Origin of the sequence: Azospirillum sp. ST 5-10 (assembly GCF_051225715.1) — a bacterium.
Taxonomy (GTDB): domain Bacteria; phylum Pseudomonadota; class Alphaproteobacteria; order Azospirillales; family Azospirillaceae; genus Azospirillum.
The window spans coordinates 1-102,927 of sequence record NZ_JBPJSP010000024.1 but is presented as its reverse complement, the minus strand read 5'-3'; the positions used below and the strand labels follow the sequence as shown (position 1 = coordinate 102,927).

101 protein-coding genes and 1 pseudogene are annotated in these 102,927 nt (G+C 73.3%); 49 read left to right on the top strand and 53 right to left on the bottom strand.

Annotation, left to right across the window (positions count from 1 at the left end):
* Nucleotides 1-477: methyl-accepting chemotaxis protein (locus ACSBPG_RS23095; RefSeq protein WP_435539577.1), on the top strand; the 477-nt coding region annotated here is incomplete at its 5' end.
* A 406-nt stretch (nt 478-883) separates the two neighbouring features.
* On the opposite strand, the gene ACSBPG_RS23090 is transcribed toward ACSBPG_RS23095, so the two are convergent.
* Nucleotides 884-1,408 carry a dihydrofolate reductase family protein gene (locus ACSBPG_RS23090; protein WP_435539576.1) on the bottom strand — a complete coding sequence of 175 codons (525 nt, stop codon included), beginning with the start codon at nt 1,406-1,408 and terminating at the stop codon, nt 884-886.
* Between the two features lie 50 nt (nt 1,409-1,458).
* On the opposite strand from ACSBPG_RS23090, the gene ACSBPG_RS23085 reads away from it, so the two are divergent.
* Complete coding sequence (locus ACSBPG_RS23085) at nt 1,459-2,070, top strand: TetR/AcrR family transcriptional regulator (protein WP_435539575.1); 612 nt, start codon at nt 1,459-1,461, stop codon at nt 2,068-2,070.
* A gap of 40 nt (nt 2,071-2,110) precedes the next feature.
* On the opposite strand, the pseudogene ACSBPG_RS23080 reads toward ACSBPG_RS23085, so the two are convergent.
* The 6 genes and pseudogenes from ACSBPG_RS23080 to ACSBPG_RS23055 form a co-directional block, all read right to left on the bottom strand.
* A pseudogene (locus ACSBPG_RS23080) lies at nt 2,111-2,401 on the bottom strand (transposase); the annotation flags it as partial.
* A gap of 105 nt (nt 2,402-2,506) precedes the next feature.
* Nucleotides 2,507-2,878, bottom strand: a complete 372-nt coding sequence (locus tag ACSBPG_RS23075) for a hypothetical protein (RefSeq protein WP_435539574.1) — start codon at nt 2,876-2,878, stop codon at nt 2,507-2,509.
* 36 nt (nt 2,879-2,914) lie between these two features.
* On the bottom strand, nt 2,915-3,232 hold the full coding sequence (locus tag ACSBPG_RS23070) for a hypothetical protein (RefSeq protein ID WP_435539573.1): 318 nt from the start codon (nt 3,230-3,232) through the stop codon (nt 2,915-2,917).
* Nucleotide 3,233: 1 nt separating this feature from the next.
* Nucleotides 3,234-3,560, bottom strand: coding sequence for a YggT family protein (locus tag ACSBPG_RS23065; RefSeq protein ID WP_435539572.1), 327 nt, complete (start codon nt 3,558-3,560; stop codon nt 3,234-3,236).
* An 85-nt stretch (nt 3,561-3,645) separates the two neighbouring features.
* Nucleotides 3,646-5,508, bottom strand: a complete 1,863-nt coding sequence (locus tag ACSBPG_RS23060; RefSeq protein WP_435539571.1) for a sodium:solute symporter family protein — start codon at nt 5,506-5,508, stop codon at nt 3,646-3,648.
* Between the two features lie 14 nt (nt 5,509-5,522).
* Nucleotides 5,523-5,792: a DUF4212 domain-containing protein gene (locus tag ACSBPG_RS23055; protein WP_435539570.1), complete on the bottom strand. Its 270-nt coding sequence runs from the start codon at nt 5,790-5,792 to the stop codon at nt 5,523-5,525.
* 261 nt (nt 5,793-6,053) lie between these two features.
* Between ACSBPG_RS23055 and ACSBPG_RS23050 the strand changes: the two genes are divergently transcribed.
* Nucleotides 6,054-6,680 (top strand): hypothetical protein, encoded by a 627-nt coding sequence (locus ACSBPG_RS23050; RefSeq protein ID WP_435539569.1) that lies wholly within the window; start codon nt 6,054-6,056, stop codon nt 6,678-6,680.
* Between the two features lie 14 nt (nt 6,681-6,694).
* Complete coding sequence (locus ACSBPG_RS23045; RefSeq protein ID WP_435539568.1) at nt 6,695-8,146, top strand: DUF294 nucleotidyltransferase-like domain-containing protein; 1,452 nt, start codon at nt 6,695-6,697, stop codon at nt 8,144-8,146.
* Nucleotides 8,147-8,335: 189 nt separating this feature from the next.
* Here ACSBPG_RS23045 and ACSBPG_RS23040 read toward each other — a convergent pair whose 3' ends face one another.
* The gene (locus ACSBPG_RS23040; protein ID WP_435539567.1) at nt 8,336-9,274 is read right to left on the bottom strand and encodes a LysR substrate-binding domain-containing protein; all 939 of its coding nucleotides are present in this window, start codon (nt 9,272-9,274) and stop codon (nt 8,336-8,338) included.
* 241 nt (nt 9,275-9,515) lie between these two features.
* On the opposite strand from ACSBPG_RS23040, the gene ACSBPG_RS23035 reads away from it, so the two are divergent.
* From ACSBPG_RS23035 to ACSBPG_RS23020, 4 genes are all read left to right on the top strand, one after another.
* Complete coding sequence (locus ACSBPG_RS23035; protein ID WP_435539566.1) at nt 9,516-10,943, top strand: NAD-dependent succinate-semialdehyde dehydrogenase; 1,428 nt, start codon at nt 9,516-9,518, stop codon at nt 10,941-10,943.
* A gap of 79 nt (nt 10,944-11,022) precedes the next feature.
* The gene (locus ACSBPG_RS23030) at nt 11,023-11,508 is read left to right on the top strand and encodes a hypothetical protein (RefSeq protein WP_435539565.1); all 486 of its coding nucleotides are present in this window, start codon (nt 11,023-11,025) and stop codon (nt 11,506-11,508) included.
* Between the two features lie 56 nt (nt 11,509-11,564).
* Complete coding sequence (locus ACSBPG_RS23025) at nt 11,565-12,317, top strand: SDR family NAD(P)-dependent oxidoreductase (RefSeq protein WP_435539564.1); 753 nt, start codon at nt 11,565-11,567, stop codon at nt 12,315-12,317.
* A gap of 41 nt (nt 12,318-12,358) precedes the next feature.
* Complete coding sequence (locus tag ACSBPG_RS23020; protein WP_435539563.1) at nt 12,359-13,054, top strand: type 1 glutamine amidotransferase domain-containing protein; 696 nt, start codon at nt 12,359-12,361, stop codon at nt 13,052-13,054.
* A gap of 169 nt (nt 13,055-13,223) precedes the next feature.
* Here ACSBPG_RS23020 and ACSBPG_RS23015 read toward each other — a convergent pair whose 3' ends face one another.
* Nucleotides 13,224-15,050, bottom strand: a complete 1,827-nt coding sequence (locus ACSBPG_RS23015; RefSeq protein ID WP_435539562.1) for a thiamine pyrophosphate-requiring protein — start codon at nt 15,048-15,050, stop codon at nt 13,224-13,226.
* Between the two features lie 204 nt (nt 15,051-15,254).
* Here ACSBPG_RS23015 and ACSBPG_RS23010 point away from each other — a divergent pair, with 204 nt between their 5' ends.
* Nucleotides 15,255-16,343 (top strand): enolase C-terminal domain-like protein, encoded by a 1,089-nt coding sequence (locus tag ACSBPG_RS23010; protein ID WP_435539561.1) that lies wholly within the window; start codon nt 15,255-15,257, stop codon nt 16,341-16,343.
* Here ACSBPG_RS23010 and ACSBPG_RS23005 read toward each other — a convergent pair.
* The 5 genes from ACSBPG_RS23005 to ACSBPG_RS22985 form a co-directional block, all read right to left on the bottom strand.
* Nucleotides 16,309-17,154 (bottom strand): ABC transporter permease, encoded by an 846-nt coding sequence (locus ACSBPG_RS23005; protein ID WP_435539560.1) that lies wholly within the window; start codon nt 17,152-17,154, stop codon nt 16,309-16,311. The two genes, ACSBPG_RS23010 and ACSBPG_RS23005, sit on opposite strands and share 35 nt — an antisense overlap.
* A gap of 98 nt (nt 17,155-17,252) precedes the next feature.
* Complete coding sequence (locus tag ACSBPG_RS23000) at nt 17,253-18,323, bottom strand: extracellular solute-binding protein (RefSeq protein WP_435539559.1); 1,071 nt, start codon at nt 18,321-18,323, stop codon at nt 17,253-17,255.
* A 13-nt stretch (nt 18,324-18,336) separates the two neighbouring features.
* Nucleotides 18,337-19,395, bottom strand: a complete 1,059-nt coding sequence (locus ACSBPG_RS22995; protein WP_435539558.1) for an ABC transporter ATP-binding protein — start codon at nt 19,393-19,395, stop codon at nt 18,337-18,339.
* Nucleotides 19,396-19,404: 9 nt separating this feature from the next.
* Complete coding sequence (locus ACSBPG_RS22990) at nt 19,405-20,175, bottom strand: ABC transporter permease (protein ID WP_435539557.1); 771 nt, start codon at nt 20,173-20,175, stop codon at nt 19,405-19,407.
* A 97-nt stretch (nt 20,176-20,272) separates the two neighbouring features.
* The gene (locus ACSBPG_RS22985) at nt 20,273-20,905 is read right to left on the bottom strand and encodes a TIGR00725 family protein (RefSeq protein WP_435539556.1); all 633 of its coding nucleotides are present in this window, start codon (nt 20,903-20,905) and stop codon (nt 20,273-20,275) included.
* A 115-nt stretch (nt 20,906-21,020) separates the two neighbouring features.
* Here ACSBPG_RS22985 and ACSBPG_RS22980 point away from each other — a divergent pair, with 115 nt between their 5' ends.
* Entirely contained in the window at nt 21,021-21,821 is an 801-nt protein-coding gene (locus tag ACSBPG_RS22980) for a DeoR/GlpR family DNA-binding transcription regulator (protein WP_435539555.1), read from the top strand.
* A gap of 23 nt (nt 21,822-21,844) precedes the next feature.
* Here the strand turns inward: ACSBPG_RS22980 and ypfJ are convergent, their stop codons facing one another.
* Complete coding sequence (gene ypfJ, locus ACSBPG_RS22975) at nt 21,845-22,729, bottom strand: KPN_02809 family neutral zinc metallopeptidase (RefSeq protein WP_435539554.1); 885 nt, start codon at nt 22,727-22,729, stop codon at nt 21,845-21,847.
* A 177-nt stretch (nt 22,730-22,906) separates the two neighbouring features.
* Between ypfJ and ACSBPG_RS22970 the strand changes: the two genes are divergently transcribed.
* On the top strand, nt 22,907-23,101 hold the full coding sequence (locus tag ACSBPG_RS22970; protein WP_435539553.1) for a hypothetical protein: 195 nt from the start codon (nt 22,907-22,909) through the stop codon (nt 23,099-23,101).
* A gap of 53 nt (nt 23,102-23,154) precedes the next feature.
* On the opposite strand, the gene ACSBPG_RS22965 is transcribed toward ACSBPG_RS22970, so the two are convergent.
* Nucleotides 23,155-23,361 (bottom strand): DUF2795 domain-containing protein, encoded by a 207-nt coding sequence (locus tag ACSBPG_RS22965; protein WP_435539552.1) that lies wholly within the window; start codon nt 23,359-23,361, stop codon nt 23,155-23,157.
* 256 nt (nt 23,362-23,617) lie between these two features.
* Here ACSBPG_RS22965 and ACSBPG_RS22960 point away from each other — a divergent pair, with 256 nt between their 5' ends.
* From ACSBPG_RS22960 to ACSBPG_RS22950, 3 genes are read left to right on the top strand one after another with little or no spacing between them, the layout of a single operon-like run.
* Complete coding sequence (locus tag ACSBPG_RS22960; RefSeq protein ID WP_435539551.1) at nt 23,618-24,022, top strand: response regulator; 405 nt, start codon at nt 23,618-23,620, stop codon at nt 24,020-24,022.
* Between the two features lie 24 nt (nt 24,023-24,046).
* Nucleotides 24,047-25,456, top strand: coding sequence for a hypothetical protein (locus tag ACSBPG_RS22955; protein ID WP_435539550.1), 1,410 nt, complete (start codon nt 24,047-24,049; stop codon nt 25,454-25,456).
* Nucleotides 25,457-25,478: 22 nt separating this feature from the next.
* A complete protein-coding gene (locus ACSBPG_RS22950) occupies nt 25,479-27,860 on the top strand; it encodes an FIST N-terminal domain-containing protein (RefSeq protein ID WP_435539549.1) in 2,382 nt (793 codons plus the stop codon).
* A gap of 64 nt (nt 27,861-27,924) precedes the next feature.
* Here the strand turns inward: ACSBPG_RS22950 and ACSBPG_RS22945 are convergent, their stop codons facing one another.
* From ACSBPG_RS22945 to ACSBPG_RS22935, 3 genes are read right to left on the bottom strand one after another with little or no spacing between them, the layout of a single operon-like run.
* On the bottom strand, nt 27,925-30,213 hold the full coding sequence (locus ACSBPG_RS22945) for a xanthine dehydrogenase family protein molybdopterin-binding subunit (protein ID WP_435539548.1): 2,289 nt from the start codon (nt 30,211-30,213) through the stop codon (nt 27,925-27,927).
* Nucleotide 30,214: 1 nt separating this feature from the next.
* Nucleotides 30,215-31,231, bottom strand: coding sequence for an FAD binding domain-containing protein (locus tag ACSBPG_RS22940; RefSeq protein ID WP_435539547.1), 1,017 nt, complete (start codon nt 31,229-31,231; stop codon nt 30,215-30,217).
* A gap of 1 nt (nt 31,232) precedes the next feature.
* Nucleotides 31,233-31,862: a (2Fe-2S)-binding protein gene (locus ACSBPG_RS22935; protein ID WP_435539546.1), complete on the bottom strand. Its 630-nt coding sequence runs from the start codon at nt 31,860-31,862 to the stop codon at nt 31,233-31,235.
* A gap of 201 nt (nt 31,863-32,063) precedes the next feature.
* Here ACSBPG_RS22935 and ACSBPG_RS22930 point away from each other — a divergent pair, with 201 nt between their 5' ends.
* From ACSBPG_RS22930 to ACSBPG_RS22920, 3 genes are all read left to right on the top strand, one after another.
* Nucleotides 32,064-32,564, top strand: coding sequence for a ferritin-like domain-containing protein (locus ACSBPG_RS22930; RefSeq protein ID WP_435539545.1), 501 nt, complete (start codon nt 32,064-32,066; stop codon nt 32,562-32,564).
* 85 nt (nt 32,565-32,649) lie between these two features.
* Nucleotides 32,650-33,090 (top strand): hypothetical protein, encoded by a 441-nt coding sequence (locus ACSBPG_RS22925; RefSeq protein ID WP_435539544.1) that lies wholly within the window; start codon nt 32,650-32,652, stop codon nt 33,088-33,090.
* A 195-nt stretch (nt 33,091-33,285) separates the two neighbouring features.
* Entirely contained in the window at nt 33,286-34,263 is a 978-nt protein-coding gene (locus ACSBPG_RS22920; RefSeq protein ID WP_435539543.1) for an RNA polymerase factor sigma-32, read from the top strand.
* Here the strand turns inward: ACSBPG_RS22920 and ACSBPG_RS22915 are convergent.
* Nucleotides 34,157-34,648 (bottom strand): hypothetical protein, encoded by a 492-nt coding sequence (locus ACSBPG_RS22915; protein WP_435539542.1) that lies wholly within the window; start codon nt 34,646-34,648, stop codon nt 34,157-34,159. The two genes, ACSBPG_RS22920 and ACSBPG_RS22915, sit on opposite strands and share 107 nt — an antisense overlap.
* 66 nt (nt 34,649-34,714) lie before the next feature.
* Nucleotides 34,715-35,329 (bottom strand): DUF4142 domain-containing protein, encoded by a 615-nt coding sequence (locus ACSBPG_RS22910; protein ID WP_435539541.1) that lies wholly within the window; start codon nt 35,327-35,329, stop codon nt 34,715-34,717.
* Between the two features lie 112 nt (nt 35,330-35,441).
* On the opposite strand from ACSBPG_RS22910, the gene ACSBPG_RS22905 reads away from it, so the two are divergent.
* Nucleotides 35,442-36,458 (top strand): LacI family DNA-binding transcriptional regulator, encoded by a 1,017-nt coding sequence (locus tag ACSBPG_RS22905; protein ID WP_435539540.1) that lies wholly within the window; start codon nt 35,442-35,444, stop codon nt 36,456-36,458.
* Between the two features lie 4 nt (nt 36,459-36,462).
* Here ACSBPG_RS22905 and ACSBPG_RS22900 read toward each other — a convergent pair whose 3' ends face one another.
* A complete protein-coding gene (locus ACSBPG_RS22900; protein WP_435539539.1) occupies nt 36,463-36,786 on the bottom strand; it encodes an antibiotic biosynthesis monooxygenase family protein in 324 nt (107 codons plus the stop codon).
* Nucleotides 36,783-37,724: a DMT family transporter gene (locus tag ACSBPG_RS22895; protein WP_435539538.1), complete on the bottom strand. Its 942-nt coding sequence runs from the start codon at nt 37,722-37,724 to the stop codon at nt 36,783-36,785. Before ACSBPG_RS22895 ends, ACSBPG_RS22900 begins: the two co-directional genes overlap by 4 nt.
* A 160-nt stretch (nt 37,725-37,884) precedes the next feature.
* Here ACSBPG_RS22895 and ACSBPG_RS22890 point away from each other — a divergent pair, with 160 nt between their 5' ends.
* Nucleotides 37,885-38,583, top strand: a complete 699-nt coding sequence (locus ACSBPG_RS22890; protein ID WP_435539537.1) for an ArsR/SmtB family transcription factor — start codon at nt 37,885-37,887, stop codon at nt 38,581-38,583.
* A gap of 196 nt (nt 38,584-38,779) precedes the next feature.
* Nucleotides 38,780-39,715 carry a DMT family transporter gene (locus ACSBPG_RS22885; RefSeq protein ID WP_435539536.1) on the top strand — a complete coding sequence of 312 codons (936 nt, stop codon included), beginning with the start codon at nt 38,780-38,782 and terminating at the stop codon, nt 39,713-39,715.
* A gap of 40 nt (nt 39,716-39,755) precedes the next feature.
* On the opposite strand, the gene ACSBPG_RS22880 is transcribed toward ACSBPG_RS22885, so the two are convergent.
* Complete coding sequence (locus tag ACSBPG_RS22880; protein ID WP_435539535.1) at nt 39,756-40,547, bottom strand: hypothetical protein; 792 nt, start codon at nt 40,545-40,547, stop codon at nt 39,756-39,758.
* Between the two features lie 444 nt (nt 40,548-40,991).
* Between ACSBPG_RS22880 and ACSBPG_RS22875 the strand changes: the two genes are divergently transcribed.
* From ACSBPG_RS22875 to ACSBPG_RS22830, 10 genes are all read left to right on the top strand, one after another.
* Nucleotides 40,992-42,077: an ABC transporter ATP-binding protein gene (locus ACSBPG_RS22875; protein ID WP_435539534.1), complete on the top strand. Its 1,086-nt coding sequence runs from the start codon at nt 40,992-40,994 to the stop codon at nt 42,075-42,077.
* Between the two features lie 49 nt (nt 42,078-42,126).
* Nucleotides 42,127-43,281: an extracellular solute-binding protein gene (locus ACSBPG_RS22870; RefSeq protein ID WP_435539533.1), complete on the top strand. Its 1,155-nt coding sequence runs from the start codon at nt 42,127-42,129 to the stop codon at nt 43,279-43,281.
* A 151-nt stretch (nt 43,282-43,432) separates the two neighbouring features.
* Entirely contained in the window at nt 43,433-44,260 is an 828-nt protein-coding gene (locus ACSBPG_RS22865; protein WP_435539532.1) for an ABC transporter permease, read from the top strand.
* Entirely contained in the window at nt 44,257-45,066 is an 810-nt protein-coding gene (locus tag ACSBPG_RS22860; protein ID WP_435539531.1) for an ABC transporter permease, read from the top strand. The genes ACSBPG_RS22865 and ACSBPG_RS22860 overlap by 4 nt, the downstream gene beginning before the upstream one ends.
* Nucleotides 45,067-45,077: 11 nt before the next feature.
* Entirely contained in the window at nt 45,078-45,842 is a 765-nt protein-coding gene (locus ACSBPG_RS22855) for an MBL fold metallo-hydrolase (RefSeq protein WP_435539530.1), read from the top strand.
* Nucleotides 45,843-46,119: 277 nt separating this feature from the next.
* Entirely contained in the window at nt 46,120-47,394 is a 1,275-nt protein-coding gene (gene tyrS / locus ACSBPG_RS22850; protein ID WP_435539529.1) for a tyrosine--tRNA ligase, read from the top strand.
* Between the two features lie 315 nt (nt 47,395-47,709).
* Nucleotides 47,710-48,081 carry a hypothetical protein gene (locus tag ACSBPG_RS22845; protein WP_435539528.1) on the top strand — a complete coding sequence of 124 codons (372 nt, stop codon included), beginning with the start codon at nt 47,710-47,712 and terminating at the stop codon, nt 48,079-48,081.
* 77 nt (nt 48,082-48,158) lie between these two features.
* A complete protein-coding gene (locus tag ACSBPG_RS22840; protein WP_435539527.1) occupies nt 48,159-49,130 on the top strand; it encodes a CsgG/HfaB family protein in 972 nt (323 codons plus the stop codon).
* A 67-nt stretch (nt 49,131-49,197) separates the two neighbouring features.
* Complete coding sequence (locus tag ACSBPG_RS22835; RefSeq protein ID WP_435539526.1) at nt 49,198-50,133, top strand: hypothetical protein; 936 nt, start codon at nt 49,198-49,200, stop codon at nt 50,131-50,133.
* A gap of 143 nt (nt 50,134-50,276) precedes the next feature.
* Nucleotides 50,277-50,795, top strand: a complete 519-nt coding sequence (locus tag ACSBPG_RS22830) for a hypothetical protein (RefSeq protein ID WP_435539525.1) — start codon at nt 50,277-50,279, stop codon at nt 50,793-50,795.
* Nucleotides 50,796-50,892: 97 nt separating this feature from the next.
* Here ACSBPG_RS22830 and ACSBPG_RS22825 read toward each other — a convergent pair whose 3' ends face one another.
* On the bottom strand, nt 50,893-51,678 hold the full coding sequence (locus ACSBPG_RS22825; RefSeq protein ID WP_435539524.1) for a LuxR C-terminal-related transcriptional regulator: 786 nt from the start codon (nt 51,676-51,678) through the stop codon (nt 50,893-50,895).
* A 448-nt stretch (nt 51,679-52,126) separates the two neighbouring features.
* Here ACSBPG_RS22825 and ACSBPG_RS22820 point away from each other — a divergent pair, with 448 nt between their 5' ends.
* Nucleotides 52,127-52,564 carry a MarR family transcriptional regulator gene (locus tag ACSBPG_RS22820; protein ID WP_435539523.1) on the top strand — a complete coding sequence of 146 codons (438 nt, stop codon included), beginning with the start codon at nt 52,127-52,129 and terminating at the stop codon, nt 52,562-52,564.
* A gap of 55 nt (nt 52,565-52,619) precedes the next feature.
* On the opposite strand, the gene ACSBPG_RS22815 is transcribed toward ACSBPG_RS22820, so the two are convergent.
* From ACSBPG_RS22815 to ACSBPG_RS22800, 4 genes are all read right to left on the bottom strand, one after another.
* Entirely contained in the window at nt 52,620-53,783 is a 1,164-nt protein-coding gene (locus ACSBPG_RS22815) for a zinc-dependent alcohol dehydrogenase (protein ID WP_435539522.1), read from the bottom strand.
* A 22-nt stretch (nt 53,784-53,805) separates the two neighbouring features.
* Nucleotides 53,806-54,783 carry an SRPBCC family protein gene (locus tag ACSBPG_RS22810; protein ID WP_435539521.1) on the bottom strand — a complete coding sequence of 326 codons (978 nt, stop codon included), beginning with the start codon at nt 54,781-54,783 and terminating at the stop codon, nt 53,806-53,808.
* 140 nt (nt 54,784-54,923) lie between these two features.
* Nucleotides 54,924-56,405 carry an FAD-dependent oxidoreductase gene (locus ACSBPG_RS22805; RefSeq protein ID WP_435539520.1) on the bottom strand — a complete coding sequence of 494 codons (1,482 nt, stop codon included), beginning with the start codon at nt 56,403-56,405 and terminating at the stop codon, nt 54,924-54,926.
* A 79-nt stretch (nt 56,406-56,484) separates the two neighbouring features.
* A complete protein-coding gene (locus tag ACSBPG_RS22800; protein ID WP_435539519.1) occupies nt 56,485-57,021 on the bottom strand; it encodes a YbhB/YbcL family Raf kinase inhibitor-like protein in 537 nt (178 codons plus the stop codon).
* Nucleotides 57,022-57,114: 93 nt separating this feature from the next.
* On the opposite strand from ACSBPG_RS22800, the gene ACSBPG_RS22795 reads away from it, so the two are divergent.
* Nucleotides 57,115-57,981, top strand: a complete 867-nt coding sequence (locus ACSBPG_RS22795) for a LysR substrate-binding domain-containing protein (RefSeq protein ID WP_435539518.1) — start codon at nt 57,115-57,117, stop codon at nt 57,979-57,981.
* A gap of 52 nt (nt 57,982-58,033) precedes the next feature.
* Nucleotides 58,034-59,695, top strand: coding sequence for an isovaleryl-CoA dehydrogenase (locus tag ACSBPG_RS22790; RefSeq protein ID WP_435539517.1), 1,662 nt, complete (start codon nt 58,034-58,036; stop codon nt 59,693-59,695).
* A 125-nt stretch (nt 59,696-59,820) separates the two neighbouring features.
* Here ACSBPG_RS22790 and ACSBPG_RS22785 read toward each other — a convergent pair whose 3' ends face one another.
* The 7 genes from ACSBPG_RS22785 to ACSBPG_RS22755 all read right to left on the bottom strand — a co-directional run bounded on the left by ACSBPG_RS22785 (nt 59,821) and on the right by ACSBPG_RS22755 (nt 71,762).
* Nucleotides 59,821-60,057, bottom strand: coding sequence for a hypothetical protein (locus tag ACSBPG_RS22785; RefSeq protein ID WP_435539516.1), 237 nt, complete (start codon nt 60,055-60,057; stop codon nt 59,821-59,823).
* Nucleotides 60,058-60,151: 94 nt separating this feature from the next.
* Nucleotides 60,152-62,119, bottom strand: coding sequence for a methyl-accepting chemotaxis protein (locus tag ACSBPG_RS22780; RefSeq protein ID WP_435539515.1), 1,968 nt, complete (start codon nt 62,117-62,119; stop codon nt 60,152-60,154).
* Nucleotides 62,120-62,342: 223 nt separating this feature from the next.
* Nucleotides 62,343-64,529 (bottom strand): tetratricopeptide repeat protein, encoded by a 2,187-nt coding sequence (locus ACSBPG_RS22775; protein ID WP_435539514.1) that lies wholly within the window; start codon nt 64,527-64,529, stop codon nt 62,343-62,345.
* A gap of 131 nt (nt 64,530-64,660) precedes the next feature.
* Nucleotides 64,661-66,670, bottom strand: coding sequence for a methyl-accepting chemotaxis protein (locus ACSBPG_RS22770; RefSeq protein ID WP_435539513.1), 2,010 nt, complete (start codon nt 66,668-66,670; stop codon nt 64,661-64,663).
* A 198-nt stretch (nt 66,671-66,868) separates the two neighbouring features.
* On the bottom strand, nt 66,869-67,996 hold the full coding sequence (locus ACSBPG_RS22765; protein ID WP_435539512.1) for an ABC transporter permease: 1,128 nt from the start codon (nt 67,994-67,996) through the stop codon (nt 66,869-66,871).
* Nucleotides 67,997-67,999: 3 nt separating this feature from the next.
* A complete protein-coding gene (gene rbbA / locus ACSBPG_RS22760; protein ID WP_435539511.1) occupies nt 68,000-70,750 on the bottom strand; it encodes a ribosome-associated ATPase/putative transporter RbbA in 2,751 nt (916 codons plus the stop codon).
* The gene (locus ACSBPG_RS22755; protein WP_435539510.1) at nt 70,740-71,762 is read right to left on the bottom strand and encodes an HlyD family secretion protein; all 1,023 of its coding nucleotides are present in this window, start codon (nt 71,760-71,762) and stop codon (nt 70,740-70,742) included. The genes rbbA and ACSBPG_RS22755 overlap by 11 nt, the downstream gene beginning before the upstream one ends.
* Before the next feature lie 258 nt (nt 71,763-72,020).
* Here ACSBPG_RS22755 and phaZ point away from each other — a divergent pair, with 258 nt between their 5' ends.
* From phaZ to ACSBPG_RS22740, 3 genes are all read left to right on the top strand, one after another.
* On the top strand, nt 72,021-73,223 hold the full coding sequence (gene phaZ / locus ACSBPG_RS22750) for a polyhydroxyalkanoate depolymerase (protein ID WP_435539509.1): 1,203 nt from the start codon (nt 72,021-72,023) through the stop codon (nt 73,221-73,223).
* Between the two features lie 85 nt (nt 73,224-73,308).
* Nucleotides 73,309-74,076 (top strand): EAL domain-containing protein, encoded by a 768-nt coding sequence (locus tag ACSBPG_RS22745; RefSeq protein ID WP_435539508.1) that lies wholly within the window; start codon nt 73,309-73,311, stop codon nt 74,074-74,076.
* 13 nt (nt 74,077-74,089) lie between these two features.
* Nucleotides 74,090-74,395, top strand: coding sequence for a SelT/SelW/SelH family protein (locus ACSBPG_RS22740; RefSeq protein WP_435539507.1), 306 nt, complete (start codon nt 74,090-74,092; stop codon nt 74,393-74,395).
* Between the two features lie 38 nt (nt 74,396-74,433).
* Here the strand turns inward: ACSBPG_RS22740 and ACSBPG_RS22735 are convergent, their stop codons facing one another.
* The 3 genes from ACSBPG_RS22735 to ACSBPG_RS22725 are packed head-to-tail and all read right to left on the bottom strand — an operon-like array spanning nt 74,434 to nt 77,589.
* Nucleotides 74,434-75,513, bottom strand: coding sequence for an ABC transporter substrate-binding protein (locus tag ACSBPG_RS22735; protein WP_435539506.1), 1,080 nt, complete (start codon nt 75,511-75,513; stop codon nt 74,434-74,436).
* Nucleotides 75,510-76,913, bottom strand: coding sequence for a sensor histidine kinase (locus tag ACSBPG_RS22730; RefSeq protein WP_435539505.1), 1,404 nt, complete (start codon nt 76,911-76,913; stop codon nt 75,510-75,512). The genes ACSBPG_RS22735 and ACSBPG_RS22730 overlap by 4 nt, the downstream gene beginning before the upstream one ends.
* A 10-nt stretch (nt 76,914-76,923) precedes the next feature.
* Entirely contained in the window at nt 76,924-77,589 is a 666-nt protein-coding gene (locus ACSBPG_RS22725) for a response regulator (RefSeq protein ID WP_435539504.1), read from the bottom strand.
* Nucleotides 77,590-77,726: 137 nt separating this feature from the next.
* Here ACSBPG_RS22725 and ACSBPG_RS22720 point away from each other — a divergent pair, with 137 nt between their 5' ends.
* The 4 genes from ACSBPG_RS22720 (at nt 77,727) to ACSBPG_RS22705 (ending at nt 82,000) form a co-directional block, all read left to right on the top strand.
* Nucleotides 77,727-78,692: a Bug family tripartite tricarboxylate transporter substrate binding protein gene (locus tag ACSBPG_RS22720; RefSeq protein WP_435539503.1), complete on the top strand. Its 966-nt coding sequence runs from the start codon at nt 77,727-77,729 to the stop codon at nt 78,690-78,692.
* Nucleotides 78,693-78,884: 192 nt separating this feature from the next.
* The gene (locus ACSBPG_RS22715) at nt 78,885-79,352 is read left to right on the top strand and encodes a tripartite tricarboxylate transporter TctB family protein (protein ID WP_435539502.1); all 468 of its coding nucleotides are present in this window, start codon (nt 78,885-78,887) and stop codon (nt 79,350-79,352) included.
* Nucleotides 79,353-79,356: 4 nt separating this feature from the next.
* On the top strand, nt 79,357-80,874 hold the full coding sequence (locus ACSBPG_RS22710) for a tripartite tricarboxylate transporter permease (RefSeq protein ID WP_435539501.1): 1,518 nt from the start codon (nt 79,357-79,359) through the stop codon (nt 80,872-80,874).
* A gap of 79 nt (nt 80,875-80,953) precedes the next feature.
* A complete protein-coding gene (locus ACSBPG_RS22705; protein WP_435539500.1) occupies nt 80,954-82,000 on the top strand; it encodes an AbrB family transcriptional regulator in 1,047 nt (348 codons plus the stop codon).
* Here the strand turns inward: ACSBPG_RS22705 and ACSBPG_RS22700 are convergent.
* The 7 genes from ACSBPG_RS22700 to ACSBPG_RS22670 all read right to left on the bottom strand — a co-directional run bounded on the left by ACSBPG_RS22700 (nt 81,951) and on the right by ACSBPG_RS22670 (nt 87,698).
* Complete coding sequence (locus ACSBPG_RS22700; protein ID WP_435539499.1) at nt 81,951-84,083, bottom strand: heavy metal translocating P-type ATPase; 2,133 nt, start codon at nt 84,081-84,083, stop codon at nt 81,951-81,953. The two genes, ACSBPG_RS22705 and ACSBPG_RS22700, sit on opposite strands and share 50 nt — an antisense overlap.
* Nucleotides 84,080-84,424, bottom strand: a complete 345-nt coding sequence (locus tag ACSBPG_RS22695) for a YtxH domain-containing protein (protein WP_435539498.1) — start codon at nt 84,422-84,424, stop codon at nt 84,080-84,082. The genes ACSBPG_RS22700 and ACSBPG_RS22695 overlap by 4 nt, the downstream gene beginning before the upstream one ends.
* The gene (locus ACSBPG_RS22690) at nt 84,417-84,755 is read right to left on the bottom strand and encodes a hypothetical protein (RefSeq protein WP_435539497.1); all 339 of its coding nucleotides are present in this window, start codon (nt 84,753-84,755) and stop codon (nt 84,417-84,419) included. Before ACSBPG_RS22690 ends, ACSBPG_RS22695 begins: the two co-directional genes overlap by 8 nt.
* Entirely contained in the window at nt 84,752-85,120 is a 369-nt protein-coding gene (locus ACSBPG_RS22685; protein ID WP_435539496.1) for a hypothetical protein, read from the bottom strand. The genes ACSBPG_RS22690 and ACSBPG_RS22685 overlap by 4 nt, the downstream gene beginning before the upstream one ends.
* A 58-nt stretch (nt 85,121-85,178) precedes the next feature.
* Complete coding sequence (locus ACSBPG_RS22680; protein WP_435539495.1) at nt 85,179-85,523, bottom strand: cation transporter; 345 nt, start codon at nt 85,521-85,523, stop codon at nt 85,179-85,181.
* Nucleotides 85,524-85,538: 15 nt separating this feature from the next.
* A complete protein-coding gene (locus ACSBPG_RS22675) occupies nt 85,539-86,000 on the bottom strand; it encodes an HMA2 domain-containing protein (protein ID WP_435539494.1) in 462 nt (153 codons plus the stop codon).
* A gap of 387 nt (nt 86,001-86,387) precedes the next feature.
* Nucleotides 86,388-87,698: a sensor histidine kinase gene (locus ACSBPG_RS22670; RefSeq protein ID WP_435539493.1), complete on the bottom strand. Its 1,311-nt coding sequence runs from the start codon at nt 87,696-87,698 to the stop codon at nt 86,388-86,390.
* A gap of 79 nt (nt 87,699-87,777) precedes the next feature.
* On the opposite strand from ACSBPG_RS22670, the gene ACSBPG_RS22665 reads away from it, so the two are divergent.
* Both ACSBPG_RS22665 and ACSBPG_RS22660 read left to right on the top strand, forming a co-directional pair.
* On the top strand, nt 87,778-88,149 hold the full coding sequence (locus tag ACSBPG_RS22665) for a response regulator (protein ID WP_435539492.1): 372 nt from the start codon (nt 87,778-87,780) through the stop codon (nt 88,147-88,149).
* Nucleotides 88,150-88,297: 148 nt separating this feature from the next.
* Nucleotides 88,298-89,638: an eCIS core domain-containing protein gene (locus ACSBPG_RS22660; RefSeq protein ID WP_435539491.1), complete on the top strand. Its 1,341-nt coding sequence runs from the start codon at nt 88,298-88,300 to the stop codon at nt 89,636-89,638.
* A gap of 15 nt (nt 89,639-89,653) precedes the next feature.
* Here the strand turns inward: ACSBPG_RS22660 and ACSBPG_RS22655 are convergent, their stop codons facing one another.
* Nucleotides 89,654-90,544 carry a LysR family transcriptional regulator gene (locus tag ACSBPG_RS22655; protein WP_435539490.1) on the bottom strand — a complete coding sequence of 297 codons (891 nt, stop codon included), beginning with the start codon at nt 90,542-90,544 and terminating at the stop codon, nt 89,654-89,656.
* 194 nt (nt 90,545-90,738) lie between these two features.
* On the opposite strand from ACSBPG_RS22655, the gene ACSBPG_RS22650 reads away from it, so the two are divergent.
* From ACSBPG_RS22650 to ACSBPG_RS22635, 4 genes are all read left to right on the top strand, one after another.
* On the top strand, nt 90,739-92,022 hold the full coding sequence (locus ACSBPG_RS22650) for an NAD(P)/FAD-dependent oxidoreductase (RefSeq protein ID WP_435539489.1): 1,284 nt from the start codon (nt 90,739-90,741) through the stop codon (nt 92,020-92,022).
* Nucleotides 92,023-92,044: 22 nt separating this feature from the next.
* Nucleotides 92,045-93,706, top strand: coding sequence for a thiamine pyrophosphate-binding protein (locus ACSBPG_RS22645; protein WP_435539488.1), 1,662 nt, complete (start codon nt 92,045-92,047; stop codon nt 93,704-93,706).
* A 32-nt stretch (nt 93,707-93,738) separates the two neighbouring features.
* Nucleotides 93,739-95,235, top strand: coding sequence for an L-piperidine-6-carboxylate dehydrogenase (amaB, locus tag ACSBPG_RS22640; protein WP_435539487.1), 1,497 nt, complete (start codon nt 93,739-93,741; stop codon nt 95,233-95,235).
* Nucleotides 95,236-95,397: 162 nt separating this feature from the next.
* The gene (locus ACSBPG_RS22635) at nt 95,398-96,393 is read left to right on the top strand and encodes an aldo/keto reductase (RefSeq protein WP_435539486.1); all 996 of its coding nucleotides are present in this window, start codon (nt 95,398-95,400) and stop codon (nt 96,391-96,393) included.
* A 27-nt stretch (nt 96,394-96,420) separates the two neighbouring features.
* Here ACSBPG_RS22635 and ACSBPG_RS22630 read toward each other — a convergent pair whose 3' ends face one another.
* Nucleotides 96,421-96,810 (bottom strand): (R)-mandelonitrile lyase, encoded by a 390-nt coding sequence (locus ACSBPG_RS22630; protein ID WP_435539485.1) that lies wholly within the window; start codon nt 96,808-96,810, stop codon nt 96,421-96,423.
* Between the two features lie 188 nt (nt 96,811-96,998).
* On the opposite strand from ACSBPG_RS22630, the gene ACSBPG_RS22625 reads away from it, so the two are divergent.
* A complete protein-coding gene (locus tag ACSBPG_RS22625) occupies nt 96,999-97,535 on the top strand; it encodes an ankyrin repeat domain-containing protein (RefSeq protein WP_435539484.1) in 537 nt (178 codons plus the stop codon).
* 135 nt (nt 97,536-97,670) lie between these two features.
* On the opposite strand, the gene ACSBPG_RS22620 is transcribed toward ACSBPG_RS22625, so the two are convergent.
* Nucleotides 97,671-98,312 (bottom strand): hypothetical protein, encoded by a 642-nt coding sequence (locus tag ACSBPG_RS22620; protein ID WP_435539483.1) that lies wholly within the window; start codon nt 98,310-98,312, stop codon nt 97,671-97,673.
* Between the two features lie 47 nt (nt 98,313-98,359).
* Nucleotides 98,360-99,574 carry a hypothetical protein gene (locus tag ACSBPG_RS22615; protein WP_435539482.1) on the bottom strand — a complete coding sequence of 405 codons (1,215 nt, stop codon included), beginning with the start codon at nt 99,572-99,574 and terminating at the stop codon, nt 98,360-98,362.
* A gap of 348 nt (nt 99,575-99,922) precedes the next feature.
* On the opposite strand from ACSBPG_RS22615, the gene ACSBPG_RS22610 reads away from it, so the two are divergent.
* Together ACSBPG_RS22610 and ACSBPG_RS22605 are read left to right on the top strand one after the other, a co-directional pair.
* Nucleotides 99,923-100,783, top strand: a complete 861-nt coding sequence (locus ACSBPG_RS22610; protein WP_435539481.1) for an urea carboxylase-associated family protein — start codon at nt 99,923-99,925, stop codon at nt 100,781-100,783.
* 263 nt (nt 100,784-101,046) lie between these two features.
* Entirely contained in the window at nt 101,047-101,241 is a 195-nt protein-coding gene (locus ACSBPG_RS22605) for a hypothetical protein (protein WP_435539480.1), read from the top strand.
* Between the two features lie 166 nt (nt 101,242-101,407).
* On the opposite strand, the gene ACSBPG_RS22600 is transcribed toward ACSBPG_RS22605, so the two are convergent.
* The 3 genes from ACSBPG_RS22600 to ACSBPG_RS22590 form a co-directional block, all read right to left on the bottom strand.
* Nucleotides 101,408-101,806, bottom strand: coding sequence for an Atu4866 domain-containing protein (locus ACSBPG_RS22600; RefSeq protein ID WP_435539479.1), 399 nt, complete (start codon nt 101,804-101,806; stop codon nt 101,408-101,410).
* Complete coding sequence (locus ACSBPG_RS22595; protein ID WP_435539478.1) at nt 101,803-102,279, bottom strand: carboxymuconolactone decarboxylase family protein; 477 nt, start codon at nt 102,277-102,279, stop codon at nt 101,803-101,805. Before ACSBPG_RS22595 ends, ACSBPG_RS22600 begins: the two co-directional genes overlap by 4 nt.
* A 112-nt stretch (nt 102,280-102,391) precedes the next feature.
* Nucleotides 102,392-102,571, bottom strand: a complete 180-nt coding sequence (locus tag ACSBPG_RS22590) for a hypothetical protein (RefSeq protein WP_435539477.1) — start codon at nt 102,569-102,571, stop codon at nt 102,392-102,394.
* Between the last annotated feature and the right edge of the window lie 356 nt (nt 102,572-102,927).

The following is a 102,927-nucleotide window of genomic DNA, read 5'->3' as shown; positions in this document are numbered from 1 at the left end:
GCCTCGCAGACCAACCTGCTGGCGCTGAACGCCACCATCGAGGCGGCGCGCGCCGGCGAGGCCGGCAAGGGCTTCGCGGTGGTGGCCGCGGAGGTCAAGAGCCTGGCCAACCAGACCGCCAAGGCGACCGAGGACATCGCCGCCCAGATCGCGTCGATGCAGGGGGCGACCGACGGGGCGGCCAAGGCGATCGACGGCATCGGGCGCACCATCGTCTCCGTTCGCGACGTCGCGGCCTCCATCGCCTCCGCCATCGAGGAACAGAACGCGGCGACCGCCGAAATCGCCCGCAACGTCCAGGGGGCGGCCTCGGGCACCCAGGCGGTGAGCACCAACATCGTCGAGGTCAGCCAGGCGGCGGAGCGGACGGGGACCGCGGCCGGGCAGGTGCTCCAGTCCTCCCAGGACCTGGCGCACCAGTCGGCGGCCCTGCGGGACGAGGTGCGCCGGTTCCTGACGGGCATCCGCGCCGCCTGAGGGTGGCGCGGACCGGCGGTGCGCGAGCCGCGGCGACGTGGCCTGTCGGCGTGGCGGCGCAGGAACTGCGTCGCAGCCACGGGACGGCACGCCGCACGGACCCTCGCCGCCGGCAAGCCGACGTTCTGGCACAGGGACGCCGTCATCGGTCAGACGCATGTCCGCGCCTTCCATGATGCCAACGGCGACGGCATCGGCGACTGTGCCGGCCTGACGGCGAACTCTGCGTGATCGCAGACTTGTTTCTTTCCAGGGTCGAGAGCGGCGGAACAACCCGAAGCGAGAGGGCTACGGACGGACCGCCATCAGAGCGGCGCGATGCGCGGCGACGATGCGAGCGGTACACGATGATCACTTTCGTGTCGTGATCCCGGAACGGAGCGCGCAGCCCGGCCCCGGTGTTCCGTCAGAACCGGTAATGCAGCCGCACGCAGCCCTTGTCCATCGCCTGGGCGCTGACGAGCGTCGGGCTGGCGCGAAAGCCGGTCGGCGGAAAGAGCGGCCGGCCACCGCCCAGCATTTCCGGGATCACGTAGATCTCGATCTCGTCCAGCGCCCCGCGCTCGAGGAAGGCCATTTGCAGCTGCCCGCCGCCCAGCATCCAGACGTCGCCGTCGTCGAGCGCGCGAAGCTCGGCGATGAGGGCGTCGACGTCGGTGCGGACCTCCATCGGCCCCTTGGGGCGGGCGACCGGCCGAGAGGTGACGACGATGACGCGCTGCTCCCCGTAGGCCCACGGCGACGGCTCTTCCGCAATGAAATCGTAGGTGCCGCGCCCCATCACCACCGTACGGATGCGCTTGAGGAAGGTGCGATGGTCGTGCTCCCCGAGGTCCATGCCGTCATACTTGTACAGCCAAGCGAGATCATTGCCGTCGGCGACGATCAGCCCGTCGAGGCTGGTGGCGATATACCCTATGATCCTGGCCATCGCGGCTCCTCCCGCCAATTTATAAACGAACACACGTTTATATACGCATCATGGCAAGACGCAAGACGATCCCTGACGAGCGGGTGCTCGACACCCTTCTCGACACGCTGTTGGAAACCGGCCCCGCCGGCCTCACCTTCGCACGCGCCGCGAAGGCCAGCGGCCTCTCGCCGGCGACGCTGGTGCAGCGCTACGGCGACCGCGAGGCGCTGGTCCAGGCCATTCTCCTGCGCGCCTGGGACCGGCTCGACGCCGAGACGGCAGCCGCGGACGCGGAGGAGGCGCCGACGCCCGAAGGCGCGATAAACCTGCTGATGCGCCTGATGCCGCCGGAGGCCGCCGAGCGCAACGCGACCGACGGCCTGCTCCTCCTGCGGGAAGACGTCCGCAATCCAACCCTCCGCACCCGCGGCGCCGCCTGGGGCTACCGTCTCGCCCAGGCCCTCGGCCGCCGTCTCTCGGCGGATCCGGAGGAAGCGAAACGCCTGGGCTGGCAGATGGCGAGCCTCTGGCAGGGCGCGCACACATGGTGGGCCTTCACGCGCGAGGACTCGGCGGAGCGGGTCATCAGGCGCATGCTGGCGGAATGGATCGAGGGCCGAAACGCCGGTCGGCGAGACCGACCGTCCGCCGCGGGCCATGGCCGGGGGCACCCGGTGTGATCCCAGGCGTCCCCGTCGGTCACGACTTGCCCTTGTCCTTGCCCGTCCGGCGCAGCGCCATCGCCACCGCGCCGACCCCGCAGACGGCGTCGGCCGCCACCCAGGCGAAGGGCGCCGCGCTCGCGCTCGCCCGCTGCACCGGGGCGACGGTGACGGCCGGCTTGGTGGCGAAGCCCACGTCCACCGGCACGTGGGCCTTGACGAGGCGCTCCCGGTTCGAGGTCCAATCCTCGGGCAGGTGGAGCCGCCGGTCGATGACGGCGTGCCCCTCGGACGAAACGAAGGCGGCGGAGACGCCGATCTGGCAATTGGTGATCCTGCCCGCCGTGCCGGCCCGCAGGAACGGTGGCCCGATCTGAGCAGACCTGCCGAGAGCAAGATCCACACCATCCCGGCCTTCCGGCCAAATCACTGTCAGGCTGTGAGGGGAGCGTGCCTACGCGATCATGATGGCGAGGCTCACGGTCCACAGGCCGGCGGCGGTGACGCCGGCCAGGCGGGCGTAGCGCAGGTAGGTGTCCTTCAGGGTTCCCATGACGAGGCGCTGCGCCTGCGCCGGCGGCGGCCGCCGCCCCTCGTCCAGCATCACCCACACCTCGGTCGTCTTGTGGGAGCGGAAGGGGGCGGCCCGCGCCTTCAGGATCAGGATGATTCCCATCAGCGAGGTGAGGATCGCCCCCGTCTCGGCCGCCATCTGGGGCTGGTAGCTCAGGCCGGCCATGACGCAGGCGATGGCGAGACCGCCGAATCCGCAGCCGCGGCGCACCGAGAGATCGGCGCAGTCTTCAAGCTCACGCAACGAAATCATCGTCCGTCCTCCCCTCAAGTCCCCATCGGTCCGCCGTCAGGCCAGACGCATCAGCGTCGAGGCCGCCGGTAGGGTGAGAACAATCGCGGCGGCCAACCAGACCAACAGGCTGGCGACCGTCGTCTCCGACGCCCCGCTGACCCGCTCGTAGAGCGCGGCCGCAACGCCGCTGACGAGGAGGGTCAGCGTCGAGAGCATCAGCGAGCTGGCGTAGAAGACGACACCCGGCACGCCCATCAGCGCGTCGGGGAGCCACAGCGGCGCCAGCTTCCACAGCAGCACGACGAGGGGCGAGAAGAGCCCGTTCAGCAGGCACACGGCGAGGAGGACGACGGTCAGGTCGCGCCGCCGCATCTCAGCCGGCCCCCGCCGCCGGGCCGAGGGTCGGCGCCAGCCCGGACGCCAGCATGGCGACCGAGAGGACGACGCGGGCGACGAACACCCACAGCGCCGCGATCGGCGCGAGCAGCACGGGGGGGACGCCCCTCGGGGTCACCGCGGCCGCCGCGCGCAGCGCCCAGTCCGTCAGCAGGCGGAACGCCCGCCAGATGTAGAGCGGGGAGTCCGGCGGAACGAAGAGGCCGAGCAGGAAGCGGCCGAGGCAGGTCCAGCCGACGACGGCGAGCGCATAGGTGGCGATCCAGAACGGCAGGTGGGCGAGGAAGAAGTCGGAGGTCTGCATCGGGCCGGCGGTCGTTGGTCGGGACGGAACGGGACGCGGCGGGGCCCGGCAACGGGCCCCGCCGGTCCGGACATCGGCCGCTCGCTCAGTCCACCACGGCCTGGTGGTCCGCCATGCGCACGTCGCCCCGCGGCACGCGGATGGAGTCGATGAAGTCCTTCATCGCCTGCGTCGGCTGGGTGGTGTACTGGCTGACGACGTAGGTCACCAGGAACGCCAGCGGCACGCCGAAGACGCCCCCGGAGATGTTGTTGATGCCCCACAGCCGGGCGACGTCGCGGCCGCGGGCCTTCACCACGTCCGCCGCCCCGGTGCCGAGGATGCCGTTCCAGAAGGCGGCGAAGCCGGGCCCGTCGAACTCCGTCCACAGGCAGTAGCCGAAGGTCGTGACGAAGCCGACGATCATGCCGGCGCAGGCGCCGGCGTTGGTGGTCCGCTTGTACCAGACGCCCATCACCAGCGGCGCGAACAGGCCGGCCGCGGCGATCGAGAAGGCCCAGGCGACGAGGAACAGGATGTCGGCGCCCATGGTGCCGGCGACCCAGGCGGCGATCGCCGCGACCACCACCAGCAGGACGCGGGCGGTGACGAGGCGACGCCTGGTGTCGGCCCGCGGGTCGATCATCCGGTAGTAGACGTCGTGGCTGAGCGCGTTGGCGATGGCGAGCAGCAGCCCGTCGGCGGTGGACAGGGCGGCGGCCAGGCCGCCGGCGGCGACGAGGCCGGCGATGACGTAGGGCAGCCCGGCGATCTCCGGCGTCGCCAGGACGATGGCGTCGGGATGGATGGTGAACTCGGCGAGCTGCAGGATGCCGTCGGTGTTGACGTCCTTGACCGTGACGAGGCCGACCTGCGTCCAGGCCTGCACCCATTGCGGCAGGCTGGCGATCGACTGGCCGATGACGTTCTGGTAGACCTCGAGCTTGGCGAAGGCCGCGTAGGCCGGCGCCGTGAAGTAGAGCAGGAAGATGAAGAAGAGGCTCCACGCCACGGACTGGCGCGCCTCGCGCACGCTCGGCGTCGTGAAGTAGCGCATCAGGATGTGCGGAAGCGACGCCGTCCCGACCATCAGGCAGAAGATCAGCGCGAAGTAGTTGATGGCCGCGTTCCAGGAGAACTGGCCGTCGGCGCCGGCGAAGGCGGCGACGTGGCTCTTGGCGATGCCGAGCTGCTGCTCCAGCGCCTGGATCTTCTCCAGCGCCTCGCCGTACATGAGCTGCGGGATCGGCACGCCCGTGCGGTCGACCGACAGCAGCACCACGGGGATGAGGTAGGCGATGATCAGGATGATGTACTGCGCCACCTGGGTCCACGTCACCGCCCGCATGCCGCCCAGCATCGAGCACACGAGGATGCCGGCGAGGCCGACGAACACGGCGATCTCGAAGGCGATGCCGAGGAAGCGCGAGGCGATGATGCCGACGCCGACGATCTGCGCCACGACGTAGACGAAGGACGCGGTGATCAGGACGACGACGCCGAGCAGGCGGGGGAAGTTGCCGCCGTAGCGGGCACCCAGGAAGTCCGGCACCGTGTACTGGCCGAACTTGCGCAGATAGGGGGCGAGCAGGATCGCCACCAGCACGTAGCCGCCGGTCCAGCCGAGCACGAAGGCGAGGCCGTCGTAGCCGAGCGCGTAGAGGGAGCCCGCCATGCCGATGAAGGAGGCGGCGCTCATCCAGTCGGAGCCGGTCGCCATGCCGTTGTAGAGCGCCGGCACGCGCCGTCCCGCGACATAGTATTCCGACAGCTGTGCGGTGCGCGAGATGATGCCGATGAACGCGTAGACGCCGAGCGTCAGGAACAGGAAGAGATAGCCGATGATCCGGTTCGGGACGCCGACCTGCTCCAGGATGGCCAGCAGGACGACGAAGCCGGCGAATCCCCCGGTGTAGTATCCGTAGATCTTGCCGAGGTTGGCGATGAAATCGCCCTTGGGATGAGCCATGGCTGCCTCCGCGCTCAATCTTCGGCCACGCCGTGCTCTTCGTCGATGGCGTTCTGTCGGCGGGCGAACCAGAACAGCATCACGACGAAGGCGATCAGCGAGCCCTGCGCGGCCATGTAGAAGCCGAGCGGAAAGCCCAGGATGCGGATCCCGTTGAGCGACGGGGCGAAGAGGTGGATGACGAAACTGAAGACGAACCAAAGGCCCAGCATGGTCCACATCAGCCCCGATGTGTCCTTCCAATACGCCTGGGCCCTTTCCGGTGTGACGTCCCTTGCGCTCATGGCGCGCCCTCCCATCGAATGACGTGATCGACGATGACGTAATCGATGACGGAAGGGCGCACGCGCGGCCTCCCGTCCGCACAATGTGCCGGAGTGCTGCGGGCGACCGTTGGTCGGTGCGTTCCGTCCACCCGTTGCCGGTAACTGGTGGAATATGTCTGTTTTCCCGATTATTGCTGTAGCAAACTGAAAAAGGCAAGACGACGTAAGACGAAGCCGTTCCGCCACGGCGATGGCGCAAGGGAGCGGGGAGACCAGGACATGTGGGACGCATTGCGCGCGCTCTGGCAAGGGACGCCGCCGGTCGCGTCGGCGCCGGCCTTCCGGGCGTTCCTCGACGCCCAGGCCGCCTTCGCGGCGCAGAAGTCGGTGCTGCCCTACTGCGAGGTCAAGGCGGGCCTGAACCGGGAGCGGCTGTTCGCCGAGGCGGACTTCAAACGCGCGCTGGACCGCTGCCGCTGGGAGAGCTTCGCGGCCGTCCTCGCCGACCTCCTGGTGCTCGCCCACGCCCGACTCGCGGAGCACGGCGGCGGCGGCGATCTCGCCGACGCCCTGGCGGCGCTGTACGCCGCCATCCTCGAGGCCCATCCCCGGCCGGACCACCGGCCGGCCGGCTGGGACGACCTGACCGCGGCGTTCCCGGCGCGCCTGGCGGCGGTGCGACTCGAAGGCGCCGCGGACCCCGGCGAGGTGGCGCGCACGGCGGCCGCCCGGGTGCTCGACACCCTGCCGATCCACCCGGCGCACCGCCGGCACGACCGCGAGGCGATCGTCGGCGGCGTGCGGTTCCAGATCGTCGCCGCCTGGGAGGCGATGGAGCGGCGGGTCGACGCCGCGGCGGTGGCCGCCGACCTCCTGCGCACCGCGCCGGCGCGGCGGCGGGCCTAGGCGGGGCGTCGGCGATGGATCCCGCCCTGCTGTCGCGCCTCGACACCTGGCCCTACCGGCACCGGCTGGCCGAGGTCATGACGGCGCCGGTGGCGACGGCGCCGCCCGGCCTGAGCCTGGGCGAGGCCGCCGAACGGATGGAGCGCCGGGGGATCAGTTCGCTGCTGGTGGAGGGGGACGGGCCGGCCGGCGTCGCCGGCATCGTCACCGAACGCGACGTGCTGCGGGCGCTCGTCCACCACGGCGCCGCCGCCCTGTCGCTGCCCCTGGCCGCGGCGATGAGCGCGCCGGTCGAGGCGGTGCCGGCCGACTGCTTCGTCTACGTGGCGCTGGGCCGGCTCGACCGGCTCGACATCCGTCACCTGGCGGTGACCGACGGCGCCGGCCGGGTGTGCGGCATCGTCACCGCGCGCTCGCTCCTGCGCCAGCGGGCGGGGCGGGCGCTGGCCCTGGGCGACCAGGCGGCGGCGGCGCTCGACGCCGCCGCGATGGGGGCGGTGCGCGCCGCCCTGCCGGCGCTCGCCCGCAGCCTGCTGGCCGAGGGGCTGGCGGCGCCGGACGTGGCGGCCGTCCTGTCGGAAGTGCTGCGCGACCTCGCCGGACGCGCCGCGGAGCTGGCGGCCGCCGAGCTGGCCGCCGGGCCGGCCGGTCCGGCGCCGGCCCCGTGGTGCCTGATGGTGCTGGGCTCGGCCGGGCGCGGCGAGGCGCTCTTGGCGGCCGATCAGGACACGGCGCTGGTGCACGCCGGGACGGCCGACGCCGACCCGTGGTTCGCGGCGCTGGGACGGCGGGCGTCCGAACTGCTGGACGCCGCCGGCGTGCCGTTGTGCCGGGGCGGCGTGATGGCGTCCAACGCGGCGTGGCGCCACGACCGGGCGGGCTGGGTGTCCGCGGTGGAGCGCTGGGTGGCGGCGGCCCGGCCGGAGGACCTGCTGCAGGTGGACGTCTTCTTCGACCTCCACGCGGTCGCCGGCGAGCCGGCGCTGGCCGAGGAGCTGCGCGCCCGGGCGCTGGAGCTGGCGGCGCGCAGCACGGCGTTCCTCAAGGCGCTCGGCGAGCAACTGCAGACCGCCCGTCCGCCGACCGATGTCCTGGGCCGCCTGCGCACGGTGGAGGACCGCGTCGACCTCAAGCTCGGCGGGCTGTGGCCGGCGGTGGCGGCGGCGCGCGTGCTGGCGCTGCGGCACGGGCTGCCGGTGACCGGAACCCGGGCCCGCCTGGCGGCGCTGGCCGGCGCCGGGCACCTCAACGAGGCCGACGCCGCCGCGCTGGCCGACCTGCACGCGCTCTGCCTGGGCCTGCTGCTCGACCAGCAGCTCGCCGACCGGGCGGCGGGCATCGAGCCGTCGTCGCGCGTCGACGTCCGCCGTCTCGACCGCGCCACCGTCCGGCGGCTGCGCCACGCCCTGGCCTGCGTGTGGCGGGTGCCGGACATGGTGCGCGACGGGCTGAGCGTCGCGGCATAGCGACGCCTGCTCTTCCAGGGGGAGCCTGTCCGAGACGCCGCTTGGCGGGGCAAGGCCCGCGGCGTTCCGGCGGCGAAGGGCTGTCTCTCCTGTCGCCACCGGCCTCCGCCGACCCGATCGTTCGAGGGCGCTGACGATGCCGACGAACGGCCGGACGCCGGGTACGGTCATCGCATTTGGATCCGGCTCCTACGGCACGTCCCGGAATTTTCCCCTCTCCCGGGCCGGTCGGTCGGCAACGTTCGCTCTTGAGGCGATGAGCTGGTCGATGTTCTCCAGGAAGATCTGCAGGATGGGCGAGGGATTGTCCGCCCGATAACCCGCAGCGATCTCGATCACCGGCGCGTTGCCGGTGAGCGGCCGGCTCACCAGCGAGCGCGGCAGCAGGGTCTCGACGTACTCGGGCAGCAGCGTGACCCCGCCGGTGGACGCCACGAGCGAGATCCCCGTGGCGATGCCGTCGAGGACGTGGGTCGGCGACACCACGACACCGCGGTCCCGCAGATAGCGGTCCACGACGCCGCGCAGCACATGCGGGGTGTCGTCGTAGCCGATGAAGGACGCCGGATCGATGTCGCGCACATCGATCGCTGAGCAGGCGGCCAGGGGATGATCCCTCGGCAGGATGACCAGGATCGGCTCGTGCGCGATGACCTTGTAGGTGACGTCCGGCTGCGGCTCGAGCCGGCAGAAGCCGAGGTCGATGTCGCCCCGCTGGATGGCCTCGCCGATGTCGGGCGAGAAGTCGCTCGACACCCGGAAGTCGATGTCCTTCAGCTGGCCGCGGAGCACGTGGGTGACGTGCGGCAGCCACTCGACCTCCTGGCCGGTCAGGAACCCCACCGAGAAGCTGCGCTTGGGCGGCCGGACGGTCCGCCGCGCCGCGGCTACCGCCTCGGCCGCTTCCTGCAAAGCCAGCCGGGCATGCTCCAGGAAGGCGCGTCCAGCCGGCGTGAGCTCGACGCCGCGGGAGCTCCGCACGAAGAGTTGGGCGCCGACCTCCAGCTCCAGGTCGCGCATCTGGCGGCTCAGCGACGGTTGTGCGGTGTGCAGACGCCGTTCGGCGGCCACCGTGAGGCTGCCCTCCTCGGCCACGGCGACGAAGTACCTGAGGTGACGGAGCTCCATCCCAACGCCATGCCTGTGAGGTATGGACGATACATATACGAAGTCGTTTCCACACGGCAAGTCGACGGCTATCCAGGTGATGCAGACGCGTGGTCTCTGCTGCCTGGGCATGACGGGCGGCATGACGGGCGAGTGGCGGGCCACCCTTTCCGGCGGCGCTTCGAGCCCATTTTCCGCAACCGACGTCCGGCCCTGGCGGGTCGGGATTGAAGGCGCCCGTTCCGGCGCCGGGAGCCGTCGCATGACCCATGAGTTCCACCTGCTGATCGATGGCGCCGAGCGCGCCGGTTCACCCGGCGAAGCGGGGGCCGTCGTCGACCCTGCGACCGGAGAGGTGATCGGCGAGGTCGCCTATGCTTCGGACGAGGACGTGACCGAGGCGGTCGCCGCGGCGGCGCGCGGTCTGCGCCAGTGGTCGGCCACACCGCCGTGGGAGCGCGGGCGGATCCTGAAACGGGCGGCCGACATCCTGCGCACCGACCTCGAGTCCGCGGCGCTGACCATCACCCGGGAACAGGGCAAGCCCCTGGCGGAAGCTCGGGCGGAGGTCGAGCGCTCGGCCGACTTCCTCGAGTGGGGTGGCGAACAGGCCCGTCGCATCTGCGACCGCGTGCTGCCCGGCCGCGCCTCCGGCACGCGCACCGAGATTCAGACCCACCCCATCGGCGTGGTCGCGGCGTTCTCGCCGTGGAACTTCCCCATGGCGCTTGCCGCAAAGAAGCTCGCAGGCGCCCTGGGAGCCGGCTGCGCGATCATCTGCAAGCCGCCCCAGGAGACCCCCGGGTCCGTGCTCGTGATGGCCCGCGCGCTGTTGGAGGCGGGGGTCACGCCGGCGGCGCTCGCCGTCCTCTTCGGCCACGCCGACCGGATCTCGGACCGCCTGGTGACGGCGCGCGAGGTGGCCAAGATCACCTTCACCGGCTCGATCCCGGTCGGCAAGCGCCTGGCCGCCGCGGCGGGGGCCGTGGTCAAGCCGGTCACCATGGAGCTGGGGGGCCACGCGCCGGCGATCGTCTGCCGCGACGTCGATCCGGAGTGGGCCGCCGAGATGCTGGCGCGCGCCAAGTTCAGCAACGCCGGCCAGATCTGCCTCAGCCCCTCACGATTCTTCGTCGAGGCGCCGATCCTCGAGCGTTTCGCCGCCCGCTTCGCCGAACGCGCCAAAGCCCTCAGGGTCGGCCCGGGGACCGACCCGGCCAGCGCGATGGGCCCGCTCGCCAACGCCCGCCGCCTGTCGGCCGTCGATGGCCTCGTCGCCGACGCGCGCTCGCGCGGCGCCGTCGTCCTCGCGGGCGGCGCGCGCATCGGTGAACGCGGGTTCTTCTACGCACCGACGGTGCTCACCGGCGTGCCCGAGGACGCCGCGATCCTGCACGAGGAACCTTTCGGCCCCGTCGCGCCCATCCTGCCGTTCACCGACGAGACGGCCATGCTGGAACGCGCCAACGGCCTCGAATTCGGCCTTGCGTCCTATGTCGTCACCCACGATTCCGACCGCCGGCGGCGCTTGGCCGACGCGCTGGATTACGGCGTGGTGGGGATGAACGGACCCGTCACCCACCATCCCGAAGCGGCGCTGGGCGGCTGGAAGGAAAGCGGCATCGACACCGAAGGCGGCGTCGAGATCCTCGCGCCGTACCAGCGGACCAAGCACGTCAGCCTGCGATAGCCCCCTGCGATAGCCCCCCGCGACGGCCCGCCGATCGGCGCGGTCCCGCCCGGCCCTTCTCCGGCCCTGGACCTCCACGATGCTCGAAGATCCCTTCGCCTCGCTGTCGTTCATCGCTGGCCCGGCGATCCTGACGAACGCCTGCGCCATACTGCAGAACGGCGCCACCACCCGGTACAACCTTGCCATCACCCAGTGGCGCGAGTTCCGCGCTTCGGTCGTCGCCCACGACGACCGCATCTCGCGGCAGTACGTCGCCCCCGAGGCGGCGGTCGCCCTCGCCGGCCGGCGCGTCCGACTGCAGCTCCGCGGGCTGGCCTTCCTCAACACCGCGGTGGCCCTGTTCGCCGCCGCCACCTTGGTCGGCCTGGTGGGCGCTGTGCTCGTGCAGGTCCGGGGCCTGCCCGCCGAGGGCGTGGCCCTGACCATGGCGGCCTGCGGAACCGCCGCTCTGCTGGCCCTGCTGGGCGCCACCGCGACCTTCTTCTTCGAGAGCGCCTGCGGCGGTGCGCTGCTCCGCCTTCACCGTGAACGCGCAGACGGCGTCGGGACGGGCTCTCGATGACTCTTCGCCGCCGGACGACGGCGGCTGGCCTCCACCTTCAGCAACAGGAATGTGCAATGACCACCATCTCGATCGTGACCGGCGGCAGCCGCGGCCTCGGCCGCAACACCGCCCTCAGCATCGCCCGCCGCGGCGGCGACGTGATCCTGACCTACCGCAGCCAGGCCGCGGAGGCGCAGGCCGCGGTGTCGGAGATCCAGGCGCTCGGGCGCCGGGCAGCCGCGCTGCAGCTCGACACCGCCGCCACCTCCGGCTTCCCCGCCTTCGTCGAGCGTGTGCGCTCCACCTTGGAAGGCTGGGGCTGCGACCGCTTCGACCACCTGGTCAACAACGCGGGCCACGGGGAGATGGTCGGCTTCGCCGAAACCACCGAGGCGCAGTTCGACATGATCTTCAACGTCCATGTGAAGGGTGTGTTCTTCCTGACCCAGGCCCTGCTGCCGCTGCTGGCGGACGGCGGCCGGATCGTGAACTTCTCCTCCGGCCTGACTCGGGTGTCCTATCCTGGTTTCTCGGCCTATTCGGCGGCCAAGGGCGCCGTCGAGATCCTCACCCTCTATCTGGCCAAGGAACTCGGCGCCCGCGGCATCACCGCCAACACGATCGCGCCCGGGGCCATCGAGACCGACTTCCTCGGCGGGGCGGTGCGCGACACCCCGGCCTACAACGAGGCCTTCGCCGCGATGATCGCCCTCGGCCGCGTCGGGGTGCCCGACGACATCGGCCCGGCGGTGGCGAGCCTGATCGGTCCCGACAACCGTTGGATCACCGCCCAGCGCATCGAGGTCTCGGGCGGCCAGAACATCTGATCCCGCCCCTCCACGCCAAGCACGCACGACGGAGAACGACGATGACACGCATACTGATGGTCCTGTCCGCGGCGGACAAGTGGACCCGCATCGACGGCTCGACCTACGAGAGCGGCGTCTGGGCCGAGGAATTCGTCGTCGTCGACGAAGCCCTCGTGAAGGCCGGGTTCCAAGTGGACATCGCCACCCCGGGCGGGGTCGCGCCGACGATCGACGCCCGCAGTCTGGAGCCCGCGATCGCCGGCCAGGAGGCGGCCGATCACTATCGCGGCTATCTCGCCCGGAACGCGGCGCGGCTGGAGCGGCCTCGGGTCCTGGCGGAGGTCGACGCGGACGCGTTCGACGCCCTGGTCATTCCGGGCGGCCATGGGCCGGTCGAGGATCTCCACAAGGACCCGGACATGGGCCGTCTTCTGGTTCGGGTCAATCGCGCATCGAAGCTGATCGCCTCGGTCTGCCATGGACCGGCTGCGTTTCTGGCTGCGGGCGAGGACGACGGCCGTTGGCCCTTCGCGGGACGGAGGTTGACGGCCTTCAGCGACGAGGAGGAGATCGAGTTCGGCACGGCCGAGAACGCCCCTTGGCTGCTCGCCGACCGCCTGCGCAAGCGTGGCGCGGTCTACGAGAAGGGGCCGAACTGGGGCTCGTACATCGTGCGCGACGGCAACCTGCTGACCGGCCAGAACCCGGCCTCGTCGGCGGCGCTGGCGGAGGCGGTGATCGCCGCCCTCCGCTGACCTGACGGGGGGCGGCGGGCACCGTCCGGTCCACGGTGGCGAGGCGGACGGCGTGCGGCTGTTGGGGCGTCATGGCGGCACCCCGTGAGAGCCGCACCGCTGCACACGCCGACCGCCCAGGACGCTCCTGACGTTTGAGACGGGCGTCCGGCAACAGGCGCCCCGTTCGTCACGACCCGGGCTTGCCTTTGCCCTTGCCCTTGTCCTTGCCGCCGCCCGGCAGGAACTCCTCGACCAGGTCCTTCGCCGTGTCCTTCAGCATGTCGAAGGTGTCGGGGTCGCCCTCCCACAGCGTCTTCATCATCGCCGCGGCGTTCTTCAGCGAGATGTGCGGCGGCAGGGGCGGCACGTTGGGGTCGGTGTAGGCCTCCAGCAGCACCGGCCGGTCGGCGGCCAGCGCCTCGTCCCAGGCGCGCGCCACCATTTCCGGCTTGTCGACGAAGATGCCCTTGAAGCCCAGCATCTCGGCGTAGCGCGAATAGGGCACGTCGGGCACGTTCTGCGAGCCCTCCCACTTCGGTGTGCCGGTCTGGGCGCGCATCTCCCAGGTCACCTGGTTGAGGTCGCGGTTGTTGAGGACCAGCACGATGAAGCGGGGGTCCGCCCACTCCCGCCAGTGCTTCGCCACCGTGATCAGGCCGTTCATGCCGTTCATCTGCATGGCGCCGTCGCCGACCAGGGCGATGACCGGCCGGTCGGGGTGGGCGATCTTGGCGGCGATGGCGTAGGGCACGCCCGGCCCCATGGTCGCCAGCCCGCCCGACAGGGAGGCCATCATGCCGCGGCGGATCTTCAGGTCGCGGGCGTACCAGTTGGCGGCGGAGCCGCTGTCGCTGGTGAGGATGCAGCGCTCGGGCAGGCGGGGCGACAGCTCCCAGAACACGCGCTGCGGGTTGAGCGGCTCGGCGTCGTTCATCGCCCGGCGCTCGAGGACCGTCCACCACTCGGCGACGCCCTTCTCGATCCCCTGGCGCCAGGAGCGGTCCTGCTTGGGCTTGAGCAGCGGGATCAGCGCCCGCAGCGTCTTGGCGCTGTCGCCGATCAGGTTGACGTCCATGGGGTAGCGCAGGCTCACCATGCGCGGGTCGATGTCGATCTGCACGCCGCGCGCCTGCCCCTCCTTGGGCAGGAACTCCGAGTAGGGGAAGCTGGAGCCGATCATCAGCAGGGTGTCGCAGCCCATCATCATGTCGTAGCTCGGCCGCGTGCCCAGCAGGCCGATCGAGCCGGTGACGAAGGGCAGGTCGTCGGGCAGCGCCGCCTTGCCGAGCAGCGCCTTGGCGACGCCGGCGCCGAGCCGTTCGGCCACCTCGATCACCTCGTCGGTGGCGTGCAGCGCGCCGGCGCCGGCGAGGATGGCGACCTTCTTGCCGGAATTGAGGATCTCCGCCGCCTTCTCCAGGTCGGCCGGCTCCGGCAGCCCGGCCGACGCGGCGTGGCCGATGCCGGTGTGGACGGTGCCGTGGGCGTGCGGCGGCACCTCGACCGCGTCCATCTCCTGGACGTCCTTGGGCAGGATGATGCAGGTGACGGTGCGCTGCGCCTTGGCGATGCGCACCGCCCGGTCGACCAGATGGCGCACCTGGGCCGGCGAGGTCGCCATGTGCACGTAGTCGCCGGCCACGTCCTTGAACAGCGAGATCAGGTCGACCTCCTGCTGGTAGTGGCCACCCATCGCCGAGCGCGCCTGCTGGCCGACGATGGCGACCACCGGCTGGTGGTCGAGGCGGGCGTCGTAGAGGCCGTTCAGCAGGTGGATGGCGCCGGGGCCCGAGGTCGACAGGCAGACGCCGACCTCGCCGGTGAACTTGGCGTGGGCGCAGGCCATGAAGGCGGCCAGCTCCTCGTGGCGGGCCTGGACGAAGTCGAAGCGGTCGCCCGCCCGGTCGAGCGCGCCGATCAGCCCGTTGATGCCGTCCCCGGGATAGCCGAAGACCCGGCGCACACCCCACGCCGACAGGCGCTCCCAGAAGAAATCGCTGACCGTCTTGCTCATCGTTCTCGTCCTCCGATGCGGTTCCGGATCCGTGCTCAGGGCTGAACGGGAAACAGGCTCGCCGCCCGATGATTTCGGGCTCCCGGCGGCGGTATGGCCGGGCCGGGGCCGGAACCGCCGGGCCGGCGCGCCGGTTGGCATTGGTCAGACGCCGCCGGCTCCGCCGAGCCGGGCCGCCTTCCCGCTCGCGCCATGGAGGCCGCGATGCCCGTTCCGATCCGATCCGTCGCGGTCGCCGCCTACACCGTCCCCACCGACGCCCCGGAGGCCGACGGCACCCTGGACTGGGACGCCACGACCCTGGTGCTGGTGCGTATGGAGGCGGGCGGGCAGGAGGGCATCGGCTTCGGCTACGCCGACCGCGCCACGGCGACGCTGATCGAGACGACGCTGGCCGACGTGGTGCGCGACCAGGACGCGCTGGCCGGCAACGCCGTGCACGTTGCCCTGGCGCGCGCCGTGCGCAACCTCGGCCGGCCGGGCATCGCGTCGATGGCGATCTCGGCGCTCGACGTGGCGCTGTGGGACCTCAGGGGCAAGCTGCTGGGCTGCGCGGTGTGCGACTTGGCGGGGCGGGCGCGGGACGGCACGGCGGTCTACGGCAGCGGCGGCTTCACCTCCTACGACGACGGCCGGCTGGCGCGCCAGCTCGGCGGCTGGGCCGCCGACGGGCTGCCGGCGGTGAAGATGAAGGTGGGCCGGGACCCGGCGCGCGACGACCAGCGGGTGCGGGTCGCCCGCGACGCCATCGGCCCGGCGGTGGAGCTGTTCGTCGACGCCAACGGCGCCCACGACGCCAAGACGGCGCTGGCCCGCGCCGAGCGCTACGCCCGTTTCGGCGTGAGCTGGTTCGAGGAGCCGGTGTCCTCCGACGACCTCGCGGGCCTGCGCCTGCTGCGCGAGCGCGGCCCGGCCGGCGTGCGGATCGCCGCCGGCGAGTACGGCTACGACCCCGTCTATTTCCGCCGCCTGCTGGAGGGGCCGGCGGTCGACGTGCTGCAGGTCGACGCCACCCGCTGCGGCGGCATCACCGGCTTCCTGGCGGCGGCGGCGCAGGCCGAGGCGGCCGGCGTCCCGGTGTCGGCCCACACGGCGCCGCTGATCCACGCCCAGGCCGGCGCCGCCTGCCGCAACATCGTCAACATCGAGTATTTCCACGACCACGCCCGGATCGAGCACCTGCTGTTCGACGGCGTCGTCCGGCCCGTCGACGGCCGCCTCTCCCCGGACCGCTCGCGGCCCGGCCTGGGGGTGGCGTTCAAGGCGGCGGACGCCGAGCGCTACCGCGCGTGAGGCGGCGCCGGCCGGCGAACAGCTCGGCCAGCGCCATCACCACGCAGCACACCGCCATCAGCACCACCGAGGCGGCGGCCGCCGCCGGGAAGTCGGAGCCGGTCTCGGAGATCTTGCTGTAGAGCACCAGCGGCAGGATGTTGACCTGGGTGCCCACCAGGGCGAGCGCCGTGCCGTAGGCGCCGATGGCGACCGCCGAGCACAGGCAGAAGGCGGCGAGCAGGCTGGGCGCCACCTGGGGCACCAGCACGTCCCAGTGGGCGCGCCGGCTGCTGGCGCCCAGCGACTGCGCGGCGGCGAGCTGGGTGCGGTCGAAGTTCAGCACGACCGGCAGCACCACCAGCACCACCCGCGGGATCAGGTAATAGCAGTAGGCGAAGCCGAGGCCGAGCGGCGAGAAGATGACGCCGCCGACCACCGCCGGGTCGGCGCCCAGTTCGGCCAGCAGCAGGGTGACGAAGCCGGAGCGGCCGAACACCAGGATGAAGCCGTAGGCGACGATCAGTCCGGAGAAGGTGAGCGGCAGCGACACCGCGAACAGCAGCGCCGTGCGCAGCCGCGCGCCCAGGCGGGCCAGCCACAGCGCCACCAGGAAGCCGACGGCCACCGACAGGAGGGGGGCGGTGGTGCCGAGCAGCAGGCTGCCCCGCAGACCCGTCCAGAACACCGGGTCGGCGAACACCCGGGCGAAGGCGGCGCCGCCGTCCGAGCCGGCCTCGGCGATCACCACGCCGAGCGGCAACACCAGGAACAGCAGCAGGAACACCGCCGCCGGCAGGCTGAAGGCGATCAGGACGCTGCGTGGGGGCATGGCTCCGCCTCTGCGGGGGGTGTCGCGTCGGTCCCCCCTCCCGACCTCCCCCCATCTTCGACGGAGGGCGGGGTGGGGGTCCGATTCATCCTCTGCGTCTACTGCCCCAGCACGGCCTTGGCCCAGGCGGCGTCGATCTCGGCCTTGCGGGCCGTCGCCTTGACCACGTCGACCGGCTGGATCTGCGGCGCCTCGGGAAGCTTGGCGGCGACCGCCTCCGGCAGTTTCACGCCGGGCACCGACGGGCGCACGAAGCCTTCGGCGAAGGTCGCCTGGCCGGTCTCGGTCATGATGTAGTTGAGCCACAGCTTGCCGGCGCTGGGGTTCGGCCCGTTCTTCACCAGGCTGATGGCGTAGGGGGCGGCGGCCGAGGCCTCCTTGGGCACGACGACCGCCACGGCGTCGCCCATGCCGTCGATGTGCTTGGCCTTCAGCCCGTCGTTCTCGTAGCCGATCCAGATCGGGATCTCGCCCTTGAGGAACTGGGCGTAGGGCGTGGTGCCGACCACGCGCAGCACGTTGCCGGCCTTGTGCAGCTTGGCGAGGTAGTCGACGCCGGGCAGGGCGCTGTCCATGGTGCCGCCCTGGGCGAAGTTGGCGGCGAACACCACCACCTGGCCCTGGCCGGTGGAGCGCGGGTCGAGGTAGACGACGGTGTTCTTGTACTCCGGCTTCAGCAGGTCGGCCCAGCTCTGCGGCACCTCCTTGACCAGCTTGGTGTTGACCAGGAAGGCGACGTTGAGGGTGTGGATGGTGAACCACTGGCCGTCGGGGTGGCGGAAGGCCTGCGGCAGCCGCTCGAAGTTCACCGGCGTGAAGTCGGCGACCACCCCCTTGGCGACGGCGTCCAGCGCGGAGCCGGCGAAATAGTAGGCGGTGTCGGCCTGCGGCCGGTTGCGCGCCTTGTCCAGCGCCACCACCGTGGCCGCCGAGCCGAGGTCGTTGTAGACCATCTCGACGCCGGGGTAGCGCTTCTGGAAGGCCTTGAACTGGGCCGCCCAGTTGGCCCAGGTCGGGCCGGTGTCGAAGGACACCACCAGCCCCTTCTTCTGCGCCGCCTCGTAGAGCGCCGTTTCGCCCTCGTAGAGGTCCGGTCCCTCGAACGCCTGGGCGGTCGCGGGCAGCGCGATCGCGGCCGCCAGCGCGGCCCGCAGCAACCAGTTGGCCATGACGAGATCTCCCTCAGTCCGTGTCGGGTGGCAGGAGCCGGACCGCGTCCGGCGGGATGGCGACGCCGGCCACGGCGCCGCGGAAACTCGTCTCCCCCTTGACCAGGCCGGCGCCGACCCGCAGGTCGTAGCGCCGGATCGGCCCGAGGAAGCGGTCGGCGGCCAGCGCGCCGACGAAGCGGTTGACCGCGTCGGCCCCGTCGGCCCCGGCGGCGGCGGCGGCCGCCAGCGGGCGCACGTCCTCGGGCCGCACCAGCACGGTGACCGGCGCGCCGGCGGGGTGGCCGGCGGTGGCGCAGGCGAGCGGCCCGACCGGCGTGTCGACCAGCCCGTCCGCCCGCACCCTGCCGTCCCACAGGTTGGCGTGGCCGACGAAGGCGGCGACGGCGCGGCTGGCCGGGCGGTCGTAGAGGTCGCGCGGCGACGCCACCTGGAGGATGCGGCCCTCGCGCATCACGGCGACGCGGGTCCCCATGGACAGCGCCTCCTCCTGGTCGTGGGTGACGTGCAGGGTGGCGATGCCGGCCTCGCGCTGGACGCGGGCGATCTCGTCGCGCATGCCGGCGCGCAAGGACGCGTCGAGCGCCGACAGCGGCTCGTCGAGCAGCAGGGCCCGCGGCTCGAACACCAGGGCGCGGGCCAGCGCCACCCGCTGCTGCTGGCCGCCCGACAGGGTGGCCGGCAGGCGCCCGGCGAAGCCGGCCAGCCCGACCCGCTCCAGCGCCGCCTCGGCGCGCCGCCGCCGCTCGGCCGCGGCGACGCCGCGCACCTTCAGGGGATAGGCGACGTTCTGCCCGGCGGTCATGTGGGGGAAGAGGGCGTAGGACTGGAAGACGACGCCGAGATCGCGCGCCCGCGGCGGCAGCGCGGTGACGTCGTGCCCGTCGATGAGGATGCGGCCCCGCTGCGGGATCAGGAAGCCGGCCAGCAGCTTCAGCAGGGTGCTCTTGCCCGAGCCGGACGGGCCGATGACCGCCAGCAGCTCGCCCTCGGCGATCTCCAGATCGAGGTCGAAGACTCCGGCCTGGGCGTCGGGGTAGCGGAAGGTGACGGCGCGCAGCGCGACGGGCATGGCGGGCTCCTAGCGGCGGCGGGCGAGGCGCGAGGCCACGGCACCGGCGGCGGCGGTCGCCACCGCCAGGGTCAGCAGCACCACCGTCGCGGCGCAGGCGAAGCCGGTGGCGCCGTAGAAGGCCTGGAGCAGGACCACCGGGTAGGTGCGGTTGAGGAAGCCGGCGACCAGGTTGGACAGCTGGAACTCGCCGATGGAGATGGCGGCCACCGTGATCAGGCCGGCCGTCAGGCTGTGGCGCAGCGACGGCAGGACGATGTCGAAGAAGCGCTGGCGGAAGCCCGCCCCCAGGGAATCCGCCGCCTGCTCCATCGCCGCCAGGCCGAGCCGCTCCATGTCGGCGAGCAGGGTGTGCAGCAGGTAGGGCAGGGTGACCACCACGTGCGCCGCCACCAGCAGCCAGACGCTGCCGAGCCACGGCAGGGCGTCGGAGGAGAAGACGAGGATGAAGCCGAAGGCGATCACCAGCTCCGGCACGGCGATCGGCATCAGGGTCACCAGCCGCGCCGCCACCCGCACGCCGCGGCTGGCGCCGGCGTGGATCGCGTAGGCCAGCGGAACCCCCAGCACCGTGCAGGCGAGGGCGGTGCAGGCGACCACCTGCAGGCTGGTGGAGAAGGCGCGCCGGAAGCTCGGGTCCTCGGCCACCTCCAGGTACCAGCGGCCGGTGAAGCCGGAGGGGAGCAGGCTGTTGGTCCAGCTCTCGCCGAACGAGCCGAGCAGCAGCAGCGCCATCGGGGCGGCGAGATAGACCAGGTAGAGCAGAGTCACGACGGCCATGCCGTCCCCCAGGAGCCGTGTCGGCTTTCGCTAACGATGATGTCCGGAAACGATCATAACGGCGTCGCGTGATGGTATGATGACACACCCGGACAAATCACGCGGACAGCCGCAGGATGGCCCGGGCGACGCCGGCCAGCGCCTCCTCCGCATCGGCGCAGGGCACGGCGCCCGGGATCGCGTAGGCGCCTTCCAGCAGGAAGACGGGGCGGCCGAAGTGCAGGCCGAAGGCGATCTCCGACAGGGTGCCGTAGCTGCCGCCGATGGCGACAAGAGCGAGGGACGCCCGGGCGATGACGGCGTTGCGCGCCTCGCCGAGGCCGGTGGCGATGGGAATCGCCACATGCTCGTTGGCGGTCGACCAGCGGGCGTCGGGCAGCACGCCGATGGCCAGCCCCCCGGCCTCGGCGCAGCCGCGGCACACCGCCTCCATGACGCCGCCGCGGCCGCCGCACACCACCGGCACGCCCCATTCCCCCAACACCCGGCCGACCCGTTCGGCGGCGGCGAGCTGGGCGGCGGTCGCCTCGCGCGGGCCGATGACGCCGATGGGGACGCGCGGCACGCCGGGCTGCGCGTAGGCCCAGCGGACGGCGCCGGCGGCATCCACCGGCACGGCGTCGTCGGGCACCGCCTCGGCGGCGCCCCAGTCGAGCGCCCGGCGGTCGAAGCGCCGGCCGTCGTGATGCAGGCTGTTGCGGGCCGAGGACAGAAGCAGGCGGGCGGTCATGACGGGCGCTCCGTTGATCCGGCGGCCAGGGGACTGTAAGATATCTTCCGTCGATTGTAAAGTTATGGACGGGGCGTCCTTGGGCGCCCCCGGGCACCACGGCACGGAGGCAGGCGTGAGCGAAGATCCGGCGAGCGATGCGGCGTCCGTGCTGGGCGCCCTGACCCCGCGCCAGCGGAGCATCCTGGAGATCGTGACGGCCCAGGGCTTCGCCACCGTCGACGCCCTGGCCCGGCGCTTCGACGTGTCGGCCCAGAGCATCCGGCGCGACATCATCCGTCTCGACGAGGTGCGGCTGCTGCAGCGCTTCCACGGCGGTGCCGGGGTGCGCGAGACGGCGGCGGTGCGGCTCGGCTACGCCCAGAAGCAGCGCGCGGCGTCGGACGCCAAGGAGCGGATCGGCCGCGCCGCGGCGGCGCTGGTGCCGGACGGCGGCTCGGTGTTCCTCGACGTCGGCACGACGGCGGAGGCGGTGGCGCGCGCGCTGCGGGGACGGGCGGGGCTGCGGGTCTTCACCTGCAGCCTGCCGGCGGCGATGCTGCTGGCCGGCGATCCCGGGGTCGAGGTGTTCGTGACCGGCGGGCTGGTGCGCGGCGCCGACGGGTCGCTGGTCGGCGACCACGCGGTGCAGGCGGTCGCCCGCTTCCGGGTCGACGTGGCCGTGCTGGGCTTCTCCGGCTTCGACGAGGACGGGGCGCTGATGGACTTCGACATGCAGAAGGTGGCGGTGAAGCAGGCGATCCTGGCGGCGGCGCGGCGCGGCGTGGCGGTCGGCGACGCCGCGAAGTTCAGCCGCACCGCCGTCGTCCGTCTGGCCCCGCCGTCGGCCTTCTCCGCCATCGTCAGCGACGGGGCCCCGCCGGCCCCCCTGCGCGAGCGCCTGGAGGCGGCCGGCGTGGCGCTGGTCCGCGCCTGAGCCAGAGCCGGTCGGCGCCTGAACTAGAGCCGGTCGGCGGCGAAGCTGTCGCAGGCGTCCAGGGTGCCCGCCTCGAAGCCGCGGCGGAACCAGCGCACCCGCTGCTCCGAGGTGCCGTGGGTGAAGCTGTCGGGGGTGACGCGGCCCTGCGCCTGGCGCTGCAGCCGGTCGTCGCCGATGGCGCTGGCGGCGGTCAGCGCCTCCTCGACGTCGCCGGGCTCGAGGATCTGCCGCTGGCGCTGGGCGTGGTTCGCCCACAGGCCGGCGTAGCAGTCGGCCTGCAGCTCCTGGCGGACCGACAGGGCGTTGGCGTCCGCCTGCGGCCGCCCGGCCTGGGCCTCGCGGACCCGCTCGGAGGTGCCCAGCAGGGTCTGCACGTGGTGCCCCACCTCGTGGGCGATGACGTAGGCCTGGGCGAAATCGCCGGGGGCGTCGAACCGCTCGCGCAGGTCCCGGTAGAACGAGAGGTCGATGTACACCTGCCGGTCGAGCGGGCAGTAGAACGGCCCCATGGCCGCCTGGGCGGTGCCGCAGGCGCTGTCCACCACGCCCGAGAACAGCACCAGCCGCGGCTCCTCGTAGTCGCGCCCCATGCGCTCGAACTGGGCGTTCCAGGTGTCCTCGGTGTCGGCCAGCACCACCGAGACGAAGTCGGCCAGCTCGTCGTCGGCGGCCGAACGCTGCGCCGACCGGGTGTAGCCGCCGCCGGACGGCTCGCCGCCCCCCAGCAGCACCAGGGGATCGATCCCCAGCACGTAGCCGAGCAGCAGGAGCGCCACCACGCCGCCGATGCCGAGGCCGCCGCGTCCCAGCCGGATGCCCCCGCCGGGAAACCCGGCCTGGCGGAACCCGCCGCCGCCGCGCCGATCCTCCACGTTGCCGCTGCGCCGTCCGCCCTGCCACCGCATCGTCGCCTCCCATCCTGGCGCAGCGACAACCGGCGCGGCCGCCCCGGTGTTCCCGGAACGCCACAACGGTAGCGATTCGCAACGGTTTATGGTAGCTTCTCGAAACTAGTTCTCCCACATTCCGTCGCCCGGCCGTACGATGACGACGGATGCCGGGAGGATAGGAAGGAGGGCGGAATGGGCGAGATCGACGATCTGCTGGCGCGTTCGGAGGCCTTGCGCCTGCGCTTCCAGAACGCCGACCAGCGCCACCGGACGGCGTCGGCCGGCGCCCAGCGCGTGCGCGAGCAGGCCCGGCTCACCCGTGACCGCCTCCGCGACGACTGGGCGACCTTCCTGGAACGGGTCGAGGACGGACCGCACCCGGCGTGAGCGCCGTCGGCGGCGCCGGAGCGTGCCCGTTCCCGGTTTGCCGCATCGCCCGTTCAGTGGCTTTTGCCGAAGCCCTTCATGACGTCGGCCATGGAGCCGTAGCGGCCGTCGGGCATCGCCTCGATGGCCCCGATCACCTCGTCGTCGGCGCCTTGGGCACGGGCGTGGCGGACGAGATCCGGCTTTTCGGCGGGGAAGTCGATTCCCTTCAGGTGATGGGTCAGGTTGGCGGGCGAATGCCCGCCCATGCCGCGGGTCATGGCGAATCTCCTTCGTTGTGCCGGTGACAACAGCCGGCCGGCCGGAGCGTCGCGCGGTCCGGTGCGCCGGCCGTCCCGCCCCGTTCGCCGGATACGAATGATGCGCCCGGGAGTCAAAAAAAGTCGTCCAGCAGTTATTATATTGTTTTGTTCCCCAATTGACACAACCAAACTGCGCTCTTAACGCTTCGGTAATCGCCGATCCTTAGGCTGTTCGTTGAGGGATAAATAAGTATAACGAGCCAAGGAGAGTGATATGACCTCTGCGCTCGTGATCGATGACGAGGAAATGGTGAGGTTGGTCTTGCGCCAGTTCCTCGAGAAGTGTGGGATCACTGTGATCGAGGCACAGGACGGCGAGGAAGGCCTGCGCCTGTTCCGGGCCAACCACGTGGACGTCGTGATCTGCGATCTCATCATGCCGCGCGCCGACGGGATCGCCACCATCATGGACATCCGCCGGATCGCACCGGCGGTGAAGATCATCGCCATCTCCGGGGGCGGCCGCAGCCATGCCCTGGAACTGTTGAAGGTGGCGGGGCAGATGGGGGCCGACCACGTGCTCGGCAAGCCGTTCTCGCGCAGCCAGATCCTCGATGTCGTGGCGCAGTGCCTGCCCGGCGGGCTGGGCCGCACCACCGCCGCCACGGGCGGCGCCTGAGCGACGCCGTGCGGGGGAGGAGACATGAACGCATCATCGTCCATCGGTGAGAAGCTGCGCACCTGGTTCGCCGCCGACGCGCCGCCTTCCGCTCCGCCACGGCCGCAGCCCCACGCCGTGCCGCCGGCCGCCCCGGAAACGGACGGGGCGGAACGCCTGCGCTCGGTCCAGCGCCGCCTCAAGGAACTGCTGAGCCAGCCGCAGCTGCTGTCCACCGGCCGTGTCCACATGATCAACCTCGACCGGGTCCGGGAGCATCTCGGCCCCGCCTGGCCGGCGCAGCGCGCGCGCGTCCATACCGCGGCCGACCGCATCATCGCCCGCCACCTCGACCCACGCGACGTGCAGTTCCGGGCCGGCGACGGCGAGTACATCGTCGTCTTCGCCACCCTCGACCGGGAGGCGGCGCGGCTGGTGTGCGCCAAGATCGCCGAGGAGCTGCACCGCCTGTTCGTCGGCGATCCCGACCTGGCCGAGGTGCGGGTCGCCACCGCCGTCGGCACGGTCGACGGCAGCACGCTCTACGAGACCGCCTCGGTGGCCGACCTTCTGGCCGCGGCGGGGCGGCGCGCCGCCGATCCCGCCGCCGCGGAGCCGGACGCCGACGCGAGTCCCGCCGAGGCCGGCGCCGACCGGCCGGACGATCCGGAAGGCCGGCCGCGCGTGTTGCGGCTGGCCGGGCGGGACGTCGACCGCGTCGACACCATGTTCCGTCCGGTGTGGGACGTCGAGCGCCAGGTCATCTCGACCTACATGTGCACGCCCGTGCGCCATTTCCCCGACGGTTCCGCGCTGGAGGGGGCGGCGGCCCTGGCCGCCATCGACGATCCGCAGCGCCTGGCGCGGCTCAACGCCGACGCCCTGATCGACACCGCGGAGACGCTGGACGAGCTGTTCCGCAACAAATTCCGGCTGATGGTCTCGGTCCCCGTCTGCTTCGAGACGCTGGCGGCCCGCCGCACCCGGCAGGACTACCTGGCGCTGTGCCAGTCCATTCCCGACTACCTGCGCCCCTTCATCACCTTCGAGTTCCTGCGCTTCCCGGCGGGGGTCCCGAACGGCCGCATGACCGAGCTGGTGAACGAGATGCGGCCGTTCTGCCGCTGGATCTTCCTGCGGGTCGACCTGAAGCAGGCCAGCTTCGCCACCTTGGCCGGCACCGGCCTGACCGGCGTCACCGCCGTCGTGCCGTCGGACCGCACCGCCGAGTCGCGCACGATGGAGGACCTCAACGGCTTCGTCACCGCCGCCGAGCGGGCGCACCTGCGCACCTGCGTGGTCGGCATCGCCTCGACCAGCCTGGCGCTGGCGGCGCGCGGCGCCGGGGTGACCTTCATCGCCGGCGACCGGATCGGCCGGGTCGAGGAGATCCCGCAGCACATGCTGCGGTTCGGCTGGCAGGACCTGTTCCGGCGCGATTCCGGCCGCCGCTGACCGCCACCCTGGGAGTGCCGTCATGCCCGACTCGCTGCAGCCCCCGGAGCCGGCGGTCGCCACGCTGGCCCTGCCGTTCGCCGCGCTCGCCGGCCCGGACGGCCGCGACCGGCTGGCCGAGCTGGCCGTCGGCGGCCGCGCACCGCGCCTCGTCCTCGGCTACGCGTCGCCGCACCTCGATGCCGCCGACGTGGCGCGGGCCGTGCGCGACGGCCTGCCCGCCGGGACGCCGCTGGTGCTGGTCTCGACCGCCGGCGAGCTGTGCCCGGGGCGCGCCGGCGGCCTCTACGCCGCCGCCGACGGGCCGTGGGACACGGTGGTGCTCCAGTCCTTCGGCGACGGGCTGTTCCGCGACGTCAGCGTGCACGCCGTGCCGCTGCACAGCGAAGACATCCGCGCCGGCACCGTGCGGCTGACCCACGACCAGCGGATCGCCGCCATCGCCGACGACTTGGCCGCCGTCGCACCGCCGTTCGCGCTCGACTGCCACGACACGGTGGCGCTCGCCTTCGTCGACGGCCTGTCGGCCAGCGAGAACCATTTCATGGAGGCCGTCTACGGCACCGGCCGGTTCCCGGTCCTGTTCGTCGGCGGCTCGGCGGGGGGCACGCTCGACTTCACCGGCACCTGGATCTTCGACGGCCGGCAGATCCTCCAGAACCACGCCGTCATCGTCTTCGTGAAGCTGGCCGCGGGCATCCGCTATGGGGTGCTGAAATCGCAGAACTTCCGCAAGTCGGGCGTCTCCTTCACCATCCTCGACGCCGACCCGGTGCGGCGCACGGTGAACAGCGTCATCGACCCCGACACCATGGAGGTGACGGGCTTCGTCGACGCCCTGTGCCGCAGCCTGGGCTGCGCCCCCGGCGCCCTGGAGGCCGAACTCGTCGACCGCACCTTCGCCATCGAGCTGAACGGCGAGCTGTTCGTGCGCTCGGTCGCGCGCATCGGCGGCGACGGCACGGTCTCCTTCTTCTGCGACGTCAATCCCGGCGACGAGCTGTTCCTCGTCGAGGCCACCGACTTCGTCGCCCAGACCGCGGCCGACGTCGCCGCCTTCCTCGCCGGCAAGCCGCCGCCGGTCGCCGGCATCCTCAACGACTGCGCCCTGCGGCGCCTCAACAACCGCGCCCGGCTCGCCTCCATGTCCATGTTCGACGGCCTGCCGGTGGCGGGCTTCTCGACCTTCGGCGAGCTGCTGGGGATCAACGTCAACCAGACGCTGTCGGCGCTCTTCTTCTTCCGGTTCGGCGACGGCGAGGGGTTCGGCGACGACTACGTCAGCCGCTTCCCGGTCCACTACGCCAGCTACCGCACCTATTTCGGGCTGGCCCGGCAGAACCGGCTGAGCATGCTGAACCGGCTGCGCCAGCGGCTGATCCAGACCCTGCTGACCCGCGGCGAGGCAGCCGCGCCGCTCTACGGCCGGGTCGAGCAGATCACCGCCTGCGCCGAACGGGCGGCGGCCGAGGAGCCGGGCAACCTCGCCACCGCGGTGGTCGACCTGCTCGGCGCCGTCCGCCTCGCCCGGCGCGAGAGCGAGGCCGCCGCCATGGCGCTCTGCCACCGCGAGGCGGAGCTCCGCCTGGCCGAGGAACGGCGCGCCGCCGCGGAGATGCGCGCCGAACTGGAGGGTCGCATCCGCAAGGCGCAGAAGCTCGAGGCGCTGAGCTGCCTGGCCGGCGGCATGGCCCACGAGATCAACAACATGCTGCAGCCGATCCTGGGGCTGACCGAGCTGGCGATGGACGAGGTGCCGGCGGACGGCCCCGCCCACCGCAACCTCGCCCGCGTCATCGAGGCGGCGCAGCGGGCGCACGGCATCACCGCGCAGGTGCTGCGCTTCAGCCGCGCCGACCACGCCACCGCGGCGCCGCTGGCGCTGGCCGCGGCGGTGCGCGGCGCCGTCGGCATCGTCGACCTGCTGGCCCGGCACGGCGTCGCCGTCCACTGGCGGATCGCCGCGGACGACGTGGTGGTCCGCGCCGACGAGACGCAACTGGTCCAGGTGCTGATCAACCTCGTGCGCAACGCCGTCGACGCCATGGCGCAGGGCGGCGCGGTGACGATCAGCCTCGCCGCCGAACACTGTCCGCCGCTGGCCGAGGGCGACCGCGTGTTCCCGGAAGGCCGCTATGCGGTGCTCGCCGTCGCCGACCAGGGCAGCGGCATGGACGCGGCGACGCTGGAGCGCATCTTCGACCCCTTCTTCACCACCAAGGCGGTCGGCAAGGGGACGGGCCTCGGCCTGCCGATGGTGCACGGCACCGTCGCCGACTGGGGCGGCCGCGTCGCCGTGACCAGCGCGCCCGGGGCCGGAACCACGGTGCGCATCGTCCTGCCGGCGGTGGAGGCGGACGCCTACCCCGACCCTCCCCCGCTTCGCGGGGGAGGGGGCTCTTGAAGCCCTCCCCTCCCGAAGCGGGGGAGGGTCGGGGGCGGACCCTGCGCCAACGCGCTCGGCGCCGTCACACCGCCAGCAGCTCGTCCAGGCGGATCGGCAGGTCGCGCACCCAATGGCCGGTGGCGTGGTGGACCGCGGCGGCGATGGCCGCCGCGGTGCCGACGTTGCCGAGCTCGCCCAGGCCCTTGACGCCGGCGGGGTTGACCTCGCGGTCCTCCTCCGGCACGAGGATCACCTCGAGTTGGCGGATGTCGGCGTTCACCGGCACCAGGTACTCGGCGAGGTCGCGGTTGACGTAGCGGGCGGCGCGCCGGTCGATCTCGGTCTTCTCGTGCAGGGCCGAGCCGATGCCCCAGATCATGCCGCCCATGAGCTGGCTGCGCGCCGTCCGGGTGTTCATGATGCGCCCGCCGGCGAAGGCGCCGACGATGCGCGGCACGCGGATCTCGCGGGTCAGCGCGTGCACCCGCACCTCGACGAACTCGGCGCCGAAGGCCATCATCATGCGGTCGCCGGACGTGCCGCCGCGGAAGGTGGGCTGGCCCTGGTAGAGCTTGCGCACCGCGTCCGGCCCGGCGCCCGGCGGCGACCACTCGACGTACTCCTCGAGCGCCGCCGCGCCCATGGCGGCGAACACGTCGCCCAGCGCCATCCGCGCGCCGTCCGCGGCGACCACGGCGCCGTCGGCGAGGTCGAGCCCGTCCGGCGCGCGGCCGGCGAGCGGGCCGCCGCCGGCCGCGGCGGCGCGGAACAGCTTGGCGCGCACGGCGTCGCACGCCGCCATCACCGTCGAGCACAGGCTGGCCGTGGTGTTGGAGCCGCCGGCGACGGGGGCCGGCGGCAGCGCCGTGTCGCCCAGCGCCACGTCGACGGCCTCCACCGGCAGGCCCAGCCGCTCCGCCGCGATCTGCGCGATCACGGTGTAGGCGCCGGTGCCGAGGTCGTGGGCGGCGCTCTCCACCCGGGCGGTGCCGTCGGGGGTCAGCCGCACCCGCGCCGCGGCGGCGGCGGTGTGGGTGGGGTAGCAGGCGGTGGCGCAGCCCATGCCGATCAACCAGTCGCCGTCGCGCATCGAGCCCGGCTGCGGCGAGCGCTCGGCCCAGCCGAAGGCCGCCGCCGCCTCGTCGAAGCACTGCATCAGGGAGCGGCTGGTGTAGGGCCGGCCGTGGATCGGCTCGCGCATGGTGTCGTTGACGCGGCGCAGCTCCACCGGGTCCATGTCCAGCGCCGCCGCCAGCTCGTTCATGGCGCTTTCCAGCGCGTAGACGTAGGGCGTCTCGGGCGGCGAGCGCATGTAGCCCGGCGTGTTGCGGTCGGCCTTGACCATGTCCACCCGCGAGGCGACCGTGCCGTAGCCGTAGAGGCGGGTCGTCGTCTCGGTGCCGGCCACCACGTAGGGGTCGGGGCGCGAGGTGACCTCCTGGCCCTCGTGGCTGAAGGCGGTGATGCGGCCGTCCGGGGTGGCGCCCATGCGGATGCGGTGGCGTGTCTCGGCGCGGTAGGTGGTGGTGGTGAAGCCCTGGCCGCGGGTCACCACGCAGCGCACCGGGCGGCGGATGCGCCGCGCCGCCAGGGCGACCAGCCCGGTGCGCGGCGTCATCGGCCCCTTGGAGCCGAAGCCGCCGCCGACGAAGCGGCTGACCACCCGCACCTGGTCGTCGGCGATGCCGAGCTGCTGGGCGACCGCGTGGCGGAAGCCGTAGACGAACTGGCTCGGCTCGTAGACCGTGAGCTGGTCGCCGGTCCATTCGCAGGTGGTGGAGAACAGCTCGATCGGGTTGTGGTGCTGGATCGGCGTCGAGTACGCCACGTCGATGGTCACCGGGGCGGCGGCCAGCGCCGCCTCGGCGTCGCCGACGGCGGGGTCCTCCTTGTGCCGCGGCGCCGCCTCGCTGGCCCGCACGGTCTCGGTGCCGGGCGAGTCGAAGGTGGCGCTCGGCCGCTCGACCGTGCACTCGGCCCGGACCCGGTAGGCCGCCTCGCGCGCCGCCTCGTAAGTCTCCGCCAGCACCAGCGCGATGATCTGGCCGTCGTGCCAGATCCGCGCGTCCTGCAACGGGGCGATGGAGGTGGCGCCGTTGAGGCCGAACTCCAGCGGCTTCAGGCCGCGGACGTTCTCGTGGGTCAGCACCTCGATGACGCCGGGCACGGCCGCGGCGTCGGCGACGTCGATGCGGGTGATGCGGCCGCGGGCGACGGCGCTGGTCACCAGCACGCCGTGGGCGAGGTTGGCGACGGGATGGTCGGCGGGGTAGCGCGCCGCGCCGGTGACCTTGAGGCGGGCGTCGATGCGCGGCACCGGCGCGCCCATGTTGCGCTTCGGGGCCGGAGCGGCGGCGTTCTGGTCGGTCATCTCAGGCCTCCATCCCCTTGGTTTCCATCAGCGCGCGCACCAGGGTCCGCTTGGCGAGCGGCACCTTGAAGGCGTTGTGCTCGCGCGGGCGGGCCCCCTCCAGGGCCGTCTCGGCCGCCGCCGCGGCACTCGCCTCGTCGAGGCGCCGGCCGCGCAGCGCCGCCTCGGCGGCGTGGGCGCGCCACGGCACGGTGGCGATGCCGCCCAAGGCGATCCGCGCCTCGCGCACGGTGTCGCCGTCGAGGTCGAGCGCCACCGCCGCCGAGGCCAGGGCGAAGGCGTAGGAGTCGCGGTCGCGCACCTTGACGTAGCGCGACCGCCGGGTCCACGGGCCGGCCGGCACGGTGACGGCGGTGATCAGCTCGCCCGGCCGCAGCACCGTCTCGACCTCCGGCGTGCGCCCGGGCGGCCGGTGCAGCTCGGCCAGGCGCAGGGTGCGCGCGCCGTCGGGGCCGAGCGTCTCGACCGCCGCGTCGAGGGCGATCAGCGCCTGGGCGAGGTCGCCGGGATAGGTGGCGATGCAGGCGTCGCTGGTGCCGAGCACGGCGTGCTGGCGGTTGACGCCCTCCATGGCGCCGCAGCCGGAGCCGGGCTCCCGCTTGTTGCAGGGCCAGCTCGTCTCCCGGAAATATTCGCAGCGGGTGCGCTGCAGCAGGTTGCCGGCGAGGCTCGCCATGTTGCGGATCTGCTGGCTGGCGGCGAGCGTGAGCGCGTCGGCGATGACGGGATAGTCGCGGCGCACCGCGGGGTGGGCCGCCGCCTCGGCCATGCGCACCAGGGCGCCGAAGCGCAGCCCGTCGGCCGAGGCGGCGATCCGCCCGGCGTCGCCGCGCTCCAGGGCGTTCACGTCGACCAGCCGCTCGGGCCGCAGGACGTCCAGCTTCATCAGGTCGGTCATGGTGGTGCCGCCGGCGATGAAGTGGGCCGGCGCCCGCACCGCCGGGACGGCGCCGCCGCCGGCCGCCGCCTGCACCGCCCGCTCCGGGCGGTCGGCGCGTTCGTAGAGGAAGGGGCGCATCTCAGGCCTCCTGCATCTTCGCCTTCGCCTGGCGGACCGCGGCGACGATGTTGGGATAGGCGGCGCAGCGGCAGAGGTTGCCGCTCATGTACTCGCGGATGGCATCGTCGCTGTCGGCGTGCCCCTCGTTGACGCAGCCGACGGCCGAGAGGATCTGGCCGGGGGTGCAGTAGCCGCACTGGAAGGCGTCGTGGTCGACGAAGGCCTGCTGCATCGGGTGCAGGGCGCCGTCGGCGGCGGCCAGCCCTTCGATGGTGGTGATCGGCCGGCCCTCGTTCATCGCCGCGAAGCTCATGCAGGAGAGCACCCGGCGGCCGCCGACCAGCACCGTGCAGGCGCCGCACTGGCCGTGGTCGCAGCCCTTCTTGGCGCCGGTCAGGCCGATGTGGTCGCGCAGGGCGTCGAGCAGCGAGGTGCGGGCGTCGAGCGCCAGCCGGTGGTCCTGGCCGTTGACGCGCAGGACCACCGGCAGCGGTGCGCGGGGATCGGCGGCGGCGGCCGGCGCCGCGGCGGCGCCGGCGAGGCCGCCGACCAGCGGCAGTGCCGCGCCGGAGGCGGTGGCGCCGAGGAAGCCGCGGCGGTGGAGGTCCGGTCCTCTGCCGGGGCCGGTCGGATCGGAATGGGACGTCATGGGGAAAGCCCTGTTGGTGCGGACGCGGATGGCGGACGCAAGGATCGCCAACGTCGCGGCAACAGGATGATCCGGAGAATGTCGCGCCTGTCCGATCGGTGCAGGCGCGCGGGATCATCTGCCCGGCCCCCCTGTTATTGCCTCCGCCGACGGCCCGCTGGCCGTGAACGAGTCCCCATTTCGCCACGTGAGGAGCAACCGATGGCTGCCAAGAAATCCATGCGCGAACTGCTCATCGAGGAGCTGCGCGACGTCTACAACGCCGAGAAGCAGCTCACCAAGGCGCTGCCGAAGATGGCGCGCGCCGCCAGCAGCGAGGACCTGAAGACCGCGTTCAAGGAGCACCTGGAGGAGACCCAGGGCCAGATCGAGCGCCTGGAGCAGGTCTTCGAGAAGCTCGACACCCGCGCCCGCGGCAAGCTGTGCCACGCCATGCAGGGCCTGGTGGAAGAGGCCAAGGACATCATGGAGGAGGGGCTGGAGCCCGACGTCCTCGACGCCGCGCTGATCGCCGCCGCCCAGAAGGTGGAGCACTACGAGATCGCCAGCTACGGCACCCTCCAGGCTTACGCCCAGGCGCTGGGCGAGAAGGAGGTGGCGCAGCTCCTCGAGGAGACGCTCAAGGAGGAGAAGGCCACCGACGAGCGCCTCAACAAGCTGGCCTGCGGCGACATCAATAAGAAGGCCGCCAAGGCCGCCTGACGGCCGCCCGCCCGGACCGCCGGCCCGTCGCGGGCCGGCGGCGTTGCCGCTTCGGCTCGCCAACGCCACCCGATCGGAGACACCCATGACCAAGACCGCGATTCTGGCCGGCGCCCTGGTGCTGACCGCGTCCGTCCCGGCGCTGGCGCAGAGCCAGGGGCAGCTGGAGGCGCAGCAGGCGCCGGTCGAGCGCGCCGCGCCCGAGGACACCCACGGCAACGGCCGCTCCTACAGCCCGGCCGAGAAGGGCGTGGGCGAGCAGCACGCGACCCCGCCCGGCGACGCGCTGGCCCGCCCCGCCGAGCCCGGCGGGACGCGGCCGCCGTCCGCCAACGACGACGACACCGCCGCGACCAGCTCCAAGCCGGCCGAGGACCTGCTCGGCGGCGGGCGCGAGCGTCCGGAGAGCGCGCAGCAGGGTCCCGGCGACGGCACCGCCAACCGGGTCGATCCCGGCGGCCGCACGCCGATCCGCCGGGCCGGCGAGGACGTCGAGAAGTCCTGGAGCGACGCCGAGGAGAAGTGACCGCGCCGTGGACGCTTGAACCGGCCGGCCGGTGTCCCACATGAGGGGCCGTTCCCGACATCGCACGGATCCGTTTCCGGACGGCTGGCTCTGAGCCACGGCCGACCGTGCGCCGTTCTCCGGTCCAGCGGCTGGCCGCGGCGGCGCAGGGGGTCTCGCAGAGCGTTGCATGGGTGTCGGGACGGGAGACCCATGATGTCCCGACACACGTCCGAGGACGCCCTGGACCGCTACCTCCTCGAGGTTCGGCGGTGCCGGGCGCTGAACGTCCATGAGGAGCAGGAACTGGCCCGGCGCTGGCGCGAAGGCGGCGACGCGGCGGCTTTCGACCGGCTGGTCCGCAGCCACCTGGGCTACGCGGTGAAGGTCGCCAAGGCCTACCGGCGCTACGGCCTGCCGCTGGCAGACCTGGTGGCCGAGGCGAATCTCGGCCTGGTGGTCGCTGCGCGCAAGTTCGATCCCCACCGTGGCCTGCGGTTCGCGACCGTGGCGCTGTGGTGGATGCGGGCGGCGCTGAAGGAGTACGTGCTGCGCAACTGGTCGGTGGTGAAGGTCGGCACGACCGACGCGCAGCGGAAGCTGTTCTTCAACCTGCGGCACCTGAAGGCGCGCTTGCAGGAGCTGGAGAACGGCGACCTCACGCCGGCGTCGGTGACGGCGGTCGCCCGGACGTTGGGCGTGACCGATGCCGAGGTGGTGGAGATGAACCGCCGTCTCGCCGCCGACCGGTCGCTGGACGTCGACGCCGACGGCGAAGGGGGCGCATGGCGGGACCGTCTCGCCGACGAGCGTGCGGACCCGGAAGCCCGCCTCGCCGAGGCCGAGGAGCACCGCCTGAACGCGCATCTGCTGGCCCTCGGGCTCGCCGCGCTGACCGAGCGCGATCGCCAGATCCTCGTGGAGCGGCGCCTGCGCGAGCCGCCGGTCACCACCGAGGAGCTGGGGCGGCGCTTCCGCCTGACCCGCCAGCGCGTCGGCCAGATCGAGACGAAGGCGTTGGAGGCGCTGCGCACGGCGGTGGCCGCCGCGGCGCGGGAGCGTCCCGGGCCGGCGGAAGGTTGCCGTCCTACCCGCCGGGGCGGCGCGCCGGGGAGGCCGCCCGCGGTCGGCCGTCCAGCCCGTCGGCGACGAGGCCGGTCACCGCGCCCCACACGACGTGGGCCGCCAGCATGAGGGCGGTGCGGCGGCGCGGGTGCCGGGTGGCGGGGGTGAGGATGCCGGCGGCGGGTATCCAGCCGAGGTAGCTCGCCGCCCAGACGCCGAGCCCGTAGCCGACGCCGGTGAGCAGCGGCGGTCCGCCGATGCGCCGCGCCAAGGTCGGGTACAGCGCCCCGGTGGCGGCGCCGTACGCGTAGTGCGCGCCCAGCGCGAGGTCGCGGCGTTCCCGCTCGGCGGTCGCCGATAGGAGCGCGGCCGGAGCGACCCGCTCGGTGATGAGCCGGGGCGGTAAGGGATAGCGCTCGCGGTCCGGCAGCCTGCGGTACAGCAGGCGCATGGCCGCCGTCATGGCGACGGTGGCGGTGGTCCCGGCGATGGCGCCGGCGACGAAGCGGTTCATGGCAGGGCCCGGGTCGCAGTGACGGGAGGGGACGGGCCGCGGCGCGCTCCGCCGTGGCCCGCCCGGTCAACGCATCAGGCTGGGCATCAGGCTGGCGGTCGGCGCGGCCAGCGCGCGGATCTCCCGCTCGTGATCGCGCAGGGCCGGGAGCCACTTCGACGCGAACGCCCGGACGTCGGGATCGCTGCCGCCGCGCGCCTCGGCGTCGTAAAGGGCGATGGCGACCGCGTGCTCGGCCAGCTGCTCCTGCAGGTACTGGCGGTCGAAGTTGGCGCCCGCGAGCTCGCCCAGCGCGGCGGCCGTCGCCTGGCGGCCCATGTCGGGCGCGGTCGGCGGCGTCACCCCCTTGGACCGGGCCAGCGCCACCAGTTCCTGGTTGGCCTGCCCGTGCTCGGTCACCATGCGCTGGCCGAGGGCGCGCACGCTCGCGCTGGCGGCCTGTTCCATGGCGAGCCGGCCCATCGCCACCTCGCCGAGCCCGCCGTAGGCGGCCTGCGTCAGGAACGCCTGGTCGGCCACGGTGAGGCCGGCCATCGCCGAGCCCGAGCCGGACGGCGCCGCGGACGTGGCGCCGGAGGCGCCCGCCGGCGGGACGAGATCGGGGGCGGAAGAACCGCCGGCGCAGGCCCCGAGTGCCAGGACCGCGACCGTGGCGAGTGTTGCACGGTGAAGGGGTGACATCGTCCTCTCCGCAAGGGTATGAACCACGGCTGTTTCAACAGGGCGGGGGCGTGGCCGTCACCGGCGGGCCGCCCCGGCATGCCATCGGTGGTATTCGCCAGGAGCGGGGCGGGTGGACAGACAACCGGCGAGGCGGGCGACGGCGGCCGAGGTGGCGCGTCTGGCGGGGGTGTCGCAGTCGGCGGTGTCGCGCTGCTTCACGCCCGGCGCCAGCGTGTCGCCGGCGATGCGCGCGCGCGTGCTGGAGGTGGCGGACCGCCTGAACTACCGCCCCAACGCCCTGGCGCGCGGCCTGACCACGGCGCGCACCGATCTGGTCGGCGTCGTCATGGGTGACCTCGACGGTCCGTTCCAGCCCTACCTCTTCGAACGGCTGACCCGCGGCCTGGCGACGCTCGGCAAGCAGTCGCTGCTGATCCGCGGCGACCCCGCCGCCGACCTCGGCGGGGCGGCGATGGCGGCGCTGGACTACCAGGTCGACGCCGTCGTCGTCACCGCCGGCAGCGTGGCGGCCGAGACCGTCCGCTCGGTGATGGAGCTCGGCACGCCGCTCCTGCTCTACGGCCGGGTGGTCGCCGAGGACGGGGTGGACGCCGTGTGCTGCGACAACCGCCTGGGCGCCCGCCTCGCCGCCGAGGCGCTGGTCGCCGCCGGGCACCGCCGCATCGCCTACGTGGCCGGCCGCGCCGCCGCCTTCTCCGAGCAGGAGCGCAGCGCCGCCTTCCGCGAGGCGCTGGCGGAGCTCGGCGTGCCGCTGGTCGCCGAGGCGCGCGGCGACTACGGCTACGCCAGCGGCCACCGCGCGGCGCTGGAGCTGCTGGGCGCCGCGCCGCGGCCCGACGCGCTGTTCTGCGGCAACGACGCCATGGCCTTCGGCGCGCTCGACGCGGCGCGCATGGCGCTGGGGTTGCGGGTGCCGGACGACGTCTCCATCGTCGGCTTCGACGATGTGCCGATGGCCGCCTGGCCCGGCTACGACCTCACCACCGTGCGCAACCCCGTCGACGAGACGGTGCGCACCCTGCTGGCGATGCTGGGCCGGCGCCTCGCCGACCCGGCGGCGGCGCCGGTGCGCGAACGCCCGGCGCCCGAGCTGGTGGTGCGCGGGTCGGCCCGGCTGGCGCCGTGACGGCTCACACCGGCGCTTGCGTGCGGTCGTCCAGGCCGTAGTCGCGGATCACCGCGGCGACCCGCAGGCGGTAGTCGGCGAAGACGCCGCCGCGGCCCACCGTCTGGGCGCGGCGGTGCCCCTCGTGGGCCCGCCAGGCGGCGACCGCCGCCTCGTCCCGCCAGATGGACAGGGAGAGCAGCTTGTCCGGGTCGGTGAGGCTCTGGAAGCGTTCGACCGAGATGAAGCCGTCCATGGCCTCCAGCTCCGGCCGCAGGCGCGCGGCCATGTCGAGGTAGCCGGCGCGGGCGCCGGGAGCGGGGCGGACCTCGAAGATGACGGCGATCATGGGGCGGCTCTCCTGCGGGGGACGGGACGGATGGCAAGGATGTGGGCGGGAACGGTCATGGCGGCGACTCCGCCGACCACCAGGACGAGGCCGAGCCCCGCCGTGGCGCTGACGGTCTCGCCCAGCGCCAGGGCGCCGATGGCGACGCCGACGGGGACGCGCAGATAGGCCTGCGCCGTCGCCCCGACCGGGCCCAGGGTCCGGAACAGCCGGAAATAGATGACGAAGGCGAGCGCCGTGCAGGCGACCGACAGCGCCGCCAGGGCCAGCAGCGAGGTGGCGGACGGCTGGAGCGTCCACGGCCGGTCGACGGCGAGGCTGGCGGGGACCAGCAGCGCCGCCCCGCACAGCAGGGAGCCGGCCGCCGGCACCATCGAATCGAGGCCCTTGAAGCGCCCGCCGTACACCGCGGCGCCGCCGTAGGCGACGGTCGCCGCCACCACGGCGAGCTGCGCCGCGAGGTCGTCGCCCAGCCCGTCGAGCGCCGCGGCGCCGACCACCAGGACGATGCCGGCCAGCCCGGCGGCGACCCCGGCGAGCTTGCGCGGCGTCGCCGCGGCGGTTCCCGACAGGCCGAGGGTGATGAGGAAGGCGAAGACCGGCGTGGTCGAATTGAGGATCGCCGCCAGCCCGGCGTCGATCCGCTGCTCGGCCCAGGCGATCAGGGTGAAGGGCAGGGCGCTGTTGAGCACGGCCTGCACCAGGAAGGCCCGCCAGGTGGCGCCGTCGCGCGGCAGCGCCACCCCGCGCCAGCGCAGCAGGGCGAACAGGAGCAGGCCGGCCAGCAGGGTGCGCCCGGCGATCAGGGTGACCGGCGGGATCGTCGCCACGCCCAGCTTGATGAAGGTGTAGGAGCCGCCCCACAGGGTGGCGAGCAGGGCGAGCAGCGCCAACTCGCCGGCGAGGCCGGGCGGCGGCTCGGTGGGCCGTGTGGTCATCGTCCTCGTCCGTTGGAGGGGACGGCGCCGGATGGGCGGCGCCGGATGGGATGGCGCGACGATGGCACGGGTCCGCCGCCGCCGTCACCGGCGAACCCTTCGGCCGCGGCCGAAGCGTCGGGGGCTGCGGCGGTGCCGCGCCGCGGCTATGCTGGGCGCCATGACGATGGTCTCCGGCAACACCCTGGCGGCGGTCGCCGCCCTGATCGGCGACGTGGCGCGCGCCAACATCCTGGCCGCCCTGATGGACGGCCGCGCCCTCACCGCCGGCGAGCTGGCCTGGCACGCCGGGGTCAGCCCGCAGACCACCAGCGGCCATCTCGCCCGGCTGCGCGACGCCGGCCTGATCGCCGAGGCGCGCCAGGGCCGCCACCGCTACCACCGGCTCGCCGGGCCGGAGGTGGCGCAGGCGGTAGAGGCGCTGATGGCGTTGGCCGCCGCCGGCCCGCAACGCCACCGGCCGGCCGGACCGCGCGACGAGGCGCTGCGGCGCGCCCGCACCTGCTACGACCACCTCGCCGGGCGGCTGGGCACGGGGATCGCCGATTCGCTGTGCGCGGCGGGCCACGTGGCGCTGGCCGACGGCGCCGCCGTGGTGACCGAGGCGGGGCGGCGCTTCCTGCGCGACTCCCTCGCCATCGACCTCGCCGCCGCCGGCACCGGCCGGCGCCCCCTGTGCCGCACCTGCCTGGACTGGAGCGAACGCCGGCCCCACCTCGCCGGCCGGCTCGGCGCGGCGCTGCTGGAGCGCTCGCTGGCGCTGGGGTGGATCGCGCGGCGGCCCGACAGCCGCGCCGTCGTGGTGACCGACGCGGGGCGGCGCGCCTACGCGGCGCTGTTCGGGCTGGCGCCGGAGTGAGTCGCCGGAGCAAGAATCGGGCTGTGCCCGCGCCGCGCGCCGTCCTAAGCAGGTTCGCCCAGATCGGGCCACAGATGGCCCGGCCTGGGCAAACCTGCGGACTCTCTGGTTTTGCAGGTTTTCCGAGCCCGCCCAAGGGTGGGCGGAGTTCGGAAAACCTGCTTAGACCCGTGGACCAGCGATCCCGGAGACCTCCATGACGCCGCCGCCGATCCACCGTTCGATGGGCCCGCACGACTGGGCCCGGCTGCTCGTCCTGTCGGTGCTGTGGGGCGGCTCCTTCCTGTTCGTCGGCGTCGCCGTGCGGGAGCTGCCGACCCTGACGGTCGTCGTGGCCCGGGTCGCCCTGGCGGCGCTGGCGCTGCACCTGGCGGTGCTCGCCGCCGGCCGGCGGATGACGGGCGACCCCGCCGCGTGGCGTGCGTTCGTCGGCATGGGCCTGCTCAACAACGCCGTCCCCTTCGTGCTCATCGCCTGGGGCCAGCACCACATCGCCAGCGGCCTGGCGTCGATCCTCAACGCCACGACGCCGCTGTTCGGCGTGGTGGTGGCCCACCTGCTGACCCGCGACGAGACGATGACCGGCGGCCGGCTGGCCGGCGTCCTCGTCGGCTTCGCCGGCGTCGTGGTGATGATGGGCGGCACCGCCCTGGCCGATCTCGGCGGCGCCGACGTCGCCGCCCAGCTGGCGGTGCTCGGGGCGGCGCTGTCCTACGCGCTGGCCGGGGTGTACGGGCGGCGGTTCAGGGCCATGGGGGTGTCGCCCCTGGAGACCGCCACCGGCCAGGTGACGGCGTCGACCCTGATGCTGCTGCCGCTGATGCTGGCGGTGGACCGGCCGTGGACCCTGTCCGTGCCGTCGGCCGCCGCCGTGGCGGCGCTGTTGGCGCTGGCGCTGGTGTCGACGGCGCTCGCCTACATCCTCTTCTTCCGCATCCTGGCGACGGCCGGGGCGACCAACATCCTGCTGGTGACCTTCCTGATCCCGGTCACCGCCGTGGCGCTCGGCGCCGCCGTGCTGGGTGAGGCGGTGGCGCCCCGGCAGTTCGCCGGCATGGCGCTGATCGGGCTGGGGCTGGCGGCCATCGACGGGCGGGCGTGGCGGGCGCTGCGGCCACGGCCGGCCGGCTGAGCCGCCACGTGAGCCGCGAGCGCCGCCGCGCCGGCGGCGATCACTCGGTCTTGGGCTTGTCGGCGATCAGCCGCGTCACCTTCACCTCGTCCGTCTCCTCCATCCGCGCCCACCCCTCGCGACGGCCCGGCAGCGGCCGGTCCAGCGTGTACAGGCCGCCCCCCGCCGGGGACAGCGGGACGTACCAGCCGGTCTCGCCGCCGACGTAGCCGCCGGTCGGGTCGTAGATCGTCGTCCCGATCCGTACGCCCCAATGGTTCTTGAAGCCGACCCAGCCGGTGAGGCGCTGGCCGTCGCTGGCGAACACCGCGCCGCCGTTCCACGCCCGGTCGATGGGATCGGGACAGCGGACGAGGATGCGCTCGCCGCCGTCGCCGCCGATGGTCACCATGCTCAGCGTCGTGCCGAGCGCCGTGTAGGCCTGCCCCAGCACCTTCGCCACCTTCTCGCAATCGGCGACGTTGGTGTCGTAGCGGAACCCCAGCCGGCGGCAGACCGCGACGAAGTCGCGCATCACGGCGGCGTGGTTGGTGGCGTTGCGGCGGTAGCGCTCGACCACCTCCTCCTTGGCCGTCGTGAGGACGCTCATGCCGCGCTGCTTGCCGATCAGCACGGTGTAGTTGTAGTCGCCCATCTCCTCCCGGTCGTAGCCGCTCGTCGCCTGCGTGAACAGCGCGTTCGCCCGGTTCGCCAGGCGCCGGCCGTAGCGGTACTCGGCGACGCCCCAGACGCCGAGGGCGACAGCGCCGACGGCGAGGGTGGCGATCACGGGATGGGCGGCGACCGCGCCGGCAAGGGCCTGCCACGGCTGGACGACGGCCGGCCGCGGCACGGTGCCGACCGCAGGGGAGGGCGCCGGCCGCGCCGGCCCCGGAGCGTGCGGCGGTGCCGCGGCCGCCCGCCGCGCCGGCTGGGCGCACGTCCGGGCGTTCGGCGGGGCGCCGGACCGGGGCGGCGGCGACGCGGCGGGGCGGGGCGCCGGTCCGATCCGGCCGGCGGGCTGCGGCGCGAACCGCGTCGGCGGCGGCGGAGGGGGAGGCATTGTGCGGTGGACCTCCGGTGGGGCGTCCGAAGCGGGCGCGTGGTTCACGGCGTCGCCGACGCCACGATAGACCAGCGGGCGGCCGGCCGGAAGACGCCGTCGCCGGCGGCCGGCGCCGGCATTCACGCAAACGTCACAGATCCCACATCGCCGCGTCACGCGAGCGGCCTAAAGGAGGGCGCAGCGGCTTTGCATGCGTATGCAAAGCTTCTTCCGAAGCCGCGGGGGCGCGCCATGTCCTTCCTGACCGTCGATCGCCTGACCGTCGCCTATGGCGGCACGCCGGTGCTGAACGGCGTGTCCCTGGGGGTGGCGCGGGGCGAGTTCGTGGCGCTGCTGGGCTCGTCGGGCTGCGGCAAGACCACGCTCCTGCGCGCCGTGTCCGGCTTCGTGCCGGTGCAGGGCGGGCGCATCGCCGTCGACGGGCGCGACGTCACCGCCGCCCCGCCGGAGCGGCGCAACACCGCCATGGTGTTCCAGTCCTACGCCCTGTGGCCGCACATGACGACGGCGCAGAACATCGGCTACGGCCTCAGGCTGCGCGGCTGGAGCCGGGCGCGCATCGCCGCCAAGGTGGCCGAGCTGCTGGACCTCTTGAAGCTGGGCGGGCTCGGCCAGCGCAACGTCACCCGGCTGTCGGGCGGCCAGCGCCAGCGCGTGGCGCTGGGACGGGCGCTGGCGGTCGACCCGGAGATCCTGCTGCTGGACGAGCCGCTGTCCAACCTGGACGCCCGCATCCGGCTGGAGCTGCGCCACGAGATCCGGGCGCTGCAGCAGCGCCTCGGCATCACCGCCGTCCACGTCACCCACGACCGCGAGGAGGCCATGGTGATGGCCGACCGCATCGTCGTGCTGGACGCCGGCGCCATCGCCCAGGTCGGCACGCCGGAGGAGGTCTACCACCGCCCGGCCTCCGCCTTCGTCGCCAGCTTCATGGGCGCCGACAACGTCATCGTCCTCGACGCCGCGCGCGGTGGCGCCGGGCTGGAGGTCGCCGCCGGTCCCGACCACGACGCCGCGCGCCTGCCCGTCGGCCCGGGCGGCGTGCACCTGCCGGGCGGCGCCGGCGGCCGGCTGCACGCCCATTTCCGCAGCGAGGCGGCGTCCCTCGCCGATCCCGGCGCGGCACCCGACGGCAGCCTGCGCCTGCACGGGCGCATCGTCCAGGCCGCCTATCCCGGCGGCACCTGGCGCTACGGCGTCGCCGTCGGCGAGCGCCGCTTCCTGGTCGACGACCCCGTGCGCCGCGCCGCCGGCGACGCCGTCGCCGTCGCCATCCCGCCGTCGGCCCTCCACTGCTACCCCGCCGGGGCGGCGTGAGGCCGGCCGTTCCACCGAACCGTCCGCAGTCACCAAGAGGGGAAGACCGATGAAGCTGAGCACCCTGGCGGCGAGCGCCGCCGGCCTCGCCCTGGCCGCGGGCCTGGCGGCGGCGCCGCTGCAGGCCGAGACCGTTCTGAACGTCGTCAGCGCCGGCGACCAGAACATGGTCGACTACGTCAACGAGTTCCTCGCCCCGCGCTTCGAGAAGATCGTGCCGGGCGTGACCGTGCGGGCCGCCGGCACCGGCCCGGGCGACGCCGGCTCGCAGAAGATCTACGAGAAGCTGGACGCCCAGGCGAAGGCCGGCGCCAAGAGCTGGGACATCGACGTCGCCGTGGTCCACCAGAAGATGGCCGGTCAGATGGTGCAGGAGAAGCTGCTGGCGGCCTACGTCGACGCGGTGGCGACGGGCAAGCTGGCGACCCGCGACAGCGCCAGCAACGCGCTCGGCGCCGACGTCGGCGGCTACGTCCTGCCGATGTTCCACAGCCAGATCGCCCTGGCCTACAACCCCGAGCTGGTGAAGGCGCCGCCCAAGTCCTTCGACGAGCTGGCCTCGTGGGCCGAGGAGCACCCCAAGGCCTTCGGCTACAACGGCATCAAGGGCGGCATGTCGGGCGTCGGCTTCGTCACCGCCTGGGCCGCCGCGCACATCGCCGATCCGGCCAGGCTGGAGAAGGGCCCCTACGACAAGGCGGCGGTCCCGGCCATCGAGACGGCGCTGTCGGGCCTCAAGGACTTCAACCGGAACGTCACCCTGACGCCGGGCAACGCCGGCACGCTCGACATGCTGAACCGCGGCGAGATCGCCATGGGGCCGGTGTGGGTCGACATGTTCTACACCTGGCAGGCCGACGGCCGCCTCAACCCGAACCTCAAGCTGACCCTGATCGAGCCGGGCCTGCCCGGCCAGCCCATGTACTACGTCATCCCCGCCAAGGCCGGGCATCCCGACCTGGCGAAGAGGTTCATCGAGCTGGCGACCGGCCCCGAGGTGCAGGCCGAAGGCATCGTCAAGCGCTTCAACTGGTACCCCGGCATCGACGCCCAGCACGTCAAGGCCAAGCTCGACGAGGCCACCTGGGGCAAGCTGTTCACCGACGTGACGCCGGACGACCTGGCGAGCAAGGGCAAGCCCTTCCCGCTGGCCCAGTACTTCACCGACATCCTCGAAGCCTACGAGCGCACCGTTGCCAACTGATCGGACCGATGCGCCGATGACGGCGTGGTTTCGTCGGCCCCCCACCCAACCCTCCCCCACTGGCGCGGGGGAGGGCCCCCTTCCTCCCCCCGTCGCAGATGGGGGGAGGTCAGGAGGGGGGACCGACGCGACCACGCAGCGGGAAGAGAGGATGGGCACCTCCCTGTGGGGCGTCCTCCTCGTCCTGCCGGCGCTCGCCATGGTGGCGCTGTTCTTCCTCTACCCGCTGGGCTTCTCGGCGGTCAGCGCGCTGCGCGGCGACCAGGGCTGGACGCTCGCCCATTTCGCCAAGGCGCTCGACTTCTACGGCCGCGACGTGCTGTTCACCCTGCTCATCGTCGCCCTGTCGTCGGCGCTGGTCGCCGTGGCGGCGGTGGCGATCGGCGGCTATCTCACGCTCGGCGAGAACCGGGCCGCGGTGGCGGCCCTGCGCTGGCTCTACCGCTGGCCGCTGTTCATCCCCTTCATCGTCGCCAGCCAGATGATGCGGTCGTTCCTCGCCAAGAACGGGCTGATGAACGCCATGCTGGTGGGCGGCGGGGTGATCGAGCCGCTGCAGGCGGTCAGCCTGCTGGACTGGCGCGGCATCGTCGTCACCTTCGTGTGGAAGCAGACCCCCTTCGTCGCCCTGATGGTGGCGGGCGCCATGGCCTCGCTCGACCGCGCCGGCATCGAGGCGGCGCGCGACCTCGGCGCGGGGCGGCTGCGCATCCTCGTCGACATCGTCGTGCCGCAGGTCCGCCCGACCCTGGTGGTCGGCCTGATCCTCAGCTTCGTCACCATGCTGTCGGTGATGTCGGTGCCGATGATGATCAACCCCAACAACCCCACCATGATCACCGTCGACATGGCCTACCGCATCAACGCCCACGGCGACTACGGCGTCGCCAACGCGCTGGGCTTCCTCTCCTACGCCATGGCCGGGATGGTGGCGTGGATCTATCTGCGCCACGGCGTGCGCCAGGGGGGCGGGCGATGACCGGCGCCGCCGCCGCATGGGCGACGCGCGGCCTGGTCCTCGGGCTGCTCGCCTTCGCCGTGTTCGGGCCGATCGCCAACCTGCTGCTGTGGGCGGTGGCCGAGAAGTGGTACTTCCCGCACGCCCTGCCGCTGGAGTACGGCTTCGCGTTCTGGGAGCGGGTCTTCGCGCCGCGCTCCAACGCCATGGAATCGCTGGCGACCAGCGTCACCATCGCGCTCTTCACGGTGGCCGCGTGCCTGGCCGTGTCGGTGCCGGCGGGCTACGCGCTGGCGCGCCTCCGGCTGCCGCTGCGCAGCCTGATCCTGCTGGCCTTCCTGCTGCCCCAGGCGTTCCCCAGCGTCGCCGTCTACATCAACGTCGCGCGCATCTTCTACACGGTCGGGCTGAACGGCACGGTGCTCGGCGTCGTCCTGGTGCACGCGGTGCACGGGCTGGTCTTCTCCGTGTGGATCACCACCGCCGCCTTCGCCGCGGTCGACCGCTCCCTGGAGGAGGCGGCGCGCAACATCGGCGCCGGGCCGCTGCGGACCTTCCGCGACGTCACGCTGCCGCTCGCCGCCCCCGGCGTCATGGCGAGCGCCGTCTTCGTCTTCCTGGAATCGCTGGACGAGTTCACCGGCACCTACTTCGTCGGCGTGCCCGACGTCACCACCCTGCCGCTCCTCATGTTCAACGCCGGCATGGGCGGCAACTACCAGATCGCCTCCATCACCGCGCTCATCCTGCTGGTGCCCTCCGTCGGCTTCATGCTGGTGATCGAGCGCTTCCTCAAGGCCGACGTGCTGGCGAAGGTCGGCCACTGAACGGAACCCCCATGGACATCCGCGTGCTGGGCGTCGGCGAGGCCGCCGACCCCGACCTTCCCAATTCCTCCGTCACGGTGGCCGCCGACGGCTTCCGCGTCCTGGTCGACTGCGGCCACTCCGTGCCGCCCGTCCTGTGGCGCGCCCATCCCGGGCCGGACGCGGTCGACGCCGTGGTGTTCACCCACCACCATCCCGACCATTGCTTCGGCCTGGTGCCGGTGCTGATCCGCTGGACCGACCAGGGCCGCACCGGGCCGCTCGACGTCGTCACCACCCGGCCGGGGCGCCGCCAGCTCCTGCAGCTCCTGGAGGCGGGGTCGGTCGATCCCGACCGCGGCCTCTCCTTCCCCCTGCGCTGGCACGACGTGCTGGAGACCGGCCGGCTCGGCCCCTTCGCCCTGGCGACGGCGCCGACCCGCCACGCCCTGCCCAACCGGGCGCTGCGCTTCGCCCACGGCGGCGCCGTCTTCGCCTATTCCGGCGACGGCCGGCCGACCGCGGAGTCAGAGGCGCTGTTCCGCGGCGCCGACCTGCTGTTCCACGAGTGCTACACCGTGGCGCCGGACCCGGCGCAGGCGTTCCACGCCGCCTTTCCCATGATGGCGGACCTGCCGGAGCGGCTCGGCGTCGGGGCGTTGCGGCTCTACCACGTCCGGGCCGACCAGCGGGCGGCGCTCGCCGCCGCCTGCTCGGAACACGCGAACATCGCCTTGGCCGTGCCGGGATCGCTCCACTCCCTCGCCGCCGACGCGCATCTTCGCCGGCCGGGATGAAAAGGACCTTCGAGGACCGAGACAAGGGACCGCTTCGCAGGGGTGGGGTTCTCCGCCGGCCCGGGGCTCCGCGGGACCGCGCCCTTGACGGTCGCGGCGAGCCTGCGTAGGGTCCCGGCCATGATCGCACGCGCTGTCCAGACCGGCCGCTATTACCCGCTGTCCCCATAGGGCGGCGTCGTTCGATCGTGACCAGATGAACGTGCCGCCGCAGTCCGGCGGCGCGCATCATCGGCAGACCTCCGGACGTGTGGCTCACCCCCCCGGAGTTCTTGCGATGACGTCCCCCTCCACGGCTTCCAACCCGCCGCGGTCCGCCTTCCTCCAGGCGCTGGCCGGGCGCGGCTTCCTCAACCAGTGCAGCGACCTGGATGCCCTCGACGCGGCGATGCGCGACGGCGTGGTGAGCGCCTACGTCGGCTTCGACGCCACGGCCGACAGCCTGCACGTCGGCCACCTCATGTCCATCATGGCCCTGCGCTGGCTGCAGCGCACCGGGCACAAGCCCATCGTCCTGATCGGCGGCGGGACGACGCGGATCGGCGATCCGAGCTTCCGCGACAGCAGCCGGCCGATGCTCGACGACGACCGGATCGCCGCGAACATGGCGGGCATCCGCAAGGTCTTCGCCCGCTACCTGACGTTCGGCGACGGCCCGACCGACGCCGTCATGGTCGACAACGCGGACTGGCTGGACGGGCTGCGCTTCATCCCCCTGCTGCGCGACGTCGGACGGCACTTCACCGTCAACCGCATGCTGAGCTTCGACTCCGTCCGGCTGCGGCTGGAGCGCGAGCAGCCGCTCACCTTCCTGGAGTTCAACTACATGATCCTCCAGGCGTTCGACTTCGTCGAGCTGGCGCGCCGCTGCGGCTGCCGGCTGCAGATGGGCGGCTCCGACCAGTGGGGCAACATCGTCAACGGCATCGAGCTGGGCCGTCGGATGGACGGCCGCGAGCTGTTCGGGCTGACGACGCCGCTGCTGACCACCGCGGCGGGCGCCAAGATGGGCAAGACCGCCTCCGGCGCCGTCTGGCTCAACGCGGACCGCCTGAGCCCCTGGGACTTCTGGCAGTTCTGGCGCAACACCGAGGATGCCGACGTCGGCCGGTTCCTGCGCCTCTTCACCGAGCTGCCCCTGGCGGAGATCGCCCGGCTCGCCGCCCTGCGCGGCGCCGACATCAACGAGGCGAAGAAGGTCCTGGCCGACGAGGCGACGCGGCTGTGCCACGGCGACGCGGCGGCGCGGCAGGCGGCGGACACCGCCCGCCGCACCTTCGAGACCGGCGGAACGGCCGACGGCCTGCCCGCCGTGGAGGTGGAGCGGACCGCGCTCGACGCCGGGATGCCGCTGGTCGACCTGCTGGTGGCGGCCGGCCTCGCCGCGTCCAAGGGTGCCGCGCGGCGCCTCATCCGCGACGCGGGGGCGCGCGTGAACGGCACCGTCGTCGCCGACGCGGCGGCGGCGGTCACCCCGGCCGACCTCGACGCCGACGGCCGCCTGCGGCTCGCCGCCGGGCGCAAGCGCCACGCCGTCGTCCGCTGCCGCTGACGGCGCGCCGGCGCAGGGCGGGCCGGCGGCCCGCCCTCCTCCCCCCTTCCGACGGGGGCGGCGTCTTCTTCTTTCGGCACCGCCGCCGCCCGAACGGGCCGCTCTCGCCAAAGATCGGACGCCCGCGCGATTGCCTGGCCATCGGTATGGGGAGCGGCGGCGGACGTCTTCGAACGCGCTCTATTCGCAAGATATGATTACTTTTCTCGTTTTCCAAATTATAAATACATCTACCGACGTTGACGAGAAAGCGGCGGAGTGTAGGCAGTAACGGCCTGCAAGAACAATCCATTCTCAGAATATATGGAGGGAACAATGCGGAACCTGTTCCTGACGGTCGTTTTCGCCTTCAGTCTTGCCGGGGCGGCCCACGCAGAAGGCAGCCGCAGCTCCGCGACGAACGACTGGAACAGCAACTACGATTTTCCCGGCGCGTCGGCCACGGTGAACCGCCTCACCCGGGCCAACCTCATCGAGAAGCAGAAGAACGGCGGCTTGGAGACGCAAGTCAACAACTGGTCGACCGCCTACTCGACCACCAACGTCGACAGCATGAACGAGTTCTCGATCAGCGGCTCCAACAACAGTCTCTCGACGACGCAGACGTCGGAGGGCAACACCAGCAACTCGGCGATCGGCGGAATGATCAACGATCCCCTGGGCTCGCGGGCGCTGTCGTCCCAATAGGGGCGCCCCACCAGGGCTGCCATCGGGCAGCGGCTCGTCGAGGATGCCCGATCCCTTCTTGAACTGGAGCCCGTGTCATGCGGTACAAGGCTCTCCTGGTGGCCGGTACGGCCCTGCTTGTCGCCGGCTGCACGGCGGACACCCCCCTTTCCACCCCGGCCGCCCTCCTCTCCGGACCGCCCGTCCAGGCGATCAAGACGCCCTACGACGACGCCCTGCAGTGCCTGCGGCCGCTGTCCGGCGCGATGCCGCGCCGCTTCACGCTGGCGGTGGGAGACGTCGCCGACCGCACGGGCAAGATGTCCCTGGACGAGGGCGGCACCGGCAACTTCGTCACCCAGGGGGCCGGCGACATCGTCACCTCCGCCCTGATGAAGTCGGGCGTGGTGAACGTCGTCGAGCGCCTCGACACGCGGGTGCTGCTGTTCGAGCAGAAGCAGGCGATGGACAAGCTGCTCGGCGACGGCATGAACCGCGTCATCCAGCTTCCCAACGGCCAGCACCAGGAGGTGCCCTACCGCGGCATCCGGCCGGGCGCCGTCCGCGGATCGGACTTCTACATCCTGGGCTCCATCAACAGCCTGGACTTCGGCGTGGTGAGCAACGGCGCCGAGGCGATCGTCGCCGGCATCGGTCCGCGGGCGCGGCAGTTCCGCGCCGTGGTCGGGCTCGACCTCCGCCTGGTCCACACGGAATCCTCGAGAGTCGTCGCCAACACGTCTCTCCAGAAGCAGATCATCGGAACGGAAGTGGGGTTCGGCGTCGGCCGCTTCTTCGGCGACACGCTCGTCGAGGTCGATATCGGCGAGAAGCGCAACGAACCCCTGCAGATGGCTTTGAGGTCGATGTTGCAGCTCGCGACGTTCAACCTCATCACGGACCTCTACGGCATCCAAGGATGCCGTGAGGGGATCGATGCCCTGGAACGGTCCGGGCAGGTCTCCGAAACGACGAACCAGGGCGCTCCGGAACCGCCGCCGGCTCCACCGCCGGCGGCCCAGGAGCCTCCGACCGCCCTGCATCGCGACGAGACGCCCCGCCCGCAGTGATCGGGCCGGGCACGATCCAAGTTGCATATGCAGCCTGATGTATCAACCCTTAAGGGAGTTTGCGGTAATGCGTACGATCCTTCTCACCTCCGCCGCCGTCGCCGGCCTCGTTGCGCTCTCCGTGCCGGCGTCGGCCAACGACATCGTCCGCGAACTGCTCGACAACGGCCTCGTCGCCGGCGCGGACCAGATGGGCGAACTCTACACCAACATCCAGGGCGCCGTGGGCAACGAGCAGACGGCGAAGAACACCGCCAGCCTGGGCAAGCTCGAGAAGTACCTCGATCCCAACACCGGCAAGTACGTGTTCGGCTCGGTGTCGGCGGCCAACATCGGCAACTCGGTGTCCATCGAAGACACGACGCCGGATCCCAAGAGCATCACCAGCACCACGACCACCACGACCTCGGGCACCGTGACCTTCGCGCCCGGGACCACCGCTCCGGTGAGCGGCGCGACCACCTCGAACGGTGACGTGTGGGCGAACGTGACCGCCCTCGGCTTCCCGGTCAGCTCCGGCCCGTACAACCCGTCGGCCGTCGGCGTCAGCTACGACCTGTTCGTTCCGGCCGGCCAGAGCGTGTCCGGCGTCGCCGACCTGTCCGGCGTGACCGGCTCCTTCTCCGGCACCTCGACGGTCACCCAGGAGGGGGCCCTGGAGTTCGTGAAGGGCGACATCTACCTGAACGGCCAGATCGCCACCGGCAACACGCAGTATGCGGAGATGGCGGCGGTGGCGTGCGCCAACTGCGGCGGCACCTCGTTCCTCGAGAACGTGTCCATGACCGCGGCGAACATGGGCAACGCGATCTCCATCGACGACCTGTCGTCGGGCTATCGCGGCGAAGCCGGCGACCTGTACGTCAGCGGCCAGTATGCCGCCAACAACGTGCAGACGGCGATCGCCACGCCGACGGTCGGCAGCATGGTGGGCGGTGCCATCTCCGCCGCCAACATCGCCAACAGCATCTCCATCAAGGACGCGTGCGGCTCTTGCGAGTAAGCCGAGACGCGAGGCTCCCGGCGGCATGGGCCGCACGCCCGCGCCGCCGGGCAACTTGGTTCCGCTTGTCCTTGGCCGGGGTGAAAGCCCCGGCCTCCTTGTGTCCGAAGGGCACCGTTTGCGCCGTCACATCGGAGGTCGACATGCCGAGCACTTCATGGACTCTGGCTTTCGCCGCGTGCGCTCTGGCCCTGGCGAGTCCGGCGGCGGCGGACCCCGGAGCGGCCGCGCCGACGGACGCCATGATCCTCCACCACGAGGCCACGCGGACGCCGGATGGCGACGCCGCCGCGGTGGCCGTGCCGTCGATCCTGCACCAGGTCGCGCCGCTCACCCTGGAGGATCTCGGGGCCGACGTGTTCGCCGACACGATCGACCCCGGCGTCGTCACCCTGCGTCTCGTCCTGCCCCGCGAACCCATCGTGTCGGTCCTGCGGGTGGCGCCGGACGCCGCGGACGACGGTCCCAGCTCGCTGTCGCAGGCGGCGTTCGGCTGCCGGCTCGGCAGCGGCACCGCTTGCCGTTTCTTCGAGCAGGCCGTGTCCTCGGTGGCGCTGCCGCTGCCGGGCGCGGACGGGCGCGATGGCGGTCCTGCCGCGGAAACGCCCGAGGCGGGCGCCCCGCAGCGCGGCCCGGTCGGAGCGGACCGCTCCGGCCGGTGAACCAGGCGGGTCGCGGCCTGGCGGCGGAACGCCGACGGCCCGGCGCGCCGTCGCGCGACCGGGCCGTCCTTTGCGCACGCCCGTCCCGGGCGTTCCGTCACGACGCGCAGAGCGGCTCGCCGGGGCGCTGCAACTCCGGCTCGGCCGGGCCGGACGCATAGGACAGGGCCTGGCCGTCCATGGCGCGGGAGTCGGCGCGGCGGGCCGGGGCGTCCGCCGGTGCGTCCGGCATCCGGCGCTGGGTCGCGCCGGCGTCGTCCGCCCCGTACCCCAGATTCATCGCCCACACCGCGATCTGCGTCCGGTTGGCCGCGCCGATCTTGCGCATCAGCGTCTTCACGTAGAACTTGACGGTCGGCTCGCGGATGTTGAGGGCCAGGGCGATCGCCTTGTTGCTCGCGCCCATCACGATCAGGTCGAGGATCTGCTGCTCGCGGGCGCTGATCGAGCCGTGCAGTTCGGCCGGCACCGGGCGGGGGGGCAGCTGGGCCTCGGCCAGCAGATCGATCACCAGGCTGGGCACCACGACCTGTCCGGTCAGGACCAGGCGCAGCGACTGGACCAGCGCCTCCGTCGAAAGGTCGGAGCCGAGGGCCCCGTCCGCCCCGGTCTGGAGCAGGTGGACCACCGCCTGCCGGGACGGCCGATCCAGCAGGAACACGACGTACGCCGTCGGGAAGCGGGCCTTGATCGGCGCGACCGCGGCGTCGTCCTCGGTGTCGTGGATGTCGACGAGGATCAGATCGGGAGCATCGCGCCAGCGATCGATGCCTTTCGTCGTTTCCGCTTCCGCACAAATAAGAAACGTGCTGCCCAAAAGCGACTTGATACCTTCCCGAAGAAGCTTGCTCTCTGCGATCAGGCCAATTCTAATCTCCGGCATATCAACCTCCAGGAGGCAGGAAGCGGGCGATCTATTTCGCTCGATTGGTGTAACGTCCGATAAAATGAATGAGAAATTTACACCGGTCAAGGTATCAGAGGCAGGTATATGCGCCGGGCCGGTCTTGGATGATGGTATATAAAGGTGTCGCATTGGGAATTCTGCCCATAGGAATGGAGCCCGCCATCCGGAAGTATAATTATCGATATGTGCACGAACTCTATGAATGGCTGGTTTTATTGTTGGCCGACGTCGCGGCGTGGAGCGATCGTTCCGCCCCCGTCAGCGTTCGCGGCGACGGTCGGGGCGTCGCGCGGCGACCGGGCCCTCGAAGGAAGGGGCGGGGCGGCGACCGAAGGAGAGGCCGTCATCGCGGCCAATGTCCGAACGAAACCGCACCCGGCGTCGAACAAGCCTCTATATTGGAAGGGAAGATCCCCCGTCGGGCATGATGGTCATGAGGGACACCGCGCCAACGATCCACGCAGCGGCCGCCGAGCGACAGCGGTGCGGCCGGGACGCCGCTCTCCTGCTGGAAGAGTTCTCGGAGGCGAACGCCCGTTTCGAGCGCCTCAACAAGGGCGTCGTGATGCTGCTCGACCGGGCGGGGATCGGCGACATCAGCCCGCTGCAGCTGCTCCTCATCTACGCCCTCAGCCGGCAGCCGCTGCAGCCGAGCAAGATCACCAGCCTGCTGTTCAGCAACAACAAGACGCTGGCCTATCCGCTCAAGAAGCTGCAGACGCGCGGCTACGTCGATCGCAAGCCGCACAGCGCGGACGGGCGGGCCAGGCTGCTGCAGATCACCCGCAAGGGGCAGGCCGTGCTCCTGCGCCTGGGGATCGAACCGGGCCGGGAGGGCGGCGGCGGCGGCATGCCGGCGTGAGCGTCGCGGCGGCCGAGCGGCCCCGCGGTCGTCCGCGGGGCCGCCGGCGGCGCGCTCAGCACTTCAGCACCACCTTCATGCACTCGTCCTGCTTGCCGAGGAACAGCTCGTAGCCGCGCGGCGCGTCGTCGAGCGACAGGGAATGGGTGATGATGACGCCGGGGTCGATCTCGCCCTTTTGGATGCGCTCCAGCAGCGGCTTCATGTAGTGCTGGACGTGCGCCTGGCCGCCCCGCAGGGTCAGGCTGCGGTTCAGCAGCGAGCCCATCGGGAACTTGTCGATGAAGCCGCCGTAGACGCCGACCACCGACACGGTGCCGCCGTTGCGGCAGGACTGGATCGCCTCGCGCAGCGCGATCGGCCGGTCGGTCTCCATCATCAGCGCCTGCTTGGTGCGGTCGTAGGCGTAGCCGAGCCCGTGCGCCTCCATGCCGACGGCGTCGATGCAGGCGTCGGGGCCGCGCCCGCCGGTCATCTCCCGCAGCGCCTCCAGCACGCTGTCGACGTCCTCGTAGTCCAGGGTCTCCGCACCCGCCTGCTCGGCCATGCGCAGGCGGTAGGCGAAGCGGTCGATGGCGATGACCCGCTCGGCACCCAGGAGGAAGGCGCTGCGGATGGCGAACTGGCCGACCGGACCGCAGCCCCACACGGCGATGGTGTCGCCGCCTTTGATGTTGCAGTTCTCGGCGCCCATGTAGCCGGTGGGCAAGATGTCGGAGAGGAACAGCACCTGCTCGTCCGCCAGCCCGTCCGGCACCTTGAGCGGACCGACGTCGGCGTAGGGGACGCGGGCGTATTCCGCCTGCCCGCCGGCGTAGCCGCCCAGCAGGTGCGAATAGCCGAAGATGCCGGCCGGCGAGTGGCCCCACAGCTCCTCCGCCATCCAGGCGTTGGGGTTGGAGTTCTCGCACACCGAATAGAGATGGCTCTCGCAGCTCATGCAGTGGCCGCAGGCGATCGGGAAGGGCACCACCACGCGGTCGCCCACCTTGAGCGTCCTCACCTCGCGGCCGACCTCGACGACCTCGCCCATGAACTCGTGGCCGAGGATGTCGCCCCGCTCCATGGTCGGGATGAAGCCGTTGTAGAGGTGCAGGTCGGAACCGCAGATCGCCGTCGAGGTGATGCGGACGATGGCGTCGTGCGGGTTCATGATCTGCGGGTCGGGGACGCGCTCGACCCGCACGTCACGCTTGCCCATCCAGCAGGTGGCTTTCATCGGAATCTCCTCGGTCAGGGCGTTACAGGCCGCGGACGGGCTGCGGCGGCGGCAGGTGGCCGGCAGGCCGGGCGGGGTGGCGGATGCGGCCGGTCATGGCCTCGGACATGGTGACCTCGCCGGTCTCCAGGATCTGCTTCAGGACCCGCAGGTCGTCGCGGATCTCCTGGCCGGGCTCGCGGCCGAACAGGCGGGCCACGGCGGCGCCGATCATCCCGCCCGGCGGCTCGTACGACAGGGCGACCCGCACCACCGTGCCGCGCCCGCCGGTCGCCGGCGCGAAGCGCACCTCGCCGTGGCTGTCCACATCGGCGCCGGGCAGGGACCGCCAGGCGATGCGCTCGTTCGGCCGGTCTTCGGTGACTTCCGCCTCCCATTCCACGCGCATCCCCAGGGGACCCTCGGCGCACCAGCGCGAGCGGTCGTCGCCGGTCGGCTCGACCGCGACGAGGTGGCTCATGAAGCGCGACAGGTTCTTCAGGTCGCGCCAGAAGGCGTAGACCTCCTCGCGCGGGCGGTTCACCGTGACCGAGGCGGCCGCGTGCACGGTGCCGTGGCCGGCCCACCCGCCGGCGCGTCCATCGGCGGCGTCGCTCTCCTGGCGGGCGCACAGCACGTCGAGGGCCATCACGCCGAGCACCGCCGCCCCGGCGGCCGCCAGCCGCTCGGGCTGCGCCCCGCTGGCCCGCGACGCCCCGGCGAGGGCGGCCAAGTCCATCGCGTCGCCGGCGACGCGCGCCCACAGCCAGCCCGCCGGCCGGTCCTGCATCAGCACGCCGACGCCGCAGGCGATCTCGCGCAGGCCGAAGGTGCGCATGGCCCGCTCGCTCAGCTCGTCGTCGGCCATGCCGACCAGCCGCGCCATCGCCCGTGGTGCGGCGACCTGCGACGCGCCCAGGCCGATGCTGAACCAGCCGAGGAACGACGCCAGCGACGCGCGGCCCGACGCGCCGTCGTGCCCGTTCCCCGTTCGGTGTGCCTCGTGGTGCAAGGCGGTCATCGTCGCTCTCCCTCCCGCGTCGTCGATGGGGCGTTGATGGGCGGATCCCGTTCGGGACCCGATGCGGGCAACAGGGCGAGCGCGTCCGGCTCGCGCCGCGCATCGGCTATACCCCGAAGTGGGTGGCGTCGGCCGGCCGGTCACGGCAGCTTGTGGGCCTTCAGGTCGCCGACCGCCGGGCCGTGCAGCACCCGCCCGTCGGCGGCGAAGACGGAGCCGTGGCAGTGGCAGTCCCAGGTGCGCTCGGCCGGGTTCCAGGCGACGGGGCAGCCGAGATGCGTGCACGTGGCCGACAGGGCGTGGGACACGCCGGCCTCGTCCTTCCACACCGCCACCTTCTCCTCGCCCGCGTCGAACACCGCCCCGTCGCCCGGCGCCAGGTCGGCGGGGGAGCGCGGGGGGCGGCCGGCGTCGTCGTGATGGGCGTGCCCGCCGCCGGCGACCTCGGCCGGTTCGCGGGTGGCGTCGAACAGCTCGGCCCAGGGATTGGCGCGCCCGGTGAGGGCGTCGCCCAGGATGCGCCCGGCGGCGGCGCCGTTGGTGAAGCCCCAGGCGCCGAAGCCGGTGGCCACCCACAGGTGGCGGCTGTCCTTCGCTGCCCGGCCGACGAAGGGCAGGCGGTCCTGGCTGTCGTAGTCCTCGTTGCCCCAGTGGTGGCTGACCGGGCCGATCGGGAAATGGGCGCGGGCGAAGCTCTCGATCTCGCGCACCCGGGCGATGGTGTTGCCGCCGTGGCCGGTGGCGTAGCTGGGGCCGGCGACCACCAGGGTGCGGCCGCCGTCGGCGCCGCGGATGGAATGGGTCGGCGCGTCGAGGCCGAGGAACATGCCGTCCGGCGCCCGGCCCCGCTCCAGCGGGGCGGCGATCACCAGATGGGCGCGCGGGGTGGTCTTCTTGTGGAACGCGCCGTCGGGCACCACCGGCAGATGCGAGGCGACGACGACGTCGGCCGCCTTCACCGTGAAGCCGCCGGCCGTCACCGCGCAGGGCTCGCCGTCCAGCACCGCGGTGACGCGGGTGTCCTCGAAGACGGCGCTGCCGCCGCCGTCCACCTCCGCGGCGAGATGGGCGAGGTAGGGACAGGGGTCGAACTGCGCCTGGTCGGCGAAGCGCAGGGCGGCGACCGCGGGGACGGGCAGGGGGACGTCGCGCACCAGCTCCGCCGGCAGGCCGGCGCGCCGCGCCGCGTCGGCCTCCGCCGCCAGCCGCTCCACCGTCTCCGCGCGGGCGGTGAAGAGATGGGCGGCCTTGCGCTCGAAGCCGCAGGCGATGCGGTGCCTGTGCACGTGGTCGGCGATCTCGGCGAGGCCGGCGGCCTGGGCGTCGGCGTAGAGGCGGGCGGCGTGACGGCCCAGCCGCCGCTCCAGGTCGTGGTAGATCAGCCCGTGCTGGGCCGTCACCTTGGCGGTGGAGCGGCCGGTCACCTGGCCGCCGACCCGCAGCATCTCGATCACCGCCACGCGCCGGCCCGCGCGCTTCAGCCGCAGCGCGGCGCTCAGCCCGGCGATGCCGGCGCCGACCACGACGACGTCGAACTCGCGGTCGCCGCGCAGGGCCGGGAAGCGGCGGGCCGCCAGGCGGTCGACCCAGAGGGACAGGGGCTTGCCGGGGAGAAGGTCCATGGAAAGGCTCCATGCCGTGGGGGCGGGTGTCGCTCCTCCCCAACAGCCGCGCGACCGCAACCGGCACGCCCGGCGTCGGTCAGCGCCGGTGGCGCGCCGTCACCTCCGCCTTGGCCAGGGCGTGCCGGTTCAGGAAGAAGCCGACCATGGCGCCTGCGGCCCCGCCGTCCAGCGGCAGGGCCGGCGTGTCGAGGGCCCAGACGGTGACGACGTAGCGGTGCGGCGGATCGCCCGGCGGCGGGCAGGCGCCGCCGTAGCCGGCCGTGCCGAAGTCGGTGCGGCCCTGCACGGCGCCCTCGGGCAGCGGGCCGCCGCCCTCGGGCAGGCCGCGCAGGCCGGGCGGCAGGTTGAACAGAGTCCAGTGCCACCAGCCGCTGCCGGTCGGGGCGTCGGGATCGTAGACGGTCACCGCCAGGCTGCGCGTGCCCGCCGGCGGCTCGCTCCAGGTGAGCGCCGGCGACCGGTTGCCGCCGCGGCAGCCGAACCCGTCGAGGACCTGGGCGTCGGGCAGGGTGCCGTCCGGCGCGAGGCCGGGCGCGGCGACCCGGAAGGAGCCCGCCGCGGCCGGGCCGGCGACGGCCGCCGCCAGGACCAGGATGAAAGCAGCTTTTCTCATGATTGTCCTTTCCCACTTCGCTCGTCCGGGCGACTGTAGGCCGGGTCGAGGCGGAACACTGCTGAGGATGTCTCATCGATGGGAGAGCCGGGCATGACGGCGTCGCTGCGCGCGGTCCAGGCGTTCTGCGCCGTCGCGCGCTGCGGCTCCATGGTCGAGGCGGCGGTGGCGCTGGGCGTCACGCCGTCGGCCCTGTCGCACCTCGTGCGCGGGCTGGAGGCGCGGCTGGGCGTGCCGCTGTTCGAGCGGGCCGGGCGCGGCATGGCCCTCAACGAGGACGGCCGGACCCTGCTGGCGGCGGTCGGCCCGGCCATGGCGACGGTGGAGGAGGCGCTGGCCGCCTTCGTCCGCCGCCGCGTCGAGCTGCGGATCAGCACCCTCTCGACCTTCGCCACGCGCTGGCTGATCCCCCGCCTGGCGCGCTTCCAGGAGCGCCATCCCGACGTCGAGCTGCTGGTGTCGACCTCGACGCGGGTGGTCGACTTCGCGCGGGAATCCTTCGACTGCGCCATCCGCTGGGGCGAGGGCGGCTGGCCGGGGGTGGCGTGCGCGCGGCTCTACGACGAGGAGCTGGTGCCGGCGTGCAGCCCGGCGCTGACCGCGCGCGGCGGCCTGCGCCGGCCGGCCGAACTCGCCGGCGCCCGCATGCTGCACGCCCGCAGCCGGCGCGACGACTGGCGGCGCTGGCTGGCGGCGGCCGGGGTGGAGGGGGTCGACACCGAGGCGGGGCCGGTGTTCGACACGCGCAACCTGGTGATCCAGGCGGCCATCGGCCAGATGGGCGTCGCCGTCGTGGATCCCCGCTTCATCGCGGCGGAGCTGGCGGCCGGGCAGCTCGTGCTGCCCTTCGGCCCGGCGGTGCCGCTGCCGACGGGGTACTGGCTGGCGTGGCCGCCCGGGCGTGGAACCGGGCGCCCGCTGGCGGCGTTCCGCGCCTGGCTGGCCGAGGAGCTGACCTGACGCGCCGCCCGCAGGGTGCTATCCTCGGCCGGCGATCACGGGGAGGACGAGCATGGCCCACCGCGCGCCGACCACGGATCTGCCCACCCATGCCGTGACCAACCAGCCGCCGGAGTACGCGCCGCGCGACCTCTGGAGCGGCGACCCGGCGCTGGCCGAGGCGGTGCGCCGCGAGGGGGCGGCGTGGGCCGAGCCGGCTCTGGCGGCGCTCGGCGTCGAAGCCGGCGGCGAGCGGGCGATGCAGCTGGGCGAGCTGGCCAACCGCCACCCCCCGGTGCTGACGGCCTTCGACCGCGTCGGCCGCCGCGTCGACGAGGTGGAGTTCCACCCCGCCTACCACGAGCTGATGGGGCTGGCGATCGGCCGCGGCATCCATTCCGTCGCCTGGACCGCGGATCGGCCGGGCGGCCATGTGGCGCACGCCGCCCTGGGCTATCTGCTGACCCAGGCGGAGGCCGGGGTGCTGTGCCCGGTCGCCATGACCTACGCCGCCGTGCCGGCGCTGCGCCACCAGCCGGAGGTGGCGGCGGAATGGCTGCCGCGCATCCTGTCGGAGCGCTACGACCCGCGCGCCGTGCCGGCCCCGGAGAAGGCGGGCGCGACCGTCGGCATGGCGATGACGGAGAAGCAGGGCGGCTCCGACGTGCGCGCCAACGCCACCGAGGCTCGGCCGCTCGGCGCCGCCGGCCCGGGGCGCGAGTACGCCCTGCGCGGCCACAAATGGTTCTGCTCGGCGCCGATGTCCGACGCCTTCCTGACCCTGGCCCGGGCGCCGGGCGGCCTGTCCTGCTTCCTGGTGCCGCGCTGGCGCCCCGACGGCACGCGCAACGCGCTGCGCCTGCAGCGCCTCAAGGACAAGCTGGGCAACCGTTCCAACGCGTCGGCCGAGATCGAGTACGACGGCGCCCTGGCGGTCCTGGTGGGGGAGGAGGGGCGCGGTGTGCCCACCATCATCGACATGGTCCACCACACCCGGCTGGACTGCGGCTTCGCCGCCGCCGGGCTGATGCGCGCCGCGCTGTCGCGCGCGCTGCACCACGCGGCGCACCGCGCCGCCTTCGGCCGGCCGCTGATCGCCCAGCCGCTGATGCGCGCCGTGCTGGCCGACCTGGCGCTGGAGAGCGAGGCGGCCGTCGCCCTGGTGCTGCGGGTGGCGCGCGCCTTCGACGCCGACGGCGCGCATGACCGCGCCTTCGCCCGCCTCGCCGTGGCGGCCGCCAAGTACTGGGTCACCAAGCGCTGCCCGCCGCTGGTCTGCGAGGCGCTGGAGTGCCACGGCGGCAACGGCTACGTGGAGGATGGCGGGATGCCGCGGCTCTACCGCGAGGCGCCCCTGAACGCGATCTGGGAGGGGTCGGGCAACGTCATCTGCCTCGACGTCCTGCGCACGCTGCAGAAGGAGCCGACGGCGCTGGCCGCGCTCGAGGCGGAGCTGGCGGCCGCCCGCGGCCTCGACGGCCGGCTCGACGCCTGGGTGGCGGCGACGCGGGCGCTGCTGGACGACCCCACGTTCCTGGAGGTGCGGGCCCGCCGCCTGGTGGAGCGGCTGGCGCTCGCCCTGCAGGCCGGGCTGCTGCTGCGCCACGCCCCGGCCGCGGTGGCCGAGGCGTTCTGCGCGTCCCGCCTCGGCGGCGACTGGGGGCACGCGTTCGGCACGCTGCCCCCGCACGTCGACACCGAGGCCATCCTCGCCCGCGCGGCGGGCGAGGGCTGAGCGTCCGGCCGCTTGGAGCGGGATCACTCCAGGTGGAATCCCCTGGAGTGTGAATCCCGCTCTAAATTCAAACCTTTAGAGCAAGATTCACGCTTTTGGCCGGATCGGCCAAAAGCGATCTTGCTCTAGCGCCGCGCGTCGTTCGCCGCGTCCTCGATGGCCTCGCCGGCGTCCTGCATGGCGTCGCCGAGGCCATCGGCGGCGTTGTCGGTGGCGTCGCCGACGTTCTCCCCCGCGTTGTCGATGCTGCGGCCGATCTCCTCGCCCGCCTGCTCGGCGGGGCCCTCGTTGTCGCAGGCGGCGACGACGGGGAGAGCGAACAGCAGGCAGGCGAGGGTGAGGGCACGGGTGCGCTGGGTCATGGGTCGGGCTCTATGTTGTTTCCACTGCCATGAAGAACGCGGCAGCCACCCGTTTGTGCCCGCGCCGCCGCGCCGCCGCGGCGGCCCTTTCGGTCTACGCCGCTTTCACCGCCGCGAGGAAGCGGCCGACCTCGGCGGTCAGCGAGGCCGACTGGCTCTCGACCCCGCCGGCGGCGGCCAGCACCTGGCCGGCCGACGTCCCCGTCTCGGCGGCCGCCCGGCGGACCTCGCCGATGGTGTCGGTGACCTGCTGGGTGCCGTGGGCCGCCTGCTGGATGTTGCGGGCGATCTCCTGGGTGGCGGCCCCCTGCTCCTCCACCGCCGCGGCGATGGCGGCGGCGATGTCGTTGATCCGGGCGATGGTGCCGGTGATCCCGCGGATCGCCGCGACGGCGTTGCCGGAGGCCGTCTGCACCTGCTGGATCTGGCCGGAGATCTCCTCGGTGGCGCGGCCGGTCTGGGTGGCCAGGGCCTTGACCTCGCTGGCCACCACGGCGAAGCCCTTGCCGGCCTCGCCGGCGCGCGCCGCCTCGATGGTGGCGTTGAGCGCCAGCAGGTTGGTCTGGCTGGCGATGTCGTTGATCAGGCTGACGACGTCGCCGATGCGCGCGGTGGCGCCGGACAGGGATTCGACGATGGCGTTGGTGCGCTCCGCCTCGGCCTCGGCCTCGCCGGAGATGCGCGCGCTCTCGGCCACCCGGCGGGAGATCTCGGCGATCGAGCTCGACAGCTCCTCGGCCGCCGTCGCCACGGTCTGCACGTTGGCCGAGGCCTGCTCGGCGGCGCCGGCGACGGTGACCGCCTGACCGCTGGTGCGGTCGGACAGCGCCGACATGGACTGCGCCGCCCCCTTCATCTGCGCGCTGGCCGAGCCGAGCTGCGCCACCAGCCCGTGGACGCTGCCCTGGAAGTCGGCCATCAGCCGCTCCAGGGCGGCGGCGCGGCGCTCGCGGGCGGTCCGCTCGGCCGCCTGCTCCGCCTCCAGGCGCCGCCGTTCCAGGCCGTTGGCCTTGAACACCTCGACGGCGCGGGCCATGGCGCCGATCTCGTCGCGACGGCCGGTGTGGGGGACGGCGACGTCGAGGGTGCCGGCGGCGAGGGCGTCCATCGCCCCGGTGACGCCCTGGATCGGCCGGGTGAGCGAGCGGGCGACGATGAACGCCGCGCCGCCGCCCAGCAGCAGCGCGGCCAAGCCGAGGGCGGTCAGGGTGACCTGGGCGCGGCGGTTGGCCTGTTCGGCGGCGGGGCCCAGCGTCCTCTGCTCCTCGCGCAGGGACTCGCGGATCTCCTCGCCGAGCGCGCCGACGCGCGCGCCGCTCGGCTCGAGCGTGCCGGAGACCAGGGACTGCACCTCGCGCAGCGCACGCACCCGCTCGGCGAAGCCGGCGCGGTAGCGGGCCAGCGCGGCCTCCGCGTCGGCGACGGCGGCGCGGCGCGGCGGATCGGCGACCACAGCGCGCAGGTCGGCCAGCGCCGCGGCGACCGCGTCGAGGTCTTTTTCCACCGCCGCGGCGGAGGCGTCGTCGCGGCGGATCTGGTAGCGGAAGACGCCCATGCGCGCCGACAGCAGCGACCGCAGGGCCTCGCCGGCGCGATGGGCGGCCTCGTCGCGGCCGGCGGCGTCCTTGACCGTGGCGAGGGCGCGCTCGACGACCGGCGCGCTGGGACGCAGCTTCTCGGCGGCGATCGCCTCCGAGGCGGCGGTGAGCGCGCCGATCCGTTCGAAGGCGTCGGCGAAGACGGCGACCGTGCGCTCCATCTCCGCCAGGCGGGCCCGCCGGCCGGCATCGCCGAACTGGCGGTCGGCGCTGGCGAGGCTGGTGCGGATGGCGGCGAGCGCCGCGCCGACCCGCTCGGCGTCCGTGCGGTCGGCGCTCAGCAGGAAGTCCTTGGCGGCCATGCGTGCCCCGGCGATCTCGATCTGGATGGTGCCGGCGAGACTGCTGTCGCGCGCCGTGTCCCGGTACCCGTCGAAGTTGCCGGCGGCCGTCGTCAGCGCGGCGAGGCCGCCGCCCAGCATGGCGAGCAGGAGCAGAACCAGCACGCCCTGACTCAGAAACACCCGATGTGCAACCTTGAATCGATCGATCCCCGCCATCGTCCTTTCCCACTGTCTATGGATTCCCCGCAAAGCCCAACCAAAGAGATTGGACCTTTCGTCATAGGAATCACTTTTAAGTGTAAAGCGTGGGTTAAGACGGGAAACAATGTTACGGCGCTGCGACGCAACATGTCGCGCCGCTTGGGCGGCCGGGACGGTGATCTCTGCCTAAGCGGACCTCTGCTTAAGCGGACCGGCGCCGGCGGCGCCACAACGCCCGGAAGGCGCCCTCGTAGGCGCGGGCGAGGGCCGGCACGTCGCCGAGCGGCGAGGCGGCGACCTGCGCCCGCAGCCCGGCGCGCCGGACGGCCAGCGCCGCGGCGTCCCCGGCCAGCGCCACCGCCTTGGCGACGAAGGCGTCGGCGTCGCCGGCGATCAGGTCGGCCAGGCCGGCGTTGGCCAGCATCGCCTCGCCGACCCGGGCGACGCCCAGCTCGTGCGGGCGGGCGGCCAGCACGAGCACGGGAACGCCCATCCACAGGGCCTCGCAGGTCGTGGTGTGGCCGTTGTAGGGAAAGGAATCCAGCGCGATGTCGACGTCGCCGTAGTCGGCGAGATGGGCGCGCAGGCCGGCGGGCGGCGGGCGCAGCTCCAGCCGGTCGGCGACGCCGAGCCGCCCGAACAGGCCGGCGACCCGGGCCCGCGTGTCGGGATCGCGCATCGCCATGTACTTCATGAGGAGGCGCGCCCCCGGCACCGCGTGCAGCACCCGCGCCCACAGGGCCGCCGTCTCCTCGGTCAGCTTGCTCAGGTTGTTGAAGGAGCCGAAGGTGACGAAGCCGTTGCGCAGCGCCGGCGGCGGTGCCACCTCCGGCGCTTCGGGCGGGCCCCGGTACGCCCAGGAGAAGCGCGGCAGCCGCAGGAGCGGTTCGGCGTAATGCGCCTCCTCCCCCGGCGGGGCGAGGAAGCGGTCGGTGATGCAGGCGTCGAAGCGGTCGAGTCCGGTGGTGACGACGTTGACCGCGGTGGTCGCCTGCACCGGGGCCGGACGCCGCGCGAAAACGCCCAGCCGGTTGCCCGCGGTGTGGGAGCCGAGGTCGACGAGGACGTCGACGCCGTCGTGGCGCACCTGGCGGGCCAGCTCCTCGTCGTCCAGCCCGGCGGCGTCGCGCCAGCGGTCGGCCAGGGCGCGGAACCGCAGGGTCGTCGCGTCCGGCGCGGTGACGGTCGAATAGAGGACCAGCTCCAGCACCGTACGGTCGAAGGCGCCGAACAGCGGCTCCAGGTAGAACGCGAAGGCGTGGTTGCGGAAGTCGCCGGACACGAAGCCGACGCGCAGCCGCCGCCCCGGGTCCTCCAGCGTGTCCGCCGGCGTGTCCGGCGGCGGCAGCGGCTCCGGCGTGGCGAAGCGAGCCGCCCACCGCCGCGACTCCGCCAGCAGCCCGGCGCCGTCCTGACCGGTGCGGTAGAGCAGGGTGCAGAGATAGCGGCTGTGGAGCTCCCGGTCGTCCGGCCGCAGCGCCAGGGCGCGGCGCAGCAGCGCGACGGCCGCCTCCACCCGGCCGCCGGCCGCGGCGGCGCCGGCCAGGTTGCTGAGGGCGCCGGCGTGCGCCGGGTCGAGGGCGAGGGCGCGGCGGCAGGCCGCCGCCGCCATCCCGTGCTGGCCGAGCCGGTCGTAGGCGGCGGCGGCGTTCACCCGGGCGGCGACGTCCTCGGGCTGCAGGGCCAGCGCCCGCCGGCAGGCGCGCACGCCCTCGCCCGGCCGGCCGGTGTCCTGCCGCAGCCCGCCGAGGTTGACCCAGGCGTCCGCGTGGTCGGGACGCAGCGCCAGCGCGCGCTGCAGGTGCCCCTCCGCCGCCGCCCGGTCGCCGGCGGCGTGGGCGGCGTGGGCGGCGTCGAACCGCAGGTCGGCCTCGTCGGGGCGCAGGCCCACCGCGCGCCGCAGCACCGCCGCCGCCGCGGCCCGCCGTCCCGCGTCCCGCTCCGCGAGGCCGCGCCGGTGCAGCAGCAGCGCCGCGCGGCCGGCGCTCGCCGCGTCGTCCGGGTCGAGCCGCGCCGCCCGCTCCAGGGCGGCGACCGCGGCGCCGTCGTCGCCGTGCTGGTGCAGGACGATGCCCAGCCCGCCCCAGCACGCCGCGCCGGCCGGCGCGAGCGCCAGGGCGCGGCGGTAGGCGGCGGCGGCCGGCGCCGGCCGGCCGGCGGCGGCCAGCGCGTTGCCGAGGTTGGACGGGTAGTCGGCGGTGTCCGGCCGCAACGCCATCGCCTCGCCGATCAGCGCCGCCGCCCGGTCCGGCCGGCCGGTCTGGCCGGCCAGCACGCCCAGCAGGTGCAGCGCGTCGGGCTGGCGCGGCTCCGCGTCGAGGATCCGGCCGTAGAGGATCTCGGCCTCCGCCAGCCGGCCGGCCAGATGATGCTCCAGCGCCAGGCTCAAGGCTTCCGCGATGGTCGCCAGGGCCTTCCTCCCTCCATGCCCGTGGGGGCCGCGGTGCGCGGCCCCCGGTTGCCGGGTTTTCGCCCGGCGCGGGCGCCGTGGCAAGCCCCTCGGCCGCCCGGCGCCCGGGTTCAGGCGGCCTTCACCGCCTCGAGGAAGCGGCCGACCTCGGCGGTCAGCGAGGCCGACTGGCTCTCGACCCCGCCGGCGGCGGCCAGCACCTGGCCGGCGGCGGCGCCGGTTTCCGCCGCCGCCTGACGGACGCCGACGATGGTGGTGCTGACCTCCTGGGTGCCGTGGGCCGCCTGCTGGACGTTGCGGGCGATCTCCTGGGTGGCCGCCCCCTGCTCCTCCACCGCCGAGGCGATGGCGGTGGCGATGTCGTTGATCCGGGCGATGGTGTGGGCGATGGTGCGGATCGCCGTCACCGCCTGCCCCGCCGCTTCCTGCACCTGCTGGATCTGGCCGGAGATCTCCTCGGTGGCGCGGCCGGTCTGGGTGGCCAGAGCCTTGACCTCGCTGGCCACCACGGCGAAGCCCTTGCCGGCCTCGCCGGCGCGCGCCGCCTCGATGGTGGCGTTGAGCGCCAGCAGGTTGGTCTGGCTGGCGATGTCGTTGATCAGGCTGACGACGTCGCCGATGCGCGCGGTGGCGCCGGACAGGGATTCGACGATGGCGTTGGTGCGCTCCGCCTCGGCCTCGGCCTCGCCGGAGATGCGCGCGCTCTCGGCCACCCGGCGGGAGATCTCGGCGATCGAGCTCGACAGCTCTTCGGCCGCCGTCGCCACGGTCTGCACGTTGGCCGAGGCCTCCTCGGCGGCGCCGGCGACGGCGACCGCCTGCTGGTTGGTCTGCGCCGAGAGCGCCGACATGGATTGCGCCGCCCCCTTCATCTGCACGCTGGCGGAGCCGAGCTGCGCCACCATGCCCTGCACCTCGGCCTCGAAGTCGGCCATCAGCCGCTCCAGGGCGGCGGCGCGGCGCTCGCGGGCGGTCCGCTCGGCCGCCTGCTCCGCCTCCAGGCGCTGCCGCTCCAGGGCGTTGGCCTTGAACACCTCGACGGTGCGGGCCATGGCGCCGATCTCGTCCCGGTGGTCGAGATGGGGCACCGTGGCGTCCAGGTCGCCGTCGGCCAGGGTGCGCATCGCCGTGGTGATGGCCGTCAGGGGGCGGGTGATGGACCGCGCCACCATGAGCGACGCGCCGATGCCGATGAGCAGAGCCAGCACCCCGAGCGCCAGCTGGACGGCCTCGGCCCGGCCGATCGCCGCGGTCGCCGCCGGGCCGATGGTGTCCTGCGTCGCCTTCAGGTCGGTGCGGATCGTGCGCGCCAGTTCGGTGATGCGGGCACCGGCCGGACCGAGGGTCTTCGACACCAGGGTCTCCATCGCCTTGAGGGCGTCGGCCTTCTCGGCGAAACCGGCGCGGTAGGTGGCGAAGGTGTCGGCGATCTCGGCCAGCGCCTTGCCCCGCTCGGGGTCGGTCAACGCCTGGCGGAGCTGGTCCAGCACCATGGCGAAGGCGGTGAACTCGCTCTCCACCCGCGCGGCCGTCGCGTCGTCGCGCCGGGTGTCGAAGCGCAAGGAGTACATCCGGGCGAGCATCAGCGCCCGCAGACCGAGGCCGGCGCGGTAGGCGACCGTCGCGTCGCCGTCGCGGTTGGCCGCGTCCATGATCCGCGTGAGGGCCTGCTCGAGCCACGGCCCGTTGATGTCGAGACGGTCGGCGGCGACGGCCCGGGCGCGGTCGTTGGCGGCGACGACCCGGCCGAAGGTGTCGGCGTAGGTCGCCAGGGTCTGGCTCGTCTCGGCGAGCAGGCGGCGCCGGTCGGCGTCGTGGAATTCCCGGTCGGCGGTGTCCAGCAGTCCGCGCACCGCGGCGATCCGCTCGGCCACCCGGTCGGCGTCGGTCTTTTGTCCGGTGAGGAGGAAGTCCTTCGCCGCCAGCCGCGCCGCGGCGATCTCGATGTCGACGCTGCTGGCGAGGTTCGAGTCGCGGGCGGTGGCGCGGTAGCTCGTGAACTGGTCGCCCACGGTCATCAGCGCAAGCATCCCGCTGCCGGCGAGGGCGAGCAGCAGCAGCAGCAGCAAGCCCTGGCCCAGCACCACCCGCTGCGCCACCTTCAGTCGATCGCTTCGCATGACGGCCCCCGTCCGTTCCGTTCTTTGCCGCGTGTGCGGCCCTTTGAAAATCCGGTATGGGTGTTGGTGAATAGCACTCATCCGCTGAATTTGTTATGACATAAATCAACCCATCGAATACTGAATAATTCGCATTTTGCAGTGCAAGTTGCAGGAAAAGGACAACGCCTCAGCGAAGCGTGTTCTTCTTGGGCGGCCTCATCCCTGCGCGCTGGCGAGCATCGTCCGGAAGCGCGCCAGGGCCGCCGCCAGGAAGACGCCGCCGAGGGCGGCGAGGACGAGGAGCTGGGGCCACACCACGTCGAGTCCGGCGGCGCGGTAGAGGACGGCCTGGGCGAGCTTCACGAAGTGCACGGTGGGCGAGGCCTGGATCGCCGCCTGCAGGACCCCCGGCATGCTCTCGAGCGGCGTCGAGGCGCCGGAGAGCAGGTTGAGGACGAGGAACACCGGGATCGCCAGCAGCGCGAACTGCGGCATGGAGCGGGCGACCGTCGCCAGCAGGATGCCAAGCGACGTGGTGGCGAACAGATAGACCGCGGCCCCGGCCAGGAACAGGGCGAGCGACCCCTCGATGGGCACCCCCAGCACGCCCTGCACCATCACCCGCACCGACAGGCCCGCCGCCGCCAGGATGACCAGGCCGTTCGCCCAGATCTTGGCGGCGGCGATCTCGGCGGGGCGCACCGGCATGACCAGCAGATGCTCGATGGTGCCGTGCTCGCGCTCGCGGATGACGGCGGCGCCCACCAGCAGCACCGACAGGATGGTGATGTGGTCCATCACCGCCATGATCGACTGGAACCACACCCGCTCGAGGTTCGGGTTGAAGTAGGCCCGCGCCACCGGCGCCACCGGCAGGGCGGCGGCGCCGCGCTCCTGGAGGAAGGCGGCGGCCTCGTCCTGCACGATGGACTGGATGTAGGCGCCGCCGACGCCGGCCTGGGTCATCGCCGTGGCGTCGATGGCGAGCTGGAGCGCCGGCCGGCGGCCGCGCAGCGTGTCGGCCTCGAACCCCGGCGGGATGTCGAGGACGAAGGTGAAGGCGCCGCGGTCCATCAGCCCGTCCACGGCGGCGCGGTCGACCACCACGGGGGTGCGGAAGTAGGGCGCGAGCAGGGCGTCGCGCAGGCGTCCCGAGAGCACCGAGCGGTCGCCGTCGACGACGGCGACGGTGGCGTCGCTGACGTCGGTCTTGACGCCGGTGGAGATGGTGTAGACCGACACGGTGAAGACGTAGAGGATCAGCACCACCAGCGCGCGGTCGGCGGCGAGGCTGGCCAGCTCCTTGAGGCCGAGGCGGAAGACGGTGGCGAGCGACCGGCCCATGACTCACGCCTCCTGCTTCTTGAGGAGCCGGCTGGCCGCCGCCAGGAAGACGAGGCCGAAGGCGGCGAGGACCAGGAAATCGAGGGAGAGGTCGGCGAACGGCCGGGCCTTGGCGAAGGCGCCGAGCGCCACGTCCTGGAACCACAGCGCGGGAAAGCCGCGGCCGATCACCCGCCCGGCTCCCTCCAGGGTCGCCGCGGGATAGAGGAAGCCGGAGAAGTTGACGGCCGGCACCGTGCACAGGATGGCGGTGACGAGGATCGCCGCCACCTGGGTGCGCACCAGGGTCGACACCAGCAGGCCGAACGCCGTCCCGGCGAAGACGTAGAGCGCCGCGCCGAGGGCCAGCGCCGCGAAGGAGCCGGTCACGGTGACCCCGAACAGCACGCCCGCCAGCCCGGTCAGCGACAGGAAGCTGAGGAAGCCGATGGCGAGGTAGGGCATCTGCTTGCCCACCAGGAACTCGCCCACCGTGGCGGGGGAGGACTGCAGGTTGGCGATGGAGCCGATCTCGCGCTCGCGCACCACGCCGAGCGCGGTCAGCATGGGCGGGATCATGATCAGCAGCACCATGATGACGCCCGGCGTGATCGCCACGGCGCTGCGGAAGTCCTGGTTGTAGCGGTAGCGCGGCTCGACCCGGACCGGGGTGAGGGCGGTCTCCTCGCCGGTGGTCCGCCGCGACAGGTCCTGCAGGTAGGACAGCACGATGCCGTCGACGTAGCCGCGCGTCGTCTCGGCGCGGAACGGCATGGCGCCGTCGAGGAGGATTCCCACCTCGGGCCGGTGGCCGCGCAGCAGGTCGCGGCCGAAGCCGGGGGGGATGGCGATGACGAGGCGGAGCTCGCCCGACCGCAGCCGGCGGTCGACCTCGGCCTCGGTGGCGGCCGGCGCGCGCTGGTCGAAGTAGCGGGAGCCGGCGAAGCTCTCGACGAACTGGCGGCTTTCCGGGCTGCGGTCGCGGTCGAACACGGCGAACGGCAGGTCCTCGACGTCGAAGCTGATGCCGTAGCCGAAGGTGACCAGGAGGAGCAGCGGACTGAGCAGGGCGAAGGCGACCCGCACCGGGTCGCGCAGGATCTCCAGCGCCTCGCGGTGGGCGAAGGCCAGCAGGCGGCCGAGCGAGGCGCCGAGGCCGGTCCGCCCGATCGCCGGCCCACCGGCCGCCGGCCCATCGGTCGCCGGCACGGCCGCCGTGACGGCGGTCGGCGCCGGCGCCTCCCCGGTCGCGTCGCGGAGGTGGGCGACGAAGGCGTCCTCCAAGGTCGCCGCGCCGGCGCCGGCGCGGATCTCGGCGGGGGTGCCGACGGCCAGGGTGCGCCCGGCGTGCATCAGCGAGATGCGGTCGCAGCGCTCGGCCTCGTTCATGAAATGGGTGGAGACGAAGATCGTCACCCCGTCCTGGCGCGACAGGGCGCCGAGGTGGCGCCAGAACATGTCGCGCGCCGCCGGGTCGACGCCCGATGTCGGTTCGTCGAGGATCAGCACCTCGGGCCGGTGCAGGCAGGCGGCGGCGAGCTGGAGGCGCTGGCGCATGCCGAGCGGCAGCGCCGCCGGGCGGGCGTCGGCGACGGACGCCAGGCCGAAGCGCTCCAGCGCCTCGGCGGTGCGCGCCGCGACCTGCGGCGCCGGGACGCGGTAGAGGCGGGCGTGCAGGTCCAGGTTCGCCCGCACCGACAGCTCCTCGTAGAGGGAGAAGGACTGCGAGACGTAGCCGACGCGCAGGCGCGTCGCCAGGTCGCCGGCCGCCACCGGCCGGCCCAGCAGCTCGGCCCGGCCCTCGCTGGCCGGCAGCAGCCCGGTCAGCATCTTCATGGTGGTGGTCTTGCCGCAGCCGTTGGAGCCGAGGAAGCCGAAGATCTCCCCCCGCTCGATGCGGAAGCTGACGCGGTCGACGGCGGTGAAGGCGCCGAAGCGGCGGGTCAGCCCCTCGGCGACGATGGCCGGCGGCCCCGCCGCCGGGCGGCGCGGCGGCAGCACCGGCGGCCCGGCCGCGGCGGCGCCCGCGGGGTCCTGCAGGGCGGCGAAGGCGGCCTCCAGGGTGGCGGCGCCGGTCGCCGCCAGCACCTCGGCCGTCGTGCCGGCGGCGAGGATGCGCCCGGCGTCGACGGCGACCAGGCGCTCGAAGCGCTCGGCCTCCTCCATGTAGGCGGTGGCGACGACGACGGTCATGCCGGGCCGCTCGCCGCGGATCGTGTCGATGAGCTGCCAGAAGCGGCGGCGCGACAGCGGGTCGACGCCGGTGGTCGGCTCGTCCAGCACCAGCAGGTCGGGGTCGTGGACCAGGGCGCAGCACAGGGCCAGCTTCTGCTTCATGCCGCCCGACAGCTTGCCGGCGGGCCGGTCGGGGAAGGCGGCCAGCCCGGTGGCGTCGAGCAGCCGGGCGATGCGGGCCCGCCGCTCCGCCGCCGGCTGGCCGTAGAGGCGGGCGAAGAAGTCGACGTTCTCGGTGACCGACAGGGTGGGGTAGAGGTTGCGCCCCAGCCCCTGCGGCATGTAGGCGATGCGCGGCGCCACCCGGTCGCGGTGGCGGGCCGACGCCATGTCGCCGTCCAGCACCCGCACGGTGCCCGCCTGCACCCGCCGCACCCCCGCCATCAGGCCGAGCAGGGTCGACTTGCCGACCCCGTCGGGGCCGACCACCGCCAGCGCCGCGCCGGCCGGGAGCGCCAGCGTCACGCCGTCGAGCGCCGTGATCCGGCCGTAGCGGTGGCTCACGCCGTCCAAGGTGACGGCGGCGGATTCAGCGGGCATCGCCGGCCTCCCGCCCGGCGGCCTCGCCCGGCGCCGGCGGCAGGCGGGTCTGCAGGCGGTCCGGCCAGGGCGCGTCGGGGTCGGTCCGCACATAGGCCATGCCGGTGAGCCCCGCCTTCACGTAGGCGCGGTAGGTCTCCAGGAGCGCGGGGTCGATGGCGAGCTTGACCCGGTACATCAGCTTCTCCCGCTCGTTGGCGGTCTCCACCGCCTTCGGCGTGAACTGGGCCTCGGCGGCGACGAACGACACGGCGGCGGGCACCACGTAGGACGGCGCGGCGTCGAGGACGATGCGGGCCTGCGAGCCCAGCGCCACCCGCCCGGCCTCGCCGGTCGGCAGGAAGACGGTCATGTGGACGTCGTGCAGGTCGAGGAGCGTGACCACCCGGCCGCCGGCGGCGAGGACCTCGCCGGGCTGGGCGAGGCGGTACTCGACGCGGCCCGCCACCGGGGCGGTCAGGGTCATGTCGGCGATGGTCGCCTCGAGCTGCGCCACCTCGGCCTCGGCGGCCTCGCGGGCGGCGCGGGCGTCGACGACGTCGGCGCGCGCGCCCTGGATGTTGGCCTCGGCCACCGCCGCCTGGGCGCGCCGGCGGTCGACGTCGGCGGCCGGGCCGGCGGCGCGGCGTTCCAGCTCGACCGCCCGCTTCAGCTCGACCTCGGCGAGCGTCGCCTCGGCCTCGCGGATGGCGACCTCCGCCTCCGCCTTGCCGATGGCGGCGGCGGCCCGGCGCACCGCCGCCCGCGCCGCCAGCAGGCCGGCCTCCAGCTCCACCGTGTCCATGCGTGCCACCACCGCGCCGGCGGCCACCGCATCGCCCTCGCGCACGGCGATGCCGGCGACCCGTCCGGCCAGCTTGGTGGCGATGTCGACCCGCTCGACCTCGATGCGGCCGTTGGCGGCGGCGAGTCCGGCCGGAACCTGGCGGGCCTGCTGGTCGCTCCAGTAGGCGTAGCCGCCGACGCCGACGCCGAGCGCGGCGAGGCAGCCGAGGAGGGGGGCGGCACGCATGGCAGTGTCTCCGGTCCAGGGGGGAACGGTGCGGCGCAAACGGCGTTGACCATGAACCCGCACCGGAGTCGGGGCCATGCGCTGGGTCATTGCGGCGGCGCGGAAACCAGCGTGCAGCGCAACACAGGCATACGCCGAAAGCGGGATCCGACCCTTTACTCTCTGGTATGGCAGCCTATATGTTGGATCAACAAACTGTTTGAGGCCCTACCGAAACGTTCCCCTCCCTCCCCCCTTCCACAACCCGACGCGACAAGAATGCTGTACGAACTCCACGACCTCACCCGGCAGGCACTCTTCGCGCCCATGAACTGGGCGGGGCAGCTGGGACAGACGATGCTGCAGCCGGTCCGCCACCTGCCGCCCCATCTGGCGCCCCTGGGCGAGGCGGCGCGGCTCTACGCCGCCGGGTTCGGCCTGCTGGAACGGGTGACGCGCACCTACGACAAGCCCGCCTTCGGGCTGGCGGTGGCGGAGGAGGTCGTCTGGCGGCGCCCCTTCTGCAACCTGCTGCGCTTTCCCGCCGAGCGGCCGGACGCGCCGCGGGTGCTGATCTTCGCGCCGCTGTCGGGACACCACGCGACCCTGCTGCGCGGCACGGTGGAATCCCTGCTGGGCGAGCACGAGGTGTTCATCACCGACTGGACCGACGCCAAGCGGGTGCCGCTGGCCGAGGGGCGCTTCGGCCTCGACGAGTACATCGACTATACCCTGGCGATCCTCGACTTCGTCGGTTCCGGCGGTCCGTACGCGGCGCTGGCGGTGTGCCAGCCCTGCGTGCCGGTGCTGGCGGCGGTGGCGCTGATGAGCGAGGACGGCTCGCCCGGCCTGCCGCACAGCCTGGCGCTGATGTCCGGCCCGATCGATCCGGGCGCCGCCGAGACCGAGGTGACGCGCTTCGCCCTGAAGCACAGCCTGCAGTCGTTCGAGCGCAAGCTGATCCACCGCGTGCCGTCGCGCTACCCCGGCCGCTTCCGCCGCGTCTATCCCGGCATGGTGCAACTCGCCGGCTTCATGTCGACGCAGATCGACCGCCACGTGAAGCAGCACCTCGACCTGTTCCAGCACCTGTCGATGATGGACGGCGACGCGGCGGAGCGGATCACCGATTTCTACGACGAGTACCTGGCGGTGCTCGACCTCACGGCCGAGTTCTACCTGGAGACCATCGACCGCGTGTTCCAGCGCCGCGACCTCGCCCACGGCCGCTTCGCCTGGCGCGGCCGCACGGTCGATCCGGCGGCCATCGACGGCGTGCGGCTGCTGACGGTGGAGGGCCAGAAGGACGACATCTGCGCCCCCGGCCAGACGGTCGCCGCGCACGCCCTGCTGCGCAACCTGCCGGCGTCGATGAAGGACCACCACCTGCAGGAGGGCGTCGGCCACTACGGCACCTTCAGCGGCTCGCGCTACCGCGCCGGCATCCTGCCCAAGCTGAAGCGGCTGTTCGCCGAGGCGTGACCGCCGCCCGCCGCGGCCGGCGGATCGCCCCTGGTCCTCCCCGGACGGTGTCCCCATATGCAGCCCCTCATTTCTCGGAGGTGGCATGGGGCACGATGAACGGGGGGGCCGGCCGGCGGCCGGCTGCGGCGGCCGCTGCGCCGAGGCGCTCGACCTCGACTTCTCCATGGCCTTCCAGCCGATCGTCGACGTCGGCAGCGGCACGGTGTGGGCCCACGAGGCGCTGGTGCGCGGGCGCCAGGGGCAGGGGGCGGGCGTGGTGCTGGGCGCCGTCACCGACGCCAACCGCTACGCCTTCGACCAGGCCTGCCGCACCAAGGCCATCGAGCTGGCCGCCCGGCTCGGCATGACCTCCCACCTCAGCATCAATTTCCTGCCCAACGCCGTCTACGAGCCGGCGGCGTGCCTGCGCGCCACCCTGGCGGCGGCCGAGCGCTTCGCCCTGCCCACCGACCGCATCATCTTCGAGGTCACCGAGGGCGAGCGCGTCCTCGACCGGGCGCACCTGCAGGCGATCTTTGCCGAATACGGCCGGCAGGGCTTCCTCACCGCCATCGACGATTTCGGCTCCGGCTATTCCGGCCTGAACCTGCTGGCCGAGTTCCGCCCCGACATCATCAAGCTCGACATGGAGCTGACGCGCGGCATCGACGCCGACCCGGTGCGGCGCGCCATCGTCAAGGGCGTGCTCAGCGTCTGCCGCGACCTCGGCATCGTGCCCGTGGCCGAAGGGGTGGAGACGCGCGACGAGGCGACGGCGCTCGGCGACCTCGGCGTCACCCTCATGCAGGGATACCACTTCGCCCGGCCGGCCTTCGAGGCGCTGCCGCCGGTCGCGGCGGCGGCCCTCTGAGGGAGCCCGGGAGATGGCCGACCGCCCCCGCCTCGAGATCGAATATTGCCGCCAATGCCGCTGGCTGCTGCGCGCCGCCTGGATGGCGCAGGAGCTGCTGTCCACCTTCGAGGAGGAGCTCGGCGGCGTCACCCTGGTGCCGGGCAGCGGCGGCGTCTTCGAGGTGCGCGAGGGCGGGGCGGTCCTGTGGTCGCGCAAGGGCGAGGGACGCTTCCCCGAGATCACCGAGCTGAAGCAGCGCGTGCGCGACCGCATCGCCCCGGACAAGCCGCTGGGTCACGTCGACCGGGCCCGTCCGCCGCCGACCGAGGCACCCTGAACCCTCCCTTCCGGGGCGGGCGACCGATACGCGGTTCCTCAGGGCCGTTCGATCGCGCCGAGGAACTGGCGCAGGAACAGGCGCCGCTTGCTGTCGTCGAGATAGACGAGCAGGCCCGGCCCCATGCGGATCGGCCGCAACGGTCCCGGCGCCGTGGCCTCGACGGCGCGCAGGGTGGTCGGACCGTCGACGGCGGGGTGGATGGCGTAGAGGTGCGAGGGGCCGGCGATGATGCGCTGGCCGCGCTCGGAGAGCAGATGGTCGAGGAACAGGCGTGCGGTGTCGGGATGAGGCGCGCCGCGCGGAATGAAGGCGGTGCGCGACATCACCAGCGTGTAGTCCTCGGGCAGGACGATGCCGACCCGGTCGTCGCGGTCGGCGATGGCGCGGGCGTAAGCGCCCAGCATGTTATAGCCGATCAGCAGGTCGCCGCGCGCGACGGCCTCGACCACGTCGGCCGTGCGGTCGTAGAGCCGGACGTCGACACCGCCGAACTCCCGCGCCAGGTCCCAGATGGCCGGCGACTGTTTGCTGTCCTGGGTTACGAAGAGGTAGCCGACGCCACTGCGCAGCACGTCGTAGGTGCCGACCCGGCCGCGGAAGCGCTCGGGCTGGCGACGCAGCAGCTCGGCCAGCTCCCAGCGCGAGCGGGGGATCTCGGCCGGGGCGAGCTTCTCCCGGTTGTAGACGAACACCACCGGCTCCGACGTGAAGCCGAAGGCCTCGTTGCGCCAGGTGGCCCAGCCCGGCAGGGCGGCGGTCTCGGGCGATTCGTAGGGCTGGGCGTGGCCGTCGTTGACCAGCTTGATCTGCAGGTCCATGGCCGAGCTGAGCACCAGGTCGGGACCGCGCCGCCCGGCCGCCGCATCGGCCAGGAACGCCTCGTGCAGCTCGTAGGTGTTGAGATCCTCGTAGGTGACGGCGACGTCGGGATGAGCCTCGCGGAAGCTGCGGATCACCGGATCCATGGCCTCGATGTCGGTGGCGCCGTGGATCTCCAGCGCCCGCCCCGGCTCCGGGCCGGCCGCGGGGTAATAGGCGGTGGCCGCCGCCGCCGGCCGGGGGGCCGGCACAAGACAGGACAGCGCGAGGGCGAGCAGCCGGCGGCGGGCGATCATCGCGCGAACTCCGGCGTGCCGGCGGCGTGGGGCAGGTCGACCCGCACCAGAAGCCCATGGCCGCCGCGGCCGGTGCCGAGGGTGACCCGGCCGCCGTGGCGCGCCGCGATCTGACGGACGATGGCGAGTCCGAGGCCGCTTCCCTCGCCGCTGCCGGGGATGCGGTAGAAACGCTCGAACACGCGCGCCCTTTCGGCTTCGGCGATGCCGGGACCGTCGTCCTCCACCTCCAGGCGGACCCAGCCGCCGTCGGCGCGTTCGGTGCGCAGGTTCACCACGCCGCCGGCGCGGCCGTGGCGCACCGCATTGTCGATCAGGTTCTTGGTCATCTCGCGCAAAAGCACCTCGTCGCCGGCGACGGTGGCACCGGTGTCGGCGCGCTCGACGCCGAGGTCGACATCGCGGGCGGCGGCGGCCGGCACACAGCCGCGCGCCACGTCGGCCACCACGGCGGCGAGGTCGAGGGTCTGCCAACTGTCCTCGCTGCCACCACCGGTCGCGCGGGCGTGGGTCAGCAACTGCGCGGCCAGTCGGCTGGTGCGCCGGGTGCTGACGAGCATCCGCCCGACGGCGTCGCGCAGCTCCGCCTCGCCGCCGGCGCGCAGGGCGAGCTCCGCCTGGGTGCGCAGGCTGGCGAGGGGCGTGCGAAGCTGGTGCGAGGCGTCGGCGATGAAGCGTTCCATGGCGGCCAGGCTGGCACCGAGGCGGGCCATGAACTGGTTGATGGCGCCGACCAGGTCGCTCACCTCGCCCGGCACGTCGCTGCGCAGCGGCGCCAGATCGTCGGGCGCGCGGGCGCGGATGGCGTCGCGCAGGCGGTGCAGCGGTGCCAGGCCGCGGGTCACGGCGACCCACGCGACGATTCCGGTGACCGCGATCAGCAGGCCATAACGCTCGGCGCTGCGCAGCACCAGCGCCTCGGCCAGACGGTTGCGTTCGCCACGTGTCTGGGCCACCGCGACGACGAAGCGGCCGCCGGCCCCGTTGGACAGAACCGGTTGCTCCAGGACGGCCATGCGCACGGTCTCGCCGCGGTAGGTCTCGTCGAAGAAGGTGGGTTCCAGGGCTGTCCGCGCCGCCGTCGGCTCGGGCAGGTCGGGATACCCGGTGACGACCCGGCCGTCCGGCCCGGTGATGCGGTAGTAGACCCGGTCCTGGGCGGTGGAACCGAGCATCTCCAGCGCGACGTACGGCAGGTCGACCTCCGGTCCCTCGTCGCCGATGATGATCCGTTCGGCGATTGCCAGGGCGGAGGCCGCGAGCAGGCGGTCGTACGCGCGGTCGGCCGCCTCCAGGGCGCCGATGTGGGAGTCGACCAGCATGGCGCCGCACAGCACCAGCATCGGCGCCAGCAGCCACAGCAGCAGGCGGCGGCGCAGCGACCAGGCACGCTCGCTCATCGCCGGGGCCTCACGGCCGCTCCACGTAGTAGCCAAGGCCGCGCACGGTGCGGATCTCCAGCCCGGCCGGAGCGAGGCGCTTGCGCAGGCGGTGCACGTACAGCTCGATCGAGGACAGCCCGGCCTCGTCGTCGAAGCTGAAGAGCTGGTTGGCGATCTGCTCCTTGCTCAGCACCTCGCCGGCGCGGCTCAGCAGCACCTCCAGCACGCACAGCTCGCGCCGCGGCAGCTCGATCGGCTGGTCGTCGACGGTCACCCGGCGGGCCCGGGTGTCGAGCGCGATCCGGCCGTGGACGATGCGGCAGCTCGCCCGCCCGGCGGCGCGGCGCAGCAGGGCGCGCACCCGCGCCTCCAGCTCCGGCAGGGCGAAGGGCTTGGCCAGGTAGTCGTCGGCGCCGAGGTCGAGGCCGGCGATCCGGTGGTCCAGCGCGTCGCGCGCCGTGAGGATCAGGACCGGCACCGGGGTGCCGCGCCCGCGCAGGGCCTTCAGCACGTCCAGCCCGTCGCGGTTGGGCAGGCCGAGGTCGAGGACGACGAGGTCGTACGGCTCGTGCCGCAGCAGCGAGTCCGCCTCCTCCCCGTCGGCGACGTGGTCGACCGCATGCCCGGGTGCCCGCAGGGCCCGCAGCAGGCCGTCGGCGAGATCGCCATCGTCCTCCACCAGCAGCATGCGCATCCCCGTCCTCCCCGGAAATTATGTTGGTCGCACCAACCAATGAAAGGCTGGCGACAGGTACGGGCGCTAGGGTCGCACCCATGCCGCCCCCGACGGTAGGACGGGCGGGCCAAAAGGTGAACCAGGGAGTGGAGCCCATGAAGCGTTTCCTGACCTCCGCGGCGGCGGCCGCCATGATCCTCGGCGCCGGCGCCGCCCTGGCCGCGCCGGAGAAGACCGAGTGCCTGGCCGGTGCCAAGCCGGGCGGCGGTTTCGACCTGACCTGCCGGCTGGCGGCCAACGCCCTGCTGGCGAGCAAGCTGATCGAGACGCCGATGGCGGTGACCTACATGGAAGGCGGCGTCGGTGCCACCGCCTACAACCACGTGGTCGGCACCCGCCCCAACGATCCCGGCCTGATCGTCGCGGCGTCCTCCGGCTCGGCGCTGCTGCTGGCCCAGGGCAAGTTCGGCAAGTACGACGAGAGCGCCGTGCGCTGGCTGGGCTCGCTCGGCGCCGACTACGGCGTCATCGCGGTGGCCGCCGACAGCCCCTACAGGACGCTGGCCGATCTGGTGAAGGCGTACAAGGAGGACCCGAAGTCCTTCGCGGTCGGCGGCGGCGGTGCCGTCGGCAGCCAGGACTGGATGAAGGCGGCGATCGTCGCCAAGGGCGCCGGAATCGAGCCCAAGAAGATGCGCTACGCCGCCCTGGAAGGCGGCGGTGCCGTGGCCACGGCGCTTCAGGGCGGCCACATCAAGATCGCCTCGGGCGACGCCGGCGAGATGATGCCGCATCACAAGGCCGGCAAGATCCGCATCCTCGCCGTCATGTCCGACGAGCGGCTGCCGGGCGAGCTGGCCGACGTCCCCACCGCCAAGGAGCAAGGCTACGAGTTCACCTGGACGGTGTGGCGCGGCTACTACGTCGGCCCGCAGGTCAGCGACGCCGATTACGACTGGTGGGTCGACACCTTCACCGCGCTGTCGAAGACGCCCGAGTTCGCCGAAGAGCGGGCCGCCCGCGGCCTGTTCCCCCACACGGTGGTCGGCAAGGCTTTCGACGACCAGGTGCGGAAGGACGTCGTCCGCTTCAAGGAGCTGGCCAAGGAGGCCGGGCTCTAGTTGCCTTGGCTCCTTCCCCCGCCTCCGGCGGGGGAAGGAGGGGCCCGCGACGCGGGAGGGTGAGGGCAAGGTTGAACGGCGCGGGCTCTCCGACACCGGGCTTCGGCTCCGTTGCGGAACCCTGCCCCCACCCTGACCCTTCCCCGGCGGAGCCGGGGGAGGGGCGCAGATCTTCCACAGCGGAGACCTTCCATGACCTCCCCCAACGCATCCGGGCGGGTGGGCCTCGCCGCCCGGCTGCCCGGCGTGGCGCTGTTCGGCCTCGCCGTCGCCTACGGCATCGCCGGGACGCAGATCGAATACAGCTTCTCCTCGGATCCGCTGGGACCGCGCACCTTCCCGGTGCTGCTCGCCGTGCTGCTGGCGGGCCTGGCGTTCTGGTACGCGTGGCGTCCCGGCGCCGCCGAGCCGTGGCCGAGGGGGGCTCTGTTGGCGCGGATCGCCGGCCTGCTGCTGCTGTGCGTGCTGAGCGCGTCGCTGTACGCGCCACTGGGGTTCCCGGTGGCGACCGTGCTGCTGTGCACCGGCACCGCCCTGCTGTTCGACGCCAGACCGTGGCAGGCGCTGGCCTGCGGCGCCGGCAACGCGGTGTTGTGGTACGTCGTCTTCACCCGGCTGCTGGGGGTGCCGCTGCCCCTCGGCTCCCTGTTCGGAGGCTGAGCCCATGTCGCTCGACTATCTGTGGACCGGCTTCGCGGTCGCCCTCCAGTGGCACAACCTGCTGTTCGGGCTGGCCGGCTGCTTTCTCGGCACGCTGGTGGGAGCGCTGCCCGCCATCGGCCCGATCAATGGCATCGCGCTGCTGCTGCCGCTGCTCTACTCCATGGGCGTACCGGCCGACAGCACGATGATCCTGCTGGCCGGAATCTATTACGGGGCCGAGTACGGCGGGCGCATCTCGTCGATCCTGCTGAACGTGCCGGGCGACGCCGGTGCGGTGATGACCGCGCTGGACGGCTATCCCCTGGCCCGCCAGGGCCGGGCGTCGGAGGCGCTGGCGATCAGCGGCATCAGCTCCTTCGTCGGCGGCATGCTGGCGGTGGTCGGGCTGACCTTCTTCGCGCCGCTGCTCGGCCGGCTCGCCATCGGCTTCGGCCCGGCCGAATATTTCGTGCTGATGGTGTTCGCCTTCGCCACGCTGAGCTCCATGGTCGGGCACGCGCCGGTGAAGACGATGATCGGCTGCGCCGTCGGGCTGGCGCTCACCACCGTCGGCCTCGACCCGACGTCGGGGGCCTATCGCTTCACCTTCGGCGAGCCGGAGCTTTCGGACGGCATCGAGTTCATCATCCTGGTGATCGGCCTCTTCTCGATCAGCGAGGTGCTGTTCATGCTGGAGCACCAGTTTCACGGCCGCCTCCAACCGATCGACGTGGGCCACGGCTTCCCGAGCTGGGCGACGCTGCGGTCCTGCATCGTGACGGTGCTGCGCTCGTCGGGCATCGGCTTCGTCATCGGCGTGCTGCCGGGCACCGGGGCTTCGGTCTCGAGCGCCATCGCCTACACGACGGAGAAGCGCCTGCTCGACCACGGCACCTTCGGCAAGGGCGACGCCCGCGGCTTGGCGGCGCCGGAAGCGGCCAACAACGCGGCCGCCGGCGGCGCCTTCGTGCCGATGCTGACCCTGGGCGTGCCGGGCAGCGGCACCACGGCGGTCATGCTGGGAGCGCTGATGCTCTACAACATCACGCCGGGGCCGCAGCTTTTCGTCGAACGGCCGGAGATCGCCGGTGGCCTGATCGCCTCCATGTACATCGGCAACGTCCTGCTGCTGCTCCTGAACCTGCCGATGGTGCATCTGTTCGTGCGGCTGCTGACGGTGCCGAACTGGGTGCTGATCCCCGGAATTCTGGTGCTTTCGTTCCTCGGCGTGTTCAGCATGTACGGCAGCGTGCTGTCGATCTATCTGATGCTGGGGGTCGGCGTGCTGGGCTATCTGGCGCGCAAGCTCGATATCGACCTCGCCCCCATCGTGCTGGGCTTCGTGCTCGGCCATGTGGCCGAGACCAACCTGCGCAACGCGCTGGCGATCAGCGGTGGCGAGGTGTCGATCCTCTTCGAGAGCACGATCTCGCTGGTGTTGTGGGCGATGGCGGCGCTGATCCTGGTGGCGCCCTGGCTGCTGCGCAAGCGGCAGCGGCCGGCCGGGGGGGCCGTCCGATCCCGCGAAGAGGTCGCCTGATCCGCCCGCGCGTGTCCGCGCGACCGCGGCGGCGCATCCCGTGGGGATGCGCCGCCACTCCTCCCTGTACGACCCCGCCATGACCGCCCTGCCGACCCTTGTCCTGACCCTGCTGCTCGCCGCCGCCGGCGGAGGCCTGTTCACTTGGCTCGACCTGCCCGCGTCCTGGCTGGCCGGAGCGATGTTGGCGGTGGCCGCCGGCGGGCTCGCCGGGCTGCCGGTGCAGGTGCCGACGCCGCTGCGGCTGGCCGCCTTCACGCTGCTCGGGCTCACCATGGGGGCCGGGGTGACGCCGGAGACGGTGCACCGCATGGCCGCTTGGCCGGTCAGCCTGCTGCTGCTCGGGGTGTCCGTCGCGGTCATCATGATCGCCGGGACGGCGCACCTGCAGCGGGTGCACGGCTGGGACCGGGCGACGGCGCGCTTCTGCGCCGTGCCCGGTGCGCTGTCGGCCGTGCTGGCGACCGCCACCGGCACCTCGGCCGACATCCCGCGGGTGGCGCTGGTGCAGACCGTGCGCCTGGTCGTCCTGGTGGCGGTCATGCCGTGGATTCTGCAGGCCGTCGCCGCGGTGCCCGGGGTACCGGGCACGGTCGCCGGCGGGGCCGGCGTCACCGGCGGATCGCTTGGTCTGGCGCTCCTGGTCGCGGCCAGCGCGGCCGGTGCGGCGCTGTTCCACCGCCTCCGGCTGCCCGGCGACGCCCTGGTCGGGGCGATGCTGGTCAGCGCCGTCCTGCACGTCACCGGCCTGGTGGAGGGACGGCCGCCGGCGCCGTTGCTGGCGGCCGGGTTCGTGACGACCGGGGCGGTGATCGGCGCGCGCTTCCGCGGGGTGTCGCCGCGCCAGCTCGCCGGAGCGCTGCGCCCGGGGCTGGAGTGCGTCGTCCTTGCGCTCGTCCTGTCGGCGGCGTTCGCCGGCGCCGGCTCGGCGCTGCTCGGTCTGCCGTTCGGCCAGCTCTGGCTCGCCTACGCGCCGGGCGGGGTGGAGGCGTTGACCGTGGTCACCTTCGCGCTGGGCTATGACGTCGCCTTCGTCGGCACCCACCACGTGGTGCGCTTCCTCGGCATCGGTCTGTCTACGCCGTGGTGGACGCCGGTCCGGCGCGGCCGCGCCGCAGGGCGTTGAGCAGGATGGCGATGGTGGTGCCGTTGTGCAGCACGGCGGTGCCGACCGGCGACAGCAGGCCGAGCGCGGCGGCGCCGAGGATCGCCGTGTTGAGGCCGACGGTCAGGCGGTAGTTGGCGGCGATCAGGGCCATCGCCGCGTCGGCCGCCTCCTTGGCGTCGGCGACCCGTTCGATGCGGTCCTCCAGCAGCGCCACGTCGGCGGTCAGGCGGGCGATGTCGGCCCCCTTCTGCATGGCGATGCCGACATGGGCGCCGGCCAGCGCGGGGGCGTCGTTGATGCCGTCGCCGACGAAGGCGATGCGGGCGCCGCCGCGGCCCAGCTCCTCGACGATGCGGGCCTTGTCGGTGGGCAGCAGCTCGGCGTGGAAGCCGTCCAGCGCCAGCTCCCCGGCCAGCTCGGCGGCGCGGTCGCGGTGGTCGCCGGTCAGCAGCAGGATGCGCTTCACCCCGGCCCGGCGCAGGCGGGCGATGGTGGCCGCGCTCGCCGTGCGGACGCTGTCCTTGAGCGCCAGGACGCCGGCCAGGGTGCCGCCCAGGCCGATGAACAGCAGGGTCTTGCCGTCGCGGTAGAGGTCGTCGATCACCCGGCGGTGGGGGGCGGTGTCGATCCCCTCGTCCTCCTCGACGAAGTGGCGCGAGCCGACGACGATGCGCTTGCCGTCGACGACGCTGGCCACCCCGTGGGCGACGATGAACTGCACCTCCTGGTGGTCGAAATGGCGGTTGTGGGTCTCCCGGGCCGCCGCCACCACCGCCATCGCCAGGGGGTGGAAATAGTGCTCCTCCACGGACGCCGCGAGGCAGATCAGGTCGTCGGGGCTGTAGCTGGGGTCGAAGGCGATGGAATCGGTCACCTCCAGCATGCCGGTGGTGAGCGTGCCGGTCTTGTCGAAGATCACCGTGTCGGCCTGGGCCAGCCGTTCCAGCGCGTTGGCTCCCTTGACCAGGATGCCCGCCCTGCCGGCGCCGTACATGGCCGCCTTGAAGGCGACCGGGGTGGCCAGCTTGAGCGCGCAGGAATAGTCGGCCTGCAGCACCGAGGCGGCGCTGCGCCAGCTGCCCGACAGCAGGGAGGAGGCGCCGGCCAGCCGGAGCACCGTCGGCACCAGCCGGTCGGCGAGGCGCGCCGCCTCGAGCTGCGCCTCGCTCTTGGCCGAGAGGGACTGCTCGACATAGTCGGCGATGCGGGCGGCGGCGGTGCGTCCGCCCACCTGCTCGGCGTAGACCACCAGCCGGCCGTCCTCCAGCAGCGTGCCGGACAGCACGCCGTCGCCGCGCTCCTTGACCACCGAGACGCTCTCGCCGGTCATGGCGGCCTGGTTGACGGTCGCGGTGCCGCTCAGCACCGTGCCGTCGACGGGGACCACGGCGCCGGCCCCGACCACCACGGACTCGCCGACGGCGACGGCGGCGGCGGGCACCAGCACCTCGGCGCCGTCGCGCAGCACCCACACCTCGTCGCTGGCCGGGCGCAGCAGATGCTTCAGCAGCGCGTCGGAGCGGCGGGCGACGGACTCCTCCATGGCCTCGCCGAGCGCCAGCATGACGGTGGTGGTGTTGGCGGCGGTGAAGTCGCGGCGCGCCAGGGAGATGGACACCGCCATGGCTTCGAGGACGTGCGACGTGACGCCTTCGCGGGCGTAGATGCCCACCGCCTGGCGCAGCAGCGGCAGCGCCGCGGCGAGCGAGACCGGCAGGCGCAGCGGCATCGGCAGCAGGGCCGCCGCCACCAGCGCGGCGATGCGCCCGGCGACGGCGCCGGTGTGGGGGCCGGCGTGGGGGCCGGGCGCGGCCTTGGCGGGGACGGCCGATGCTGGGACGGCCGATGCTGGGACGGGCAGGGCGGCGATGGCGCGGCGGAGGCTCGCGGCGTCGGTCGCCGCGCCGTCGAAGCGGACGACCAGCGACCGGGCGGCGGGGCAGACCCGCACCGCCGCCACCCCGTCGAGCGCTTCCACCGCGCGGCCGAGGGCGGCCGGGTCGGACGGGGCGCCGGGGCGGAAGGCGTAGCGCAGGCGCGCCCGTCCCGGCACCTGGTGGACGGGATCGAGGGCGAGGAGCCAGGTCGCCCCGCCGTTCATAGCCCCTCGGCCTGCTCGGCCTGCAGCTCGGCCTGGAGGTCGGCGACCTGCTCCTTCATCTCGGCGAGCCCGCCGGCCAGGCTGCCGTACAGCTTCAGGCCCGACCGGATCAGCTTGCCGCGCAACTCCTCGTCGGACAGGACGTAGGCGGCGGCCGCGCCGACCAGCAGGCCGGCCAGGAACTGCTCGGACCGGCGCGACGGCAGGAGCTGCCCGAGCCCGCCGAGCAGGCCGGGCCCCGGCGTCGCGGCGACGCCGCCGCCGCCGCCGCCGGCCGCGGCCATCATCTGCCGGTAGAGGCGCTGCTGCTTCTTCCACGCCTTCTTGTTCTTCTTAGCCACGGTCGTTCTCCTCGTGCGTAACGGGCGTCGGGCTCGGCGCCGGGTTCAGCAGATGTTCGACGACGACCACCCCGGCGGCGCCGGCCGCCACCGCCAGCACCGCGCCGGCGACGTCGCGGCCGCGCAGCGCCTCGGCGGCGGCGGCGCCGGCCGCCAGGGCCGCGCCGCCCTGCAGGGCGTGGCGCAGCACCGTGCGGCCGGGCGGCGCCGCGCCGGCCGTCGCCCGGTCCTGGATGGCGGCGATCAGGCCGCCCGCCACCATGCCGCGGGTGAAGGTCGCGGCGATCTCGCCGGCCGTCAGGGCCGGTGCCCGGCGCCGCTTGCGCGTCATGGCGCGCCCGGGGCGGCCGTGGCCGCCGGCGGCGGCTCGACCGCTTCCGCGGCCGGCTCCGCCACCCTTTCGGCCTCCCTTTCGGCCTCCCTTTCCGCCGCCCTTTCGGCCTCCGGGGCCGGCTGGCTCTCCAGCTTGGCGCGCAGGTTGGCCGAGGTCCGCTCGATCGCCGAGAGGCCGGAGATGGTGGCGCCGCGCACCGCGGCCTGGGCGTGGTCGACTCCGGACTGCGCCTTGGCGCCGATCGCCCCGACACCCGACCGGGCGGCGGCCGGCAGGTCGCCGGAGGACGCCGCGCTCTTCAGCACGCGCACCCCGACGACGCCGGCGACCACGCCCGAAGCGAACATGAGCAACGGAAGCATGGAGCACTCCTTTCCTTCATGACGAAACCGTCCGGCTCCGGCGGCGGGTGGGCGGGACTCACGCCGCCGTCGGGCCGGCGGTTGTTACAGCGGCGGTGGCGACGACGCGCAGCAGCGCCTCGGCGCCGGGCGACCGCTCGCCCTTCAGCAGATCGGGCCAGGCGGTGGGGGGGATCAGCGCGGGGTCGTATTCGATCGTGCAGGAGACGGCGAGCGGGTTGAGGTGGACCGAGCGGATGCCGCGGCAGCCGGCGAGCGCCCGGTGGAACTCCTTGACCGCGTCCGCGGCGGCGGCCAGCTCCGGGCCCGGCGCGGCGGTCAGCTTCAGCCGCACCCGGCCGGGGATGTGGTGGACGATGCGCACCGAGGCGGACAGCCGCTCCAGGAGATCGATGGGCGTCACGGGCTTTCTCCGTCGTCAGTGGAGCAGGCGTCTGCGGTGGATCGCCGTGTGGACCGCCAGCAGGGCGAGGAAGAACGCCCCGGCCGCCGCGTGCAGCCGCTTGCTCGTGCCGAGCGCGCCCAGCGCCACCGCCAGGCTGGCCAGCATGGCGATCTTGCTGGCGCGGTTGAGGTCGCGCCGGCGGGACCGCCGGCGGACGGCGCCGCCGGGGCGGGGCGGCGCCGTCCCCTCGGCGTCGAGCACGGCCGCCGCGGCGGCCGCCACCCGCGCCTCGGCCTGCGACGGCACGAGGTACGCCGGATCGTAGAGCAGCAGGAGGCTGCCCGTCGCCGGGTTGCGCTCGGCGACGCGCAGGCCGTCCGCCCCATCCAGCCGGGAAGCCAGCTCCCGGTTCCGCTCGGCCTGCCGCAGCCGCGGATGGCGCACGCGGATGCGCCCGGGAATGGCTGCGGCGATGGGGGATGTCCGTCCGCTCATGGCATGGTCTCGCGAATGCGCGCGGGCAGGGGAAACCGGGCCGGCCGGGCCGGCGGTGGCGGGGCGGGCCGGGTCAGAGCGGGTGGTCCGGCGCCGGGGGGCGGGGCGAAGGAATGGGAACGGCGGTGTCCGTCATGCTCCGCTCCTCCCGCTGACGGGATCGCGGGGGAGCTTCGTTGTTCGAGGGTGTCGAATGCTAATCCGCAATTTTATTCGGGTCAATCGGCGGCGCGCCGGCCGGGACCCGGCGGAGGACAGGGCGCATCCGCGACCCATGGCGCTCCAGGGCCGCCGACACGCGCAATCGCCCGCTTCGAAGGCGGAAGAGGGCGATTGCGGCGTCCTAGACGGGGCTGTGGGGCATGATGCCGCGGGCGCGGCGGCGGCTCAGGCGGCGAAGGTCAGGGCGAAGGTCGTGCCCCGGTCGCCGGCGATCTCGACGTTGCCGCCGACCTGCTTGGCGATGGCCCGCACCAGGCCGAGGCCGGTGCCCTTGGGTCCGGACGGCGCCGGGCCGACGCCGTCGTCGGACACCACCAAGGTGCCGGTCCCGTCGCCCTGCGCCCCGCGGAAGGCGACGGCGACGCAGCCCGGCCGGCCGTCGGGGAAGGCGTGCTTCAGGGCGTTGCTGAGCGCTTCGGTGGCGATCAGGCCCAGCGGGATGGCGGTGTCCAGATGGACGCGCGGGGCCTCGGCGACGACCTGCACGGCGACCCGGTCGGCGACGCCGAAGCTCGCCAGGAGGGCGTCGGACAGGGCGCGCAGGTAGGCGCCGAAGTCGATCTCGCTGGTCTCCTCGTATTCGTAGAGCGCCTCGTGGACGAGGCTCATCGCCGTGATCCGCCGCATCGTGTCGTTGAACGCGTCGCGGATCGACGCGTCGGCCGAGCGCATCGCCTTCAGGGTCAGCAGGCTGTTGATGATCTGCAGGTTGTTCTTGACCCGGTGGTGCACCTCGCGCAGCAGAACGTCCTTGTCGGCCAGCGCCCGCTGCAGCGTCTCCGCGGTGTCCTGGAGCTGGGCCAGGGCGGCGCTGAGGTCGGCGGTGCGCGTCTCGACCCGCCGCTCCAGCTCCTCGTTGGCGCGGCGGAGCTCCTCCTTGGCGCGCTTGAGCGCGCCGTGCTCGATGAGGGTCCAGTCGCCGTGCCGGCGGGCCAGGGCGAACTGGTGGTTCTTCACCACGTCCATGACGTCGCCGGCGGAGCTCTTCGCCAGGCAGTAGCTGCACAGCGCCAGCACCCGGTGGTCGCAGAAGCACTCGTTGACCTTGGCCTCGTACTCGGCGAAGGAATCCCAGTCCTCGGCCTCGAGGAAGAAGGTGTTGCCGGTGAGGCGGAAGCCGTCGTAGCCGCCGGCCAGCGCCTCGTCCTTGCGCTGCAGCCAGCCGGCGATGATCGCGTCGGCGCCCAGCTTGCCGGTGCGGGTGTACCAGTCGCCGTGGTCGATGATCTCGATCTGGCCGCGGCGCTCCCGCGCCTCCAGATCGGGCACGGCCTGGCCCAGCACGCTGCGCGCCTCGTCGGCGCGCAGCGGACGCGACGTCACCCACATGCAGCGCTCGTTGGCGTCCAGCCCGGCCTTGAAGTAAGGCACGAGGGTGTCCACGAGGTCTTCGGCCGTATCGTAGAATTGGCAGAAATGACTGCCCCACGGTATGCTGCCGACCGCCGGGATACCCGAGTTCGCGAAATCGCTCATCACATCAGCCTCCGCCCGTTGCCGGACGGTAAGCGTCTTCGTTGTTGAAGGAAATCCCACTTATTGGTTAGGGACGGCTATGACGCGCAGCATCCTGATCGTCGAGGACGAAGCGATCGTCGCCCTGGCCAACGCCGAGATGATCGTCGCGATGGGCTATGACGTCGTCGGGCCGGCCGAGAGCTGCGCCGAGGCCCTGGCGATGGCGGAGCGGGCGCGGCCGGCGCTGGCGCTGGTCGACATCCGCATCCGCGGCGCCGTCGACGGCATCGACACGGCGCGGGCGCTGCGCGAGCGGTTCGGCTGCGCCATCGTCTTCGTCACCGGGCAGAACGACCCGCACACCCGCCAGCGCGCGCTGGCGCTGGGAGACGTGCATTATCTGCGCAAGCCCTTCACGGTCGACCAGCTGGCCGACGCCATCCACGGCGCGCTGCCCGTCGGCGCCTGAGCGGCCTCGCGGGCGGACGTGCGCGCGCTCGACAGGACGCGGATGCCGGGCCATAGTGCGGTTGTGCATCCGGGCCGGACGTTCCCCCTGTCGATGGGCGACGGGTGGCGCGCCGGCCGGCGGGCGACGGTGGTCGGGGGCCCATGCCATGGCTGGACGGGTGATTCAGGGGTGCTTCCCCGGCGGGCGGCCCCTTCCGGCGGCGCCGGGCGGCGCCGGGCCGGCGGCGCCGGGGCACGGCGCGCGGCGCTCCTTCCCGGTCGATCCGGTGCGTCTCGGCCTGGCGCGCGCCGGTGGCACGCCCCTGCCGCGGACGCTCCTGGCGAAGATGGAAACCGCCTTCGGCGCCGATTTCTCGGCGGTGCGCGTGCATGTGGGGCCGCAGGCGGCGCAGCTCGGCGCGCTCGCCTTCACCGTCGGCACCGACATCTACTTCGCGCCGGGCCAGTACCGGCCGGACTCCAGCCACGGCCAGCACCTGCTGGGCCATGAGCTGGCGCACGTCGTGCAGCAGCGCCAGGGCCGGGTGCGCGCGCCGGACGGCGGCGTGAGCGTCGTGCAGGACCCCGTGCTGGAGGCCGAGGCCGACCGGCTGGGCCTGCGCGCGGCGCTGCACCGGGCGCCGCCCGCAGCAACCGTCCAGAGGCCGACCGTCCAGAGGCCGACCGTCCAGCGGGCGACCGTCCAGCGGGCGACCGTCCAGCGGGCGACCGTCCAGCGGGCGACCGTCCAGCGGGCGGCCACGCATCCCGCATGGGGGCGCCCCGGCGCCATCCAGCGGATGGAGCAGAGCAATCCCTCGAACTACGTGACCCGGCAGTTCTACGAATCCAAGAAGAGGGCTTTGAAGAAGTTCGTCAGCGGCGTGTTCGAGAAGAGGTTCCTGCCCGAAGACGAAGGCGTGCGCGGCATCGTCGAAAACCCCAAGCTGACGGCCCTGCGTCAGCACGAGGGCTTCATGGCGTTGTCGCAAACGACGCCGCAGCTCGAGAGAATCCTGACGGCATGGCAGGAGATGAAGACCACGGGCCGGGTGCGCAAGACCGATCCGGGGGTCTACAAGATGATGTCCGGTGCCGAGTTGCAGACGGAGATCACCGACCGGCTGTGCCTGTGCCGGCCCGACGACGGCGGCAGCACGCCCTACCTGGTGTGCCCGGCGGCGGAGGCGCGGACGGGCGATCTCAGCCACGCCGAGGTCGCCGACGGGACGTTCCTGTTCGTGATCCGCACGGACATGCGCGACGTCGTCCTGGTCGCCCGGGAGAACAGGGACGCCAACATCGGCCACACCTCGCTGTCGCGGGACGCGTTCGTCCTCTACGCCGGCACGGTGACGTTCAGCGGCGGCGCGCTGGTCCAATGGGACAACAACACCGGCCACTACCACACCAAGCCGTTCCACAAGGGCCAGGCGCAAGGCCCGCGGACGCTCGACGGCGCCGCGCCGATGCTCCCCGTGGACAAGTTCGTCGTCTATTTCGCCTGACCGGGCCGCCGCGAGTCAGCGCGGCACCACGGTCTGGATCCAGCGGCGGAAGGCCTGGAGCGGCGGATGGGACTCGCGCCGGCTGGGCCAGGCCAGGTAGTAGCGCCCGGCGCTCTCCATCGGCCCGTCGAACGCCTGCACGAGATCGCCGCGGGCCAGCTCGCCCTCGATCAGGAAGCGGGGCAGGAGCGCCACCCCCAGGCCGGACGTCGCCGCCTGCGCGGCGGTGGCGAACTGGTCGATCAGCATGCCGCTGACGCCCCGCGCCGGCACCCCCATCGCCTCGAACCAGCGCTCCCAGGCGTCGGGCCGCGACACCAGGTGGAGGAGGGGCGCGTCCAGCAGGTCCGCCGGCGCGGCGAAGCGGTGCCGGGCGAGCAGCGCCGGGCTGCAGGCGGGAACCACCGTCTCGCCCATCAGCGGGTCGAGCTCGGCGCCGGGCCAGTCCGGCGCCCCGAAATGGATGGCGGCGTCCACCGGATCGAGCTGGAAGTCGAAGGGGGCGAGGCGGGTGGTCAGGTTGACGGTGATCCCCGGGTGCCCGGCGACGAAGCCGGGCAGGCGGGGGGCCAGCCAGCGCGTGCCGAAGGTCGGCAGGATGGCGAGGGTGAGGCTGCCGCCCCGCGGGTTGGCGCGGAAGGTCAGGGTCGCCGCCGAGATGCGCTGCAGGGCCTCGCGGATCTGCTGGGCGTAGGTCTCGCCCGCCAGGGTCAGGCGGACGGTCTGGCGTTCGCGCCGGAACAGCTCGGCGCCGAGGGTTTCCTCCAGCGCCCGGATCTGCCGGCTCACGGCGCTCTGCGTGAGGTTCAGCTCGGCCGCGGCGGCGGTGAAGCTCTGGTGGCGCGCGGCCGCCTCGAAGGCGGCCAGCAGCGACATGGAGGGCAGGAAGCGGCGGACGATGGCCATGGCGCGAGTCTTCCGGGCGGGGCCGCCCTGTGCCCCCTGGTCATTCCGAATCGTCATGACGTTACAAGGGAATGTCGTTTGAAGCAACGGCGGTCGGCCGCCAGGATGATGCCGCACGCTCATGACGTGAGCGCGCGCCCGTGCCGGGGGCGAGGCGGCATCGCCAGGGTCCGGCGCAGCGGAAAGACCGTCGCATGAACAATGATCCGCGCAGTCACGGCCTGTGGGAGCGCTCGGCCCCGCCGCCGCCGGCGACGCCGCCGCTGGCCGGCGACCACGCCGTGGACGTCGCCGTCGTCGGCGCCGGCTTCACCGGCCTGTCGGCGGCGCTGCATCTGGCGCAGGGCGGCGCCGCGGTCGCCGTCCTGGAGGGGGTGGAGATCGGCTACGGCGGGTCCGGGCGCAACGTCGGCCTGGTCAACGCCGGCATGTGGGTGATGCCGCGGGAGCTGCCGGCCGTGCTCGGCGACAGCCACGGCGAGCGCCTGCTCGACCTGCTCGGCAACGCGCCGGCCGCCGTGTTCGAGCTGGTGGAGCGGCACGGGATCGCCTGCGAGGCGGAGCGGCGGGGCACCCTGCACTGCGCCGTCGGGCGCGGCGGCTTCCGGGAGCTGCAGGAGCGCGCCCGGCAGTGGCAGGAGCGCGGCGCGCCGGTCCATCTGCTGGGTCCCGAGGAGACGGCGCGCCGGGTGGGCACGTCGGCCTACGCCGGCTCGCTGCTCGACCTGCGCGCCGGCACCATCCAGCCGCTCGCCTACGCCCGCGGCCTGGCCGCCGCGGCGATCGCCGCCGGCGCCACCGTCCACACCGCGAGCCCGGTCGTCGCGGCCGACGACGAGGGGACGGCGTGGCGCCTGCGCACGCCCGGCGGCTCCGTCCGCGCCTCGTGGGTGGTCGTGGCGACCAACGCCTACAGCGGCGCGGTCTGGCCGGAGCTGCGGCGCGAACTCGTGCATCTGCCCTATTTCAACCTTGCGACGCGCCCGCTCGGCGACGATCTTGCCCGCAGCATCCTGCCGGAGCGGCAGGGGGCCTGGGACACCCGCGAGGTGCTCAGCTCCTTCCGCTTCGACCGGCAGGGGCGTCTCGTCTTCGGCAGCGTCGGCGCGCTGCGCGGCCCCGGCCGCACCATCCACCGCGACTGGGGGCGGCGGGCGATGGGAAAGCTGTTCCCGCAGCTGCGCGGCGTCGATTTCGAGACGGAATGGTACGGCCAGATCGGCCTGACGGCGGACAACCTGCCGCGCTTCCACCGGCTGGGCCGGCGGGTCGTCGCCTTCAGCGGCTACAACGGCCGCGGCATCGCGCCGGGGACGGTGTTCGGGCGGTGCCTGGCGCAGCACGTGCTGGGCGCGCTGCCGGAGAGCGCGCTGCCGCTGCCGGTGAGCGACCCGGTGCCGGCCCGGCACCGCGCCGCCAGCGAGCTCTACTACGAAGTGGGCGCGCAGCTGGCCCATCTGGCCGGTGCGCGCTTCTAGAACGAACGGGGAGGGCACGAGGATGGGCATGAGGACGGGCGGCCAGCTGGTCGTCGCCGCGCTCGAGGCGCAGGGCGTCGAGCGCGTGTTCTGCGTTCCCGGCGAGAGCTATCTCGCGGTGCTGGACGCGCTGCACGATTCCGCGATCCGCACGGTGGTGTGCCGGCACGAGAGCGGGGCCGCCATGATGGCCGAGGCGGCGGGCAAGCTGACCGGCCGGCCGGGCGTGTGCATGGTGACCCGCGGCCCCGGCGCCACCAACGCCGCCGCCGGCATCCACATCGCCCAGCAGGACTCCACGCCGCTGGTCGTGCTGGTCGGCCAGATCGAGCGCGGCATGCGCGGCCGCGACGCCTTCCAGGAGGTCGACTACCGCCAGATGTTCGGCGGCATGGCGAAATGGGCGGCGGAGATCGACAGCGCCGAGCGGGTGCCGGAGATGATCAGCCGGGCCTTCCACACCGCCATGGCCGGCCGCCCCGGCCCGGTGGTCCTGGCCCTGCCCGAGGACGTGCTGACGGAGACCGCCGAGGCCGCCGCCGCCGCCCGCGCGGTCGCCGCGGACAGCGCCCCGACGCCGGCCCAGATGGCCGAGCTGGGCCGCCTCCTGCACGGCGCCGAGCGCCCGCTGGTGCTGGCCGGCGGCTCGCGCTGGACGGACGCGGCGGTGGACGCCCTGCGCGGCTTCGCCGAACGCTTCGCGCTGCCCGTCGCGGTGACCTTCCGCCGGCAGATGCTGTTCGACCACGCCCACCGCTGCTACGCCGGCGACGTCGGCCTGGGCATCAACCCCAAGCTGGCGGCGCGCGTGCGCGAGGCCGACCTGCTGCTGCTGCTGGGCGGCCGCTTCTCCGAGGTGCCGTCCCAGAGCTACGAACTGCTGGGCATTCCGGAGCCGGCGGCGACCTTGGTGCACGTCCATCCCGGGCCGGAGGAGCTGGGCCGCGTCTACCACCCGGATCTCGCGATCAACGCCACGCCCGGCGGCTTCCTGGAGGCGACCGCCGCCCTGCCGGACCTCGCCGCCCCCTGGGCCGAGCGGACGGCGGCGGCCCACGCCGACTACCGCGCCTGGAGCGAGGTGCCGCCCGCCACCCCGGGAGCGGTGCGCCTGGGCGAGGTGATGGTGTGGCTGCGCGACCATTTGCCCGACGACGCGGTCATGACCAACGGCGCCGGCAACTACGCCACCTGGCTGCACCGCTTCTGGCGCTTCCGCCGCTTCGGCACGCAGCTCGCCCCGGTGTCGGGCTCCATGGGCTACGGGCTGCCGGCGGCGATCTCGGCCAAGCTGGCGCACCCCGGGCGCACGGTGGTGTGCGTCGCCGGCGACGGCTGCTTCCAGATGACCGGGCTGGAGTTCGGCACGGCGGCGCAGGAGGGGGCGGCGGTCGTCGTCCTGGTCGTCGACAACGGCATGTACGGCACCATCCGCATGCACCAGGAGCGCGAGTACCCCGGCCGCGTCTCCGGCACGGCGCTGCGCAACCCCGACTTCGCCGCCTTCGCCCGGGTCTACGGCGGCCACGGCGAGACGGTGGAGCGCACCGAGGACTTCGGCCCCGCCTTCGAGCGGGCCCGCGCCTCCGGCCTGCCGGCGATCCTGCACCTCAAGATCGACCCCGAGGCGCTGACGCCGACCCGCACCCTGTCCGAGATCCGCGCCGCCGGCCGGCCGCGCTGACCCCCGTTACCGCACACACAGGAGTTCCCCCCGTGCCGCACCCCGAGATCCTCGCCCGCTTCGGCCTGGAATCCGCCGATCCGGCCGACGCCATCGCGGTCCGCTCACCCATCGACGGCACCGTCATCGGCCACGCCGCCGAGACCCGCCCGGCCGCGGTGCCGGAGATCGCCGCCAACGCCCGGCGCGCCTTCGACGCCTGGCGGTCGGTGCCGGCGCCGCGGCGCGGCGAGCTGGTGCGGCTGCTCGGCGAGGAGCTGCGCGCCGCCAAGGAGGACCTCGGCCGCCTGGTCAGCCTGGAGGCCGGCAAGATCCTCCAGGAGGGCCTCGGCGAGGTGCAGGAGATGATCGACATCTGCGACTTCGCGGTCGGTCTGTCGCGCCAGCTCTACGGCCTGACCATCGCCTCGGAGCGGCCGGGCCACACCATGCGCGAGACCTGGCACCCCATGGGCCCGTGCCTGGTCATCAGCGCCTTCAACTTCCCGGTCGCGGTGTGGTCGTGGAACGCCGCGCTGGCGCTGGTGTGCGGCGACCCGGTGGTGTGGAAGCCGTCGGAGAAGACGCCGCTGACCGCACTCGCCTGCGCGCGCATCTTCGCCCGCGCCGCCGCCCGCTTCGGCGACGCGCCGGAGCACCTGGTGCAGGTGGCCGTCGGCGGGCGGGACCTCGGCGAGGCGCTGGTCGCCAGCCCGGACTTCCCCGTCGTCTCCGCCACCGGCTCGACCCGCATGGGGCGCGAGGTGGCGGTCGCCGTGGCCGGGCGGTTCGGCCGCGCCATCCTCGAGCTCGGCGGCAACAACGCGATGGTCGTGGCGCCCAGCGCCGACCTCGACATGGCGGTGCGAGCCATCCTGTTCGCCGCCGTCGGCACCTGCGGCCAGCGCTGCACCTCGCTGCGCCGGCTGATCGTCCACAAGGACGTGCGCGCGGGGCTGCTGGCGCGCCTCAAGGCGGCCTACGCCTCGGTGCCGATCGGCGACCCGCTGCGGGCGGGCACGCTGGTCGGGCCGCTGATCGACGCCGGCGCGTTCGAGGCCATGCAGCGGGCGCTCGACGCGGCCCGCGCCGACGGCGGCACCGTCACCGGCGGCGAGCGCGTGCTGGCCGAGCGCGGCGCGGAGGCCTATTACGTGCGTCCGGCGATCGTCGCGATGCCGGCGCAGACCGCGATCGTGCGCCACGAGACGTTCGCGCCGATCCTCTACGTGCTGGAGTACGAGACCCTCGACGAGGCCATCGCCCTGCAGAACGCGGTGCCGCAGGGCCTGTCGTCGTGCATCTTCTCCACCGACCTGCGGGAGACCGAGCGCTTCCTGTGCGCCAGCGGCTCCGACTGCGGCATCGCCAACGTCAACATCGGCCCGAGCGGGGCGGAGATCGGCGGCGCCTTCGGCGGCGAGAAGGAGACCGGCGGCGGCCGCGAGTCCGGCTCCGACGCCTGGAAGGCCTACATGCGCCGGCAGACCGCGACGGTGAACTACTCCGACGCCCTGCCGCTGGCCCAGGGCATCCGGTTCGAGCTGTAGGGCGCCCGTCCTCCCTCCGCCCGGGAGGGCCGGCGCCGCCGTTCATGAATTCCGGACATGGCCTCATGCCGGCCGCGCCGACTGTTCGGCGCGGCCGATCCGCTCCATCTTCCCCTCACCGCAACGGCTGAGGGCCCACGACGGCGGGCCGGAGGAGGAGTCATGGAGAGGCGTGTCCTTGGGAAGAGCGGCCTGGAGGTGTCGGCCATCGGCCTCGGCTGCATGGGCCTGAACTTCGCCTATGGCAACGCGCCGAGCCGGCAGGAGAGCGTCGCGCTGATCCGCCGGGCGGTGGAGCGCGGCGTCACCTTCTTCGACACCGCCGAGGTCTACGGCCCCTTCACCAACGAGGAGATCGTCGGCGAGGCGCTGCGGCCGGTGCGCGACCGGGTGGTGATCGCCACCAAGTTCGGCTTTGCCATCGACCCCGCGACGGGCCGGCAGACCGGCACGGACAGCCGGCCCGAGCACATCCGCGCGGTGGCGGACGCCTCCCTGAAGCGGCTCGGCGTCGAGGTCATCGACCTGTTCTATCAGCACCGCGTCGACCGCGCCGTGCCGATCGAGGATGTCGCCGGTACGGTCGGGGACCTCATCGCGGCGGGCAAGGTCCGGCATTTCGGCCTGTCCGAGCCCGGTGTGGAGACCGTCCGCCGCGCCCACGCGGTGCAGCCGGTCACGACCTTGCAGAACGAGTACTCGCTGTGGACGCGCGAGCCCGAGAGCAACGGCATCCTCGGCGTGTGCGAGGAGCTCGGCATCGGCCTCGTCCCCTACAGCCCGCTCGGCCGGGGCTTCCTGGCCGGCGCGCTGACCCGGGACACCAAGCTCGCCGAGAACGACTTCCGCAGGGCCCTGCCGCGCTTCACGCCGGAGGCGATGGAGAAGAACCAGGCGCTGGTCGATTTGCTGAAGCGCATCGCCGGCGACAAGGCGGCGACCCCCGCGCAGATCGCGCTGGCCTGGCTGCTGGCGCAGAAGCCGTGGATCGTGCCGATCCCCGGCACCACCAAGGTCCACCGGCTGGAGGAGAACCTCGCCGCCACGGACGTCCGGCTGAGCGCCGACGACCTCGCCGAGATCCGGCGCGCCGCCGCCGCGATCCCGGTCGAGGGCCAGCGCTATCCGGAGCATCTGATGGCCGCCACCGGCCTGTGACGCCGGCGCGCGCGAGGCCGGCCGCGGTCAGCCGCGGTACTGCGCGTCGCTCACCGTCTCCAGCCAGTCGACCGCCGTGCCGTCCTTCATCTCGGCGATGGCGATGTGCGTCATCGCGCAGTCGGGCGCGGCGCCGTGCCAGTGCTTCTCGCCGGGTGCGAACCAGACGATGTCGCCGGGACGGATCTCCTCGACCGGCCCGCCGTCGCGCTGCACGCGGCCGAGCCCGGCGGTGACGAGCAGGGTCTGGCCGAGCGGGTGCGTGTGCCAGGCGGTGCGCGCGCCCGGCTCGAAGGTGACGGTGGCGCCGCTCAGGTTGCCGCTGCCGCTGAACGGCGCGTCGATCCGCACGGTGCCGGTGAAGTACTCCTCGGGGCCCTTGCGGGAAGGCTGCGAGCCGCTGCGCTTGATGTCCATCCTCGTCCTCCTTGCCGTCGGCGGCGGACAGTGATGTGGCGCGCGGCGTGCCGACGACCAGCCGCCGACAGTCGCGTGCGAATTGCGCGGCCGGCGCCGGTGACACGGCCGCGGCGGCCGCCCACCTACGTCGTGTGGTCCGCGGCGCAGCGGTGCCGCGGCCACCGACGGTTCGCAAGGGGGACAGGATGCCATCGGAATCCGACAAGCCGTTGCCGGAGCTGGACGACGCGACGCTGGCGTTCGCGGCGCGCGTGTTCGGCTTCGCCCGCGGCGGCCACGCGGCGGAGCTGGCCGAGCTGCTGGAGCAGGGGCTGCCGGCCAACCTGCGCAACGAGCGCGGCGACAGCCTGCTCATGCTGGCCGCCTACCACGGCCACGAGGCGGCGGTGCGCGTGTTGCTGGCGCACGGTGCCGACCCGGCGCTGGCGAACGACCGCGGCCAGACGCCGCTGGCGGGGGCCGCCTTCAAGGGGGCCGCGGACGTGGTGCGGCTCCTGCTCGACGCCGGCGCCGCGGTCGACGGCTGCGGGCCTGACGGCCGCACGGCGCTGATGACCGCCGCCATGTTCGGGCGCACCGACATCATCGACCTCCTGCTGGCCCGCGGCGCCGACCCCGGCGCCCGCGACGCCGCCGGCAACACCGCCCTCGACGCCGCCCGCGCCATGGGCGCCGGCGACGCCGTCGAGCGCCTGGAACCCGCCCGCCCGCCCGGCGGCTGAACGCCCCCTCTCCCGCCCCGGGCGGGTGCGTGCATTCGCGCGGCTTGCCCCTCCCCCGGCGCCGCCGGGGGAGGGGAAGGCACGCCGCCGAAATGTGTGAATCCGCTAGCCCCGGAGGGAGAGGGGGCGCTGCGCTCAGGCGCCGCGGCGGGGGCGGCGGACGGCGCGGACGGTGCCGCTGCGGCCGCCGCCGCAGAAGAAGCGGTCGGCGCCGTCGGATTCGAGGCCCGACACCCCGGTTCCCGGCGGCATCTCCAGGCGGTCCAGCACCGCGCCGGTGTCGCGGTCGATGCGCCGCACGTCGCTGCCGTCGTCCTCCCAGGTGCCGTGCCACAGCTCGCCGTCGACGAAGGTGACGCCGGTGACGAAGCGGTTGGACGCGATGGTGCGCAGGACCGCCCCCGTCTCGGGATCGACCTGGTGGATCTTGCGCTCGCGGTACTGTCCGACCCACAGCGACCCTTCGGCCCAGGCCATCCCGGAATCGCCGCCGCCGCCGGGCGAGGGGATCGTCGCCAGCACGCGGCCGGTCTCCGGGTCGATCTTCTGGATGCGGTCCGCGGCGATCTGGAACAGGTGCCGGCCGTCGAAGGCCGTGCCCGCGTCGGCGGCGACGGCCAGGGTGCGCACCGTCCGGCCGCTGTCGGGATCGACGGCGTTCAGCCGGTCGCCCGTGGCGATCCAGACGTGCCGGCCGTCGAAGGTGACCCCGTGCACCTGGTCGACGTCGGGAAAGGGCCCGTACTCGCGCAGGATCTCGGCCGCTGCTTCAACCATGCTCCACCTTCCATGTCTCGGCTGTGTCGATGGGCCGACCCTAGCCGCTAGGGCAGCGGGGCGGGGAGTAACAAGGCCGTCGTGAATCCCGGCAGCGGCGGGGTGGTCCAGCGGCGCGCCCGGCCGCGGCCGAAGGCCTGCACCGCGCCGCCCGCCACCAGCCGGTCGAGGGCCCGCTGCACGGTGCGCTGGCTGGCGCCGAGGGCGAGGGCGAGGGCCGAGCTCGACCACGCCTCGCCGTCGGCGAGCAGGGCGAGCACCGCGGCGTCCCGCTCCTCGACCGGCCGGGCCAGCACGACGACCCCGGCGGCGCCGTGCGGCGCCAGCGCGAAGCCGCGCGGCGTCGCGCCGACGCCGGCCAGCCCGCGCAACGCCGTGCGCAGCCGCCCGACCTCCACCCGCAGCCGGGCGCGGTGCGACTCGTCGGCGCACTTGCCGCCGAACGCCCGCGCCACCAGCACGTCGCGCGGCACGTCGCCGGGCCACGCCTCGGCCAGCGCGCGGGCCAGCGCGAAGAGGACCGGCCGCCGGGCGAGCGTCACCACCGCCGCCGGGCCGCGCACGGCGTGGCGGCAGGCGTCGACGACGAGCGCCGCCGAGGCGTGCAGCGCCTCGACCTCGTCGAGCCGCAGCAGGCGCTCGCGGCCGCCGGCGATCAGCCGCGCCGCCGGCGCGTCGAGGGCGGCGGCGGCGCCTTCGACCTCCGCCACCAGCGCCGGGACGCCGGCCCGGCCGGCGGCCTCGCGCGCCCGGGCGAGGGCGGCGCGCGCCTCGGCGGTGCGCAGGCGGCGCAGGGCGATCCCGGCGGCGACCAGCTCGTGCACCGCCCGGGCCGCCGGCGGGAACGGGGCGGGGTCGAGGGCGGCCAGCGCCCGCTCGGCCGCGTCGAGGCGGCCGATCAGGACGAGGCGGCGGATCTCCAGCTGCCGCGCGTGGGCGGCGTTCGCCCGGTCGCCGTGGGCCTCCAGCACCGCCCGCGCCGCGTCGAGCGTCCGGGCGGGCCAGCCGAGGTCGCGCGCCGCCAGCGCGATCTCCGCCTCGGCGACGAGGCAGCGCGCGCGGGCCACCGCCTCGCGCGGGCCGAAGGCGCGCGCCGCGCCGCGGACCAGGGCGCGGGCGCGGGCGAGGTCGCCGAGCTGCGCCATGGCGATGCCGCGCAGCGCCAGCGCTGGCGGGTCGTCGCGCAGGGCCACGCGGTTGAGCGCGCCGAGCGGGTCGCCCGCCGCGAGTGCCCGCGCCGCCGCCGTGATCAGCGAATCCATGGGAATCCCGCCACCTGTCCCTCCCACCGCCCCGGCTCCCGCCGCGGGCCGGGCGGAGCATGACCGAGCGGCGGCCGGCGCTCAAGGGAGGGACGCCGGCGGTGCGGCCATCTCGCCTCTCCCCTCCGCCCAGAGATGGGGCGCCCTGGAGGCGTGATGTCGGCGCCGCGGCGGCGGTCGCCAACGCGGTGTTCCACGCGACGGGAAAACGGCTGCGGCAACGGCCGATCCGGGTGGAGCACCGGCTGTGCGGGGCGGGTGGGGGCGCTCCTGGCCCTGACGGGAGGCTCGCGCCGGCGGTCGCGGCGTCCTACTCTGGTGCGACCGATCGGCCGCGGGGAGAACACCATGAAACCGGACCGTCCCGAGCACCCGGCCCCGGCCGACGCGGCCGCGCGCCGGCGCGCCGCACCGGTGATCTGCTACCCCGTGGACGGCCTGCCGGCGGCCGACGTCGCGGCCTACCGCGCGGCCCGGGACGGCTGGAGGAAGGCCGCCGAGCTGCGCGTTCCGCCGCGCGAGGCGCGGTGCTTCGACGTGCCGGCCGGGTGGTTCTTCCGCGTCGCCAGCGTCGAGGGGCCGCAGGTTGGCGATCTCAACCTGTGGGCGGCGGGCGATCCCGGCGAGCGCTTCTTCTCGGGCAAGACGCGGGCGCTGCACGGCACGCACCTGTCGACCGGCGACCGGCTGTGGTCGTCGCTGCCGCACCTGCGGCCCATGGCGACCATCACCGAGGACACGCTCGACTGGTACGGGTTCGACGCCGACGGCGGCGCCGTGCACGACGTCATCGGGACGCGATGCGATCCCTACACGCACCACCTGCTCGCCGGCACCGACTACCATCACTGCTGCCACTCCAACCTGACCCGGGCGCTGGCCGACCGCCTCGGCCGCCCGCGCGACAGCGTCGAGCCCGCGGTGCACGACGTGCTGAACGTGTTCATGTGCACGGGGTTCACCCGCGACACCGGCCAGTACTTCATGAAGGCGAGCCCGGTGCGCCCCGGCGACTTCCTGGAGTTCTTCGCCGAGATCGACCTGCTCGGCGCGCTGTCGGCCTGCCCCGGCGGCGACTGCGGCGCCGAGCATTCGAGCGACGCGGCCGTCTGCCATCCGCTCCTCGTCGAGGTCTACGAGCCCAAGGCGCCGCCCCGCGGCTGGGCGCCGCCGCCCCGCAACGGCTACCGCGGCGGGCACGGCCCCTGACCGCCGCCGCACGGACCCGGGCGGGATGCGGCCCGCCGGCCCGAGGGCCTGGAGCGTCGTCCGGTTGACCGGACCGCCGGATGCGGCCATCGTCGGCGCTGCCCGCGGCGGCACCCTTGCCGCAGGCGCACGCTCGATCCGGGACCGCGACGGGAACAACGGCCATGAGACGGACGGACACGGACCACAGCCCGCCGGCGCCTCGGTGGAGGCTCGTCCTGTGGGGAACGGTTGCGGCGCTTCTCGTGCTGCCGGCGGCTGCGATGCCGTTCACCGACGAGGTCGCCTGGGGCGCCGAAGACTTCGTCGCGGCCGCAGCGCTTCTCGTCGGGGCCGGCACGGCCTACGACGTCGCGGCGCGCAGGACCCGCAAGGCGACGCATCGGGCGGCGGTCGCCGCGGGGCTCGCCGGTCTGGTGCTCATGATCTGGGCGCACGCGGCCGTAGGGGTCTTCTAAGCGGCTTTGCCGGGCCCGCTGCCTGGCGTCGTCGCCACGGCGACCACACGATCGCGGGGTCGGTGGTGGGGGGCGGCAGGCCGACCGGGCGGGCGAGGAACCGGCGGAGTCGGGGATGCCGGTTCGCCGGGCCCGCCCGGTCGCGACCGCGTGGCGGCGGCCCGGATCACCGCTCGCGGTGGAACACCATGCCGCCGTGGTACAGGACGCCGTCCCTGAACTCGCCATCGGCGGTGAAGCCGGTGTCGTCCCAATACGCGATGCGGTTGCCGGTGATCTCGTAGCGCCCCTGGTAGGCGCTCTTGCGGCTGCCGCGGGCCTCGTCGTAGCGGCCGTTGGGCAGGAGTTCCTGGCGCACGTGGCCGTCCTCGGTGACCCACATGCCGACATAGGGATGCTGCGCCATGGGTGCCTCGCTTCGGCTGGGGATGGCTGGGGACGCCGTGGGCTGGGCGCGTGCAGCGCCGGGTGCCGGGGTGGCGAGCACCGCGACGACGACCAGGGCCAGGGCGGTGCCGGCGGCGATGGTCGGCGCCCCGGCGGGACCAGGGGCCGGCGCGGTCATGGCTCGCCCCCGGCGGCCCGGCGGCGCTCCTCGAACAGCTCGCCGAGCGTCTGGGCGGCCTCTATGGCCCGGGGAAAGCCGGCGTGGACGGTCGTCAGGTGGACGATTTCCTTCAGTTCCTCCTCGCTCACACCGACGTTCAAGGCGTAGCCCGCGTGGATCTTCATGAAGGCCCGGTCGCCGAGCGCCGCGAACGCGGACACCGCGGCGATCTGACGGGTGCGATGGTCCAGCGCCGGACGATCCCAGACCTCACCCAGCGCATAGCCCGTGATGGCGTCGGCCAGGAACGGGAACTCGCGGCGCAACCCTTCGAGCGCCGGCTGGGGTTCTCCCGCGTTGAGGGTGCGGATCACCGCCTCGCCACGCCGCTGGCGGTCGTCCGCGGTTTCGGCAAAGGTCGGACACGTCGCCGCCAGGGTCAACGCGGTGGTCGCGACGGCCGCCTTGGCCATCGAGATCTGCGGGGTCATCGTCGGCTCCTTGCTCCGTTGCAGGCGCGTCGACGCACCGGACCTGTGGCGATGTGCGGCCGGCCGGGCGGTGCGTCGTCCGATGGACAGGTGGGCGGTGCCCGTGTCCGTCTTAATCCGCCGCGGTCTGGAAAGGCCTTGAAGGCCGGCTAAACAATCCGGAACGGCTGTCGGCGCGCGCCGCGTCCGTTCGGTCGGCGAGGTCCACGATGCCGATCGGGCCGAGGCGCTCCACCGGGACCGGCAGCGGGGCGAGAGCCCGGTCCAGGGCGAGTCCGGCTTCGCGCATCATGGCCTCGTCCCGCCGAGGAGGGCACCGCGCCGGCGATGTCGATCAACGCGCCATGCAGGTCGCGCGGCAGCGCTCTGGTCAGCGGGGTTTGCCGTTGTTCGGACACTGATCGCCCCCTTTCGTTTCGCCGTCGCCCAATAAGCGGAGCGGCACGTCAAGCGGCCACACCTGCTCGATCCTCTCGGCGGCCATGTTCATTTTCTTAGGACCTTTCCACCCGTCATACGTTCTCTCATACCCCCGAGCCGAAACCCTGACACACCTCCTGCCCCCACCCCTCCCTCCCCCGCTTCGCAGGGGAGGGAGTCAGGCCCTCCCCTGCGAAGCGGGGGAGGGAGGGGACCCGCGGCGGAGCC

Bases quoted from the DNA above. Each gene is read 5' to 3' on its own strand.
- ACSBPG_RS23090 (WP_435539576.1), bottom strand. From the start codon at position 1,408: ATGGCCAGGATCATAGGGTATATCGCCACCAGCCTCGACGGGCTGATC.
- ACSBPG_RS23085 (WP_435539575.1), top strand. From the start codon at position 1,459: ATGGCAAGACGCAAGACGATCCCTGACGAGCGGGTGCTCGACACCCTT.
- ACSBPG_RS23075 (WP_435539574.1), bottom strand. From the start codon at position 2,878: ATGATTTCGTTGCGTGAGCTTGAAGACTGCGCCGATCTCTCGGTGCGC.
- ACSBPG_RS23070 (WP_435539573.1), bottom strand. From the start codon at position 3,232: ATGCGGCGGCGCGACCTGACCGTCGTCCTCCTCGCCGTGTGCCTGCTG.
- ACSBPG_RS23065 (WP_435539572.1), bottom strand. From the start codon at position 3,560: ATGCAGACCTCCGACTTCTTCCTCGCCCACCTGCCGTTCTGGATCGCC.
- ACSBPG_RS23060 (WP_435539571.1), bottom strand. From the start codon at position 5,508: ATGGCTCATCCCAAGGGCGATTTCATCGCCAACCTCGGCAAGATCTAC.
- ACSBPG_RS23055 (WP_435539570.1), bottom strand. From the start codon at position 5,792: ATGAGCGCAAGGGACGTCACACCGGAAAGGGCCCAGGCGTATTGGAAG.
- ACSBPG_RS23050 (WP_435539569.1), top strand. From the start codon at position 6,054: ATGTGGGACGCATTGCGCGCGCTCTGGCAAGGGACGCCGCCGGTCGCG.
- ACSBPG_RS23045 (WP_435539568.1), top strand. From the start codon at position 6,695: ATGGATCCCGCCCTGCTGTCGCGCCTCGACACCTGGCCCTACCGGCAC.
- ACSBPG_RS23040 (WP_435539567.1), bottom strand. From the start codon at position 9,274: ATGGAGCTCCGTCACCTCAGGTACTTCGTCGCCGTGGCCGAGGAGGGC.
- ACSBPG_RS23035 (WP_435539566.1), top strand. From the start codon at position 9,516: ATGACCCATGAGTTCCACCTGCTGATCGATGGCGCCGAGCGCGCCGGT.
- ACSBPG_RS23030 (WP_435539565.1), top strand. From the start codon at position 11,023: ATGCTCGAAGATCCCTTCGCCTCGCTGTCGTTCATCGCTGGCCCGGCG.
- ACSBPG_RS23025 (WP_435539564.1), top strand. From the start codon at position 11,565: ATGACCACCATCTCGATCGTGACCGGCGGCAGCCGCGGCCTCGGCCGC.
- ACSBPG_RS23020 (WP_435539563.1), top strand. From the start codon at position 12,359: ATGACACGCATACTGATGGTCCTGTCCGCGGCGGACAAGTGGACCCGC.
- ACSBPG_RS23015 (WP_435539562.1), bottom strand. From the start codon at position 15,050: ATGAGCAAGACGGTCAGCGATTTCTTCTGGGAGCGCCTGTCGGCGTGG.
- ACSBPG_RS23010 (WP_435539561.1), top strand. From the start codon at position 15,255: ATGCCCGTTCCGATCCGATCCGTCGCGGTCGCCGCCTACACCGTCCCC.
- ACSBPG_RS23005 (WP_435539560.1), bottom strand. From the start codon at position 17,154: ATGCCCCCACGCAGCGTCCTGATCGCCTTCAGCCTGCCGGCGGCGGTG.
- ACSBPG_RS23000 (WP_435539559.1), bottom strand. From the start codon at position 18,323: ATGGCCAACTGGTTGCTGCGGGCCGCGCTGGCGGCCGCGATCGCGCTG.
- ACSBPG_RS22995 (WP_435539558.1), bottom strand. From the start codon at position 19,395: ATGCCCGTCGCGCTGCGCGCCGTCACCTTCCGCTACCCCGACGCCCAG.
- ACSBPG_RS22990 (WP_435539557.1), bottom strand. From the start codon at position 20,175: ATGGCCGTCGTGACTCTGCTCTACCTGGTCTATCTCGCCGCCCCGATG.
- ACSBPG_RS22985 (WP_435539556.1), bottom strand. From the start codon at position 20,905: ATGACCGCCCGCCTGCTTCTGTCCTCGGCCCGCAACAGCCTGCATCAC.
- ypfJ (WP_435539554.1), bottom strand. From the start codon at position 22,729: ATGCGGTGGCAGGGCGGACGGCGCAGCGGCAACGTGGAGGATCGGCGC.
- ACSBPG_RS22970 (WP_435539553.1), top strand. From the start codon at position 22,907: ATGGGCGAGATCGACGATCTGCTGGCGCGTTCGGAGGCCTTGCGCCTG.
- ACSBPG_RS22965 (WP_435539552.1), bottom strand. From the start codon at position 23,361: ATGACCCGCGGCATGGGCGGGCATTCGCCCGCCAACCTGACCCATCAC.
- ACSBPG_RS22960 (WP_435539551.1), top strand. From the start codon at position 23,618: ATGACCTCTGCGCTCGTGATCGATGACGAGGAAATGGTGAGGTTGGTC.
- ACSBPG_RS22955 (WP_435539550.1), top strand. From the start codon at position 24,047: ATGAACGCATCATCGTCCATCGGTGAGAAGCTGCGCACCTGGTTCGCC.
- ACSBPG_RS22950 (WP_435539549.1), top strand. From the start codon at position 25,479: ATGCCCGACTCGCTGCAGCCCCCGGAGCCGGCGGTCGCCACGCTGGCC.
- ACSBPG_RS22945 (WP_435539548.1), bottom strand. From the start codon at position 30,213: ATGACCGACCAGAACGCCGCCGCTCCGGCCCCGAAGCGCAACATGGGC.
- ACSBPG_RS22940 (WP_435539547.1), bottom strand. From the start codon at position 31,231: ATGCGCCCCTTCCTCTACGAACGCGCCGACCGCCCGGAGCGGGCGGTG.
- ACSBPG_RS22935 (WP_435539546.1), bottom strand. From the start codon at position 31,862: ATGACGTCCCATTCCGATCCGACCGGCCCCGGCAGAGGACCGGACCTC.
- ACSBPG_RS22930 (WP_435539545.1), top strand. From the start codon at position 32,064: ATGGCTGCCAAGAAATCCATGCGCGAACTGCTCATCGAGGAGCTGCGC.
- ACSBPG_RS22925 (WP_435539544.1), top strand. From the start codon at position 32,650: ATGACCAAGACCGCGATTCTGGCCGGCGCCCTGGTGCTGACCGCGTCC.
- ACSBPG_RS22920 (WP_435539543.1), top strand. From the start codon at position 33,286: ATGTCCCGACACACGTCCGAGGACGCCCTGGACCGCTACCTCCTCGAG.
- ACSBPG_RS22915 (WP_435539542.1), bottom strand. From the start codon at position 34,648: ATGAACCGCTTCGTCGCCGGCGCCATCGCCGGGACCACCGCCACCGTC.
- ACSBPG_RS22910 (WP_435539541.1), bottom strand. From the start codon at position 35,329: ATGTCACCCCTTCACCGTGCAACACTCGCCACGGTCGCGGTCCTGGCA.
- ACSBPG_RS22900 (WP_435539539.1), bottom strand. From the start codon at position 36,786: ATGATCGCCGTCATCTTCGAGGTCCGCCCCGCTCCCGGCGCCCGCGCC.
- ACSBPG_RS22895 (WP_435539538.1), bottom strand. From the start codon at position 37,724: ATGACCACACGGCCCACCGAGCCGCCGCCCGGCCTCGCCGGCGAGTTG.
- ACSBPG_RS22890 (WP_435539537.1), top strand. From the start codon at position 37,885: ATGACGATGGTCTCCGGCAACACCCTGGCGGCGGTCGCCGCCCTGATC.
- ACSBPG_RS22885 (WP_435539536.1), top strand. From the start codon at position 38,780: ATGACGCCGCCGCCGATCCACCGTTCGATGGGCCCGCACGACTGGGCC.
- ACSBPG_RS22875 (WP_435539534.1), top strand. From the start codon at position 40,992: ATGTCCTTCCTGACCGTCGATCGCCTGACCGTCGCCTATGGCGGCACG.
- ACSBPG_RS22870 (WP_435539533.1), top strand. From the start codon at position 42,127: ATGAAGCTGAGCACCCTGGCGGCGAGCGCCGCCGGCCTCGCCCTGGCC.
- ACSBPG_RS22865 (WP_435539532.1), top strand. From the start codon at position 43,433: ATGGGCACCTCCCTGTGGGGCGTCCTCCTCGTCCTGCCGGCGCTCGCC.
- ACSBPG_RS22860 (WP_435539531.1), top strand. From the start codon at position 44,257: ATGACCGGCGCCGCCGCCGCATGGGCGACGCGCGGCCTGGTCCTCGGG.
- ACSBPG_RS22855 (WP_435539530.1), top strand. From the start codon at position 45,078: ATGGACATCCGCGTGCTGGGCGTCGGCGAGGCCGCCGACCCCGACCTT.
- tyrS (WP_435539529.1), top strand. From the start codon at position 46,120: ATGACGTCCCCCTCCACGGCTTCCAACCCGCCGCGGTCCGCCTTCCTC.
- ACSBPG_RS22845 (WP_435539528.1), top strand. From the start codon at position 47,710: ATGCGGAACCTGTTCCTGACGGTCGTTTTCGCCTTCAGTCTTGCCGGG.
- ACSBPG_RS22840 (WP_435539527.1), top strand. From the start codon at position 48,159: ATGCGGTACAAGGCTCTCCTGGTGGCCGGTACGGCCCTGCTTGTCGCC.
- ACSBPG_RS22835 (WP_435539526.1), top strand. From the start codon at position 49,198: ATGCGTACGATCCTTCTCACCTCCGCCGCCGTCGCCGGCCTCGTTGCG.
- ACSBPG_RS22830 (WP_435539525.1), top strand. From the start codon at position 50,277: ATGCCGAGCACTTCATGGACTCTGGCTTTCGCCGCGTGCGCTCTGGCC.
- ACSBPG_RS22825 (WP_435539524.1), bottom strand. From the start codon at position 51,678: ATGCCGGAGATTAGAATTGGCCTGATCGCAGAGAGCAAGCTTCTTCGG.
- ACSBPG_RS22820 (WP_435539523.1), top strand. From the start codon at position 52,127: ATGATGGTCATGAGGGACACCGCGCCAACGATCCACGCAGCGGCCGCC.
- ACSBPG_RS22815 (WP_435539522.1), bottom strand. From the start codon at position 53,783: ATGAAAGCCACCTGCTGGATGGGCAAGCGTGACGTGCGGGTCGAGCGC.
- ACSBPG_RS22810 (WP_435539521.1), bottom strand. From the start codon at position 54,783: ATGACCGCCTTGCACCACGAGGCACACCGAACGGGGAACGGGCACGAC.
- ACSBPG_RS22805 (WP_435539520.1), bottom strand. From the start codon at position 56,405: ATGGACCTTCTCCCCGGCAAGCCCCTGTCCCTCTGGGTCGACCGCCTG.
- ACSBPG_RS22800 (WP_435539519.1), bottom strand. From the start codon at position 57,021: ATGAGAAAAGCTGCTTTCATCCTGGTCCTGGCGGCGGCCGTCGCCGGC.
- ACSBPG_RS22795 (WP_435539518.1), top strand. From the start codon at position 57,115: ATGACGGCGTCGCTGCGCGCGGTCCAGGCGTTCTGCGCCGTCGCGCGC.
- ACSBPG_RS22790 (WP_435539517.1), top strand. From the start codon at position 58,034: ATGGCCCACCGCGCGCCGACCACGGATCTGCCCACCCATGCCGTGACC.
- ACSBPG_RS22785 (WP_435539516.1), bottom strand. From the start codon at position 60,057: ATGACCCAGCGCACCCGTGCCCTCACCCTCGCCTGCCTGCTGTTCGCT.
- ACSBPG_RS22770 (WP_435539513.1), bottom strand. From the start codon at position 66,670: ATGCGAAGCGATCGACTGAAGGTGGCGCAGCGGGTGGTGCTGGGCCAG.
- ACSBPG_RS22765 (WP_435539512.1), bottom strand. From the start codon at position 67,996: ATGGGCCGGTCGCTCGCCACCGTCTTCCGCCTCGGCCTCAAGGAGCTG.
- rbbA (WP_435539511.1), bottom strand. From the start codon at position 70,750: ATGCCCGCTGAATCCGCCGCCGTCACCTTGGACGGCGTGAGCCACCGC.
- ACSBPG_RS22755 (WP_435539510.1), bottom strand. From the start codon at position 71,762: ATGCGTGCCGCCCCCCTCCTCGGCTGCCTCGCCGCGCTCGGCGTCGGC.
- phaZ (WP_435539509.1), top strand. From the start codon at position 72,021: ATGCTGTACGAACTCCACGACCTCACCCGGCAGGCACTCTTCGCGCCC.
- ACSBPG_RS22745 (WP_435539508.1), top strand. From the start codon at position 73,309: ATGGGGCACGATGAACGGGGGGGCCGGCCGGCGGCCGGCTGCGGCGGC.
- ACSBPG_RS22740 (WP_435539507.1), top strand. From the start codon at position 74,090: ATGGCCGACCGCCCCCGCCTCGAGATCGAATATTGCCGCCAATGCCGC.
- ACSBPG_RS22735 (WP_435539506.1), bottom strand. From the start codon at position 75,513: ATGATCGCCCGCCGCCGGCTGCTCGCCCTCGCGCTGTCCTGTCTTGTG.
- ACSBPG_RS22730 (WP_435539505.1), bottom strand. From the start codon at position 76,913: ATGAGCGAGCGTGCCTGGTCGCTGCGCCGCCGCCTGCTGCTGTGGCTG.
- ACSBPG_RS22725 (WP_435539504.1), bottom strand. From the start codon at position 77,589: ATGCGCATGCTGCTGGTGGAGGACGATGGCGATCTCGCCGACGGCCTG.
- ACSBPG_RS22720 (WP_435539503.1), top strand. From the start codon at position 77,727: ATGAAGCGTTTCCTGACCTCCGCGGCGGCGGCCGCCATGATCCTCGGC.
- ACSBPG_RS22715 (WP_435539502.1), top strand. From the start codon at position 78,885: ATGACCTCCCCCAACGCATCCGGGCGGGTGGGCCTCGCCGCCCGGCTG.
- ACSBPG_RS22710 (WP_435539501.1), top strand. From the start codon at position 79,357: ATGTCGCTCGACTATCTGTGGACCGGCTTCGCGGTCGCCCTCCAGTGG.
- ACSBPG_RS22705 (WP_435539500.1), top strand. From the start codon at position 80,954: ATGACCGCCCTGCCGACCCTTGTCCTGACCCTGCTGCTCGCCGCCGCC.
- ACSBPG_RS22700 (WP_435539499.1), bottom strand. From the start codon at position 84,083: ATGAACGGCGGGGCGACCTGGCTCCTCGCCCTCGATCCCGTCCACCAG.
- ACSBPG_RS22690 (WP_435539497.1), bottom strand. From the start codon at position 84,755: ATGACGCGCAAGCGGCGCCGGGCACCGGCCCTGACGGCCGGCGAGATC.
- ACSBPG_RS22685 (WP_435539496.1), bottom strand. From the start codon at position 85,120: ATGCTTCCGTTGCTCATGTTCGCTTCGGGCGTGGTCGCCGGCGTCGTC.
- ACSBPG_RS22675 (WP_435539494.1), bottom strand. From the start codon at position 86,000: ATGAGCGGACGGACATCCCCCATCGCCGCAGCCATTCCCGGGCGCATC.
- ACSBPG_RS22670 (WP_435539493.1), bottom strand. From the start codon at position 87,698: ATGAGCGATTTCGCGAACTCGGGTATCCCGGCGGTCGGCAGCATACCG.
- ACSBPG_RS22665 (WP_435539492.1), top strand. From the start codon at position 87,778: ATGACGCGCAGCATCCTGATCGTCGAGGACGAAGCGATCGTCGCCCTG.
- ACSBPG_RS22660 (WP_435539491.1), top strand. From the start codon at position 88,298: ATGGCTGGACGGGTGATTCAGGGGTGCTTCCCCGGCGGGCGGCCCCTT.
- ACSBPG_RS22655 (WP_435539490.1), bottom strand. From the start codon at position 90,544: ATGGCCATCGTCCGCCGCTTCCTGCCCTCCATGTCGCTGCTGGCCGCC.
- ACSBPG_RS22650 (WP_435539489.1), top strand. From the start codon at position 90,739: ATGAACAATGATCCGCGCAGTCACGGCCTGTGGGAGCGCTCGGCCCCG.
- ACSBPG_RS22645 (WP_435539488.1), top strand. From the start codon at position 92,045: ATGGGCATGAGGACGGGCGGCCAGCTGGTCGTCGCCGCGCTCGAGGCG.
- ACSBPG_RS22635 (WP_435539486.1), top strand. From the start codon at position 95,398: ATGGAGAGGCGTGTCCTTGGGAAGAGCGGCCTGGAGGTGTCGGCCATC.
- ACSBPG_RS22630 (WP_435539485.1), bottom strand. From the start codon at position 96,810: ATGGACATCAAGCGCAGCGGCTCGCAGCCTTCCCGCAAGGGCCCCGAG.
- ACSBPG_RS22625 (WP_435539484.1), top strand. From the start codon at position 96,999: ATGCCATCGGAATCCGACAAGCCGTTGCCGGAGCTGGACGACGCGACG.
- ACSBPG_RS22620 (WP_435539483.1), bottom strand. From the start codon at position 98,312: ATGGTTGAAGCAGCGGCCGAGATCCTGCGCGAGTACGGGCCCTTTCCC.
- ACSBPG_RS22615 (WP_435539482.1), bottom strand. From the start codon at position 99,574: ATGGATTCGCTGATCACGGCGGCGGCGCGGGCACTCGCGGCGGGCGAC.
- ACSBPG_RS22610 (WP_435539481.1), top strand. From the start codon at position 99,923: ATGAAACCGGACCGTCCCGAGCACCCGGCCCCGGCCGACGCGGCCGCG.
- ACSBPG_RS22605 (WP_435539480.1), top strand. From the start codon at position 101,047: ATGCCGTTCACCGACGAGGTCGCCTGGGGCGCCGAAGACTTCGTCGCG.
- ACSBPG_RS22600 (WP_435539479.1), bottom strand. From the start codon at position 101,806: ATGACCGCGCCGGCCCCTGGTCCCGCCGGGGCGCCGACCATCGCCGCC.
- ACSBPG_RS22595 (WP_435539478.1), bottom strand. From the start codon at position 102,279: ATGACCCCGCAGATCTCGATGGCCAAGGCGGCCGTCGCGACCACCGCG.
- ACSBPG_RS22590 (WP_435539477.1), bottom strand. From the start codon at position 102,571: ATGATGCGCGAAGCCGGACTCGCCCTGGACCGGGCTCTCGCCCCGCTG.